This window comes from Streptomyces sp. NPDC046335, assembly GCF_055587985.1.
Genome location: NZ_JBVJFF010000011.1, coordinates 173,007 through 287,009, shown reverse-complemented (window position 1 = coordinate 287,009; position 114,003 = coordinate 173,007). Strand labels below are relative to the sequence as shown.

The window sequence follows — 114,003 nt, the reverse complement described above, 5'->3', positions numbered from 1 at the left end:
TCGGGGGCGCCGAGCACTGGGGCGCGGGACTGGACACCTCCGTCCTGACCGCCTCCGTGCAGGCCGTACTCGCCGCGGTGAACCGGGCGGAGGCCACGCCCCGATGACCGCGGCCCCACACACCGGAACCGCCCCCACCGGAACCGTCCCCACCCGGAGCGCCCCTGCCGGGAGCGCCCCCACCGGCGCCGTCCTGCGGGCCGACGGCGTCACCGTCGTCAGGGACGGGCGCCCCATCCTGGAGGACGTCGGCCTCACCGTCCGCCCCGGCGAGCACTGGGCGCTGCTCGGCGCCAACGGCGCGGGCAAGTCGACCCTGCTCGGCCTCTGCGGCGCCGTCACCCACCCCACCCGCGGCACGGTCGAGGTGCTCGGCCGCCGCCTCGGCACCGTCGACCTCCGCGAACTGCGGGCGTACGTCGGTCATGTCGACCCGCGGCATCCGCTGCGCTCGCCGCTGCGGGTGCGCGACGTCGTCCTGACCGGTCTCACCAACAGCACCGAGCCGGTGCCGCGATGGCGCCCCACGCCGGAACAGGAGGAGCGGGCCGACCGCCTGATCGCCCTGCTCGGCCTCGGCCACCGCGAGGACGCGCGCTGGCCGACGCTGTCCCAGGGCGAGCGCGGACGCACCCTGATCGCGCGCTCCCTGATGCCGAGCCCCCGCCTGGTCCTGCTCGACGAGCCGGCCACCGGCCTGGACCTGGCGGGACGCGAACGCCTCCTCGACAGCCTGGACACCCTGCGCGAGGCGCACCCGGAGCTCGCCACGGTCCTGGTCACGCACCACCTGGAGGAGCTGCCCGCAGGTACGACCCACGCGCTGCTCCTGCGCGACGGCCGCGCGCTGGCCTCCGGCGCGGTCGACGACGTACTGACGAGTGACTGGATCAGCAAGTGCTTCGACCACCCCGTGCGCCTGGAGCGCAGGGACGGCCGCTGGAGCGTGCGCACGTACCGGTGACGCGTACGAGAAGGGGCCCGGCGCACCGTGTGTGCGCCGGGCCCCTCATCGACTCACCGTCTACTTGTTCAGGCTCGCCCAGAACTCGTCGAACGACAGCCGCTTGTCCGCGTCGCTGTCCTTCGTGCCGATGACGGCCTCGGCCACCGTCTCGGTCACGTAGAAGTCCCCCATTTTGGCCATGGCGCTCTTCCACTCGGCCGCCGTGACGAAGCCGTCGCCGTCCGCGTCGAACTGGTCGAACGTCTTACGCGCTTCCTCGATGTCCGCCACCGGATCCACCCCTTCTTGGTGCACTACTGACGGGGGTTAGGGTATCGGCCGCACGGCACCCGGATCACGAGGAGTACACCCATGGCCAGAGACTCCACCGCGCTCGGAGCCCTCCTGGACGCGGCGGCCCGCGGCGATTTCCCGCCACCGGACGGCACCACGACCGTCGTGCCGCAGCCCGGCCACCGCGACGAGGGCGTGATCGCCTTCACCGCGCACTCCGTCGTCTTCACGGACGAGGACCCGCGGTGGGTGCGGGCCACGCTCGCCTCGCTCGACTGCGATCCGCTGGCGGCCACCATGAGCGCGCGCTTCCACAGCGCCTTCCTCGACCGGACGGGCCGCGCGACGGACACCATCGACCTGCTGACCGTCGCCACCGCCCGGCCGGGCGACCCCGATCCGCGCCTTGAGCTGCGCGAGATCGACGACCCCGACCACCCGCGCGTCGCCCGCGCCCGCAAGCGCCGCGACGACGTACGGGTGTGGTCGGCGACGGGCGGCGGCGTACTGGTACTCGGCCGGGGCGTCGCCGGCCGCTGGGAGACGTCGATCGAGGTCGAGGAGGGCGTACGCCACCGGGGCCTCGGCCGCGCCCTGGCGAGCGCGGCGCGCCACCTCGTCCCGGACGGCGACGTGGTGTGGGCGCAGCAGTCACCGGGCAACGCGCGCAGCGTCCGCACCTTCCAGGCGGCGGGCTACCGCCCGGTGGGCTCGGAGGCACTGTTCTTCGCGGGCTGAGCCGGCACTCGCTGACGCCGGCACCCGACGGCTTCAGCACTCGATGATGTTCACCGCGAGCCCGCCCCGCGCCGTCTCCTTGTACTTGACGCTCATGTCGGCGCCCGTCTCCTTCATGGTCTTGATGACCTTGTCGAGGGAGACCTTGTGGGAGCCGTCGCCGCGCATCGCCATCTTCGCGGCGGTCACGGCCTTCACGGCCGCCATGCCGTTGCGCTCGATGCACGGGATCTGGACGAGGCCGCCGACCGGGTCGCAGGTCAGGCCGAGGTTGTGCTCCATGCCGATCTCGGCGGCGTTCTCCACCTTCTCGGGGGAGCCGCCGAGGACCTCGGCGAGGGCGCCCGCCGCCATGGAGCAGGCGGAGCCGACCTCGCCCTGGCAGCCGACCTCGGCGCCGGAGATCGAGGCGTTCTCCTTGAAGAGCATGCCGATCGCGCCCGCCGCGAGCAGGAAGCGGACCACGCCGTCCTCGTCGGCTCCGGGGATGAAGTTCATGTAGTAGTGCAGGACCGCCGGGATGATGCCCGCCGCGCCGTTCGTCGGGGCGGTGACCACACGGCCGCCGGCCGCGTTCTCCTCGTTCACCGCCATCGCGTACAGCGTGATCCACTCCATGGCGCGGGCCTGCGGGTCGCCCTCGGCGCGGAGCTGGCGGGCCGAGTTGGCGGCGCGGCGGCGGACCTTGAGGCCGCCCGGCAGGATGCCCTCGCGGGACATGCCGCGCGAGACGCAGGCCTGCATGACGCCCCAGATGTCGAGGAGACCCGCGCGGATCTCCTCCTCCGTGCGCCAGGCCTTCTCGTTCTCCAGCATCATCGCGGAGATGGAGAGGCCGGTCTCCTCGGCACGGCGCAGCAGCTCGTCGCCGGTGCGGAAGGGGTGCCTGAGCACGGTGTCGTCCGGCACGATCGGGTCGTCGCCCTCGACCGCGGCCTCGTCCACGACGAAGCCGCCGCCCACGGAGTAGTACGTCTTCTCCAGGACCGGGGCGCCGTCGTGGCCGTACGCGGAGATCGTCATGCCGTTGGCGTGGTACGGCAGGGCCTTGCGGCGGTGCAGGATCAGGTCCTCGTCGAAGTCGAAGCCGATCTCGTGCATGCCGAGAAGATTGAGGCGCGAGCTCTGCTTGATCCGCTCCACGCGGTCGTCGGCGCTCTCCACGTCCACGGTGCGCGGCGACTCGCCCTCCAGGCCGAGCAGGACGGCCTTCGGGGTGCCGTGACCGTGTCCGGTCGCGCCGAGCGAGCCGAAGAGCTCGGCCCGTATCGCGGTGGTGTGGGCCATGAGGCCCTCGTTCTTGAGGCGGCTCGCGAACATGCGGGCGGCGCGCATCGGGCCGACCGTGTGGGAGCTGGACGGGCCGATGCCGATCGAGAACAGGTCGAAGACCGAGATGGCCACGGAACACTCCAAGGTTGGTTGGTAGACGCCGTTGTCTGCCGGGGTCGTGCAGAGGTACTGGGCGGTGCGGGTACTGCTCGTACCGCGCGGGCGGCACGTGGTGCGGGGCACCCTGCTCACCATCCAGTGTGCAAGGTGCCCCGACGTTTCGTACGTACGAACTAAAGCGTACAAAATAGCGGTACGAAACCACTTAGTGGTACGGAACTACTTCAGGCCGGGGTAAAGCGGGTGCTTGTCGGCCAGAGCGGTCACGCGGGCCTTGAGGGAGCCGGCGTCGAAGCCCGGCTTGAGGGCCTCGGCGATGATGTCGGCGACCTCGCGGAAGTCGTCGTCCTGGAAGCCGCGGGTGGCGAGCGCGGGCGTACCGATCCGCAGACCCGAGGTGACCATCGGGGGGCGCGGGTCGTTCGGGATCGCGTTGCGGTTGACCGTGATGCCGACCTCGTGGAGGCGGTCCTCGGCCTGCTGGCCGTCGAGCTCGGAGTTGCGCAGGTCCACCAGGACCAGGTGCACGTCCGTGCCGCCGGACAGGACGGAGACGCCGTGCTCGGTGACGTCCGGCTGCACCAGGCGCTCGGCCAGGGCGCGGGCGCCGTCCAGGGTGCGCTGCTGGCGCTCCTTGAACTCCTCGGAGGCCGCGATCTTGAAGGAGACGGCCTTGGCCGCGATCACGTGCTCCAGGGGGCCGCCCTGGAAGCCGGGGAAGACCGCGGAGTTCAGCTTCTTCGCGAACTCCTTGCTGCGGGCCAGGATGACGCCGCCGCGCGGGCCGCCCAGCGTCTTGTGCGTGGTGGAGGTGACCACGTCCGCGTAGGGCACCGGGTTCGGGTGCAGACCGGCGGCGACGAGGCCGGCGAAGTGCGCCATGTCGACCCACAGGTACGCGCCGACCTCGTCGGCGATCCGGCGGAACTCGGCGAAGTCCAGCTGACGCGGGTAGGCGGACCAGCCCGCGATGATCACCTTCGGGCTGTTCTCCTTGGCCAGGCGCTCGACCTCGGCCATGTCGACCAGGCCGGCCTCGTCGACGTGGTATGGGACCACGTTGAACTGCTTGCCGGAGAAGTTCAGGCGCATGCCGTGGGTGAGGTGGCCGCCGTGCGCCAGGTCCAGGCCGAGGATCGTGTCGCCGGGCTTGGCGATGGCGAAGAGGGCGGCCTGGTTCGCGGAGGCGCCGGAGTGCGGCTGGACGTTGGCGTACTCGGCGCCGAACAGGTCCTTGATCCGGTCGATCGCGATCTGCTCGGCGACGTCGACGTGCTCGCAGCCGCCGTAGTAGCGGCGGCCCGGGTAGCCCTCGGCGTACTTGTTCGTGAGGACGGTGCCCTGGGCCTCCATGACGGCGACCGGAGCGAAGTTCTCCGAGGCGATCATTTCCAGGGTCGACTGCTGGCGGTGGAGCTCGGCGTCGACGGCGGCGGCGACGTCCGGGTCCAGCTCGTGGAGAGGGGTGTTCAGAAGCGACATCACACGGTCCCTATCGGTATGGGTCAGCCGGCGGCGAAGGCGGTGTACTCATCGGCGGAGAGCAGATCGTCCGGCTCGTCCGTGATGCGCACCTTGAACAGCCATCCGCCCTCGAAGGGAGCGGAATTGACCAGCGAGGGGTCGTCGACGACGTCCTGGTTGGCGGCGACGACCTCGCCGTTGACCGGGGAGTAGAGGTCGCTGACCGACTTGGTCGACTCCAGCTCGCCGCAGGTCTCGCCCGCGGTCACCGTGTCGCCGACCTCCGGAAGCTGCACGAAGACGACGTCACCGAGCGCGTTGGCCGCGTGCTCCGTGATGCCGATGGTCGACACGCCCTCCTCGGCGGCCGACAGCCACTCGTGCTCCTTGCTGTAACGCAGCTGCTGGGGGTTGCTCATGTCCTGAATTCTCCTGTACGCGGGTGGGTGCTGCGGAACGGGGACGGTGTGCGTGGGGTCACTCACGGCGCTACGGAGCCGTGGCCCCGCGCACCGAGTGTCACTTCTGGCGCTTGTAGAACGGCAGCGCCACGACCTCGTACGGCTCGTGGGTGCCGCGGATGTCCACGCCCACACCCCGCGTCCCGGGGGCGGCGTGCTCGGCGTCGACGTAGGCCATGGCGATCGGCTTGCCCAGCGTCGGCGACGGGGCGCCGGAGGTGACCTCGCCGATGACCTTGCCGTCGGCGACCACGGGGAAGCCCGCGCGCGGCACCCGGCGGCCCTCGGCGACCAGACCGACCAGCTTGCGCGGCGGGGCGGTCTCGGCGCGCTCGGCGGCGGCCGCGAGGGCGGCGCGGCCCAGGAAGTTCTCCGACTGCGAGGTCTTCTCGAACTTCACGACCCGGCCGAGCCCGGCGTCGAACGGCGTGAGACCGGCGGTCAGCTCGTGCCCGTACAGCGGCATGCCCGCCTCAAGGCGCAGGGTGTCGCGGCAGGAGAGGCCCGCGGGCACCATGCCGACGGGCGTGCCCGCCTCCATCAGCGCGCCCCACAGCTTCTCCGCGTCACCGGGAGCGACGAAGAGCTCGAAGCCGTCCTCGCCGGTGTAACCCGTACGGGCGATCAGCGCCGGGACACCCGCGACGGTGCCGGGCAGGCCCGCGTAGTACTTCAGGTTGTCCAGGTCCGCGTCGGTGAGTGACTTCAGGATGCCGGGGGACTCGGGGCCCTGGACGGCGAGCAGCGCGTACGCGTCGTGGTCGTCGCGGACCTCCGCGTCGAATCCGGCCACCCGGCCGGACAGCTCGTCGAGGACGGTCCCGGCGTTGGAGGCGTTGGCGACGACCATGTACTCGGTCTCGCCGAGGCGGTAGACGATCAGGTCGTCCAGGATGCCGCCGTCCTCGGCGACGATCATCGTGTAGCGGGCGCGGCCGACACCGACGGAGCCGATGTTGCCGACCAGCGAGAAGTTCAGGAAGTCGACGGCCTCGGGGCCGGTGACCGTGATCTCGCCCATGTGGGAGAGGTCGAAGAGGCCGGCCTTGGTGCGGACGGCGTTGTGCTCGTCGCGCTCGCTGGCGTACCGCAGCGGCATGTCCCAGCCCGCGAAGTCGGTCATGGTCGCGCCGAGCGCTCGATGCACGGCATCGAGGGCGGTGAGACGGGGGGCAGTGCTCATGAAGGGAACTCCCAGGGCATGACGGGCGAGGTCGATCCTCCCCATCTGTCATCGGAACCTGAGAGGTTCGCCGCGAGCGCCCCGACTGAGGGACGTCCGGCTTGCACCTTGGGTGGGACCGTGGAGACGGTCCGCTTTTCAGATGTGCCTCGCCCGCGCGGTACGGGGCCTGAGAGATTCAAGGGAGGGACTTGCTCCTTCGGCGCCCCAGAACGTCATACGCACAACGTCGTACGACGGCTGCTGGGAACTCTCCCGCGCGGATTCAAACGGCCGGTATGGAGTTGCGGGCACATCATTGCACGCGACTCCCGCGAGGGGGACCCGTGGCCCTGGACGCCCCCTTTTCGGGGCACCTCGGACCTGGGCGCCCTTGTGCCGCATTACCTTCTCTTTACACTTGCCGGGGAAAGCAGTACGTGACAGCTACGGGGAGGCCGATCACGGTGCGCAGCAGGATCAGTGGCTATGCCATGACCACGGGGGTGGCACTGCCGGGGCAGGCCGCCGCCCCGCCGCGGGAGAGCTGCGTACCGCTGCTTCCGGTGGCCGTCGTCCGGGACCTGCGGCAGCGGGCGGGACACAGCCCGCACCGCCTCACCTTCGACGAGGGCGACCTGGTCGTCGTCTCCGGGCTGCCCGGTGGCGGAAAGTCGACGCTGATGCGGCAGGCCGTCACCGGCCCGCGCGTCGACTCCCAGGACACCCGCGACCGCTGGGCGGCGCGGATGCCGCGCCACCTCCCGTACGCGGTGTACCGCCCCCTCGTCCGCCTCGCGCACTACGCGGGACTGCGCCGCACCCTGCGCTCGGGGGTCAGCGTCGTCGTGCACGACTGCGGTACCCAGACCTGGGTGCGCCGCTGGCTGGCCCGCGAGGCGGCGCGGCGCGGCAGGACGCTGCACCTGCTCCTCCTCGACGTGCCCGCGGACACCGCGCTGGAGGGCCAGCGCGAGCGGGGGCGCGGCGTCTCGCGGTACGCGTTCGCGCGGCACCGCAGGACGATCGGCCGCCTGGTCGGCGACGCCGAGCGGGGCGAGCTGCCGCGCGGCTGCGGCTCCGCGGTGCTCATGGACCGCGCGGCGGCACGGGTGCTGCGGGGGATCGCCTTCGACCGCTGAGGACCACGGCGGCTCCCGGCGGCGTTAGGGTCGAGCCGCAGGCAGAGCGGTCGCGAGCAGGGGTTGGACTGATGGATTTTCCGGCGCAGGCACAGGCACACCCGTACGTCGGATGGCCGGGCAACGAACTGGAGGAGGTCCTCGCGGCCTCCCTCGGCGCCCCGGCGTCGGCGGGCGGCCGCATCATCGAGGTGCTCGGCCGCAGCCAGGTGTGGATCCCGCTGCCGAGCGGCGGCGGCCCCGACAGCGGCACCCTCGACCTGCCGACCCTGGAGATCGAGGGCCAGGCGTACGTCCCCGTCTTCACCTCCGAGCAGCAGTTCCGCCAGGCCCTGGGCGGCGCGGCCGACCGCATGGGGTGCACGGTGGCACCCGCGGTGGAGTTCGCCCGCGGCCTGCCGCCGCAGCTCGGCATCGCGCTGAACCCGGACGGCACCGTCGGCGTTCCCCTGCCGCCCCCGGCCGTCGCCGAGCTCTGCCGGGCGGGGCGCACCCCGCTCGACGGGCCCACCAGCGGCGGCCGGGTCCGCCTGTACGAGCCGGACTGGCAGGAGGACCCGGTGGACTTCCTGGCCGCCGCCGCGCGGGAGTTCGAGGCGACGGGGGTCGTGCTCACCGCCCGCCGCTGCCTGGCCGCCATCGAGACCGATGAGCCCACCCTCTTCGTCGGCGTCGAGCTGACCACCTTCGAGGGCAACGCCCGGGAGCTGCCGATGGAGGCCCTCGGCCGCGCCCTCGGGCAGGTTCCGGTGGCCTGGCCGGTGAACCTCGTCCTGCTCGACGTGGCACAGGACCCGGTGGGCGACTGGCTGCGCGCCAAGGTGCGGCCGTTCCACCTCCACGCGGGCTGAACGCATATCAGTACGCGCCGGGCCCGGGGCCGCGTACGTCAAGTCCGCGCCGGGATCGACGCTTAAGCTGGTTGCATGACCCCGCCGGGGCACACCGGCGTCTTCGGGGTCGATCGGGTCCACCAGGTTCATCGTGAAGGGGCGGTTACGGGTGAGTGCGTCGGGCACGGCCGCGACAGGGCAGGTCGAGCAGATGCTGCGCCAGGTGACGCCGGGGCGTTACGACGCGTACGAGGCACTGCTGCGCGCGCTCGCCGCCGACCAGGTCTGGATGCTGCTCTGGCACGGCCAGGCGGGATCGCCCGACGCCCAGTACGGGAACATGGAGGTCGAGGGCCTCGGCTACGCGCCCTGTGTGACCTCCGCCCAGGAGCTGTCCGCCAGTGGCTGGAACCGTGGTCATGAAGTGGTGCGCGGCATCGACGTCGCCCGCACCCTCTACCCCGACCTCTACGGCCTCTGGCTCAACCCGCACGCGCCCGGCGGCGGCGTCGGCATCCCGTGGCTGGATCTGCGCCGCATCGCCTGTGGCCTGGACCTCCTGCCCGCCGGGCCGCTCAGGCTGACCGAGCCGGCCATCGAGATCCCTCAGTTCTACGCCCTGCTGACGCAGAACGCGCACCGCACGTCCGCCGTGCGCTCGCTGCGCCGCGCCTGGGTGCAGCCCGCCCTCGGGGCGCCGTATCTGGCCATCGGCCTCGATGTGTACGACACGTCGCCGCCGTCGGTCGACGCGGTGCGGGCGATGATGCAGCAGTCCATCGCCGCCGTCCCCGACGGGCTCCCCGTGTCGACCGTCGCGATGTCCGACGACTACGACCCGGTGGCGATGTGGCTGCGAGCCAGCACCAGGCCGTTCTACGACCGCGAGGCCCAGGCCGCGCCGGCGCCCGCGGGCGGTTACGGCTACCCGGCGCAGTACTGACCGGTACTGAACAGCGCGAACGGAGACGATGTCCGTTCTGATGTGACAGGGGCCCTATGGTCTACCGTGGCGCTTTGTGACCCAACTGCCCCGTGTTCGCACCCCGTTCACACGCGTCCGCATAACGGAACACCTCGAACAGCATCACGGTTGCGCATCCATTCACCTTCAAGACTGGTAACAGATCGCGACGTGGATGAAGACTCCCGCTCCAGGGGCCTTCGCCCCTGTGTACGACGGACGATCACGTCGCTACAGCGGCAAGTGCGGGCCGGTCACCACCGGTTGAGAGGGGTCCCTGCCACGATGACGGCACCATTGCATGACACACCTGCGGACGCGGACCCGACCGAGGACGTCGCTCCCGCAGTTGGTGCAGGGGTGAAGAAGGTCGAGGGACGGTCCCTCAAGCAGATCGCCTGGAACCGCCTGAAGCGGGACAAGGTCGCCCTCGCGGGCGGCATCACCGTGGTTCTCCTGGTCCTGGTCGCGGTCTTCGCGCCGCTGATCGTGAGCCTGCTCGGCCACCCGCCCAACGACTTCCACCAGGACGAGCTCGATGAGCTGACCAACCTGCCCAAGGGCGCGCTCGGCGGTGTGAGCGGCGACTTCCTCTTCGGGGTCGAGCCCAACAAGGGCCGCGACGTCTTCAGCCGCATCGTCTACGGCGCCCGGATCTCGCTCCTCGTGGCGTTCCTCGCGGCCATCGTCGCCGTGGCGCTCGGCACCCTCTTCGGGATCATCGCCGGTTACTTCGGCGGCTGGGTCGACGCCCTGATCAGCCGTGTGATGGACGTGCTGCTCTCGTTCCCGCAGCTGCTCTTCATCATCTCCCTGGTCTCCGTGCTCCCCGACGACCTGCTGGGCCTGACCGGCACCAGCGTGCGCGTCGCGATCCTCGTCCTGGTCATCGGCTTCTTCGGCTGGCCGTACGTCGGACGCATCGTCAGGGGCCAGACTCTTTCGCTGCGTGAGCGCGAGTACGTCGAGGCGGCCCGCAGCCTCGGCGGCGGCAAGCGCCACATCCTCTTCCGCGAGCTGCTGCCCAACCTGGTCGCGCCGATCACCGTCTACGCGACGCTGATGATCCCGACCAACATCCTCACGGAGGCGGCCCTGAGCTTCCTCGGCGCCGGTGTGAAGCCGCCGACGGCCTCCTGGGGCGGCATGCTGCGCGACGCGCTCGAAACCTACGAGCACGACCCGATGTTCATGGTCTTCCCCGGTGTGACGATCTTCATCACCGTCCTGGCCTTCAACCTCTTCGGCGACGGGCTGCGTGACGCGCTCGACCCGAAGGGGACGCGTTAGAAGTCCTCGACCGACTCGCCCCTGCCGCATGTCAGGTGGCTCTACCCCCATGGTTCTCAGGCAGCAGACGGCCAGGGACCGCGAATCTCGGAGGTTACGAGAAAATGCCCACAGTTTCCTCGAAACGTCGGCTCACCGCTGGTGCGGCCCTCGTGGTCGCGGCGCTGGTGACCACCACGGCGTGCGGCGGCGGTGACGGTGACGGAGACGGTGACTCGAAGGGTGCCGGCTACAACGCCGCGCTGAACAAGGTCGCCAATCCCTCGAAGAAGACGGGGGGCACGCTGAAGATGGTCGGCAAGCAGGACCTCGACTCGGCCGACCCCCAGCGTGCCTACTACGGCATGTCGTGGGACTTCATGCGCTTCTACACCCGCCAGCTCATCACGTACGACACCAAGCCGGGCAAGGCGGGCACCAAGCTGGTCCCCGACCTCGCCACCTCCACGGCGAAGATCTCGGACGACGGCAAGACCTACACGTACAAGCTGCGTGACGGTCTGACCTGGGAGGACGGCTCGAAGCTGACCTCCAAGGACATCAAGTACGGCATCGAGCGCGCCTGGGCGACGGACACCATCACCGGTGGCCCCGGCTACATCAGGCAGACGCTCGACCCCAAGGGCAAGTACAAGGGCCCGTACAAGGACAAGGGCGAGCTCGACGCGATCGAGACGCCCGACGACCAGACCATCATCTTCAAGCTGCCCAAGCGCAACGGTGACTTCGAGCAGTTCCTGGCCATGCCCACCGGTTCGCCGGTGAAGGAGGCCAAGGACACCAAGGCGAAGTACACCCAGCGGCCGTTCTCCTCGGGCCCGTACAAGTTCCAGTCGTACAAGGCCGGCAAGAAGATCGTCCTCGTCCGCAACGACAAGTGGAAGAAGTCCTCGGACCCGATCCGCGCGGCGCTGCCCGACAAGATCGACGTGACGATCTCCGCCAACCTGGAGGAGAACGACAAGAAGTTGATGGAGGGCGACTACGACCTCGACATGAACGGCACGGGCATGACCCAGTCCGGCCGTGTCACGGCCGTGCAGGAACACCGTGACAGCGTCGACAACATGCACACGTCCTTCGTGCGCTACGTCGCCCTGATCCACACGGCGGAGCCCTTCGACGACGCCCACTGCCGCAAGGCCGTCTTCTACGCCACCGACTTCGCGAGCCTCCAGCAGACCCGCGGCGGCAAGGTCGCGGCCGGTGACATCGCCAACAGCACCTTCCCGAAGGCGATCCCGGGCTACAGCGAGTACGACCCGTACGGGGTCCTGGAGCGCAAGGGCAAGCCGGACCTGGCCAAGGCCAAGGACGAGCTGAAGAAGTGCGGCAAGCCGGGCGGCTTCTCCACCAAGCTGACCGCCCGCAACAACAACCCGGGTGAGGTCGACACGGCCGAGGCGCTCCAGGAGCAGCTCAAGAAGGCCGGCATCAACGTCGAGGTCGACGCCCTCGACGGCGCCGACACCGCCAGCATCACCGGCTCGCCCTCCGTCGTGAAGAAGCGCGGCTACGGCATGACGATGAGCGGCTGGGGCCCGGACTTCCCGTCCGGCCAGGGTTACGCGCAGCCGCTGTTCGACAGCCGCTTCCTGAACCCGACCGGTAACTACAACGAGTCGCAGATCAAGGACAAGAAGGTCGACGGCCTCTTCGACAAGGCGATCGCGGAGACCGACCCGGCCAAGGCCGGCGAGATCTACAAGGAGCTCGACAAGAAGATCCTCGACAACGCCGACTGGATGCCCTTCCTCTACGAGAAGAACATCACCTGGCGCGGACCGCGGCTGACCAACGCCTACATGTCCGACGGCTACAACGGCCGTTACGACTACGTCTCCCTCGGCGTCGTGAAGTAACAGCTCCCGCAGCACCCGTAGTTGGCAGTACCCGTAGTTGAACGAACACCGCCGCCGAATCCCGCCAGTCCGAAGGGCAGGTGATGGCCCCGGGCGGTGGCCGGGACTCCTCACAAGGGGGTCCCGGCCACCGCCGGGCCGCGCACAGTGCTTGCTTATCTCATCCGGCGCCTGATCGCCGTAATCATCATGGTGCTGGTCGTACTGCTCGCGACCTTCACCGTCTTCTTCATGCTGCCCAAGTGGGCGGGACAGGACATCGCCGTCCTCTTCGCCGGCAAGGCCACCGGAGCCGAGCAGATCGAGGGAATCCGGACCAAACTGGGACTCAGCGACCCGCTGCTCGTCCAGTTCTGGGACTTCATCAAGGGCATCCCGATGGGGCGCGACTACGTCAACGGCAGTGACGTCACGCACTGCCCGGCGCCCTGCTTCGGCTACTCCTTCCGTACCGAGGCGCCCGTCTGGGAGACCCTCAAGGAAGCGCTGCCCGTCACCGGCGCCCTCGCCGCCGGAGCCTGTGTGCTGTGGCTCGCGGGCGGTGTCCTCACCGGTGTCATCTCCGCGCTCCGCCGCGGAACCATCTGGGACCGCGCCGCGATGACGACCGCCCTCGGCGGCGTCTCGCTCCCCGTCTTCTTCACCGGCATGATCGCGATGGGCGTCTTCGTCCACAATCTCGGCTGGGTGAAGATCGCGGACAGCCTGAGTACCGACGACTCGATCGACGTCTGGCTCCAGACGCTGATCCTGCCGTGGATCGTGCTCGCCTTCCTCAACGCCGCGATGTACGCACGGCTCACCCGCGCCACCATGCTGGAAGTGCTGGGCGAGGACTACATCCGCACCGCGCGCGCCAAGGGCCTCAGCGAGAGCATCGTCATCCGCAGGCACGCCTTGCGCTCGGCGATGACCCCGATCCTCACCGTCTTCGGACTCGACCTCGGTGTCCTGATGGGCGGCGCGGTGCTCACCGAGTCCACGTTCAACCTGCCGGGCCTCGGCCTGGAGGCGGTCAGGGCCATCAGCAGCAAGGACCTGCCCGTCATCCTCGGCGTGACCCTGTGCGCGGCGCTCGCGATCGCCGTGGCCAACCTCGTCGTCGACCTTATGTACGCCGTCATCGACCCGCGAGTGAGGCTGGGATGACCGAACTGTCCAAGAGCGGAGCCGCGGTGGGCGAGCCCGTCGCCGACTCCGCCGCTCCCTCCGCCTTCCTCGAGGTACGCGACCTCAAGGTGCACTTCCCGACCGACGACGGCCTGGTCAAGTCCGTCGACGGGCTCAACTTCTCGCTGGAGAAGGGCAAGACCCTCGGCATCGTGGGCGAGTCCGGCTCCGGCAAGTCGGTCACCTCGCTCGGCATCCTCGGCCTGCACACCGCGGGCCAGTACGGCTCCCGCAAGGCGCAGATCTCCGGTGAGATCTGGCTGAACGGCCAGGAGCTGCTGAGCGCCGACCCCGTCGCCGTACGCAAGCTGCGCGGCCGCGAGATGGCGATGATCTTCCAGGATCCGCTCTCCGCGCTGCACCCGTACTACTCCATCGGCAAGCAGATCACCGAGGCGTACCGGGTCCACAACGACGTCGACAAGAAGACCGCCCGCAAGCGCGCCATCGACATGCTCGACCGCGTGGGCATCCCGCAGCCCGACAAGCGGGTGGACTCCTACCCGCACGAGTTCTCCGGCGGCATGCGCCAGCGCGCGATGATCGCCATGGCGCTCGTCAACAACCCCGAGCTGCTCATCGCGGACGAGCCGACCACCGCCCTGGACGTCACCGTCCAGGCGCAGATCCTCGACCTCATCCGGGATCTGCAGAAGGAGTTCGGCTCCGCCGTCATCATGATCACGCACGACCTGGGCGTCGTCGCGGAGATGGCCGACGAGCTCCTGGTCATGTACGGCGGCCGGTGCGTGGAGCGCGGTCCCGCGGAGAAGGTCTTCTACGAGCCCCAGCACCCCTACACCTGGGGTCTGCTCGGTTCGATGCCCCGCATCGACCGGGAGGAGACCGACCGGCTCATCCCCGTCAAGGGCTCCCCGCCCAGCCTGATCAACCTGCCGAGCGGCTGCGCCTTCAACCCGCGCTGCCCCTACGCGGACGTCCCCAAGGACCAGATCACCCGCCGCGAGCGTCCCGACCTGCGTCTTGTGGCCGACGGGCACTACTCGGCCTGCCACATGTCGCAGGAAGAGCGCAGCCGGATCTGGACCGAAGAGATTGCGCCGAAGCTGTGAACGATGCCGCGAAGGACCAGCAGGACCCGAAGGACCCGAAAGACACCGCGAAGGGCCAGGAGATGACGATCCCGGCGCAGGCGAAGACGGAGACGGTGAGCTCCCCGGAGCCGCTGCTCAAGGTCGAGGGCCTGGTGAAGCACTTCCCCATCAAGAAGGGGCTGCTCCAGCGCCAGGTCGCGGCCGTGCAGGCGGTCGACGGACTCACCTTCGACGTACGCCCCGGCGAGACGCTCGGCGTGGTCGGCGAGTCCGGCTGCGGGAAGTCGACGATGGGCCGGCTCATCACCCGGCTCCTCGAACCGACCGGCGGCCGTGTCGAGTTCCAGGGCACGGACATCACGCATCTGAACACCGGCGGCATGCGTCCGCTGCGCCGCGACGTCCAGATGATCTTCCAGGACCCGTACTCGTCGCTGAACCCGCGGCACACGATCGGCACGATCGTCGGCGCGCCCTTCAAGCTCCAGGGCGTCAAGCCCGAGGGCGGCGTGAAGAAGACCGTGCAGGAGATGCTGGAGCGCGTCGGGCTCAACCCGGAGCACTACAACCGCTACCCGCACGAGTTCTCCGGCGGCCAGCGCCAGCGCATCGGCATCGCGCGGGCGCTCGCCCTGCGGCCCAAGCTGGTCGTCGCCGACGAGCCGGTCTCGGCCCTCGACGTCTCCATCCAGGCGCAGGTGGTCAACCTCCTGGACGACCTCCAGGACGAGCTCGGCCTCACGTACGTGATCATCGCGCACGACCTGTCGGTCATCCGGCACGTCTCCGACCGCATCGCGGTCATGTACCTCGGCAAGATCGTGGAGCTGGCGGACCGCAAGGACCTCTACTCCACGCCGATGCACCCGTACACCAAGGCGCTGCTCTCCGCCGTGCCGGTGCCCGACCCCAAGCGGCGCGGCGTCAAGAGCGACCGCATCCTGCTCCGCGGCGACGTCCCCTCGCCGATCGACCCGCCCACCGGCTGCCGCTTCCACACGCGGTGCTGGAAGGCGACGGAGATCTGCAAGACCAAGGAGCCGCCGCTGGCCCTGCTCGCCACGGGCCACCAGGTGGCGTGCCACCACCCGGAGAACGCCGACGACCAGGCGCCCGAGGACACCAAGCTGCTCTCGGTCGCCAAGGAGGCGATCGAGGTGGTGACGGTGGTCGCCAAGGCGGAGGAGCCGGAGGCCGCGAAGCCTGCGGCTGCGGCTGCGGAGTCCGAGGCCGAGCCTGCGGAGCCCGAGGTCGCGAAGCCTGAGGCCGCCAAGGGGGCCGTCGCGAAGGACAAGGGTCAGAAGCCGACCGACGGCTGAAGCAAGTCGACCCGGGAGAAGTACGCGCCCGGGTCATGTACATGCCCTAACGGGAGAGTGCAGAGTCTGCGTGTCCGTTCCATCGGACACCCCATCGGAACGTGTTCGAAGGGAAGACTCATGGCACTCTCCCGTTCGGCGCGTCTGGGCACACTCGCGACCGCGGCGCTCTCGTTCTGTCTGATCGCCGCCGCCCCCGCGCCCCACCCCGGCTCCGACGGCGTCGGCGACCCGTACTTCCGGCGTCGTAGGCGGTAGAGGTGGGCGGAGAGGGCGGTAGAGGTGGGCGGAGAGGGCGGGGTGCGGCTCAGGTAAGAATGGCGCGTGCTCCAGGATCTGTTCACTCCCTCCGTCCAGCACGCGCTCGACATCGTGGGAATCTTCGTCTTCGCGATCTCCGGCGCGCTGCTCGCCGTGCGCAAGAACTTCGACGTCTTCGGCATAGCCGTGCTCGCCGAGGTCACCGCGCTGGGCGGCGGGCTCTTCCGCGACCTGGTCATCGGGGCGGTCCCGCCGGCCGCCTTCACCGACCTCGGCTACTTCATCACCCCGCTCTTCGCGGCCCTCCTGGTCTTCTTCCTCCACCCGGAGGTGGAGCGCACCCAGCTCGCGGTGAACGTCTTCGACGCCGCCGGGCTCGGACTGTTCTGCGTGACCGGCACGACCAAGGCCTACGACTACGGCCTCGGCCTCACGGCGTCGGCCGCCCTGGGGCTCATGACCGCGGTGGGCGGCGGCGTGCTGCGTGACATCGTCGCCAACGAGGTGCCTTCGCTGGTCCGCTGGGACCGTGACCTGTACGCCGTGCCCGCGATCGTGGGCGCCACGATGGTCGCCCTCTGCATCCACTACGACCAGCTCACGGGCCTCACGACCACCGTCGCCATCCTGACGGCGTTCACGCTCCGGCTCCTCGCGATGCGCTACCACTGGCGGGCGCCAAGGGCCTGGCACCGCCGCTCGACGGCGGTGGAGCCGGACGTGGAGGAGACGCCGTGACGCGCGGCGGGGCTGGCGAGGTCGGGAGGCTCGGGGAGGCCACGGGGAAAGCTACCGCTCAGTAATCACATGTTGTACGTTGCTGTCATGGCAACGGCAGCATCAATTCCCGCATCGGTGCGCGCGAGCATCGGCGACAGCGAGTTCGACCGCGACACCGCGGTCGCCCGGCGCGAACCCGGCGTGTACGACATCGACCTCTCCGCCGGGTGGACGATCATCAGCGCCGTCAACGGCGGCTATCTCCTGGCCGTCATCGGCCGCGCGCTCGCCGACGCGCTGCCGCACGCCGACCCGTTCACCGTCTCCGCGCACTACCTCACCGCGTCGAGCCCCGGCCCCGCCGTGATCCGCACGGACGTGGTGCGCGCGGGACGCACGCTCTCCACCGGGCAGGCGTCCCTCTTCCAGTACGACGAGGAGGGCCGCGAGGTCGAGCGGATCCGCGTGCTCGCCTCGTACGGGGACCTCGGCGCGCTCCCCGAGGACGTCCGCACCACCGCCGAGCCGCCCGCGATCCCGCCGCTGGACCAGTGCTTCGGCGCGCAGGACGCTCCCGGCGACCGGCCCGTCCCCGGCAGTTCGGCCATCGCCGACCGCCTCTTCCTGAAGCTGGACCCCGCCACGCTCGGCTGGGCGCTCGGTGAGCCGTCCGGCAAGGGTGAGATGCGGGCCTGGTTCGGCCTCGCGGACGGCCGTGACGCGGACCCGCTCTCGCTGCTGCTCGCGGTGGACGCGCTGCCGCCGACCGCGTTCGAGATGGGCCTGACCGGCTGGGTGCCGACCGTGGAGCTCACGGTGCACGTCCGCCACCGCCCGTCCCCGGGACCGCTGCGCGTGGCGATCACGACACGCAACCTCGCGGGCGGCTTCCTGGAGGAGGACGCGGAGGTCTGGGACACCGAAAACCGCCTGGTCGCCCAGTCCCGCCAGCTCGCACGGGTCCGGCTGGGCTAGCTTGCGGGCGCGGGCCTCGCGGGGCCGTGGGCCTGGCGGGCCTTGGGGCGGTGGCCGCGGGGCCGTGGGCCTGGCTCGGTGGTGGTGCTGCGGGGCGCGGCTGTGGAAGGCCGGTGGCGGTGGTCGCCGGGGCGCGGGGTCTGAGGGGCCGGCCCGGGTGTCCGTCGGGGGTGCGGGATCTGGGCCCGGTGGTGTTCGCCGCGCCGGGGCGCGGACTGTGGAGTCCCGGCGGTGGTGGCTGTCGGGCGCGGGCTCCGGGAGCCCCGCGGCTGTGGGGGATGCTTGGTCGGTGAAGTCCGACCGGTTGCTCTCCATCCTTCTGCTGCTCCAGACGCGCGGGCGGGTGCCCGCTCACGAGCTCGCCGAGCGGCTGGAGGTGTCCGTCCGCACCATCTACCGTGACGTGGAATCCCTCTCCGCCTCCGGAATCCCGGTCTACGCCGAGCGCGGGCGGCACGGCGGCATCGAACTGCTCGCGGGGTTCCGCACCGACGTGACAGGGCTGACCGCCGACGAGTCGCGGGCCCTGTTCGTCCTCGCCGCCCAAGGGGCGCACGCCGCGCTCGGCCTGGACGCGGCGCTCGGCTCCGCGCTGCGCAAGGTCATGGCCGCGCTGCCGGAACCGCACCGCCCCGCCGCCGAGGTGACCAGCCGCCGCATCCTCGTCGACGCCTCACGCTGGCTGCGGGGGCCGGAAGCCACCGTTGACCTGGAAGTCCTGCGGGACGCCGTCTTCGCCGACCGCCGCATCGGCCTGCGCTACCGCCACAGCGGCGACGCCGTGCCGAAGGAGTACACCGTCGACCCGTACGGCCTCGTCTCCAAGGCCGGGGTCTGGTACCTCGTTGCCGATCTCGACGGTGCCCCGCGCCTCTTCCGCGCCGACCGGATCCGCTCGGCGGTCCTCACCGAGATGCCGGCCGTCCGGCGCCCCGGCGTCGAACTCTCCGACATATGGGCGGTGTTGAAGCGCCGAGTGGAGGACCGCCCCGGCGGCATCGACGTGACGGCCCGCGTCCGGCGCACCCGCTTCGACCAGTTCCTGCGGATGAACGGAATCGCGGTCACCGAAGTCCTCGACGGTGACGGGGACGGTGACGGTGACGGCGCGGGGGAGTGGGTGACCGTCCGCCTCACCTACGGAGTGGCCGGCGAGGCACGGACGCTGCTGCCCTTCGCCGACAACATCGAGGTCCTCTCACCGCCCGAGGTGCGCGACGAACTCGCCGGAGCGGCGGCGTCGGTCACCCGGCTGTACGCCCCGGACCCGTACGCCCCGGACCCGTACGCCCCGGAAGCCGCCACGGTCACCACCGCCGTCACCGCCGTCACCGCCGTCACCGCCGGCCCCGCAGGAAGCGGCCCAGCTCCGCGGTGAGTTCGGCGGGCGCGTCCTCCTGTACGAGATGGCCCGCCCCCTCGATCAGACGCAGCTCGGCACCGGGGATCGCCGAGGCCAGCTGATGGCCGAACTCCGGCGGAATCCAGGTGTCCTGCGCACCCCAGCAGATCAGCACCGGCAGGTCGAGCTCGCCGTATCTGCCCTGGATCTCGTCGGTGTAGCGCTGGTCGTTCTGTTCGATCTGGCGGTAGAACGCTGGCCTGCCCTCCTCGCTGCACCAGGGCTCCACCAGGCGGTCGAGCACCGCGGGGTGCAGTCCGAGGTGGCTCGCCGAACCCACGTACTCGCGTACGAGCGCCTCGTGCAGCTCGGGCGGGAGCTGCGCGAACACCCCGGCGTTGGCGCCGAGGAGTCGGTAGGTGGCCGTGCCCCACGGGGCGAGGGCGACCGCGTCGACGAGGGCGAGACGGTCGTAGCGGGCGCCGTGCAGCAGCCGCGCGCGCAGGGCGACGCAGCCGCCGAAGTCATGGGCCACGACGGCGGGCCGCTCAAGGCCCCAGTGGTCCAGCAGCTCGGTGAACACGCGGCCCTGCGCCGCGAGCGAGACGTCCTGCCCGTCCCGCATCTCCGAGGCGCCGTATCCGGGCAGGTCCCACACGTACACGCGGTGCTCGACGGCGAGGGCGCGGGCGACGCCCCGCCAGACGTACGACGAGAAGGGCGTGCCGTGCACGAGGACCACGGGCGGAGCGTCGGCGGGCCCGAGAGCCGCCCACCGGACGGTGCCCGAGGGGCCGGCGAAGGTGCGGTCGAGGGTCCAGGTGTCACGCGCGGTCGTCATGAGCGTAGAGGCTAGTTGCCCCTTACGGGAGAGTCGAGGGCATTGCGTCGGGCGGGCGAGGGCGAAACGTGGGCGCGGGTACGGGTACGGGTACGGGCGAGGTCGAGGGAAATGGCTCGGCCCTCCGAGTCCTCACCCGTGGCGTTCGTCCAGCCAGTGGCGGCGCCCCAGGCTGACGAGGCGGAGCTGCCGGCGCGCCGTGACCGCCACCCGCGCGGCGGCCTCGGGGTCGTCCCCGGCCTCCATCAGCGCCGAGGCGGTCATCACCATGTGGTCGACGTACATCCCGGCGAGCATCAGCAGATCGTCCTCGGCCCAGCCCGCCGCCCCGGGCTCGCGGGCGAACTGCTCCTTCACCTCCTGGGCGAAGAGCGCGAGCTGCCCGCGGATCGCGGCCCGCACCGGCTGTACGCCGCCGTGCTGCTCGCGGGCGATGAAGCGGACGTGGGCCGGGTGGGCGCGGACATAGGCGGCGATCAGCTCGACGGTGGCCGCTATGCGCTCCTCGCCGTCGTCGTCGCCCACGCGCTCGCCGGTCGCGGCGAGCAGTGCGGTGAGCGCCGTGTGCAGGCTGTTGAGCGCCTCCTCGACGAGCGCCACGCCCAGATCGGCCGTGTCGCGGAAGTGCCGGTAGAAGGCGGTGGGGGCGACGCCCACGGCGCGGGTGACCTCACGCAGGCCCAGGCTGCTGAGGCTCTGCTCGGCGAGGAGCTGGAGCGCGGCGTCCAGGAGCGCCTGCCGGGTCTTCTGCTTCTGGGCCTGCCGGGCGCCGAGGGTGTGACTCATGCCATGCAGTTAACAACTGTTCTCCCAGTTTTGAAAGCGCGGGAGCGAGTACTCTGAAGTCAGTGAACACTTGTTACCACAAGCGTTCACCGAACAGACCGCTCCCGTACGCACCGCATCTGTACGCACCGCATCTGTACACACAGCAATCCGTACGCACCGCATCGGTTCAACGAGTCGAGAGGGATCTCATGCTCTTCCTTGTCGCCGCCCTTCTTCTGCTGGGTGTCGCCATGGGTTCCGTGGCCCACGTCCCGCTGCCGGTCACCCTGGTCGCCGCCGCCGTCATCGGCGTCTGGCTCGTGGTCTTCGCGATCCGCGAGCGCAGCCGCGCGCGGCACCACTGAGCCGGGCGTCACCGCGGATCCGCACTCCACCTCACCTCCCAGGAGTCGAACCATGCAGCTCACCACCGAACGCGCGACGACCGACCGCCCCGAGACCGCCCCGGTGCCGGAGTCGGCATCGACTCCGACGTCGAAGCCCGAGGAAAGCGCCGCTTCCAAGCGTGCCTCGCTGCCCACCGGCCGGCGTGACACCGACGGCATGGCCGTCGCCTCCTTCGTTCTCGGCCTGGTCGGACTGCTCGTCCTGAACCTCTTCCTCGGCCCCGCCGCGATCGTCCTCGCGGGCATGGCCCTGTGGCGCGGCACCGCCCGCAGGGGGCGCGCGCTGCTCGGTCTCGGCCTCGGCGTGGCCGACCTGGTCGTCCTCGCCTCGCTCGTCGCGATGGACGGCACCGTGTCCTGGGGCATCGCGGGCTGACACCGTGGGGCGCCGGGTGCCGCACGGCTCGTAGAATCGTGCGCACCATGGCCTACTTCGACCACGCAGCGACCACTCCGATGCTCCCGGAGGCGATCGCGGCGATGACCGCGCAGATCGCCGTCACCGGCAACGCCTCCTCGCTGCACGCGGCGGGGCGGCGGGCGCGACGCACCGTCGAGGAGGCCCGCGAGACGCTCGCCGAGTCGCTCGGCGCCCGGCCCAGCGAGGTGGTCTTCACCTCCGGCGGCACCGAGGCCGACAACCTCGCGGTGAAGGGCCTGTACTGGGCGCGGCGTGACGCCGAGCCCACCCGCACCCGCGTCCTCGCGAGCCCCGTCGAACACCACGCCGTCCTCGACGCCGTCCACTGGCTGGGCGAGCACGAGGGCGCCACCGTCGAGTACCTCCCCGTCGACGCGTACGGCAGGGTCCACCCCGGTGCGCTGCGCGAGGCGATCGAGCGGAACCCCGACGACGTGGCCCTCGCGACGGTCATGTGGGCCAACAACGAGATCGGCACCATACAGCCGGTCCGCGAACTCGCCGACGTCGCGGCGGAGTTCGGTATTCCGCTGCACGCCGACGCCGTGCAGGCCTACGGCCAGATCCCCGTCGACTTCGCCGCGTCCGGACTCGCCGCGGCGACCGTCTCCGGGCACAAGATCGGCGGCCCGTACGGGATCGGGGCGCTGCTGCTCGGCCGTGAGTACAGCCCCGTGCCCGTGCTGCACGGCGGCGGCCAGGAGCGGCACGTGCGCTCCGGGACGCTGGACGTGCCCGCCATCGCCGCCTTCGCCGTGGCGGGGGAGCTCGCCGCCGAGCACCGGGAGCGGTTCGCCGCCGAGATCGGGGCCCTGCGCGACGATCTCGTGGCCGCGGTCCGCTCGGCAGTCCCCGAGGCGATCCTCGGCGGCGACCCGGCGCCCGGGGGCAGGCTGCCCGCCAACGCGCACTTCACCTTCCCCGGCTGCGAGGGCGACTCCCTTCTGCTGCTGCTCGACGCCCAGGGCATCGAGTGCTCCACGGGCTCGGCGTGCACGGCGGGCGTGGCCCAGCCGAGCCACGTCCTGCTCGCCACGGGCACCGACCCCGACCTGGCACGCGGCACCCTGCGCTTCTCGCTCGGCCACACGTCGACGAAGGCGGACGTCGACGAGGTGGCCGCCGCGATCGGCCCGGCGGTGGAGCGGGCACGGACGGCGGGCCTCAGCTAGATCCGGCCCCCGGCCAGGTCCGGCCTCAGGCCAGGTCCGGCCTCAGGCCTTGTCGGCCTTGTCCCCGGGCTTCGCCGACTCCGCTCTCCCCTTGGGCTCCTCCGGCCGGTCCCGTGCCTCGCGCACCAGGCGTATGTACCGGTCCCAGTCCCAGTGCGGGCCAGGGTCCGTGTGGTCCGTGCCCGGCACCTCCACGTGGCCGACGATGTGCTTCCGGTCCACGGGGAAGTCGTATCGCCTGCATATCCCGGCGGTGAGCCGCGCCGAAGCCGCGTACATCTCCTCCGTGAAAGAGGACTTCTGGTCCACGAAGCCCTCGTGCTCGATGCCGATGCTCCGTTCGTTGTAGCTCTTGTTGCCCGCGTGGAACGCCACGTCCAGCTCGCGGATCATCTGCGCGATGTGGCCGTCCTTACGGATCACGTAGTGCGCGGCGGCGCCGTGGCCCGGGTCCTTGAAGACGCGCAGGGCCGTGTCATACCCACCCTGGACCACGTGGATCACCACGCGGTCGATGCCGTAGTCATCGGGGCGGTCCGCGCGCCGCCAGTTGTAGTCCGAGGCCGCGATCCACTGGACGCCCTTGGCGTCGACCTCGCCCTCCTTGCGCTTCTTGACCACGCCGGGCACCCGCCACCACAGCCGGCCCAGCTCGTCCTTGGCGAGCAGCGCGCTGCCCGCGGCCGCCGCCGCGCCGCCGATCAGCAGGGTGCGCCGGTCGATGCCGCCGCGCCCCGGCTTCTTCCCACTGTCGGTCTCTGCCCCCATATGATCGTCAACGCTTACTCACGGGCTTCCGGTTCCCGGAGCCCCGTACTCTGTTAGAGCTATGACTTTGACCGAGACCCCGCAGCGCCCCCAGCCTCCCCAGCGACCCCTCCGCGTCCTGGCCGCCATGTCCGGAGGCGTGGACTCCGCCGTCGCCGCCGCCCGTGCCGCCGAGGCGGGGCACGACGTGACGGGAGTGCACCTCGCGCTCTCGGCGAACCCGCAGTCGTTCCGCACGGGCGCGCGCGGCTGCTGCACCATCGAGGACTCGCGCGACGCCCGCCGTGCCGCGGACGTCATCGGCATCCCGTTCTACGTGTGGGACCTCGCCGAGCGGTTCCGCGAGGACGTGGTCGAGGACTTCGTGGCCGAGTACGAGGCGGGGCGCACCCCGAACCCGTGCCTGCGCTGCAACGAGAAGATCAAGTTCGCAGCGCTCCTCGACAAGGCGCTCGCCCTCGGCTTCGACGCGGTCGTCACCGGCCACTACGCCAAGGTGATCGTCCACGACGACGGCACGCGCGAGCTGCACCGCGCCTCCGACATGGCCAAGGACCAGAGCTACGTCCTCGGGGTCCTGGACGACCGCCAGCTCGCTCACGCGATGTTCCCCCTCGGTGACACGCTCACCACCAAGGAGGAGATCCGCGCGGAGGCCGAGGAGCGCGGCCTGGCCGTCGCGAAGAAGCCCGACAGCCACGACATCTGCTTCATCGCCGACGGCGACACCCAGGGCTTCCTCGCGAACCGCCTCGGCAAGGCCGAGGGCGACATCGTGGACGAGTCCGGGACGGTCCTTGGCACGCACGAGGGGGCGTACGGCTACACCATCGGCCAGCGCAAGGGCCTCCGGATCGGCACCCCCGCGCCCGACGGCAAGCCCCGCTACGTCCTGGACATCTCCCCGGTGAACAACACCGTGACGGTCGGCCCGGTGGACGCCCTGGACGTGACGGCCCTGACGGCCATCAGGCCCCGCTGGTGCGGCGCGGCCCCCGAGGGCCCGGGCACATACACGGCCCAGCTCCGGGCCCACGGCGGCGAGACGGCCGTCTCCGCCGAGCTGGTCGACTCCGAACTGCGGGTCTCCTTCGAGGAGCCCGTACGCGGCGTGGCCCCCGGCCAGGCGATCGTGCTGTACGACGGCACGCGCGTGGTCGGCTCGGCGACGATCGCGACGACGGAGCGGGCGACGGCGGCGGTGTAGCCACGCGGCGGGGGCGTCAGGCCACCCGCAGCACGATCTTGCCCTGTGTGCGGCCCTCTTCGCCGCGTATGTGGGCCTTGGCCGCGTCCTCCAGCGGCAGCTCCGTGTCGATCTCCACGCGGAGCCTGCCGTCGTCGACCAGGCGGGCGATCTCGAGGAGGCCGAGGCGGTCCGGCTCGACGAGGGTCCAGCCCGTGTGTACGCCGCGCTCCCGCGCGCGGGCGGGGTCCGGCAGGCCGCCGGGGTCGGGGAGGGTCACCAGGTGGCCGCCGAGGCGGATGACCTCCAGGGACCGTGCGCCGTACTCGCCGCCCACGCCGTCCAGGACGACGTCCACGTCACGCACCGCCTCGACGAAGTCCACGCGCGTGTAGTCGACGATCTCGTCCGCGCCGAGGCCGCGCAGGAAGGCGTGCTTGTCCTCGCGCGCCGTGCCGATGACGTACGCCCCGCACGCCTTGGCGATCTGCACGGCCAGGTGGCCCACGCCGCCCGCCGCCGCGTGGATGAGGACCCGCTGCCCGGCGCGCAGCCCCGCCGTCTCGACCAGGCCCTGCCAGGCCGTGAGCGCCGCGAGGGGCAGCGCGGCCGCCTCGACGTGGCTGACGCCCGTCGGCTTGGGCGCGAAGCGCCGGGCGGGGGCCGCGACGTACTCGGCGTAGCCGCCGGTCTGCTCGGGGAAGCGGGGCATGCCGAACACCTCGTCGCCGGGGCTGTAGAGGGTCACTCCGGGGCCCACCTCCTCGACCACGCCCGACACGTCGTAGCCGAGGATCGGGGTCTCTCCCCAAGTGCCGAAGGCGCCCTGTGCGCGCGTCTTCCAGTCGACGGGGTTGACGCCCGCCGCGTGCACCCGGACCAGGATCTCGGTGAGGCCCGGCTCGGGGCGGTCCACCTCCACGGGGACCAGGTTCTCGGGGCCGCCCCAGGCGCGGGGGCTCATGGCACGCATCTTCATGGTTCTGTCCTCTTCCGGTTCGGATCGATTCGGTTCGGTTCGGATCGATTCGGTTCGAGGATTCAGCGTGCGACGGTGCGGGCGGTCATGGTGCTGGCAGTTTGGCCATCATGTGACAGGATTCGGCCATGACCTCAGGGAGCAGACGACACCGCGTCGCCGTCCTCGCGCTGGACGGCGTGTACGCCTTCGAGATGGGCATCCCGCCACGGATCTTCGGAGCCGCCGAGGACGCCGACGGGCAACCGCTGTACGACGTCGTCGTCTGCACGGTGGACGGCCGGCCGGTGCGGACCGACGCCGGGTTCCAGGTACTGGCCGATCACGGCCCCGAGGCCCTCGCCGAGGCGGACACGGTGGTCATTCCGCCCACGGCCCGGCTCTGCGGCGGCACGACGGACGGCTTCCTGTCCGAAGCGGTCGCGGACGCGCTCGGCCGCGTAAGGCCGGGCACGCGCTGGGTGTCGTTCTGCACGGCCTCGTACGTCCTCGCCGCCGCCGGGCTGCTCGACGGGCGCCCCGCGACCACGCACTGGAAGGAGGCCGACCACTTCCGGCGGACCTTCCCACGGGTCGCGCTCGACGAGGACGTCCTCTTCGTGGACGACGGTGACGTCCTGACGGCGGCGGGCGTCGGCGCGGGCGTCGACCTCTGCCTGCACCTGCTGCGCCGCGACCACGGCAGCGCCGTGGCGCACCGCGTGGCCCGCTTCTGCGTCGTACCGCCGTGGCGCGAGGGCGGACAGGCGCAGTTCATCGAGCGGCCCGTCCCCGAGCCCACGCTCGCCACGACGGCCGCCACGCGCGCGTGGGCCCTCGAACGGCTCCACGAGCCGCTGCCGCTCGGCGAGTTGGCCGCCCACGCGCGGATGAGCCTGCGGACCTTCACGCGCCGCTTCCAGGAGGAGGTCGGCATGGCCCCCGGGCGCTGGCTGACCGCCCAGCGCATCGAACTGGCCAGGACGCTGCTCGAATCCAGCGACCTGCCCGTGGACGTGGTGGCCCACCGCGCGGGCTTCGGCACAGGGAACTCCCTGCGCCAGCACATGCGCGCCGTGCTCGGCGTCTCACCGGCCGCCTACCGCAGGACGTTCGCCGCGGACGGACGGCCGGCGGCCCGCGCCGGCCGTCGCCCCGCCCCGGTGGCTACCGCCCCGGCTCCGTGACGTCCGTCTCGTAGAAGCAGAAGTGGTCCTTGATCTCGGCCACGTCCGGGTTCGGCTCCGGATAGGCCCACACGGCGTCGGCCGCGCCGGGGAGCGACCAGTAGGAGGCCGTTCCCTTGAAGGGGCAGTACGTGTGCGTCTCCGACGCGGACAGGAGCTCGGCGCGCACGTCCTCCGGCGGGAGGTAGTACCGCACCGGGCAGCCCGTCTCGTGCAGCAGCAGGGGGCGCCCGCTCTCCGCCACGACCTGCCCGTCGTGCACCACGCGTACGTGGTGGGTGCCCCGCTCGATGGTGATCCGGTGTCCTGCGGTCACTGCTCGGCCTCCTCGATGAGTACTCTTCCCCTGTCAGCGTCCGCCCGAGCCGCCTTCTTCCCGGCCAGGCGACCGTTGTCGGAGCCGGACCGTACCGTGAGCCCATGAACATCTGCGTCTTCCTCTCCGCCGCCGACCTCGACGACCGCTACACCCGCCCGGCCCGCCAGTTCGCCGAGCTGCTCGGCAAGGGCGGGCACACGCTGGTCTGGGGCGGTTCCGAGAGCGGTCTGATGAAGGTCGTGGCCGACGGCGTGGACCAGGCGGGAGGGCGGCTCGTCGGCGTCTCCGTCGACTTCCTCGCCGCCAGGGCGAGGGCCGTCTCCGAGCCCCACGAGATGGTGATCGCGCGGGACCTCGCCGAGCGCAAGGCGCTGCTCCTGGCCAAGGCCGACGCGATCGTGATCATGGTGGGCGGCACCGGCACGCTCGACGAGGCCACGGAGATCCTTGAGCTGAAGAAGCACGGCAAGCACACCAAGCCCGTCGTCCTGCTGAACTCCGAGGGCTTCTACGACGGCCTGAAGGAGCAGTTCCGGCGCATGGAGGACGAGGGTTTCCTGCCCCTCCCACTGACCGACCTGGTCTTTTTCGCCGAGGAGCCCGTGGGCGCGCTGGCCTACCTGGAGGAAACACAAGGCACCCGGTGATGCGAGCATGGCGGGTATGGCAACACATGTGATCACCGGGGCGGGCTCCGGCATCGGCGCGGCCGTCGCCCGCCGTCTGCACACACGCGGCGACGACCTCGTCCTGCACGCGCGGGACGCGGGCCGCGCCAAGGAGCTCGCCGCCGAGTTCCCCGGCGCGAGCACGCTCGTCGGCGACCTCTCCGACCCCGACAAGCTCTCCTGGGCCTTCGGGCACCAGTCGCTGCCCGAGCAGGTGGACTCCCTGCTGCACATCGCGGGCGTCGTCGACCTCGGCCCGGTCGGCGAGCTCACCCCCAAGACCTGGCGCCACCAGCTCAACGTCAACCTCATCGCCCCCGCCGAGCTGACCCGGCACTTCCTTCCCCAACTGCGTCTCGCGCAGGGGCACGTCGTCTTCGTCAACTCGGGCGCGGGCCTCAGCGCCGGCCCCGAGTGGTCGGCCTACGCGGCCTCCAAGCACGGCCTGAAGGCCCTCGCCGACTCCCTGCGCCAGGAGGAGCACGGCAACGGCGTCCGGGTCACCTCGGTCTACCCGGGCCGCACCGCGAGCGCCATGCAGGTCAAGGTCCACCAGCAGGAGGGCAAGGAGTACGACGCCTCCCGCTGGATCGACCCCGAGTCGGTCGCCACGGCGATCGTCATGGCCCTGGACCTGCCGCGCGACGCGGAGGTCAACGACCTGACGGTGCGGCCGGGACGATGAACGCGTTCGACTGGGGCCCGGCGACCGGCGTCGGATCCATGCCGGGCGGCGACGCCCGCGAGGCCGCGAGAACCGTCACCGGCAGCTTCGAGGGGCCCGAGCAGGGCATCCCGTTCCTCGCCGAACTGCCCGCGCGCGGCCCTGGCGCCGACATGATCGGCCGTACCGCGGGCATGCTCGTCGACCTGTACGCGCGCGTGGAGCCCAGCGGCTGGCGGATCGGCGACCGGCCAGGGCGGGACACCCGGCGCGCCAGGGCCTGGCTCGGCGAGGACCTCGACGCCCTGGAGGAGTTCACCCAGGGGTACGAGGGCCCGCTGAAGATCCAGGCCGTTGGCCCGTGGACGCTCGCCGCGGCCCTTGAGCTCAGGAACGGCCAGGCCGCGCTCTCCGACCCCGGCGCCTGCCGCGACCTCGCCGGATCGCTCGCCGAAGGCCTGCGCGAGCACCTCGCCGACGTACGCCGCAGGGTGCCGGGCGCCCAGGTGGTGCTCCAGCTCGACGAGCCCTCGCTCATGCCGGTGCTGCGCGGACAGGTCAAGACGGCCAGCGAGTACCGCACCCACCGGGCCGTGGACCGGCAGGCCGTGGAGAGCACCCTGCGCGACGTCCTCGCCGTCCAGGGCGAGGGGGCCACGGTCGTCCACTCCTGCGCGCCCGACGTCCCGTTCGCGCTCCTGCGCCGCGCCGGGGCCGCCGCGATCTCCTGCGACTTCTCGCTGCTCACCGAGCGTGACGACGAGGCGATCGGCGAGGCGGTCGAGGCCGGCACGCGGTTCCTCGCCGGTGTCGTGCCGGGCGTGGACGGCCGATTGTCAGACCCTGCCGGTAGCGTCATGGGTGTCAGGACGCTGTGGCGCAGGCTGGGGCTGAATCCGGGATCGCTCGCGGAGTCGGTCGCCGTCACCCCGTCGTGCGGACTCGCGGGGGCTTCTCCCGCGTACGCACGCGAGGCGCTCGCCCACTGCGTCCGGGCGGCGAGATCGCTCGCAGACAACCCTGAGTAATTGGGTATGACGTAACGGGAGGACGAAACGGTGGCTGTCGAACAGCAAGGCTCTGTGCCCGCCGAGGCACGGGATCAGCATGCCCAGCTGGCCGAACAGATCGAGGAGCACCGCTTCCGGTACTACGTGAAGGACCAACCGGTCGTCAGCGACGCGGAGTTCGACAAGCTGCTGCGCTCCCTGGAGGCCCTGGAGGAGGAGCACCCGGAGCTCCGTACGCCGGACTCGCCCACCCAGAAGGTCGCGGGTGCGTACGAGACGGAGTTCACGGCGGTCGAGCACCGCGAGCGCATGCTCTCGCTGGACAACGCCTTCGACGACGAGGAGCTCGCCGCCTGGGCGGACCGCGTCGCCAAGGACGTGGGCGCGCCGGGGTATCACTTCCTGTGCGAGCTGAAGGTCGACGGCCTCGCGGTCAACCTGACGTACGAGCACGGCAGGCTGACCCGCGCCGCCACCCGCGGCGACGGCCGCACCGGCGAGGACATCACGCCGAACGTCCGCACGATCACGGACATCCCCGAGCGCCTCAAGGGCGACCGCGTCCCGGACCTCGTGGAGATCCGCGGCGAGGTCTTCTTCCCGATGGAGAAGTTCGAGGAGCTCAACGCCCGCCTGGTCGAGGCGGGCGACAAGCCCTTCGCCAACCCCCGCAACGCGGCGGCGGGTTCCCTGCGCCAGAAGGACCCGCGCGTCACCGCCACGCGCCCGCTGCACATGGTCGTGCACGGCATCGGCGCCCGTGAGGGCTTCGACATCGACTGCCTCAGCCACGCCTATGACCTGCTGAGCGAGTGGGGCCTGCCCACCGCCAAGCACAACAAGGTCGTCGACGACCTCCAGGGCGTCCGGGACTTCATCGCGTACTTCGGGGAGCACCGTCACTCCGTGGAGCACGAGATCGACGGTGTCGTCGTCAAGCTCGACGAGATCCCGCTCCAGGGCCGCCTCGGCTCCACCTCGCGCGCCCCGCGCTGGGCCATCGCGTGGAAGTACGCGCCCGAGGAGGTCAACACCAAGCTGATCAACATCCGCGTGGGCGTCGGCCGCACCGGCCGCGTCACGCCGTACGCCCAGGTCGAGCCGGTCACCGTGGCGGGCTCCGAGGTCGAGTTCGCCACCCTGCACAACCAGGAAGTGGTGAAGAAGAAGGGCGTCTTCATCGGCGACACGGTCGTCATCCGCAAGGCCGGCGACGTCATCCCGGAGATCCTCGGCCCCGTCGTGGACCTGCGGGACGGCACCGAGCGGGAGTTCGAGATGCCCGCCGAGTGTCCCGAGTGCGGGACGGCGCTGCGGCCCATGAAGGAGGGTGACATCGACCTCCGCTGCCCCAACGCCCAGTCGTGCCCGGCCCAGTTGCGCGAGCGCCTCTTCTACCTCGCGGGACGCAAGTCCCTCGACATCGAGAACTTCGGGTACGTCGCCGCGGCCGCGCTGACCAGACCCCTGGAGCCCGCCGAACCGCCGATCCTCGACGAGGGCGACATCTTCGACCTCAAGGTCGAGGAGCTGCTCCCCATCAAGTCCTACGTCCTCGACCAGGACTCCGGGCTGCCCAAGCGCGACCCCAAGACCGGCGAGGAGAAGGTCGTCACCTTCTTCGCCAACCAGCAGGGCGAGGCGAAGAAGAACACCCTCGCCATGCTGGAGAACATCGCGGCGGCCAAGGAGCGACCGCTCGCCCGCGTCCTCACGGGGCTCTCGATCCGGCACGTCGGCCCGGTGGCCGCCGAGGCGCTGGCCCGTGAGTTCCGCTCCATCGACCGCATCGAACAGGCCACGGAGGAGGAGCTGGCCGGGGTGGAGGGCGTCGGCCCGACCATCGCGGCCTCCCTCAAACAGTGGTTCACCGAGGAGTGGCACCGCGACATCCTCCGCAAGTGGCGGGCGGCCGGGGTGCGCATGGAGGAGGAGTCGAGCGGCGAGGACGAGGGCCCCCGCCCCCTGGAGGGCCTCACGGTCGTCGTCACCGGAACGCTTGAGCACTACACCCGGGATGGCGCGAAAGAGGCGCTTCAGACGCGGGGCGCCAAGGTGACCGGTTCCGTTTCGAAGAAGACGTCCTTCGTGGTCGTGGGGGACAACCCGGGTTCCAAGTACGACAAGGCGATGCAGGTGAAGGTTCCGGTTCTCAACGAGGAAGGCTTCGTTGTGCTGCTGGAACAGGGACCGGACGCGGCGAAGGAAGTCGCGCTTCCGACCGAGGAGTAGCGGTTGAAGGCCACCCGTTCGGCGCATACCAGATGCATACGGGTGGCCGGGTCGCATTCGGGCAACCGTGGTCGACCGCTGCCCGTGGAAGCCTTCTGCGGCCTACTGTTGAGGTGTGCGCCTGCCGTGCCCCGCTGCGAACGGGGTATCTCCTGCTCATCAAAGAGCTTGGAAGGGGGCATCCCCTACTCGGAACGAGTGAAGAGGCAACCGCCCGCTCGTCAGGAGCGTGGGGACGGAAGAACCGGACGCGGCCGACACCAGGCCGAGTCCACAGGGCGTGGGCACCGCCGGCTGTGAGAGGGACGGGAATGGAACCGACCGAAAGCGCCGCCCCGGACTCACGGCTGCGCGCGCGCCAGTGGCGCGCGCCGAGCACCTGGCTGCGGGGCCGCCGCACATCACCGACCACCGGCACGGGCGCGCCGGGCACAGCCGTGGCGGGAAGCACGGCGGGCAGGCTGAGCACGGCCATCGAGCCCCGCGAGCGGGCGTGGACCTCCGCTCCCGCACGGGGCACCGAGAACACCGTCCTGGCGGGCGACCCGGGCGAGCACGAACCCCGCGAGCCCTGGCCGCTGTTGCCCGTCCTGGTCGTCACGGCGGCCGCGTTCCTGCTCGGCGCCGGGTTCTTCCAGGCACTGGCGGACGGCCACGCGCTCTTTCCCTCCGGCACGGCGGGCTGGTCGCTCGCCATCCTCACCGGCCTCATCGTCGGCCATCTCGTCGCCCTCGGCAGGGACCGCTGGTGGGGCGGCACGGGCTCCGGAGGCGCGCTCACCGTCGCCGTGCTCCTGCTGTACGGCTGGATGCCCGCCGGCATGGTCAGCCTCACCGTCGTCGTCCTGGTCGGCGTCGCGCGCAGACACCGCTGGCGCCAGGGCATCCTGCACGGCGCGGTCGACATCATCGGCATCGGCACGGGCGCGCTCACCATGGCCGCCTTCGGCACGGCACCGACGTCAGACTCGCCCTGGCGGCCCGAGACCTGGGACCTGTACACCGCACCCGAAGTGGCCCTGGTCGCCGTGGCCTACCTCGTGGTCACCCGAGTCCTGCTCTGGTACGTGCACGCGCCCAGCACCGGCGCGCTGCCGACCGTCACCCGAACGGCCCTGGTCCGGCAGGGACTTCTCGGCATCGCGCTGCTCGGCATCGCCCCGCTGATATGCGTGGTGGCCATCTCCCTGCCGATACTGCTGCCCCTCTTCGCGATCCCGCTCGTCGCCCTCGACTCCACCCTGTGGATCGCCCGCGCCCGGGCCGAGGAGCAGCTCCGCGACCCGCTGACAGGCCTGCCCAACCGGCAGTGGCTCCTGGAGCGGACCTGGACGGCCCTGGACGACGCCGAGCGGATCGGGGCGCGTTCGGCCCTGATGCTGATCGACATGGACCGCTTCCGTTCGGTGAACGACACCCTCGGCCACCTGGCGGGGGACCGGCTGCTGTTGCAGATAGCGGACCGGCTGCGGCTCGCGCTGCCGCGTGGCGCCGAGGCGGCCCGGCTCGGCGGCGACGAGTTCGCCGTACTGCTGCCCATCGCCGACTCCACGACGTCCGCCACGCGCGTGGCGCGGCAACTGGTCGCCGCGCTGGGCTCGCCGCTGGACCTCGACGGCCTCACCCTCGTCCTGGAGGCCAGCGCGGGCCTCGCCGTCTTCCCGGACCACGCGGTGGACGCGGAGGGGCTGCTGCGGCGGGCGGACGTGGCGATGTACCAGGCGAAGCGGGACCGCACGGGCGTCGAGGTGTACGAGTCGAAGCGGGACTCCAACACCCCCGACCGCCTGGGCCTCCTCGGTGACCTGCGGCGGGCCCTCGACGCGGGTGACGTGGAACTGCACTATCAGCCGAAGGTCCGCTTCGACGGCAAGGTGGCGGGCCTGGAGGCGCTGGTGCGCTGGGTGCACCCGGAGCGGGGCAAGGTGCCGCCGGACGAGTTCATAGCCATCGCCGAGTCCTCCGGGCTGATGCCGCACCTGACGGAGTACGTCCTGGAGACGGCCCTCGGCCAGGTCGCGAAGTGGCAGGCGATGGGTCTCAAGGTCCCCGTCGCGGTCAATGTCTCGCCGCGTGACGTGCACACCCCCGGCTTCGCCGGAGCCGTCGCGGCACGCCTCGCCCGGCACGGGGTCCCCGCGGGGGCGCTGCAACTGGAGATCACGGAGCACGTGCTCCTGGAGGACCCGCAGCGCGCCGCGGACACGCTGGCCGGGCTCACCGGGCACGGCGTGAAGATGTCCCTGGACGACTTCGGTACGGGGTACTCCTCGCTGGTGCATCTGCGGCGGCTGCCCGTGAGCGAGCTGAAGATCGACCGGTCCTTCGTGGCCCGGCTGGCCGTGGACAACGAGGACGCGGAGATCGTCCGCTGCACGGTGGACCTCGCGCACTCCCTCGGGCTGCTCGTGGTCGCCGAGGGCGTCGAGGACGACGAGACGTGGGAGCGGCTGCGTGACCTCGGCTGCGACGCGGTGCAGGGGTGGCTGGTCGCCGCCGCGATGCCCCCGGAGGAGACGACCGCGTGGCTGCGGGCGCGGGGCTCACGGGGCTGGCGCCGGCCCGTGGACGTGGCGGCGGAGGCAGCGGCGCTGGCCTCGGCCGAAGGCTCCGAGGCCGAGCAGTCCTCGGACCACGTGGTGAACTGAACCCCCGCCCGGCCCCAGCGACACCGCCGACCGCCAAGCCGGGCGAGCCCACCGAGACGACTCCCACCGCCAAGCCGTACGAGCCCGCCGAAAACCCGGACGCACCCCGCCCCCGAACGCCCCGGACCAGGCCCACCGCCGCTCGCCCCCTCCGCCGACCGCCCCGCCGACCCCTGCGAAGCCCCCGTCGGCCAGGAACGCCCAGCCCCTGCCAGCCAGGCATCCCCAGCCCCCGCCGGCCAGCCACGCCCCGGCCCCAGCGACGAAGCCAGCCGGGGGCAGGCACGCCAGCACTCGCCGCCCCGCCGGCCAGGCGCCCCCGGCCCGCGAATCCCCCGCCGGGCGCCCCGCCCACCCCCGCCAAGCGACCCGCTCGCCCCCGCTAGCCCCCGCCGGGCACGTACGCCTACCCCCGCCAGGCCAGCCCTCCGCCCCCGCCGAGCGCCCCCGCTAGCCCCCGCCGGGCCCCGGCGCGCTCACGGTCGCGGGCCTCCGCCAGGGAAACCGTTTAACGGCCACGCCACCCCGCCCCATAGGATTGGGGTCACAACCCGCACACTCACCCCTGAGGATCGCCGCATGCCTGGCATCACGCGCGAGGAGGTCGCCCACCTCGCCCGCCTTGCACGTCTGGAGCTGAAGGCCGAGGAGCTCGACCACTTCGCCGGACAGCTCGACGACATCATCGGCGCGGTCGCCCGCGTCGCCGAGGTCGCCGACCAAGACGTACCGCCGACCTCGCACCCGCTGCCGCTGACGAACGTCATGCGCGCGGACGAGGTCCGTCCGTCGCTCACCCCCGAGCAGGCGCTCTCTGGCGCCCCGGCCCAGGAGCAGCGGCGTTTCAAGGTGCCGCAGATCCTGGGGGAGGACTAAGAACATGACGGACATCATCAAGTTCACCGCCGCCGAGATCGCCGCGAAGATCGCTTCCGGCGAGCTCACGGCCGTCGAGGTCACCGAGGCCCACCTGGCCCGCATCGACGCCGTCGACGAGAAGGTGCACGCCTTCCTGCACGTCGACCGCGAGGGCGCTCTCGCGCAGGCCCGCGCCGTCGACGCCAAGCGCGCCAAGGGCGAGAAGCTCGGCCCGCTGGCCGGCGTCCCCGTCGCGCTCAAGGACATCTTCACCACCGAGGGCATCCCGACCACGGTCGGTTCCAAGATCCTCGAGGGCTGGATCCCGCCGTACGACGCGACCGTCACCAAGCGCCTGAAGGCCGCCGACGTCGTCATCCTCGGCAAGACCAACATGGACGAGTTCGCCATGGGGTCCTCCACCGAGAACAGCGCGTACGGCCCCACCGGCAACCCCTGGGACCTCACCCGCATCCCCGGCGGCTCCGGTGGCGGCTCCGCCGCCGCCCTCGCCGCCTACGAGGCCCCCCTCACCCTCGGCACGGACACCGGCGGCTCCATCCGCCAGCCCGCCGCCGTCACCGGCACGGTCGGCGTCAAGCCCACCTACGGCGGCGTCTCGCGCTACGGCATGGTGGCCTTCTCGTCCTCCCTGGACCAGGGCGGGCCCTGCGCCCGCACCGTCCTGGACGCGGCCCTGCTGCACGAGGCCATCGCCGGCCACGACGAGCTCGACTCGACGTCCATCGACGCCCCGGTCCCTGCGGTCGTCGAGGCCGCGCGCAACGGCAGCGTCGAGGGCATGCGCGTCGGCGTCGTGAAGCAGTTCTCCGGCGAGGGCTACCAGGCCGGTGTCGTCCAGCGCTTCAACGAGTCCGTGGAGCTGCTCACGTCGCTCGGCGCGACCGTCGTCGAGCTGGACTGCCCGTCCTTCGACCTCGGCCTGTCCGCGTACTACCTGATCGCGCCCTCCGAGTGCTCCTCGAACCTCGCCCGGTTCGACGCCATGCGCTACGGCCTGCGCGTCGGCGACGACGGCACGAAGTCCGCCGAGGACGTCACCGCGCTCACCCGCGAGGCCGGCTTCGGGGACGAGGTCAAGCGCCGCGTCATGCTCGGCACGTATGCGCTCAGCTCCGGTTACTACGACGCGTACTACGGCAGCGCCCAGAAGGTCCGCACCCTCATCACGCAGGACTTCGAGAAGGCCTTCGAGCAGGTCGACGTGATCGTCTCCCCGACGACGCCGACCACCGCCTTCCCGATCGGTGAGCGCGCCGACGACCCGATGGCCATGTACCTGGCCGACCTGTGCACCATCCCGACCAACCTGGCGGGCAACGCCGCCATGTCGCTGCCCTGCGGCCTCGCGCCCGAGGACGGCCTGCCCGTCGGACTGCAGATCATCGCCCCCGCCATGAAGGACGACCGTCTTTACAAGGTCGGAGCCGCCGTCGAGGCCGCCTTCGTGGAAAAGTGGGGGCACCCGCTGCTGGAGGAGGCACCGTCGCTGTGAGCGCACTGAACAAGGCCAAGGGCTTCAAGAAGTCCCGGACCGGTACGTACCTGTCGATCGGCACCACCGCGTTCGGCGCGGTCTCCGTGCTGAAGCAGGCCAAGAAGGCCCGCTACGACCACGACACGCTCCGTCTCGTGGACGCCGCTGTCTCCGCTGCCGCCATCGTCACCGGCGTCGCGCTGCTCCTGCGCGAGCTGAAGCGTCTCGGCGACGACGACGTCCTGCTGGGCTGAGAGGGAAAGTTTCACCGTGACTGTCACTACTGACCTGGTGTCGTACGAGGAAGCCCTCGCGACGTACGACCCCGTCATGGGCCTCGAGGTCCACGTCGAGCTCGGCACCAGGACCAAGATGTTCTGCGGCTGCTCGACGACGCTCAAGCAGGAGGCGAACAGCCAGACCTGCCCGACCTGCCTCGGCCTGCCCGGCGCGCTGCCGGTCGTGAACGAGATCGGCGTCGAGTCCGCCATCAAGATCGGTCTCGCGCTGCACTGCGAGATCGCCGAGTGGTGCCGCTTCGCCCGGAAGAACTACTTCTATCCGGACATGCCGAAGAACTTCCAGACCTCGCAGTACGACGAGCCGATCGCCTTCAACGGCTATCTGGACGTCCAGCTGGAGGACGGCGAGGTCTTCCGCGTGGAGATCGAGCGCGCCCACATGGAGGAGGACACCGGCAAGTCCACGCACGTGGGCGGCGCGACGGGCCGCATCCACGGCGCCTCGCACTCGCTCCTTGACTACAACCGCGCCGGCATCCCGCTGATCGAGATCGTCACCAAGCCGATCGAGGGCGCCGGCGAGCGCGCCCCCGAGGTCGCCAAGGCGTACGTCGCCGAGCTGCGCGAGCTCATCAAGGCGCTCGGCGTCTCCGACGCGCGGATGGACAAGGGCCAGATGCGCTGCGACGTGAACCTGTCGCTGCGGCCGCACGGGCGCGAGGAGTTCGGCACGCGCTCGGAGACGAAGAACGTCAACTCGCTCCGTTCCGTGGAGCGCGCGGCGCGCTTCGAGATCCAGCGGCACGCCGCCGTCCTGAACGGCGGCGGCACGATCGTCCAGGAGACCCGGCACTTCCACGAGGAAGACGGCTCCACGACGTCCGGCCGCATCAAGGACAACGCCGAGGACTACCGCTACTTCCCCGAGCCGGACCTGGTGCCCGTCGCCCCGTCCCGCGAGTGGGTCGAGGAGCTGCGCGCAGGCCTCCCGGAGCTGCCGCGGGTGCGCCGCAACCGGCTCCGCGAGGAGTGGGGCGTCTCCGAGCACGACATGCAGTCGATCCTCAACGCCGACGCCATCGGCCCGATCGTCGCCACCGTCAACGCGGGCGCGGACGCCGCGTCGGCCCGCAAGTGGTGGATGGGCGAGCTGGCCAGGCACGCCAACGAGCAGGGCGTGGAGCTCGGTTCGCTCCCGATCACCCCGGAGCACGTCGCCCGGGTCACCGCGCTCGTCGCCAAGGGTGACCTGAACGACAAGCTGGCCCGCCAGGTCATCGAGGGCGTCCTGAAGGGCGAGGGCACGCCGGACGAGGTCGTCGAGAAGCGCGGCCTGAAGGTCGTCTCGGACGAGGGCGCGCTCACGGCCGCCGTCGACGAGGCCATCGCAGGCAACCCGGGCGTCGCGGACAAGATCCGCGGCGGCAAGGTCGCCGCCGCGGGCGCCCTGGTCGGCGCGGTCATGAAGGCCACCCGCGGCCAGGCCGACGCGGCCCGCGTCAAGGAGCTGATCCTCGACAAGCTGGGCGTCAGCGAGGGCTGACCGGCCGGCCTGCCGTACGCCACAGGGGCGGCGCACCCGTACAGGGCGCGCCGCCCCTTCGCGTACCCGCCAACGCCTGCACGTGCGACACCTTTTGGACGTTCACTTCGACTTCGGTCCACGGACTTCACATCGAAACCGGACGTCACTAGCGTCCCCGCCGTACAGATCAAATGGATCAGCAGAGAACCATTGACTGTCGGCCAGGACCACAGGGAGGTCATACGTGACTCCGGAGATATCGCGCAGACGTCTGATGGCGATCGGCGGAGGCGCGTTCGGCGCCGCCGCCGTCGGATCTTTCCTGCCGCCCTCGCTGCAGCAGGCGCTCGCGCAGGGGCCGCCGAAGGGCCACGGCGGTCTCGACTCGATCGAGCACGTCGTGATCCTCATGCAGGAGAACCGCTCCTTCGACCACTACTTCGGTTCCCTGCGCGGCGTACGAGGCTTCGGCGACCGCAACGCCATCCGGCTGCCCGGCGGGAAGTCCGTCTTCGAGCAGCCCGACGGGCCCCGCTCGGTCCTGCCGTTCTCCGTCCGGCAGGCCGCCGAGACGCAGAAGAAGGACCTCCAGTACATCGGCGACCTGGACCACTCCTGGAACGGCGGCGCCAAGGCCTGGCACGACGGCTGGATGGACGGCTGGATCACCGCCAAGACGGCGGCCACCATGGCGCACTACACGCGCGAGGACATCCCGCTGCACTACGAACTCGCCGACACCTTCACCGTCTGCGACGCCTACCACTCCTCCATCCACTCCTCCACCAGCCCCAACCGCAACCACCTGTGGAGCGGCAAGACCGGCTACGAGGCGAACGGCGGGCGGGCCGTCGGCAACGACGCCTACGCCGAGGGCACCCACCCGGGCTACGGCTGGGGCACGTACGCCGAACGCCTGGAGAAGGCCGGCGTGAGCTGGCGGACGTACACGGAGTGGGAGAACTTCACCGACAACCAGATCGAGTTCTTCACCACCTTCAAGGCCATCGCCCGCAAGGTGCTCGCCAAGACCGGGCTCACCTACATGGAGGCCTTCTACGCCAAGGTGCGCGACGCCAAGGACGAGACCAAGCGCGCGCGACTGCTGGCCGACCTGGAGGACGGTGTCCGCACCCTCGACAAGCGCGAGCGGTCCCTCTTCGAGCGCGGGCTGCGGCGCGTGCCCACCGGCACGCTCGCGACGAAGTTCGCCGAGGACGTCGCCGACGGCAGGCTCGCGAAGGTGACGTACCTGGTGCCCTCCGCGCTCGACTCCGAGCACCCCAGCGTCTCCTCGCCGGTCCACAGCGCGACCATCGTCTACAAGGTCCTCGACGCGCTCGCCAAGAACCCCGAGGTGTGGCGCCGTACCGCCGTCTTCATCAACTACGACGAGAACGACGGCTTCTTCGACCACGTCCCGCCGCCCGTCCCCGGCGGCGACTCCGAGGCGGAGCGGGCCGAGCGCTGGAACGGCAGGCCGACCGGGCTCGGCGTACGCGTGCCGATGCTCGTCGTCTCGCCGTGGACCGTCGGCGGCTACGTCAGCTCCGAGGTCTTCGACCACACCTCCGTCGTGCGCTTCCTGGAGAAGTGGACCGGCGTCAAGGAGCCCAACATCGGCGCCTGGCGCCGCAAGGTCACCGGCGACCTCACCGGCACCTTCGACTTCCGGCACGCCCACCGCGCGCCCGGCATCGAGCAGCCGGGGCCCATCCCGGCGTTCAGCGGCCGGTGGGCCCCGAAGCCGCCGCAGGTGCAGGCCATGCCCGTCCAGGAGCCCGGCACCCGCCGCGCCCGCCCGCTGCCGTACCAGCCCGACGCGGACGCGCGGCCGGGCGAGAACGGCGAGCTCGCCGTGCGGCTGCGCAACGGCGGCCGCTCCAGCGCGCACTTCGCGCTCTACCCCTACGCGGGCGAGTTCACGGCCCCCCAGCACCAGGACGTCGTGCGCAAGGGCTCCTGGACCGTGCCGGTGACCGGCGGCCGTTACGACTTCACCGTCACCGGACCGAACGGCTTCCGGCGCGAGTTCACGGGCGGCGAGGAGGGCGGCGCACGGCTCACCTCCGCGATCACCCGCCGCGAGATCCATCTGACGCTGGCCAACCGGGGCCGCGGGGAACTCGTCTTCACGGTCAGGCCGCTCGGATACGTGGACGAGGACGACGTCAGGTCCCGGACGCGGACCGTCCGCGTCAGGTCCGGCAGCAGCCGCACCATCGCCTGGCGGACCGACGACGAGCACGGCTGGTACGACGTGGAGGTCACCGCCGACTCCGACACCGCGTTCCGCCGCCGGCTCATGGGCCACATCGAGAACGGACGCGCGAGCGTCTCGGGCTGACACCCGGCGCGGGTGCGCGGAGTTGGCCGTGAGGCCGCCGCGCACCCTTTGTGCTCTTGTGAGTCAGGCCACGAAACGGACCAAGGATCATCAAAGGCTGCCAAAGTGGCCGAGGCGAGCATGTCGCCGCTCATGTGTTCTTTGCGGGCTGTGTCCAGCTGTCCACCGCTGTTCCCGGTAAAGATCCACGAAACATCCAGGGAGCCGGTCCGTGGCAGCACTCGCCCGGTGGTGCGTCAGGCACCGCCTTCTCGTCGTCCTGCTCTGGCTGCTCGCCCTCGGCGGCACCGCGGCGGCCGCCGCCGTCGCGGGGAGCGCGTACTCGAACGACTACGAGGTCCCCGGCACCGAGTCCGGCCGCGCGACGCAGCTCCTGGACAAGGGGTTCCACGGGCTCGGCGGTGACAGCGACACCGTCGTCTGGCGCACCGGACCCGGCACCTCCGTACGCGCGGCCGACGTCGAACAGACCATGTCCGACACCCTCGACGACATCGCCGCACTGCCCGCCGTGGCCTCGGTGACCGGTCCCTACGGTGACAAGGGGGCCGGGCGGATCAGCGAGGACGGCCGTACCGCCTACGCCACCGTCACCTTCCGCGAGCAGGCCGACGACATCGCCGAGGCCGACGCCCGGCGGGTCGTCGACACCGCCAAGGCCGCCGAATCCTCCGCCCTCCAGGTCGAGCTCGGCGGCACCGCCATCGGGCTCACCGAGTCCAAGAGCGCCCAGGTCGCCGAGATCGTCGGGGTGGCCGTCGCCGCCGTCGTGCTCTTCCTCGCCTTCGGCTCGCTCGCCGCCGCCGCACTGCCGATAGCCACCGCCCTGGTCTCCGTCGGCACGGCGTACGCGGGGATCGTGCTGCTCGGCCACCTCATGACCGTCGCGGACTTCGCGCCGATGCTGGGCACCCTGATCGGCCTCGGCGTCGGGATCGACTACGCCCTGTTCATCGTCACCCGGCACCGCAAGGGCCTCAGACGCGGCCTGCCCGTGGCCGTCGCCGCCGAGCGTGCCGTCGCCACCACCGGGCGCGCCGTCGTCTTCGCGGGCGCCACCGTCTGCATCGCCCTGCTCGGCATGCTCATCCTGCGGCTCGGCTTCCTCAACGGCGTCGCGATAGCCGCCTCGCTGACCGTCGTCCTCACGGTCGCCGCCGCCGTGACGCTGCTGCCCGCGCTGCTGTCCTTCATCGGCCCGCGCTCCCTCAGCCGCGGGGAGCGGCGCCGCCTCGCCGAGCACGGGCCCCGGCCGGAGCTGCCGACCGGGCTCGCCGCCCGCTGGGCCGCCTTCGTGGAGCGCAGGCCGAAGCTGCTCGGCGCCCTCGCCGTCCTCGTCATGGCCGTGCTCGCGCTGCCCACCCTCACCCTGCACCTGGGCACCTCCGACCAGGGCAACAACCCCGAGAAGGCGACCACCCGGCAGGCCTACGACGTCCTCGCCGACGGCTTCGGGCCGGGCGTCAACGGCCCCCTGACGCTGGTCAGCGAGGTCTACGGCGCCGGTGACCGCATCGCCATCGACGACCTCGGCACGGTGCTGCGGACGACCGAGGGTGTCGACTCCGTGAGCCCGGTGACGTACGACGGACACGGCCGCACGGCCTTCCTCACCGTCGTCCCCGACTCCGCCCCCCAGTCGCAGGCGACCAGCGCGCTCGTCGATCGGCTGCGCGACGACGTCCTGCCGAAGGCCGAGGCGGGCAGCTCGCTCGACGTGCGGGTCGGCGGCGTGACCGCGAGCTACGACGATTTCGCCGAGGTCATCGTCAAGAAGCTGCCGCTCTTCGTGGGCGTCGTCATCGGCCTCGGCTGCCTGCTGCTCCTGCTCGCCTTCCGCTCGATCGGCATCCCGCTCAAGGCCGCCGTGATGAACGTCGCGGCGGTCGCCTCCGCCTTCGGCGTCGTCGTCGCGGTCTTCCAGTGGGGCTGGGGGAGCGAGCTGCTCGGCCTCGGCAGGGCAGGGCCGATCGAGCCCTTCCTGCCCGTGATCATGGTGTCCGTCCTCTTCGGCCTCTCCATGGACTACCAGGTCTTCCTGGTCAGCCGGATGTACGAGGAGTGGCTGGAGACCGGCGACAACCGGCGCGCCGTGCGGGTGGGCCTCGCCGAGACCAGCCGGGTGATCAACTCCGCCGCCGTCATCATGATCTCCGTGTTCCTCGCCTTCGTGCTCAGCGGCGACCGCGTCATCGCGATGTTCGGCATCGCCCTCGCGGCGGCCGTGGCGCTCGACGCCTTCGTCCTGCGCACGCTCCTCGTACCCGCGCTGATGCATCTGCTCGGCGGCGCCAACTGGTGGCTGCCGCGGGGCCTGGACCGCCTGCTGCCGCGCATCAGCATCGAGCCGCCCGAATGTCGTTCGAACACACGCGACGCGCGTGGCAAGATCCCCGGACAGGGGGACGCAGCCGACGACACAAGCGGGGTGGAAGACCGGGATGTTCGCAATATCGCTGGGTGAGAACGCCGAACTGAGGCCGCTCGAACCGTGGCAGGCCGAGGAGTTCCTGGAGCACGTCGAACGGGCGCGGGAGTACGCGGGGCCGTACGTGCCGCTGACCGTCCTGGCCAAGGACCTCGAATCGGCGCGGGGCGTGCTCCAGACGTACGCCGACAAGCAGGCGTCCGACACCGGGCGCCTGTACGGCATCTGGCTGGACGGCACCCTGGTCGGCGGCGTCCTGTTCCGGATCTTCGACACCAGTGTCGACGGCTGTGAGATCGGCGTCTGGCTGGAGCCGTCGGCGGCCGGGCGCGGCCTGGTCAACAGGGCGTCGCGCGAACTCATCGACTGGGCCGTCGACCAGCGCGGCATGCACCGGATCGAGTGGCTGGTCTCCTCGCGCAACGAGCGCAGCAAGGCCGCCGCCGCGCGCCTGGGGTTCACCAAGGACGGTGTGCTGCGGGAGAGCTTCCCCTGGCAGGGGATCCGCCACGACATGGAGGTGTGGTCCGTGCTGGCGCCGGAGTGGCGAGCACTTCGTTAAGGAGGTTCTCAGACTGCGTCCGTACGGTGCGTCGCATGGCTACCAAGACAGAGGACGCGGCCGGGGCGAAGGATGCCACCGGGGCCGAGGACGCCGCCGAGAACGAGGAAGTGACCGGATCCGAGACGTCGGAACCGAAGAAGGATGCGGCCGCGGTCGACGTCACCAAGACCGCTGAGCCGGCCGACGCTGCGCCCGACGCCGAGAGCGACGAGGACGCGGACGACGACGAGTCCGACGTGGTGTCCGAGGCGGCGGCCAAGCCCGCAGGTTCCGCGGGCGTCGGCCAGGGCGCCGCGGCCGTCGTCTCCGTCGCGCTCGGCGTCGTCGGCCTGTCCGGCGGCTGGCTCGGCACCGTCGCGGGCGCGCGCTCGAACATCGTCGGGCAGCTCGAGACCGCCCAGTCCGCGAGCGTCGCCAACCAGATCCAGGCCCTGTACGGGGACTCCTGGAAGATCACCGCGCTGATCGCCGGCATCTTCGCGCTCGCGGCGCTGGTCATCGGTTTCGTCGTGCTGGTCAGGCCCGCGTTCGGCGCCCCCGGCAAGGAGCAGGCGCCCTGGATCAAGTCGGTGTCGTGGGCGGGCGTCGCGCTCGGCGTGATCGGGCTGCTCCTGGCCATCGCCAAGTACTCCGACCTGCTGCTCGGGCTGCCCTCGGCACCCTCCTAGCGGCGACGACCACGCATAAGGCAGGGGCGGGGCAGGGGCTAAGGCCCCCGCCCCGCCCCTCGTCGTACGTAAGGCCCCCGGCCCCGCACAGATGCGGCACTCGCCCGATGTGAGGGACCCCCCTGGGAGACGAGAGTGGAGTCGTCGCAGAGAGCGACGACACCACCGGAACCCCAGGGGTACGAGATGTTCGAGTACGAGATGCACCGGATGCGCGCCGCCGAGCTGGTCCGGGAGGCCGACCGCGGTCGCCTGGTCCGCGAGGTCCGCCGGATGCGCGCCGCCGCCCGCCGCTCGGCACGCGACGAAGCCGGGGGGCGGGTGAGCGCGCCCGCCCGGAAGACCCGCTTCGCGCGGGCCGCATGAGATGAGAGGCGGGGCAGGGACGGCTGCGCCGCCGACCGCGTCCCGGGCATCCGGTGCCGGGCCGGCCGGACACTGTGCGATGCTCGCCGCTGTGGAGACCAGGTCCGTGAGCCCGGTGTTCGTCGGCCGCGCCGATGAACTGGCCGTACTGAACGAAGCACTCGCCCGCGCCACGGGCACCCCGCCGACAGGAGCCGGGGACCCGGGCACGGGCGAGCCCCAGGCGTTGCTGCTCGGCGGGGAGGCGGGCGTCGGCAAGACCCGCCTGGTGGAGGAGTTCACCGAGGCGGCCGAGAAGCGGGGCGCCGTCGTCGCGCTCGGCGGCTGCGTCGAGATCGGCGCCGACGGCCTGCCGTTCGCCCCGTTCTCCACCGCCCTGCGCGCCCTGCGCCGCCGCCTCCCCGAGGAACTGGCCGCGGCCGCCGAGGGCCAGGAGGAGGAGCTCGCCCGGCTCCTGCCCGAACTGGCCGCCCCCGCCCCGCACGGCCACGGCCCCGGCAGCCGCTCCGACGAGCAGGGCATGGCCCGCCTTTTCGAGCTCACCGCCCGCCTCCTGGAACGGCTCTCGCGCGAGCGCACGGTCGTCATCGCCCTGGAGGACCTGCACTGGGCCGACACCTCCACCCGGCACCTTCTCTCCTACCTCTTCCGCACCCTGCGCGGCGGCCGCCTCGTCCTCCTCGCCACCTACCGCGCCGACGACATCCACCGCCGCCACCCGCTGCGCCCCCTCCTCGCCGAACTGGACCGGCTGCGGACCGTGCGCCGCATCGAACTCGGCCGCTTCAGCAAGGACGAGGTCGCCCGTCAGATGGCCGGCATCCTCGCGGCCGAGCCCGAACCCTCCCTGGTCGACGACGTGTTCGACCGCTCCGACGGCAACGCCTTCTTCGTCGAGGAACTCGCCGTCGCCGCGCACGGCGGCAGTTGCGCGGGCCTGACCGACTCGCTGCGTGATCTGCTCCTCGTACGCGTCGAGGAACTGCCCGAGGACACCCAGCGCGTCGCGCGCATCGTCGCCGAAGGCGGCTCCACCGTCGAATACCCGCTGCTCGCCGAGGTGGTGGGGCTCTGCGAGGACGACCTGATCGAGGCGCTGCGGGCCGCGGTCGGCGCCAACATCCTGCACGCCTCGCCCGACGGCGACGGCTACCGCTTCCGGCACTCCCTGGTCCGCGAGGCCGTCAGCGACGACCTGCTGCCCGGCGAGCGCTCGCGCGTCAACCGCCGCCTCGCCGAAGCCCTGGAGGCCGACCCCACGCTCGTCGCCGCCGACCAGCGCGCCGCCCGGCTCGCCACCTACTGGTACCACGCGCACGACGCCGCCAAGGCCCTGCCCGCCGTCCTGCGCGCCTCCGTCGAGGCCCGCAGGCGCCACGCCTACGCCGAACAGCTCCGCCTGCTGGAGCGGGCCATGGAGCTGTGGGACGACGCCCCCGAGGACGTACGCGAGGAACTCCGCCCCGCCGACTACGTGGAGAGCTACCCCGCCTGCGGATCCGACCCCGCCGAGCCCCTGCGCTATCTGGACCTGATGGCCGAGGCCACCGTCGCAGGACGGCTCAGCGGCGAACGCGACCGCGCCCTGAAGATCACCAAGCGCGCCCTGCGGCTCCTCGCCGACGAGAACGATCCCCTCAGGGAGGCCTGGTTCTGGGTCGCGCGCTCCCGCCTCGTCTCCACCCTCGGCCGCGGCGACGGCTGGGACGAGATCGCGAAGGCCCAGGAGCTGATGCGCGGCCTGCCGCCCTCCGAGGTGCACGCCGACGTCCTGGTCCACCGCGCCTCCTGGGGCATGCTGCACGCCCCGGGACCCGACACCATGGCCGCCGCCGAACGGGCCGTCGAGTACGCCCGCATGGTCAAGGCCGACACCATCGAGCTGAACGCCCGCCTCACCCGCGGCAACCTCCTCATCGAGGCCGGCGACCCCGTGACCGGCCTCGCCGAGATGTACGAGGTCAGGGACCGCGTCGTCGAACAGGGCCTGGTCACCGACCTCAGCCGCGCCCACATCAACCTCCCCTCGGCCCTGGAGGGCGTCGGCCGCTCCGCCGAGTCCGTCAAGGTCGCGATGGAGGGCATCGCGTTCTGCCGGAAGTACGGCCTGATGGACACCGAGGGCTGGGTCTGGGGCAACGCCGCCGAGTCCCTGCTCTCCCTCGGCCGCTGGGACGAGGCGGCCGAAGCCGTCGCCCACACCCACCGCTGCGCGCAGAGCGCCAAGCCCCGCGGCTCGGCCGCCCAGTGCTCCGCGCGCATGGCGCTCTACCGCGGTGATCACGCCGCGGCCACCCGGTACCTCCAGAGCGCCCACCACCACTACGGCACCCACGACCCCCAGCCGCAGTACACCCTGCCGCTGGCCGCCATCGCCCTCGGCATCGCCGCCGCCGAGGGCCGCGTACTGGACGGCCGCGCCGAGGTCGAGCGCGGCCTCGCCGCCGGACTGCCCTTCGGCACCTACAAGTACGGCTGGCCGCTGCTCCTCGCGGCCGCCGCGATGGAGGCCGACGCCCGCGGCCTGCCCGCCGCCGAGCCAGGCCGCCCCGACGCCGTCGCCCGCATCCGCGAGGTCACCAAGTCCCTCGCCACCCCCATCCCGCTCTGGCGCGCCTACGACGAGTGGACCCGCGCCGAACTCCTGCGCTCCGAGGACCGCGACACCCCCGCCGACTGGGCCGCCGTGGTCGCCGCCGTCGAGCCGCTCGACCGCCCCTACGACCTCGCCCGGGTCCGCCTCCGCCTCGCCGAGGCCCTGCTCGCCCCGGAACACACCGACCGCGACGCCGCGGCCCGGCTGCTCCGCCAGGCCCGTGAGGTGGCCGAGCGGCTCGGCGCCGGGCCGCTGACCGACGCGATCACCGGGCTCGCCCTGCGGGCCCGCCTCACCCTGGACCCCGCCGAGCCCGCGCGGCCCCCGGCCGCCCCCGCCGACCCGGCCGAGGCGCTCGGCCTGACCAGCCGGGAGCGGGACGTCCTGCGCCTGGTCGCGGTGGGCCGCAGCAACCGCCAGATCGCCGGGGAGCTCTTCATCTCCCCGAAGACGGCGAGCGTCCACGTCTCCAACATCCTCGCCAAGCTCTCCGTCACAGGACGCGGCGAGGCCGCCGCGCTCGCCCACCGCCTGCGCCTCTTCCCGCCGGGCGGTGACCGCGCCGAGGTCGGCGGCTGACCTGCGACGACACGGCTCCGGCCGGTTTCCGGCCCGGTCGCCTACGCTTGACGGCAGGATCTCCACTCCGAGGAGGCGCAGTGTTCAACGCGATCGAGGCCCTGTTCGCTCCCGGGCGCAAGCACACCGACGACGAGCAGAAGCGTCTGGAGATGACCCGCGTCGACCTCGCCGACGGCGATCCCGGCCGCGGCCCGATAGACCTGACCTCGGGCAAGGTGGTCGTGCGCCCGCCCGTCCCCGCGCCCCGCGAGGACGAGGCCGACGAGAGCCCCGGCGCCTGAAGCTACTTCACGCGCACCTCGAGGATCTTGTCGTCGCCCTTCTCCGGCGTGCCCCTGGTGTCCGTCTCGTTCGTGACCACCCACACCTTGTCGCCGCCCGCCGCGAGCACCGTGCGCAGCCGTCCGTACTCGCCCTCCAGGAAGGACTGCGGCTCCGCCCGGCCGTCCACGCCGCGGACCGGGATGCGCCACAGCCGCTCGCCGCGCAGCCCCGCCATCCAGACCGAGCCCTCGGCGTAGGCCACGCCGCTCGGTGAGGCCTCGGAGGTCTTCCACTGGGCGACCGGGTCGCGGAAGCCCTCCCCGCCCTCCTTGCCCTCGGCCTCGGGCCAGCCGTAGTTGCCGCCGGCCTTGATCTCGTTCAGCTCGTCCCAGGTGTCCTGGCCGAACTCCGAAGCCCACAGCCGCTTCTGCTCGTCCCAGGCGAGGCCCTGCACATTGCGGTGGCCGAGGGAGTAGACCTCCGAGCCGTCGAACGGATTGCCGGGAGCGGGCTCGCCCTCCGGCGTGACGCGCAGGATCTTGCCGCCCAGGGACTTCTTGTCCTGGGCCAGATCCGTGTCACCCGTCTCGCCCGCGCCCGCGTACAGCATCTTGTCCGGACCGAAGGCGATCCTGCCGCCGTCGTGGTTCGAGCCCTTGGGGATGCCCTTGAGGATCGTGTCCGGCGCGCCGAGCTGCCGGCCGGTGGGCTTCTTCTCGTCGTACTGCATGCGGACGATGCGGTTGTCGGACTCCGTGGTGAAGTACGCGTAGACCATGTGGTCGGAGGCGTACGAAGGGGAGAGCGCGAGGCCGAGCAGGCCGCCCTCGCCGCCGGGGGAGACGCCGGGCACCGAACCGATCCGCGTCTTCTTGCCCGTCTCGGCGTCGACGCGGGTGATCGTGCCCTCGTCGCGCGAGGACACGAGCAGGTCGCCCCCGGGCAGCGCGGCGAGGCCCCACGGTGACTTCAGACCGGTGGTCAGGGTGCGGGTGACCTTCGCCGATCCCTTCTCCGGCGGGGCGTCGGCGCCCGGCTTCCCGGTCGTGGACCCGCTGGACCTCTCGGATTTCGGCGGACTCTTCCGCTCGCCGGGCCCGTCGCCGTCGCCGGACGAGCAGCCGGCGGTGAGGGCGAGGGCGGCAGCGGCGGCCAACACGGCGGTAACAGCAGGTCGTTGCACGATGAGGTTCCCTTCGACGCGGCGCTTCTCCTGTTCATACACCGCTCGCGCCCCCGCGAGTTCCCACGGCGCGGCAACAGAAGCCGGCGGGAGGCGGAACCTCAGTCCCACGACTCCAGGGCGGGCGGCAGCGCCGCCATCTCCGCCAGGTCCGCCGCCGTCAGCCGTACCGAAGCCGCCCGCGCGTTCTCCACCGCCCAGCGCTCCCGCTTGGCGCCGGGTATCGGCACCACGTGCGGTCCCTGCCGGAGCGTCCAGGCCAGCGCGATCTGCGCCGGGGTCGCCCCGTGCCGCTCCGCCACCCGGCGCAGGCCCACCACCAGCGGCTGGTTGGCCGCCATCATCTCGGCGGTGAAGCGCGGGTGGCGGGCCCGCAGGTCGTCCGGCTCGAAGCCCTGGCCGGGCGTGAGCGTCCCGGTGAGGAAACCGTTCCCCAGCGGCATCGCCGCCAGGAATCCGACGCCGCGCGCCGCGCACCACGGCAGCAGCGCGTCCAGCGCCTCCGGTGACCACACGGACAGCTCGGCCTCCACCGCGCTCACCGGGAAGACCTGCTGGACCCGTTCGAGGAGCCGGATCGTCGCGTCGTGCAGCCCGGGCCGGGGGCCGCCGTGCGCCGTACGCCGTCCCGCGCGCGCCCCCACGGCGCACAGACCCAGGGCCCGCACCTTCCCCGCGGCGACCAGCTCCGCCATCGCGCCCCAGGTCTCCTCTATGGGGATCTCGGGGTCGACGCGGTGCAGTTGGTACAGGTCGATGGTCTCGGTCTGGAGCCGCCGCAGCGACGCGTCGCAGGCCCGCTTCACATAGCCGGGGCGGCCGTTGGCGACGATGTGCTGCTCGCCCACGAGCAGGCCGCACTTGGTCGACACGAACGCCTCGCTCCGCCGCTCCCTGAGCACCCTGCCGATCAACAGCTCGTTCTTGAAGGGCCCGTACATGTCGGCGGTGTCGAGGAGCGTCGCCGCCCCGCCGCCCGCGTCCAGCGCGGCGTGCACGGTGCGCAGCGACGCGTCGCCGCGCTGCCGCGAGCCGGTGTAAGCCCAGCTCATCGGCATGCAGCCGAGTCCGACGGCGCCCACTTCGAGCGCCCCCGCGCCGATCGTCCTGCGCTCCACCTGGCCGTGACCTCCCGCTCCACGTCGAAGATCACCCAAACTAGCCGCTGCGCTCCGAGGCCGGAGCGCTGCCTCCCCGCGGGCCGTGGACGGCAGCGGCGCATTAGCCTCCTGAGCATGACGACTGATGTATGGCTTCCGTTCCCGGCGCACGAGATCCCGGGGCTGCCCGAGGCGTCCGAGGCCGGCCTCACCTACCGCTTCTGGGACGGCGGCCAGGAGTTCCCCGCGGACCCGGCCGACTGCGCGTTCTACGTGGTGCCCTATCTGCGGGGCCCCGAGATCGCCGTGCGCCCGCTGCCCGAGATGCCGTCCGTACGCGTCGTGCAGACGCTGTCGGCGGGGGTCGACCAGATGGACCAGGGGCTGCAATTCCTGCGCCCCGGCGTGCGGCTTTGCAACGCGCGCGGCGTGCACGAGGCGAGCACCGCCGAGCTGACCCTGGCCCTGATCCTGGCGTCGCTGCGCGGCTTCCCGAAGTTCTTCGAGGGCCAGCGCGTACAGGAGTGGCGTACGGGGTTCAACGCGGCGCTCGCCGACAAGTCCGTGCTCATAGTGGGCTACGGGGCGATCGGCGCCGCCATCGAGGACCGGCTCATCCCCTTCGAGTGCGCGCGGGTGGCGCGCGTCGCGCGCTCTGCGCGTGCCTCGGAGCGCGGCCCCGTGCACCCGCTCACCGACCTGCCTTCCCTGCTGCCCGAGGCGGACCTGGTGATCATCGCGACGCCGCTCACCGAGGACACCCGAGGTCTCGTGGGCGCCGGTTTCCTGGCCCGCATGAAGGACGGCGCGCTGCTCGTCAACATCGCCCGCGGGCCCGTCGTCGACACCAAGGCGCTCATCGCCGAGCTGGAGTCCGGGCGCCTCACCGCCGCACTGGACGTGACCGATCCGGAACCGCTTCCCGCAGGTCACCCCCTGTGGCAGGCCCCCGGAGTGCTCATCACCCCGCATGTGGGAGGTCCTACGTCCGCCTTCCTGCCGCGGGCCCACCGGCTGCTGGCCGCGCAGCTGACGAAGTTCGCCGCCGGAGAGCCGGTCGACAACGTCGTGCGCACCATGGGCGGTTGACCGGACACCCGTCACGTACACGCTCCGCACTCATATGTGTGCGACGTGTGTCCACTTCGTCGAGCATAGTCACGGAGCGTAGAGGGACTATGTCCCTGAGTGACGATCCTGGTGTATCGTCCCGACTGGGGAGGCGCCGTGGACCTGTTCGGCGCCGGGGATGAAGAGCAGACCGAGGGGGGCGACGGGCGATGTATGGCCTATGGGCGGACGATCCGGCGTGGCGGGACAGTCGCCGCCGACTCTCGGGCGCGCAGACCCGTGGACGCGGCCGGCGGACCCGTGGACACAGCCGCGAGTGGGACGGTGCCCGCGCGAGCGGACGCCGCAGGACCGCGCCGCGTCCGTGCCGGTACAACTGTCGGACGGACCGGCCGGGCACGGGGGCGGCCCCGACCAGGGCGGCGCGGTGAGCACCCCCCCGGGCTCCACCGCCGTCCTCGACGAAGGGCTCGCGGCGGCGCCGCCGCCCCCGAGGACGCCGTTCCTGCGCCGCCCCCTGCCGGGCGGCCGCGGCTTCGTCTCCCAGGTGCTCCTGCTCCTCCTCTGCGGGGGGTATGCCGCGGGCTCCGCCGTCGGCTGGGGTTCCGGGCGACTGGCCCTGATCATGGGCGACTTCGGACTGAGCGTCGCGGCGGCGGTGGCCGCGGTCTCCTGCTTCCGGTACTCCCGCACCCGCCGCAGCCGCTTTCGACCCGCATGGCTCCTCTTCGCGCTCTCCTCCGCGATGGCCGCCGCCGGGAACGCCGTCTGGGGGTGGTACGAAGTCGTGCTCGACCGGGACGTGCCGAGCCCCGGCCTCGCCGACATGTTCTTCCTCTGCTTCGCGCCGCCCGCCATCATCGGCCTGCTCGTGCTCGCCAAGCGCCCGGTGACCCGGGCGGGCTGGACCTGCCTCGCCCTCGACTCCTGGCTGATCGGCGGCTCGCTCCTCACCATCGCCTGGAGCCTGGCCCTCGCGCACACCGCGCAGTTCGAGGGCCAGAGCGTCGCGCACGCCGCGCTCTCGCTCGCCTACCCCCTGCTCGACATCGCGCTGGTCAGCATGGTCCTCGCGCTGCACTTCAGACGCTCTTCGGCGCACCGCACCGCGGTGAACACCGCGATCGGCGCGCTCGCGGTGACGGTGATGTGCGACGCCCTGTTCACCTCGCCCCTACTGCACGCGAGCTACCGCTCGGGCCAGATGCTGGACGCCGGCTGGTTCGCGGGCTCCCTCCTCCTCGCGTACGCGCCCTGGGCCGCCCCCTGGAACATGCGCGGGCAGGCCGGGCAGGACCACGAGCCCGAGGAGTACGACAGCGGGCCCGAGGAGCCGAAGGCGTCCGGCACGCGCCCGATCGCCGGATCGCTCGCCGCCCTCACGCCGTACCTCGCCGCCGCGGTCTGCACGCTGGGGATTCTCTACAACGTGCTGAACGGCCACCGCGTCGACCGGGTCGTGCTCTTCACCGCGGGCACCGTCGTGCTCGCCCTCGTCGTCCGCCAGGGCATCATGCTCCTGGACAACATCACGCTCACCCAGGAGCTGGCCCAGAAGGAGAACCACTTCCGCTCCCTGGTCCAGGGCTCCAGCGACGTCATCATGATCGCCACGCCCAACGGCATCCTGCACTACGTGAGCCCGGCCGCCGCCGGGGTCTACGGCCGGGACGCCGACGAGCTGGTGGGCCGCGAGCTCGCCACGCTGATGCACCCCGAGGACCTCGGACGGGTCGTGCACGAGGTGCGCAGGTTCCTCGCCGCGCACCCGGTCGAGGAGCCGACCACCCGCATCGAGTGCCGCTTCAGATCCGGCAACGGCGACTGGCTCAACGTCGAGTCCACCGTCAACCGCCACCAGGGCGGCCTCATCTTCAACAGCAGGGACGTCACCGAACGGGTGCGGCTCCAGGCCCAGTTGCAGCACAACGCCGAGCACGACCCGCTCACCGACCTGCCCAACCGCGCCCTGTTCACCCGGCGGGTGAGCCAGGCGCTGACCGGCCGCAGAGTGACCGACCGCGGCACGGCCGTGCTCTTCATCGACCTCGACGGCTTCAAGGCGGTCAACGACACCATCGGCCACCAGGCCGGGGACGAGCTGCTCATCCAGGCCGCGCGCAGACTTCAGGAGGCGGTGCGTTCGAGCGACACCGCGTCCCGGCTCGGCGGCGATGAGTTCGCGGCCCTCATCGTCGGCGACGGGACCAGGGACCAGGCCGCGAGGGAACGGCACATCCACGAGCTCGCCGACCGGCTGAGAATCACCCTTTCCCAGCCCTACGCCATCGACGGCAATGACGTGCGCGTCGCGGCGTCCATCGGCGTGGCGTTCGCCGAGCCGGGCATCGGCGCGGGCGAGCTCCTGCGCAACGCCGACCTCGCGATGTACCGCGCCAAGGCCGCGGGCAAGGGCCGCGTGGAGCTCTACGCCCCGCAGATGCAGGCCGACGTGGCCCGCAAGGCGGAGCAGGCCACCCGGCTGCGCGCCGCCCTGCACGACGGCGAGTTCGCGCTGCTCCACCAGCCCGTCGTCGCCCTCGACGACGGCCGGATCACCGCGGTCGCCGCACAGCCCCGCTGGCGCTCGGCCCAGGGCATCCTCTACACCCCCGCCGAGTTCCTGCGGGCCACCAAGGCCGGGGACGGCAGGGGCGGCGGCCGGGACACCAGGGAGAGCGACCGCGCGGCCGAGCTCGCCCGCTGGACCCTGGAGAAGGCCGTCGAGCAGGCCGCCGAGCGGGGCCGCAGCGGCCACGCGGTCCCCGTCACCGTACGGATGAGCGCGCGCAGGCTCCTGGACCGCTCCATGCCCCTCGGCTCCGTCGAGGCGCTCCTGACCCGGCACGGCCTGCCCTCGGGCGCGCTCATCATCGAGCTCGCGGAGAACGACCCGCGGGTCCCCTTCGACGACCTGGAGCGCCGCCTCACCGCCCTGCGCAGGCTCGGCGTACGCATCGCGCTCGACGGCTTCGGCAGCGGCCCCGCGGCGATCACGGCGCTGCGCCGGCTGCCCGTCGACATCCTGAAGCTGGACCGCGGCCTGATCGAGGGCGTCGTCGAGTCCGCACGGGCGTACAAGATCACCTCGGGGCTGCTGCGCATAGCGGGCGACCTCGGGCTGTTCTCCGTGGCCGACGGCGTGGACCTGCCCGAGCAGGTGACGGCCCTGCGCGAGATGGGCTGCACGCACGGGCAGGGCGTGGCGTTCTCCGGACCGCTGGACGAGTACCGGCTGCGCAGGGCGCTCGCGCTCGGGGAGTACCCGGTGCCGCGCGGTGCGGCGGAGCCCGTCCTCGCGGGCCTGCCCGCGCAGACGTTCGCCGGGAGTGGCGTGCAGACGTACGCGGGGGGCTCCACGGGGCCCCTCATGACCACCGCTCTGCCCTATGCGCGTTCACATGATGAGACCCGCGTCCCACCTACTTGACAGGCACTGCGTGCCGGGGGGAGGGTCAATGCCATGCGCACCCGAATTCTCGTACTTGGAAAGCGCGTCGGCTGAAGCTGGGACGGACCGGTCCGAACACCGGACCCCAGCGACCGCAACCGACGCGCTCCCCTCGCTTGCCTCACGGCACGAGGGGTTTTTTGTTGCACCGGCACCTGCCGAACCCCTGCTAAACCCCCGCAAAAACCCTCAGCTTCGAGAAGAGAATGCCGATGACCGAGCAGGCCACCGGGGCCCACCATCCGCAGCCGCGGCCCCGATCCTCAGGACAGCAGTCGACGCCCGTCGAGCACGTCACGGGTGCGAAGTCCCTCATTCGTTCTCTCGAGGAAGTCGGGGCCGACACGGTATTCGGAATTCCCGGCGGCGCCATCCTTCCCGCGTACGACCCGATGATGGACTCCACCCGCGTCCGTCACATCCTGGTCAGGCACGAGCAGGGCGCGGGCCACGCGGCCACCGGTTACGCGCAGGCCACCGGCAAGGTCGGCGTCTGCATGGCGACGAGCGGCCCCGGCGCCACCAACCTGGTCACACCGATCGCCGACGCCCACATGGACTCCGTCCCGCTGGTCGCGATCACCGGCCAGGTGGCCTCCAAGGCCATCGGCACCGACGCCTTCCAGGAGGCGGACATCGTCGGCATCACGATGCCGATCACCAAGCACAACTTCCTGGTCACCAAGGCCGAGGACATCCCGCGCACCATCGCCGAGGCCTTCCACATCGCCTCGACGGGCCGCCCGGGCCCCGTCCTCGTGGACATCGCCAAGGACGCCCTCCAGGCGAAGACGACGTTCTCCTGGCCGCCGCAGCTGGAGCTGGCCGGCTACCGCCCGGTCACCAAGCCGCACGCCAAGCAGATCCGCGAGGCCGCCAAGCTGATCACCGCCGCCAAGCGGCCGGTGCTCTACGTCGGCGGCGGCGTCCTGAAGGCCCACGCCACCGCCGAGCTGAAGGTCCTCGCGGAGCTCACCGGAGCGCCGGTCACCACCACCCTGATGGCGCTCGGCGCGTTCCCCGACAGCCACCCGCTGCACGTGGGAATGCCGGGCATGCACGGTGCGGTCACCGCCGTCACCGCGCTGCAGAAGGCCGACCTGATCGTCGCCCTCGGAGCCCGCTTCGACGACCGCGTCACCGGCAAGCTGGACAGCTTCGCCCCGTACGCGAAGATCGTGCACGCCGACGTCGACCCCGCCGAGATCGGCAAGAACCGCGCCGCCGACGTGCCGATCGTCGGTGACGCCCGCGAGGTCATCGCCGACCTGGTCCAGGCCGTCCAGGCCGAGCACACCGAGGGCCACACGGGCGACTACACCGCCTGGTGGGCCGACCTCAACCGCTGGCGCGACACCTACCCCCTCGGCTACACCCAGCCCGAGGACGGTTCGCTCTCCCCGCAGCACGTCATCGAGCGCGTCGGGCAACTCGCCCCGGAGGGCACGATCTTCGCCGCGGGCGTCGGCCAGCACCAGATGTGGGCCGCGCACTTCATCGAGTACGACACGCCCGCCACCTGGCTCAACTCCGGCGGCGCAGGAACGATGGGCTACGCGGTCCCGGCCGCGATGGGCGCCAAGGCCGGCCGGCCCGACCGCACGGTCTGGGCGATCGACGGCGACGGCTGCTTCCAGATGACCAATCAGGAGCTCACCACCTGCGCCCTGAACAACATCCCGATCAAGGTCGCCATCATCAACAACGGCGCCCTCGGGATGGTCCGCCAGTGGCAGACGCTGTTCTACAACCAGCGTTACTCCAACACCGTCCTGCACAGCGGCCCCGAGGACATCGGCCCCAACAAGGGCACCCGCGTCCCGGACTTCGTCAAGCTGTCGGAGGCCATGGGCTGCGTGGCGCTGCGCTGCGAGCGCCCCGAGGACCTGGACAAGGTCATCGCCGAGGCCAACGCCATCAACGACCGGCCCGTCGTCGTCGACTTCATCGTCCACGAGGACGCCCAGGTCTGGCCGATGGTCGCCGCGGGCACCTCGAACGACGAGGTCATGGCCGCCCGGGGCGTCCGCCCCGACTTCGGCGACAACGAAGACGACTGAGACCGAGAGCGAAAGAGAGACCAAGAGTCATGTCCACCAAGCACACGCTCTCCGTCCTGGTCGAGAACACCCCCGGAATCCTCGCCCGGATCGCCGCCCTGTTCTCGCGCCGCGGCTTCAACATCGACTCGCTCGCCGTGGGCGTCACCGAGCACCCCGACATCTCGCGCATCACCATCGTCGTGAACGTCGAGGAACTCCCGCTCGAACAGGTCACCAAACAGCTCAACAAGCTCGTCAACGTCCTGAAGATCGTCGAACTGGAGCCGGACGCCGCCGTCGCCCGCGAGCTCGTCCTCGCGAAGGTCCGCGCCGACAACGAGACCCGCTCCCAGATCGTCGAGATCGTCCAGCTCTTCCGGGCCAAGACCGTGGACGTCTCCCCGGAGGCCGTCACCATCGAGGCCACCGGCAGCAGCGACAAGCTGGAGGCCATGCTCAAGATGCTGGAGCCCTTCGGCATCAAGGAGCTCGTGCAGTCCGGCACCATCGCGATCGGCCGCGGCTCCCGCTCCATCACCGACCGCAGTCTGCGGGCGCTCGACCGCAGCGCCTGACCCGGGTCCCCGGCACCCCCTCTCGGATGCCGAGACCCGAGCCCTTCCCTCACTGAACCCGCCGTACGGTGGGACGCAACACCAGCACACATAGGAGATTCCCAGTGGCCGAGCTGTTCTACGACGACGACGCAGACCTGTCCATCATCCAGGGCCGCAAGGTCGCGGTCATCGGTTACGGCAGCCAGGGCCACGCCCACGCGCTGTCGCTCCGTGACTCGGGTGTCGACGTCCGCGTGGGTCTGCACGAGGGCTCCAAGTCCAAGGCCAAGGCCGAGGAGCAGGGCCTGCGGGTCGTCACCCCGTCCGAGGCGGCCGCCGAGGCCGACGTCATCATGATCCTCGTCCCGGACCCGATCCAGGCCCAGGTCTACGAGGAGTCCATCAAGGACAACCTCAAGGACGGCGACGCCCTGTTCTTCGGCCACGGCCTGAACATCCGCTTCGGCTTCATCAAGGCCCCCGAGGGCGTCGACGTCTGCATGGTCGCCCCGAAGGGCCCGGGCCACCTCGTCCGCCGCCAGTACGAGGAGGGCCGCGGCGTCCCGTGCATCGCGGCCGTCGAGCAGGACGCCACCGGCAACGGCTTCCCGCTGGCGCTCTCGTACGCCAAGGGCATCGGCGGCACGCGTGCGGGCGTCATCAAGACGACCTTCACCGAGGAGACCGAGACCGACCTCTTCGGCGAGCAGGCCGTGCTCTGCGGCGGCACCGCCGCGCTGGTCAAGGCGGGCTTCGAGACGCTGACCGAGGCGGGCTACCAGCCGGAGATCGCGTACTTCGAGTGCCTCCACGAGCTGAAGCTGATCGTGGACCTCATGTACGAGGGCGGCCTGGAGAAGATGCGCTGGTCGGTCTCCGAGACCGCCGAGTGGGGCGACTACATCACCGGCCCGCGGATCATCACGGACGCCACCAAGGCCGAGATGAAGAAGGTCCTCACGGAGATCCAGGACGGCACGTTCGCCCAGCAGTGGATGGACGAGTACCACGGCGGTCTGAAGAAGTACAACGAGTACAAGACGCAGGACGAGAACCACCTCCTGGAGACCACGGGCAAGGAGCTCCGCAAGCTCATGTCCTGGGTCAACGACGAGGACTAGGCACTAGGCACCCCGGGTCCGGGGCGCCGCCCTCGCGGCTTCGCCCCGGACCCCGCTTCTCCGATGCCGGAGGGGCTGATTCCCCCCGGCGTTGTCCACCACGTCCAGCCACGGACGGGTGATCCTTCCGTAGAGGCGCATGCTGATCCATGCCGCGCCACTACACTTCTGTTCAACATTCGCGTCGGGCCCACAGCGTCGTGCGTCTTCCACGCGGCAAGCACCCTCCACCGCCTGCGGCCGTCGGGACGGCCGTCCGCCTGGATCTGTGAGGACTCACGTGAGCACTGCTGCCACCGGCAAACCCGTCGTACTCATCGCTGAAGAGCTGTCGCCCGCGACCGTCGACGCCCTGGGCCCGGACTTCGAGATCCGCCAGTGCAACGGCGCGGACCGGGCCGAGCTGCTGCCCGCGATCGCCGACGTCGACGCGATCCTGGTCCGCTCCGCGACCAAGGTCGACGCCGAGGCCATCGCCGCCGCCAAGAAGCTGAAGGTCGTCGCCCGCGCGGGCGTGGGCCTCGACAATGTCGACGTCTCCGCCGCCACCAAGGCCGGCGTGATGGTCGTCAACGCCCCCACGTCGAACATCGTCACCGCGGCCGAGCTCGCCTGTGGCCTGCTCATCGCCACCGCGCGCAACATCCCCCAGGGCAGCCAGGCGCTGAAGAACGGCGAGTGGAAGCGCTCCAAGTACACCGGTGTCGAGCTCGCCGAGAAGACCCTCGGCGTCGTGGGCCTCGGCCGCATCGGTGCCCTCGTGGCCCAGCGCATGAGCGCCTTCGGCATGAAGGTCGTCGCCTACGACCCCTACGTGCAGCCCGCGCGCGCCGCCCAGATGGGCGTGAAGGTCCTCTCGCTCGACGAGCTGCTCGAAGTCTCCGACTTCATCACCGTGCACCTCCCGAAGACCCCCGAGACGCTCGGCCTCATCGGCGACGAGGCGCTGCACAAGGTCAAGCCGACCGTCCGCATCGTCAACGCCGCGCGCGGCGGCATCGTCGACGAGGAGGCGCTGTACTCGGCGCTGAAGGAGGGCCGCGTCGCGGGCGCCGGCCTCGACGTGTACGCGAAGGAGCCCTGCACGGACTCCCCGCTCTTCCAGTTCGACCAGGTCGTCTGCACCCCGCACCTCGGCGCCTCCACGGACGAGGCGCAGGAGAAGGCGGGCGTCTCCGTCGCCAAGTCGGTGCGCCTCGCCCTCGCCGGTGAGCTCGTGCCGGACGCGGTGAACGTCCAGGGCGGCGTCATCGCCGAGGACGTCCGTCCCGGCCTGCCGCTCGCCGAGAAGCTCGGCCGCATCTTCACCGCTCTCGCGAGCGAGGTCGCGGCCCGCCTCGACGTCGAGGTGTACGGCGAGATCACCCAGCACGACGTGAAGGTGCTCGAGCTCTCCGCGCTCAAGGGCGTCTTCGAGGACGTCGTCGACGAGACCGTGTCGTACGTGAACGCGCCTCTCTTCGCCCAGGAGCGCGGCGTCGAGGTCCGCCTCACGACCAGCTCCGAGTCGCCCGACCACCGTAATGTGGTCACCGTGCGCGGCACGCTCTCCGGCGGCGAGGAGATCGCGGTCTCCGGCACGCTGGCCGGCCCCAAGCACCTCCAGAAGATCGTCGCCATCGGCGAGTACGACGTGGACCTGGCGCTCGCCGAGCACATGGTCGTCCTGCGGTACGCGGACCGGCCCGGCGTCGTCGGCACCGTCGGCCGCGTCCTCGGCGAGGCGGGCATCAACATCGGCGGCATGCAGGTCGCCCGTGCCGACGTGGGCGGGGAGGCGCTCGCCGTGCTCACCGTCGACGACACGGTGCCGCAGAGCGTGCTCAACGAGCTGGCCGAGGAGATCGGTGCGGAGTCCGCTCGCGCGGTCAACCTGACCGACTAGTACCGGACGGGCTGGACATCCCCGCGTCAGCGCTGGGTGACTCCAGCCCGTCCCTTCGACGGCGCTTAGTCTGGCCGGCATGGGACACCGCGAAGATCTGCTCGAAGGCGCCAAGCGCTGCCTCCTGGAGAAGGGCTTCGTCCGTACGACGGCCCGCGACATCGTGAAGGAGTCGGGGACGAACCTGGCGTCCATCGGCTACCACTACGGGTCCAAGGACGCCCTGCTCGTCGAGGCGTACGTCGCGCTCATCGAGGTGACGGGGGATGGCTTCGCGGCCTCGCGGGAGGAAGGGGACGCCGGGAAGGGCGGCCTCGATCGCTTCCAGGAGGTGTGGACGAGCATCCTCCGTTCCGTCCCCGAGTCGCGCCCCATCTGGATGCTGACGCTGGAGGTCATCACACAGGGCGAGCGGCTGGCGGGCATCCGCGAACTGCTGGCCAAGGCGCAGGGTGAAGGGCGCAGCGGCCTCGCCGCCTTGATCACGGGAATCGACGAGAGTCTCATCCCGGACGACGTCGTCGAGAGCGAGGGGCGTCTCTACGCGACGCTGCTCAACGGCCTGATGGTGCAGTGGCTCTTCGACCCCGAATCGGCCACGACCGCCGAGCAGTTGACCCAGGGGCTGCGGCGCGCGATGGAGCGGATGCGGGGCGAGGATGCCTGAGGAGACGGGAGCGGGGGGGGGGGGGGGGGGGGGGGGGGGGGGGGGGGGGGGGGGGGGGGGGGGGGGGGGGAGAGGAGGGGGGGGGGGGGGGGGGGTTTGGGCCCCCCGCGGTCGTGACGGGGCGGTCACTCACCACCCCATGGGCCCGAGGTGCCCGAGGCGGCTGACTACCACTTCATGCAGGTGCGCGGGACGTAGCCCTTGAAGTTGCCGTCGTACGGGTCGACGTACAGCCACTCGTTGCTCTTCTTGCCGCAGAGCGTGTACGTCTGGCCCTTGAAGGACTTGCCGTCGTTGCAGAGGAACGCCTTGCGGCCCTTGTTGATCTGGCCGACGGCGGTGCCGCTCACCTTCGTGGTCTTGCGCACCTTCACCGTCTCCTTGGCGGGGACGTTGGTGAGGCCACGGGAGCAGTCGGGCTTCGTGGCGGCGGCCGCGGTGCTCGTGGTGAGGGCGGTGGTGCCGAGGGCGAGGGCCGAGACGGCGACGGCGCCGGCGGCGAACTTCCTGAACTTCATGAGGTTGTTGGTCTCCCGTTCGAATGGTGCATGTTCGTTCGGGAAGAACTTACTACCGCGAGATCGGGCCGGACCGGCCAGTAGTCGTTCGTTACCCGGCACTTACAGTCGTGACGACTTCAGGATCATGTGCAGCAACAGCCGGTCCTCGCCGTCGTCCAGATCGAGCCCGGTGAGCTGTTCCACGCGCGAGAGCCGGTAGTAGAGCGTCTGGCGGTGGATGCGCAACTCCGCTGCCGTGCGGCCCGCTTGGCCCGCGCAGTCGAGGAACACCTCGGCGGTGCGGGCGAGTTCGCGGTGGGCGGGGCTGAGGAGCTGGCCGCCCACCGGGTCGTGCGCGGCCTCCGGCGGCAGGGCGGTGAGCAGCCGGTAAGGGCCCACGTCCGACCACTGCGCCACCGGGGCGAACCGGCGCTCGGCGAGCGCGGCGCGCGCCGCCCCGGACGCCTCCCACCAGGCCGCGCCCAGATCCTCCAGGCCGTGCCGGGCGCCGGCGATGCCCGCTGCCGCGTTCCCTGACGCGCCCCGCGCGGTCTCCACCAGGCGCGACGCCGCGGTGCGCGCGGGGGACAGCGCGTCGGCTGAGCGCAGCCGGACAAGCGCCGCGAGGGACTGGCCCGACGTGCCCCACGGCACGGTGCAGACGGCCGCCGCTCCGGTCACCGTGCGCGCCGCCGGGGTCTCCTCGGGGTCGGCGGACGGCCAGGGGGCCACGCAGACCACGGCGTGCAGGTTCTCCGCGCGTGGGCCCAGAGCCGTGCGCAGGGCGGCCACCGCCATGTCCCGCTGCCAGCCGCGCTCGGCCGTAAGGACCGCGCGGAACTCCCTGGTCAGATCGGTGCCCGCCTGCGCCTCGTCGGCCAGGAGCGCGCCGATCCGCGCGGCCACCTCCATGGCGGCGGCGAGCTGCCGGTCGCTGGGCCCAGGCTCGTCGTCGAGCAGCCACACGTATCCGAGGGCGAAGCCGCGATGGCGCACCGGCAGGCAGATCCGGCCCCGCAGGACGCCCGCCTCCGGGGTGGGCGGGATGCGGACGGGGCCCGTGGCGCGGGTGATGCCGAAGCCCTCGAACCAGGTGCGGACCTCGGCCGTGGAGCGGCGGGTCAGGATCGAGCGGGTCCTGACCGGGTCGAGGACGGTCGCGTCGAATCCGCTGCCGTCGCCGCCGTCGTGCGCGCCGAAGGCGATCAGCTCGAAATCCCGGTTCTCCAGGGTCGCGGGGGCGCCGAGCAGCGCCGAGATCTCGTCCACCGGTTCCTGGTAGTCGCCTTTCACTCCTCCATTCTCGCGCAGACCGCCCGATCCTTCAGACATCTGTCTGAGATCCGGGGCACGGATGCGTGACAGGTGTCGATGGTTCGGTGCCCGGTGGATCCTTAGATTTCACGGTGGTTCTCCGTGCCGTACCGCCGCATTCCCCATATGGGGGGCATGTCGTTACGCACTCGATTTCATACACCTGTGGAGGTGCCCGTGCTGGGTCCCGTGATCCTCGCCGCGTCGCGCAGCGACAAGATGCGCCGTTTCGTCTCGGCGGCCCCCGGCACCAAGCAGGTCGTCGACCGCTTCATCGCGGGCGAGAGCGTCGACCACGTCGTGCCGATCATCGTCGACGCCACCGGCAAGGGCCTTGAGGTCACCCTCGACGTGGTGGGCGAGGACATCACCACCGTCGAGCAGTCCCACGCCGCCCGTGACGCCTACCTGGAGCTCATCGGGCGCCTTGAGGACCTGGGCCTCGGCGCCAGGGCCGAGATGTCCGTGAAGCTGTCGATGTTCGGCCAGGCGCTTCAGGACGGCCACGAGCTGGCTCTGGCGAACGTCCGGCCCGTCGTCGAGGCCGCCGCGGCCATCGGCACCACGGTCACCCTGGACGCCGAGGACCACACCACCCTCGACTCGATGTTCGCCATCCACGAGGAGCTGCGGAAGGACTTCCCGCAGACCGGCTGCGTCATCCAGTCCTACCTCTTCCGCACCGAGGCCGACGCCCGCCGCCTGGCCGCCGCCGGCAGCCGCGTACGCATCGTGAAGGGCGCCTACAAGGAGCCCGCCGAGGTCGCCTACCAGGACAAGGCCGAGATCGACAAGGCGTACGTGCGGATCACCCGTATCCTCATGGAGGGCGACGGGTATCCGATGATCGGGTCGCACGACCCGCGGCTGATCTCCATCGCGCAGGAGCTCGCCCGGCGCGCAGGGCGCAAACTGGATGAGTACGAGTTCCAGATGCTGTACGGCATCCGCAGCGACGAGCACCTGCGGCTCGCCGCCGAGGGGCACCGCATGCGTGTGTACACCGCCTACGGCACCGACTGGTACGGCTATTTCATGCGCCGTCTCGCCGAGAAGCCCGCCAACCTGCTCTTCTTCGCCCGCTCCATCCTCACCAAGGACTGAACCAAGGGCTGAGCTTCCCAACCCCCTCGACCCTCTTAAGGAGATACGGAACTCATGGACGCTGTCACTCAGGTCCCCGCCCCGGTCAACGAGCCGGTGCACGGTTACGCTCCCGGTTCCCCGGAGCGTGCCCGCCTCGAGACCAAGCTCAAGGAGCTGGCCGAGAACCCGATCGAGCTGCCGATGACCATCGGCGGCGTCAAGCGCCTCGGCGGCGGCGAGCCCTTCCAGGTCGTGCAGCCGCACAACCACAAGGCCGTCATCGGCACCGGCCGCGGCGCCACCCAGCAGGACGCCCAGGACGCGATCGACGCCGCCCTGGCCGCCGCCCCGGCGTGGCGCGCGATGTCCTTCGACGACCGTGCCGCGATCATCCTGCGCGCCGCCGAGCTGCTCTCCACCACGTGGCGCGAGACGCTGGCCGCCTCGACGATGCTCGGCCAGTCGAAGACCGCCCAGCAGGCCGAGATCGACACTCCCTGTGAGCTCATCGACTTCTGGCGCTTCAACGTCAAGTACGCCCGTGACCTGCTCGCCGAGCAGCCCCCGGCGAACGCGACCGGCGTCTGGAACCGTCTGGACCACCGCCCGCTCGAGGGCTTCGTCTACGCGATCACGCCGTTCAACTTCACCGCCATCGCGGGCAACCTCCCCACCGCCCCGGCGCTCATGGGCAACGTGGTCGTGTGGAAGCCGTCCCCGACGCAGACGCACGCCGCCGTGCTGCTCATGCAGCTCCTCGAAGAGGCCGGTCTGCCCAAGGGCGTCATCAACCTCGTCACCGGTGACGGCATCGCCGTCTCCGAGGTCGCCCTGCACCACCGTGACCTCGCGGGCATCCACTTCACCGGCTCCACCCCGACCTTCCAGCACCTGTGGAAGACGGTCGGCGAGAACATCGCCAAGTACCGCACGTACCCGCGTCTGGTCGGCGAGACCGGCGGCAAGGACTTCGTCGTCGCGCACCCCAGCGCCGACCGCGCGATCCTCAAGACCGCGCTGACCCGCGGCTCCTTCGAGTTCCAGGGCCAGAAGTGCTCCGCGAGCTCGCGCGCCTACGTCCCGGCCTCCATCTGGAACTCCGGTTTCAAGGAGGAGTTCGCGGCCGAGGTCGACGGCATCAAGATGGGTGACGTCACCGATCTGTCGAACTTCATCGGCGCCGTCATCGACGAGCGCGCGTTCGCCAAGAACAAGGCGGCCATCGACCGCGCCAAGGCGGACGACTCCTGCACCATCGTCGCGGGCGGCACCTACGACGACTCGGTCGGCTACTTCGTGCGTCCGACCGTCGTCGAGTGCTCCGACCCGGCGAACGAGGTCTTCACGACCGAGTACTTCGGCCCGTTCCTCGCCGTGCACGTCTACGAGGACGACAAGTACGACGAGATGCTGGCCCAGATGGAGTCGGCCTCCGACTACGCGCTCACCGGCTCGGTCATCGCGAACGACCGCGCCGCCGCCGCGTACACGATGGAGAAGCTCCGCTACGCCGCGGGCAACTTCTACATCAACGACAAGTCGACCGGCGCCGTCGTCGGCCAGCAGCCCTTCGGCGGCGGCCGCGCCTCCGGCACCAACGACAAGGCCGGCGCCCCGCAGAACCTCCAGCGGTGGACGCTGACCCGCGCCATCAAGGAGACGCTGGTCCCGCCGACCGAGTACGGCTACCCGCACATGGGCTGACGCCCCCGCCGGGCCCTGGTGGCCCGCCCCTGAACCCCGCCTCCGACCTGGGCCCCACCCCGGTCGGAGGCGGTGTCTTTTCCGGTGCTCAGACCTCCACGAGGACCTGGTCCAGTGACTTGCGCACGAGGTCGGGGACCCGGCAGTCCGGCGCCGGATACCCCACGGGGATGACCGCGAACGCCTTCTCGTTCGCGGGGCGGCCGAGCACCTCGGAGAGGAACCGCATCGGGCTCGGCGTGTGGATCAGGGCGGCGAGGCCGGACAGGTGCAGGGCGGAGAGCAGCATGCCGACCGCGATGCCGACGGACTCGTCCACGTAGTAGTGCTTGTGCTTGGTGCCGTCCTCGCCGAGCCAGTGGCGCTGCTGGAAGACGACGATCAGGGCGGGGGCGTCCGTCAGGTGCGCCTTCACCTCGTCCGTGCCGAGGGGCCGCAGGGCAGCGAGCCACTCCTCGCCGAGCCGACCGTCGTAGGAGACGCGCTCCTCGTGCTCGGCGGCCTCGCGGATACGGCGGCGCACCTCCGGGTCCTTGACCAGGACGAACGTCCAGGGCTGCTGGTGTGCGCCGGACGGTGCCGTCGCCGCGCACGCGATGGCGTCCCGTACGGCCTGCTCCGGTATGGGGTCGGGGGAGAACTGCCGTACGGTGCGGCGTTCGTCCATGCGCCTGCGCAGGTGGGCGGCCCTCTCGCGGGACTCCGCGTCGGGCATGCGCTCCGGGCGGTAGGGGACGGAACGGTAGGGCCGGCCGTGGATGGGGGCCCACTCTTGCTGATGCTGGGTCTCAGACATGCCTCCGATTCTGGGCGCCCCGCGCCTTCGGCGCCCGGCTTTCCGCCGTCTTGGCGCAGCTGAGTACGGTGTCACCGTGACCACCCTGCGTACGTCACCCTGGGGGGCGCGCGCCGTCCCTCAGGCGGTGTCGGTGGCGCGGACGATCATCTTCCCCAGGTTCTCGCCGCGCAGCATCCCCAGGAACGCCTCCACGATCCGGTCGAACCCCGTGACCACGGTCTGGTCGAGGCCCACCCGGCCGCTGCGCAGATGCGGCACGACGAACTCGTACAGCTCCTCTTGCAGGTGCCGGTAGTCCCTGACGAGGAAGCCCTCCATGCGCAGGCTCTTCTCGACGATGTCGGGGAGGTTGCGCAGCGCGTAGGGCGCGTCCGTGGCGTTGTACCGCGCGATCGTGCCGACGCGGACGATCCGCCCGCGGTCGCGCAGCGAGGAGATCGCGGCCTCCAGGTGCTCGTCGCCCACGTTGTCGACGTACACGTCGATGCCGGTGGGCGCCGCCTTGGCGAGGAGATCGGCGACGGGGCCCGCGTGGTAGTCGAAGACCTCGTCGTAGCCGACGTGCTCGGTGAGGTGGGCGCCCTTGGCGGCCGAGCCCGCGCTGCCGACGAGGCGGCCCGCGCCCATGAGGCGGGCGAGGCGTCCGGTCGCCGTGCCGACGCCGCCGGCGGCCGCGGAGACGAACACGTCCTGCCCCTCGCGGAGTTCGGCGACGCGGGTGAGGCCCACGTACGCGGTCAGGCCGGTGCCGCCGAGGATGCCCATGAAGGCGGAGAGCGGTACGCCGTCGAAGCGGGGGAGGCGGCGGGCCTCGTCCGGGGTCACCACGGCGTGCGTGCGCCAGCCCTGGCGGTGGAACACGATCTCGCCCTCGGGGAGCGCCGGGTCGCGCGACTCCACGACGCGGCCGATGGTGCGGCCCTCCAGCGGGGCGTCGAGCTCGAACTCGCCGTCCATCATCTCGCGGTGGTACGGGTCGACGGACCAGTAGAGGTTCTCGACCAGGGCGGTGCCCGGCGCGGGCGCGGGCGGCGCGGACTCCACGAAGGTGAAGTCCCCGGCGGTGGGGAAGCCGTGGGGGCGGGCGGTCTGGTGCACGGTGAGCGCGGTCTCGGTCATGTCCGTGACGCTAGACAGGAATGCGCCCCCCGGGCAGAGGGTTGCGCTCATGAAACGACCCGACCCATGAGGGCCCCTCATAGAACCAGGTGAACCCCATGAAGCCACCCTCCACGGCCGCGCGGCCCGGCCTTGCCGAGCCGATGTCCGCCGCGCCGCCCGGCCCCGCCGCCGATCTCGCCCCGAACGAGCTGCGGATACTCGTCGCCGTCGACCGTGAGCGTGGGTTCTCCGCGGCCGCGCAGGCGTTGGGGCTCACTCAGTCCGCCGTGTCGCACTCCATCCGCGGCACGGAACGCAAGGTCGGCGTCGTCCTCTTCGAGCGCGGGCGCAAGGGCGCGACGCCCACGCCCGCCGGGGTCGCCGCCGCCGCGCACGCCCGGCGCGTCCTGCGGCTGCTCGACGCCCTGGTCGCGGAGGCCCGCGGCGCCGCGCGGGGCACCGTCGACGGACCGCTGCGCATCGCCGCCTTCCGCAGCGCGGCGCTGCACCTGCTGCCCGCGGCCCTGAAGCGGCTCACCGCCCGGCACCCCGGCATCGAGCCGGAGGTCCGGGTGGTGCGCGAGCTGGGCGCGGGCACGGCGGGCGAGGTCGCGGCGGGCCGGGCCGACGTGGGTATCGTGACGCTCGGCGGCACCTCGCCGCTGCCCCCGGGGCTCATCAGCGGCGAGCTGATCGAGGAGGAGTACTCGCTGGTGCACCCGGCGGGCCATCCCGACCCGCGCTCCCTGCCGCTGGTCGACTGGCACGAGAACTGCGGCTCGTACACCAGGCAGTGGTGGGCGGGGCAGGACTGGATTCCGAGGGCGACGGTCCTGACCGAGGACGACGGGGCGGTCCTCTCCATGGTGGGCAACGGCCACGGCATGGCGATCATGCCCGCCCTGTCGCTGACGGGAGCGCCGGACGTGGTCCAGGTCACCGACCTCGGAACGGGCCGCCCGACCCGCTCCGTCGGCTATGTCACCACCCCTGAGCTGGCCTCTTCCGTAGCGGTGCGGGCGCTGATCCGCGAGCTGAGGGCGGCGCGCGCGTGACGGCCGTCTCAGATAGTAGGAAGTCCGAGTAATTGTGGAGACAGACGCTCCGTCCTCCCTTAGCTTTGTAGGAGCCGAACGTCTCGCTAGATCAAGCGAATGGCGGTCGTGAGCCGGAGCCCCGCGCAGGCGAACCCTGCCGCTCCATGGCTCCCCGCCCCCGGCGTCTCGAAATCACCCTTCCCTCAAGGAGTGGATCCCCCATGGCCGAGACGACCGTCCGCCGAGTCCGTCACATCCCCCGCAAGAGCGACTCCGAGCGCAAGAACGCCGCAGCCGCCCTCCAGCGCGCCCTCGACCGCAGGGACAACGGCGGCGAAACGGGGCACTGAGCCCCGCCCGTAAAAGGCCCGCCCGTACGACGGGTCCGGTCACCGTCCGGTCACCGTGACCCGCGTACGACCTCGAAGTGGTCGATGCGCTCGCCGCTCTCGGCGAGCGCGGAGACCGCCAGCTTCGGACGCGCGCCGGCCGTCACCTCCACCGCGAGGAACGAGTAGCCGGTGTAGCGCACCCGTGACCACTCGACGGTCTCGGGGTCGGACCGCCGCTGCCGCCGCGTCCAGTGGAAGGTCGTGACGTGGTCACGGTCGCGGACGTGGCCCTCGTGGCTGTCCTTCACCCCGGGGCCGAAACCGTAGAGGTCCTTGCCCGCGCCGCCCGCGGTGACGTACACGATGCCGTCGCGCGTCGGATCGGTCGACGCGCCGACCGGCACGGGCTTGCCGACCTCGCCGCCCTTGATGGCGTCGGTGCGTTCGTAGACGTGGTTGTGGCCGTTGATCACCAGGTCCACCTGGTGCTTCGTGAACAGCTTCAGCCAGGCGTCGCGGACCCCGCCGTCCGAGGCGTGCCGCGACGTCGAGTAGGCACAGTGGTGGAAGAAGACGACGATGAAGTCGATCCCGTCGGCCGCCCGCAGCTCACCGAGCCGCCGGTCGAGCCAGGCGGTCTGCCTGCCGTCCGAGTAGCCCCGGTTCACCGGGATCTCGTAGGAGACGTCGTTGGCGTCCAGGGCGACCACCCCGACGTTGCCGTAGGTGAAGGAGTAGACGCCGGGCGCGCGCGAGGGGTCGAAGCCGTTGTCCGGCAGCGACCAGCGGGCGGCCTGCCCGCCGTAGCCGTTCGGCGAGTACCACGCCTCCATGTCGTGGTTGCCGGTCGTCACCATCCACGGCACCGACTTCGCGACCGACTCCGTCTGCGCGAGGAAGGTGTCCCACACGCGCGCGTCGTAGGTGTCCGACTCCTTGCCGTGCCCGGTGTCGTCCGCGTAGCAGAGGTCGCCCGCGTGCAGGTGGAAGGACGGGTCCTGGCCCAGGATGAGCTGGTCGTTGGCGAGCGCGTGGTAGCTCACGCCCTGGTCGCCGAAGGCCGTGAAGACGAACCTCCCGGGCGCGGCGGGCGCCGTCCTGAACGTGCCGAGCGTCGCCATCCGCTCGGGCGACGCCGGGTCGAAGCCGTCGTGGCCGACGCCGTAGTAGTACGTCGTGCCCGGCCGCAGCCCGTCCAGCGCCGCGTGGACGTAGTACTGCTCCACGGCCGGGAGCTTCTTCGACAGCGACGGGGTGTGCAGATCGCGCACCTCCGCCCCGATCCTCTGGCTCAGCTCCCAGGGCCGCGTGCCGATCCGCACGTACGGCGACCTCACCGCGAGCGGCACCTGCCAGGAGATCCGCATCTGCGTCCTCGGGTCGGCGCCGAACGCGAGGTGCCGCCCGAAGGGCGCGACCAGCCTGCCGTCGACCCGGGCCCGCGTGGCCGGCGTCGCCGGCGTCACCGCCGACGTGCGCGCGGCTCCCTCGCTGTACGGGCTGCCCGAGCTGCCCGCGAGGAGCACGGCGCCGGCCGCCGTCCCGGCCGCGGCGAACGACCCGGCGAGCACCCTGCGGCGGGAGAGCCGTCCGCGCAGGTACTCGTGCTGTTCCGGCATGCTCATCCCGGCCGCGAGCCGCTCCGGTATGCCGACATGGGGAGTGTCCATGCAGGGAGAAGTTCCCAGCGGCCCCCAACTGGAGGCGGGCCTCCAGGTGAAGAGGCGGTGGCCATGTGGTGGCGCCACAGGGCGTGTCCGTATGACGTGCCGCATGCATGTCCGTATGGCGGACTGCTCGTGTCATCCCGTGGGACGGAAGAGTAGGGTGCCCGCATGTCGGCAAGTACTCGCAGCATCAATCTCGCAGTCATCCCCGGAGACGGCATCGGCCAAGAGGTCGTGGCCCAGGGGCTCAAGGTCCTCAACGCTGTGCTCCCGCAGGATGTGAAGCTGCGGACGACGGAGTTCGACTTCGGCGCCAAGCGGTACCACGCGACCGGTGAGACCCTCACCGATGCCGACGCGGAGGCCCTCAAGCAGCACGACGCGATCCTGCTCGGCGCGATCGGCGACCCCTCGGTCCCGTCCGGCGTCCTGGAGCGCGGCTTCCTGCTGAAGCTCCGCTTCCTCTTCGACCACCACGTCAACCTGCGCCCCTCGAAGCTGCTGCCGGGTGTCGCCACGCCGCTCGCGGGCCAGCCCGAGATCGACTTCGTCGTCGTGCGTGAGGGCACCGAGGGCCCGTACACGGGCAACGGCGGCTCGATCCGCACCGGCACGCCGCACGAGGTCGCCACCGAGGTGTCGGTCAACACCGCCTTCGGCGTGGAGCGCGTGGTCCGCGACGCCTTCGCCCGCGCCCAGGCCCGCCCGCGCAAGAAGCTGACGCTGGTCCACAAGAACAACGTCCTGGCCTACGCGGGTCACCTCTGGACGAACGTCTTCAACCAGGTGGCCAAGGAGTTCCCCGAGGTCACCACCGACTACATCCACGTCGACGCCGCGACGATCTACCTCGTCACCGACCCCGGCCGCTTCGACGTGATCGTCACCGACAACCTCTTCGGCGACATCATCACCGACCTCGCCGCGGCCGTCTCCGGCGGCATCGGCGTCGCGGCCTCGGGCAACATCAACCCGAGCCGTGAGTTCCCGTCGATGTTCGAGCCCGTGCACGGCTCGGCGCCGGACATCGCGGGCCAGGGCAAGGCCGACCCGTCGGCCACTGTGCTCTCCGTCGCGCTCCTCCTGCGCCACCTCGGTTACGAGACCGAGGCCGTCCGCATCGAGACCGCGGTCTCCGCCGACCTCGCGGAGCGCGGGGACACGGCCCGCTCCACCGAGCAGATCGGCGACGCGCTCGCCGTACGAGTAGCGGGCTGACCCGGTAGTTCGACCTCTTGACGAAGCCGCCGGGTCCGCGAGGACACCCGGCGGCTTCTCTGTGGAGCCCCGGGGTGTCACCATCGATCCCCGGGCCGCAACCATGCCGTTTCTCTCTCAGGGACCCCACGAGCGATAATCGAACGTGGGGCCGTGAAACAGACAGGGAAGCTCGGACGTCCACGTACCTACGGGTACGGGCGTGAGCGCGGTCCGTCACCATCACACCGTGAAGGACGAAGTACTCATGACGACGACGCCGACCATCGAGCTCAAGCCCTCATCGACCCCGCTCGGCGCCGCAGAGCGCGAGACGATCATGGCCAACCCCGGGTTCGGCCGCCACTTCACCGACCACATGGTGACGGTCAAGTGGACGGAGGGCCGCGGCTGGCACGACGGGCAGCTCGTGCCCTACGGCCCGCTCTCCCTCGACCCGGCGACGAACGTCCTGCACTACGCCCAGGAGATCTTCGAGGGCCTCAAGGCCTACCGTCAGCCCGACGGCACCGTGGCGACCTTCCGCCCCGACGCCAACGCCCGCCGGTTCCAGTCCTCCGCGCGCCGCCTCGGCATGCCGGAGCTGCCCGTCGAGACGTTCATCGAGGCGTGCGACCTGCTGGTGCGGCAGGACATCGACTGGGTTCCGGCGCACGGCGGCGAGGAGTCGCTCTACCTGCGCCCCTTCATGATCGCGACTGAGGTCGGCCTGGGTGTGAAGCCCGCCAACGAGTACCTCTTCATCGTGATCGCCTCGCCCGCGGGCGCGTACTTCCCCGGTGGCGTCAAGCCCGTCTCCATCTGGCTCTCCGAGGACCGCGTGCGCGCCGTCCCCGGCGGCATGGGCGACGCCAAGACCGGCGGCAACTACGCCGCGTCGCTGCTCGCGCAGGCCGAGGCCGCCGCGAAGGGCTGCGACCAGGTCGCCTACCTCGACGCCGTGGAGCACAAGTGGGTCGAGGAACTCGGCGGCATGAACCTGTACTTCGTGTACGGGGACAGGATCGTCACCCCCACGCTGACGGGCTCCCTGCTCGCCGGCATCACCCGTGACTCGCTCCTCTCGGTCGCCCGTGACCTCGGCTACACCGCCGAGGAGGGCCGCGTCTCCATCGACCAGTGGCGGACCGACTCCGAGAACGGCACCCTGACCGAGGTCTTCGCCTGCGGCACCGCCGCGGTGATCACGCCTGTCGGCACGGTCAAGTGCAACGCGGGCGAGTGGCAGCAGAGCGGGGGCGAGCCGGGCAAGGTCACGATGGCGCTCCGCGAGGCCCTCCTCGACATCCAGCGCGGCACGGCGGAGGACCGGCACGGCTGGATGCACAACCTGGCCTGAGGCCCGGCCCGCATGCGTCGAGCCCGGCTCCCCGAAAGCATTCGGGGAGCCGGGCTCGGTGCGTCGCGGCCGTCCTACTTCTCGCCGCTGCCGGCCGCGGCCCCCTCGTCGGCCTTCCCGTCGGCCTTCCCGTCGTTCTCCTTCGGGACGTTCGAACCCACCGGAGTGAGCGGCCCGCCGGTGATGGCGTCGACGACGGTGAGGACCGCGGCCCCCGCACCCTTGGCCGCGCGGACGCCGAGTCCTATGAGTTCTTCCATGGTGGTTCTCCCCGTACTGCTGTCCTGGTCACCCGCTGATCACGGTCCGGTTCAGGCTACGCGGTCGGCGGACGCGGCCGTCGGGACGGGGTCGGGGGCGCCGGGCGCGCCGGTCCGTTCGGCCCGCGCCGTCAGCGCCAGGTAGGCCGCGCCGCCCACCACCCCCGACAGCAGGAAGCTGCAGTCGACGCCGTTGGTCAGGGTGAGCAGGGGGCCCTCGTACGACGGGAGGGAGACCGCGAGCAGGCCCACCCCGGCGCCCAGTGCCCACGCCGCCGTGGCGCGGACGTTCCAGCCCGAGCGGTACCAGTAGGCGCCGCCCTTGGCGCGGCGGTTGAAGACCTGGAGGGCGTCCGCGTCGTACTCCCCGCGGCAGCGCGCGAAGCCGATCAGGGTGATCACCGCCCACGGGGTGCCGATGGCGGTCAGGAGCAGTACGAACGACGTCATCGCGTCCTGCGCCTCCCACGCGAAGTGCCCGGCGAAGACGCACGCCGTGGCGACCACGGCGACCGTGTACGTGGCGCGGGCACGCGAGGCGCGGGGCAGGATCGCGTCCAGGTCGAGGCCCATCGAGTACAGCATCAGCCCCGCGTTGCCGACCGAGCCCGCCGAGGCGGCGAGCAGCAGCGGCACCAGGTACCAGGCGGGGGAGGCGTCGACGAGCGGTCCCGCGTAGTCGAGGGCGGCGCCGGCCGCGTACGCCGTGAACGTGCCGAAGAGCTGCGGGATCAGGAGCCCCGCGATCAGCCCGAGCCAGGCCGCGCCGAGCACCGCGCGTGAGCTGTGCCGGGCGGGGGAGACGTAGCGGGTGTAGTCGCCGAGCAGGGTGATGAAGGCGATGGGGCCCGAGAGGCCCGCCGCCACCAGGGCGAGCAGCCAGGTCGGCCAGAACGAGCCCAGCAGATAGCCGCCCGCGGCGGGCAGCGCCGAGGCCGTGAAGTCGGGCGCGTACGCGATGACGCCGAGGATCAGCAGTGCCGTCATGGCGAAGGCGAGCACCCGGGAGAGCCTGAGCAGCACCCGGTAGCCGAAGACCGCGCCGACCACGGTGGCCCCGGCGAGCAGGGCGTAGACGACGCCGTAGCTGAAGCCGCCGGCGGGCAGGCCGAGCAGCCGGTGCAGGGTGCCCACCATCACGTCGCCGCCGATCCAGATGGTCAGCGCGGTGTAGCCGAGGGAGAGCAGCAGCCCGACGACCGAGCCGACCAGGCGTCCGCGCACGCCGAACTGCGCGCCGGAGGAGGTGGAGAGGTTGGTTCCGGTGCGCAGGGAGACCAGGGCGAGCGGCGCGGTCAGGGCGGTGCCGATGACCGTGCCCGCCACCACCGCGCTCACCGACTGCCAGAAGCCGAGGCCGAACGAGACCGGCAGCCAGCCGAAGATGATCACCCCGAGGCAGAGGTTGGAGCCGACCAGGATCGACACGAGATCTCGTGGACCGCTGGTGCGCTCCCCGTCCGGGATGGTGTCGACTCCGCGCTGTTCTATCGGCATGAGGGCGCCCCTGAGGCTCGCTGGGTCTCGGCTGATCGCTCGCTCCGCGCGCCGCACCGGTCGCAGAGTTTAGAGCAGCGCTCAATGTGGCCTGCGCCATGCCCATCCGTCAATGGTCCCGGCCATGGGATCTCGCCATTAGAGTGGTGTTCAAATCCTGTGACCGAGGAGGTGTCGAGGGGTGCGACTGACGCCCACCGAACGCGACCGGCTGCTGCTCTTCGGGGCCGCCGAGCTCGCCAGGGCCCGCAAGGCGCGCGGCCTCAGACTCAACGTCCCCGAGGCGACCGCGCTGATCGCCGACACGGTCTGCGAGGCCGCCCGCGACGGCGTCAGGCTCGCCGAGGCCGTCGAGCGCGCCCGCGCCGCCCTCGGCCCCGACGACGTACTGCCGGGCGTCGCCGACGTGGTGACCGAGGTGCATGTGGAGGCCGTCTTCGACGACGGGTCCCGCCTCGCGGTGGTCAGCGACCCCATAGGCGCCGGCCTCGGCAGCGAGGCCCCGGGAGCGCTGCTCCCCGGCCCCGCGCACGCCGACCCCGCGCCCACGGTGACCCTGACCGTGCGCAACACCGCCACCGTGCCGGTCTCGGTGACCTCGCACTTCCACTTCTTCGAGGCCAACCCCCGGCTCGACTTCGACCGCGCCGCCGCCTACGGGCTGCGGCTCGCGGTGCCCGCCGGGTCCTCGGTCCGCTTCGGGCCCGGCGAGAGCGTCGACGTGGGGCTGCTCCCGATCGGCGGCGAGCGGATCGCCATCGGCTTCGCCGGTCTCGTGGACGGCGCGCTCGACGCGCCCGGCGCGAAGGAAGAGGCCCTGCGCAGGGCTGTGGCCTGCGGTTACCTCGGAGCGGAGGAGAAGCGATGAACCCCTACGGGCAGGCGATGAACCCCTACGAATACGCCTCCACGCACGGCCCACGCGCCGGCGACCACGTCCGGCTCGGCGACTCCGGGCTCACCATCCGCGTCGAGTCCGACGCCCAGAAGTACGGCGACGAGTTCCTCGCCGGGTTCGGCAAGACGGCCCGCGACGGGCTCCACCTCAAGGCCGCCGCGGTCCGCGACACCTGCGACGTCGTCATCAGCAACGTCGTCGTCATCGACGCCGTGCAGGGCATCCGCAAGGTGTCCATCGGCATCAGGGAAGGCCGTATCCACGCCATCGGGCGGGCGGGAAACCCCGACACCCTCGACGGCGTCGACGTCGTGGTCGGCACCGGCACGTCCATCGTGTCCGGCGAGGGGCTCATCGCCACCGCCGGTTCCGTGGACACCCACGTCCACCTGCTCTCGCCGCGCATCATGGAGGCGTCCCTCGCCTCCGGCGTCACCACGATCATCGGCCAGGAGTTCGGCCCCGTCTGGGGCGTCGGCGTCAACTCGCCCTGGGCGCTGCGGCACGCCTTCAACGCCTTCGACGCCTGGCCGGTCAACATCGGCTTCCTCGGCCGCGGCTCGTCCTCGCACGACGCCCCGCTGATCGAGGCGCTGGCGGAGGGCGGCGCGTCCGGCTTCAAGGTGCACGAGGACATGGGCGCGCACACCCGCGCGCTCGACACCGCGCTGCGCGTCGCCGAGGAGCACGACGTCCAGGTCGCCCTGCACAGCGACGGCCTGAACGAGTGCCTGTCCGTCGAGGACACCCTGAAGGTCCTCGAAGGCCGCACCATCCACGCCTTCCACATCGAGGGATGCGGCGGCGGCCACGTCCCGAACGTCCTGAAGATGGCGGGCGTGCCGAACGTCATCGGCTCCTCCACCAATCCGACGCTGCCCTTCGGCCGGGACGCCGTCGCCGAGCACTACGGCATGATCGTCTCCGTCCACGACCTGAAGACCGACCTGCCGGGCGACGCCGCCATGGCCCGCGACCGCATCCGCGCCGGGACGATGGGCGCCGAGGACGTGCTGCACGACCTGGGCGCCATCGGCATCACCTCGTCCGACGCGCAGGGCATGGGCCGGGCCGGTGAGACCGTACGCCGTACGTTCGCGATGGCCGGGAAGATGAAGGCCGAGCTCGGCCCCATGGAGGGCGACGGCGAGCGCGACGACAACGCGCGCGTGCTGCGCTACATCGCCAAGCTGACCATCAACCCCGCCCTCGCGCACGGCCTCGCCCACGAGGTCGGCTCCATCGAGGCCGGCAAGCTCGCCGACATCGTGCTCTGGCGCCCCGAGTACTTCGGCGCCAAGCCGCAGCTCGTCCTCAAGTCCGGCTTCCCGGCGTACGGCGTCGTGGGCGACCCCAACGCCGCCACCGACACCTGCGAACCCCTCGTCCTCGGCCCGCAGTTCGGGGCGTACGGGGCGACGCCCGCCGACATCTCCGTGGCGTTCGTCGCGCAGGCAGCCGTCGACCAGGGCAACGACCTCATGCCCACCCGCCGCCGCAGGGTCGCCGTGCGCGGCACCCGCGGCATCGGCCCCGCCGACCTGCGCCTGAACTCCCGCACCGGCTCGATCGACGTGAACCAGCGGACCGGCCTCGTCACCCTCGACGGCGACCCGGTCCGCTCCGAGCCCGCCGACTCGGTCTCCCTCAACCGCCTCTACTTCCTTTAAGGGTTTACGTCATGTCTGCTGCCGCCGACGGCTTCCGCATGCCCGCCGAGTGGGCCCCGCACGAGCGCACCTGGATGGCGTGGCCGTGCCCCAACCCCACCTTCGACGACCCCGCGGGCCTTGACGAGTCCCGCCTGGCCTGGGCGAACGTCGCCCGAGCCGTACGCCGCTTCGAGCCCGTCACCGTGGTCTGCGGGTCCGCCCAGTCCGCGTACGCCAAGGAGCTCCTCGGCCCGGACATCGAGGTCGTGGAGCGGGAGCTCGACGACGCCTGGATGCGGGACATCGGGCCGACCTTCGTCACCGACGGCAAGGGCGCGCTGGCCGCGGTGGACTGGACGTTCAACGGCTGGGGCGCCCAGGAGTGGGCCCGCTGGGACCACGACGCCAAGATCGGCGGGCACGTCGCCGACCTCGCCGGAGCCCGTACGTACGCCTCGTCCCTGGTCAACGAGGGCGGCGGCATCCACGTCGACGGCGAGGGCACCGTCCTGCTCACCGAGACCGTCCAGCTCGGCCCCGAGCGCAACCCCGGCCTGACCAAGGCGGAGGCCGAGGCGGAGATCCACGCCCAGCTCGGCACCACCAAGGCGATCTGGCTGCCCCGCGGCCTCACCGCCGACTACCCCGGCCACGGCTACGGCACCCTCGGCCACGTCGACATCGTCGCCGCGTTCGCCGCGCCCGGCGTCGTCCTCGTCCACTCCCAGCGCGACCCCGCGCACCCCGACTTCGAGGTCAGCAAGGAGATCATCGCGACCCTCCAGGGGCAGCAGGACGCGCGCGGGCGCACCCTGCGGATCGTCGAGGTGCCCGCCCCGACCGTTCTCAGGGACGACGAGGGCTGGGTCGACTACTCCTACATCAACCACTACCTCTGCAACGGCGGCGTCGTGCTGTGCGCCTTCGGCGACCCGAACGACGAGATCGCCGCGGGCATCTTCCGCGGTCTCTTCCCCGACCGGACGGTGACGCTCGTGGACGCCCGTACGATCTTTGCCGGGGGCGGTGGCATCCACTGCATCACCCAGCAGCAGCCGAAGGTGTGACCAAGGAGTAACTCATGGCCGGAGCCGGACAGGCCCGCGCGCGGAAGAACGCACCGCCGCGTGAGGACGTGCTCGCGGCGGCCATGGAGATGATCGCCGAGCGCGGCCTGGAGAAGCTGACCATGGCCGCGCTCGGCCGCGAGGTCGGCATGAGCTCCGGCCACCTCATCTACTACTTCCGCACCAAGGACGAACTGCTCCTGCGCACCCTGGAGTGGAGCGAGGGCCGCCTCGGCGCCGAGCGCGGCCGCCTCCTCGCCCGCACCGGCACGGCCCGCGCACGCCTGGACGCCTACGTCGAGCTGTACGTCCCCGACGGCGTCGGCGACCCCCACTGGACGCTCTGGCTGGAGGTCTGGAACCGCTCCCTCAACGCCGACGAGGAGGGCCGCGACCGGCAGGCCGCGATCGAGGGCGCCTGGCACCGCGACCTGGTGGCGCTGGTCGCCGAGGGCGTCTCGCGCGGCGAGTTCGGCCCCGTCGACCCGGACCGGTTCGCGGCCCGGCTGCGGGCGCTCCTCGACGGCTTCTCCATCCACGTGGCGATCGGCCTGCGCGGCACCGGACGCGAACAAGTGCTCGCCCACGTACGGGAGTTCCTGGACGCGGCGCTCGCCTCGGACGCCTAGCCGCCCGTCCAGGTTGTACGCAATCCGGCGGATTGCGGGCTGCCTCGCAGGTGCGCTTGTATCCCCGTGGGCCTTCGGCGTCGGGCCGGGGGAGTGACAGGTCCGTGGGGGAAACCATGTCCACTGCCAGACGTGTGTCCGTGAGCGCGTTACTCGTCGCGGCGCTCGGCGCCACCGCGCTGCCGGCGACCGCACTGCCGACGACCGCGGCCCGGGCGGCGCCGCCCGCGCCGACGGTGGAGCGCGTGAGCGTCGCGGCCGACGGAACGGAGGCCAACGGCGGCTCCGGGGCCGCCTCCATCACCCCGAGCGGCAGCCACATCGGCTTCAGCAGCGGCGCCACCAACCTGACGCCGGACAGCGCGCCGCGGCCGACGGCCCGCGGCCACGTGCGCGACCTCACGACCGGGCAGGTCACCAGGATCAGACCCAGCATGAGCGCCCCGGTCATCAGCGGCGACGGCCGCTACGCCGCCTACAGCGACTGGGGCCCGTACCTCTTGAACGTCTTCCTCACCGACCTCGCCACCGGTGAGCGCCGGCGGATCGACGGCGCCGCCTTCAAGGAATCCTCCTCCCACCCCTCGATCAGCGCCGACGGCCGCCACATCGCGTACGAACTGCGCCCGCACCACCCCGAGGACCCCTACCGCGTCGAGGTCTACGACCGCGTCACCGACACCCGCGAGGTCGTCAGCGGCCCACCGCAGAGCTCCGCCCACGACATGACGACGCCGTCCATCAGCGCCGACGGACGGTATGTCGCCTACCGCGACGCGGGCACCGGCGAGGTCTGGGTCCGCGACCGCGAGACGGACGAGGTCACCCGCGCCGACGAGGGCACGGCCACCGCGGTCGTGCAGATCAGCGGCAACGGCCGCACCGTGGCGATGAACTCCGCCGACGGCGCCCAGATCCGCGACCTGCGCACCGGCAAGCTCCGGAAGATCCCGGGCGCCGACGTGGAGGCGGTCAGCCCCGACGGACGCCACGTCCTCTACCGGGACGACGAGTCGACGCTGCGGCTGCGCAAGCTGAGCGACGGCAGCGAGACCACCGTCGGGCACGGCGTCGCGGCCCCCGGCGCGATCGGCGCGAAGGCGCGCACCGTCGTCTACTCCACGCCCGACGCGGACGTCGTCCCCGGCGACACCAACGGCGTGAACGACGTCTTCAAGTGGACGGCACGCTGATGTCCCGCACCGCGAGGGCCGCCATCGGCGCGACGGCCGCCGTCGCCCTCACCTGCGCCACCGTGTCCGCGGCGCAGGCGGGCCCCAAGGCGCCGAGGACCGAGCGCGTCAGCACCGCCAGCGACGGCGCCCAGGGCGACGGGCCATCGGCCGGCGCGGCGATCAGCGCCGACGGCCGCTACGCCGGTTTCACCTCGACGGCGGCCGGTTTCGGCTGCGCCGAGTTCTTCGACTGCCTGCGGGTGAAGGACCTGGCCACCGGCGAGACCGTCGCCGTCGGCACCGGCGACGGGGCCGTCTACTCCGCGCCCCTGTTCAGCGCCGACGGCGGCCGGATCGCCTACACGGCGACGAAACGGTTCGCGATGCCGTACCTCTACGACCGCGCGACGGGGACCTCCGAGCGGCTCTGGCCGGCGGACCCGCCGGACCGCAACGAGCTGGGCGCGGTCGAGGCCATCACCCCTGACGGCACGCACGTCGCCTACAGCATCGGTACGCGTTCGGGCAATCAGGGCTCCCGCCTCCTGTACGTGCGCGACACCGCCACCGGCACCGACGAGATCATCTCCGCGCCGGAGGAGGGCTGGAAGGCCGCGGCGTCGCTCAGCGCCGACGGCCGCCGCGTCGCCTACGGGACCGGCGGCCCGGAGGCGGCCGTCCACGTCAAGGACCGGGACACGGGCGAGCGGACACGGATCGGCGCCGGGCTCGGCCCGGCGGATCTGGTGCGGATCACCGACAACGGCCGACGCGTCCTCTTCAACGCCCAGGGCGCCCTGTACGCCCACGACCTCCGCACCGGCACGACGCGCCGCGTCGCCAAGACGCCCGCCGCGTCGGCCACCGGCGACGGCCGCCGCGCGCTGCTGACCGGACAGGACGCCCTGCGCGTCCTCGACCTGAGGACCGGCAGGCTCACGGACGTCGGCCCCGCGGGAGTCAGGGCCGGCCAGGCCGCGCTGGACGCCCGGGGCCGCAAGGTCGTCTTCAGCTCGGCCGCGGGCGACCTGGTACCGGACGACACGAACGGGGTGTCCGACGTCTTCGTGCGGCACACCCGCTGAGCAGCGGAACAAACGACCACGTACAGAAAGCACGGGGGAACACACCATGCACAGCACCAAGCGCCGCGCCGCCCTGGCGGCCGCCGCTCTCGCCGCCGCGGTCACCGCCGCGAGCCTGCCCGCCGCCTTCGCCGCGCCCGCCGCGCCCCGCACCGAGGGGATCAGCGTCACGGCCGAGGGGAAGGCGGCGAACGGCAGGTCGGCGGGGGCGGTGATCAGCCGGAACGGGCGGTTCGCCGCCTTCGACTCCGAGGCCACCGACCTGGTGGCCGGCGACACGAACGGACTCAGCGACATCTTCGTACGCGATCTGCGCACCGGCAGGACCGAGCGGATCGCCCTGGCCGGGCGTGAGCTCAGAGGGGCCGCGCTGAGCGCCGACGGCCGCCGGGTCGCGTTCATCTCCTCGCCCGAGGGGGAGTACTCGGCCTCAGACGTCCGGATCCACGACCGCAGGACCAAGAAGACCGAGCGGCTCGACGTCGAGCTGCCCGACGGCTTCGACGGGCGGGGCGCGCGCGGTGTCTCGCTCAGCGCCGACGCGCGCTACGCCGTCTTCGACACCGACCACCGTGACGACGGCGGCGTCGTCTTCCTGCGCGACCGGAAGACCGGCACGACCGAGCGCATCAGCCAGCCGGACGACGGCTGGGAGCCGCGCAGGTCGCACTCCGCGACCGTCAGCGACGACGGCAGCCGCGTCGTCTACGCCCGCAACTACTCCAACGGCCCGCGCGGCGACGACTGGAGCGACGTCTGGCTGCGCGACCGGAAGACCGGCGAGCTGACGGAGATCGACCGCTCGTACGACGGCTCCGAGACCGAGAAGGAGTCGCTGGACCCGTCCATCAGCGGCGACGGCCGCAAGGTCGTCTTCGAGTCACGCGACACCCATCTGGTCCCGAACGACGACGACGCCGCCTGGAACGTCTTCGTCCACGACATCGCCTCCGGCACCAACCAGCGCGTCCACGGCACCCAGGGCGGTCCGGGCGAGGCCTACACCCGCTCGCCCGCGATCAGCGCCGACGGCCGCTACCTCACGTACCTGACGGAGCTGGCCGAGCCGGGCGCCGAGTACGGCAAGGAGTGGCCCGTCTACCTGCGTGACCTGAGGAAGAACACCACGACCCTGGTCAGCCCGGACACCACCGGAGGCGCGGCGTCCGCCAAGGTCGCCCCCGGCGGCATCGCGGCCGACGGCCGGAGCGTCGCCTTCCTGTCCCGCGACGAGACGCTGCTGGGCGGCGATGTGAACGACGGCGACGACGCCTTCGTACGCCATCTGCGCTGAGCGCCGCACACCGATGCCCGATGCGGGCGGCGTGTCCACACGCCGCCCGCATCGTGAGACGGAACAGCGAGGAGTGTGCGGGCTGTGGCAGGCTGCCACCGTGCTCTCGTTGGCCATGATTATTGGCAGCAGGCGCGCCGGTCCGCAGTGACCGTCTCGTACCACCACGTACGGGCGGACACCGTCGTCTTCAGACCCGCGCGCGAACCTCTCGTACCCACGAGGGGTTTTTTCGTTTCCAGGCCCAACACAGGCCGGACGCGGAGCACGCGGGATCATCTAGACGGTGGAGCCGGTCATTCCGGTAGACCGAGATCCGACACAGGAGCCAGATCAGCATGACGGAAACCAGTACCCCCGACGATTCCTTCCACGTCTTCGACACGACGCTGCGTGACGGCGCGCAGCGCGAGGGCATCAACCTCACCGTGGCGGACAAGCTGACCATCGCACGGCACCTGGACGACTTCGGCGTGGGCTTCATCGAGGGCGGCTGGCCCGGTGCCAACCCGCGCGACACGGAGTTCTTCGCCCGGGCCAAGCAGGAGATCACCTTCCGGCACGCCCAGCTCGTCGCCTTCGGCGCCACCCGCCGCGCCCACGCCAAGGCGGCCGAGGACCCGCAGGTCAACGCCCTCCTGGAGTCCGGCGCCCCCGTCATCACCCTCGTCGCCAAGTCCCACGACCGGCACGTCGAACTCGCGCTGCGCACCACCCTGGACGAGAACCTGGAGATGGTCCGCGACACCGTCTCCCACCTCGTCGCGCAGGGCCGCCGCGTGTTCGTCGACTGCGAGCACTTCTTCGACGGCTACCGTGCCAACCCCGAGTACGCCAAGTCCGTCGTGCGGGCCGCCGCCGAGGCCGGCGCCGACGTCGTCGTCCTGTGCGACACCAACGGCGGCATGCTGCCGGCGCAGGTCCAGGCCGTCGTCTCCACCGTCGCCGCCGACACCGGGGCCCGGCTCGGCATCCACGCCCAGGACGACACCGGCTGCGCCGTCGCCAACACCCTCGCCGCCGTCGACGCGGGCGCCACCCACGTGCAGTGCACGGCCAACGGCTACGGCGAGCGCGTCGGCAACGCCAACCTCTTCCCCGTCGTCGCCGCCCTGGAGCTCAAGTACGGCAAGCAGGTCCTGCCCGAGGGCTCGCTGCGCGAGATGACCCGGGTCTCGCACGCCATCGCCGAGGTCGTGAACCTGACCCCGTCGACGCACCAGCCGTACGTGGGCGTCTCCGCCTTCGCGCACAAGGCGGGGCTGCACGCCTCCGCGATCAAGGTCGACCCGGACCTCTACCAGCACATCGACCCCACTCTGGTCGGCAACCGCATCCGGATGCTCGTCTCGGACATGGCGGGCCGCGCCTCCATCGAGCTCAAGGGCAAGGAGCTCGGCGTCGACCTCGGCGGCGACCGCGAGCTGATCGGCCGCGTCGTGGACCGCGTCAAGGAGCGCGAGCTCCAGGGCTTCACGTACGAGGCGGCCGACGCCTCCTTCGAGCTGCTGCTCCGCGAGGAGGCCGAGGGCAGGGCGCGCCGCTACTTCCGCGTCGAGTCCTGGCGGGCCATCGTCGAGGACCGCCCCGACGGCACGCACGCCAACGAGGCCACCGTGAAGCTGTGGGCCAAGGGCGAGCGCATCGTCGCCACGGCCGAGGGCAACGGCCCGGTCAACGCGCTCGACCGGGCGCTCCGGGTCGGCCTGGAGCGGATCTACCCCCAGCTCGCCAAGCTGGAGCTCGTCGACTACAAGGTCCGCATCCTGGAGGGCAAGCACGGCACGTCCTCCACCACGCGCGTCCTGATCTCCACCAGCGACGGCGACGGCGAGTGGTCGACCGTCGGCGTGGCGGAGAACGTCATCGCCGCGTCCTGGGGCGCGCTGGAGGACGCGTACACCTACGGGCTGCTGCGCGCGGGCGTCGAGCCGGTCGAATAGCCCTTCCGCAGCTGAGAACAGCCCCACGTCCTGAAACGTACGCCGACGCGCTCCCTGAGTTACGTTCGAAGTATGAGGAATCGGGCGAAGCGGGTCACGGTTGGCTTGTCCGGGCTGCTGCTCACCCTGAGCGCCGTCTCCTTCACGGCGGCGCCCGGGGCGACGGCCGCCACCAGTACCTCCGAGGTCGCCGCGGCCTGGGAGGAAAAGCCGGTGTACGTCGATCCGGCCGCCGCCGACCAGCTGTCCGAGAGCCAGGCGGACTCCTTGGCGCAGAAGATCGAGGACGCGGACAAACCGGTCTTCGTGGCGGTGCTGCCGGAGGACTTCCCGCCGCAGGACATCTTTCCCCGGCTGCGGGCCGAGACGGGCGTGACGGGCGTCTACGCGGTCCGGCTCGGCGACGGCTTCAACGCCAAGGCCGACCATGCGGTCCTGCCGCGCAACGCGGTGGCGAACCTCGTCTCCCTCGTACGGGGTCAGGACGCGGAGACCCAGCTCAACGAGTTCGTCGACCAGGCGGTCGAGCAGGCGAGGGGCGCGGCCCCGGAGTCCTGGGACGGCGGCTCCCCGGACGGGGTCTCGCCCGGCGCCCTGGGCGGAATCGGCGTGGTGATCGTGGCGGGCGGCGTCGGTGCCTACGCCGTGATCCGGCGCAAGAAGCGGCGCCACGAGCAGGCGCAGCGCGAGGCCCTGCGCAAACTCTCCGTGGTCGTCGACGAGGACATCACCGCGTTCGGCGAGGAACTCGACCGGCTCGACTTCCATCCCGCCGAGGCGGGCGCGGACGACGCGATGCGCGCCGACTACGCGCGGGCGCTCGACGCCTACGAGAAGGCGAAGTCGTACATGGCCGCCGCGCAGCGGCCGGAGGACGTGCGGGCCGTGACCCAGGCCCTGGAGGACGGCCGCTTCTCGCTGGCCCTGCTCGCCGCCCGCCGCGAGGGCCGCGAACTGCCGGAGCGCCGCGCCCCCTGCTTCTTCGACCCGCGGCACGGCCCCTCGGTCCAGGACGCCCGGTGGGCCCCGGCCGGCGGCGCCGAGCGTGAGGTCCCGGTCTGCGCGGCGGACGCGGCACGCCTCGCGGACGGCCAGGACCCGATGGTGCGCACGGTCTCCACGGAGTACGGCGACCGCCGCCCCTACTGGGAGGCGGGCCCGGCGTACGGCCCCTGGGCGGGCGGCTACTTCGGCGGCGGCATCCTCCCCGGCCTCCTGCTGGGCACGATGCTCGGCGGAATGATGGCGGGCCCGGCATACGGGGCCGACTACGGCGCCGGATACGGCGACAACGGAGGCGGCTTCGAGGGCGGCGACCACTCGGGCACGGACTTCGACCCGGGCGACTTCGGGGGAGGCGGCGACTTCGGAGGGGGCGGGGACTTCGGGGGCGGCGGGGACTTCGGCGGGGGAGGCGGGTTCTAGCCGGGCGGTGGCTGTTCAGCCCGTCCGGCGTTTGAGGACGAGCCGCGAAGCGGCGATTCGCGGCGGAGCCGCCATGGGGGGAAAGAGCCACGGGGCGCCGAAGCCGAAGCCGGGGCGCCCCCGAGGCGAGGACCCGTTCACGCGCGGATAGCGCTGATGTCGAAGTTCAGCTTGATCTTGTCGGAGACAAGAACGCCCCCGGTCTCCAGCGCAGCGTTCCACGTGAGGCCCCAGTCCGAGCGGAGGATCTCCGCCTTGCCCTCGAAGCCCACGCGCTCGTTGCCGAAGGGGTCCTTGGCCGAGCCGTTGAACTCCAGGTCGATGGAGAGCGGCTTCGTGGTCCCCAGGATCGTCAGGTCGCCGGTGACGCGGTAGTCGTCGCCGCCCAGCGCCCGCACCTCGGTGGAGCGGAACGTCATCTCGGGGAACTCCTCCGTCTTGAAGAAGTCCGCGCTCTTCAGGTGCCCGTCACGGTCGGCGCTTCCGGTGTCGATGCTGTCCATCTTGACGTCGAGCGAGGCCGTCGAGCGGGACGGGTCGGAGCCGTCCAGGTGCAGCGTGCCGGAGACGTCGAGGAACGAGCCCTTGACGTTCGTGACCATGGCGTGGCGGGCGACGAAACCGAGCGTCGAGTGCGACGGGTCGATCGTGTAGTCACCGGTCAGCGCGGCGAGCTCCGGGCTGACGGCGACCGGCGCGGCCTGTGCCGGGGCGGTGAGGGTGGCGGTGTCGTTCTTGCGGCCGAAGATACCCATGACGTGCTCCTTGGGGGACGGGGCTCCCGTATGGATCGGAAGATTCTGTTGAATGTTCAACGAGATTGAATGTAGCGCGATTCTGTTCAACATTCAACCTCTCCGACGGTGGTCAAGATCCACAGGGTTACGGCTCTGTCCCAGCGGGGCGTTGACCGCGACGGGCGTGCAGCGGCGGCGGGAACCACTGTCCGCGCGCCCCTGAGCGGTGCGGCGCGCCTGCGCGCGGGCGCCGTTCGCCGAGGTCGGACGGGGTGGAGTAGGGGTACCGCAGCCGGGGGTGCATGGGGGCACGTGGGGGAGGACCGACGGCGGTGCTCTCCACGTCGATCCGTGTATGTCACAGGAATGTCTTAGGGGCCGATTGGGGGGAACGGTTCGCCGGGCGGGTGCGCTCTTGGTGATCAGAAACGCTCGCTGGTGCCGCCTCGTACGGACTCGTACCGAGCGGCCGGCTCCCCCCACCGACACTGAGGAAAAAACGATGCGCGTTCGCAAGCTCACCTTCGCCGCCCTGGCCGTTGCCGCGGGTCTGTCGATGACGGCCTGCAATGGTGACGACGGCTCGGCACAGGGCGACGGGTCCTCCGCGTCCTCCGCGTCGTCCTCGGGCGGCGGTTCCGGCTCGGGCGGTTCGGAGCAGGGCGGCGGCAAGGACTCCGCGGACTCCGCCGGCTCCGCGGGGACGAACTCCGGAAAGAACTCCGGCGGGCAGGAATCGGCCGCCGCAGGCAGCGGCTCCGACGCGAACGCCAAGGTCGGCAAGTGCGCCACCGACGAGCTGGAGGTCACCGCGACGGACAACACCATCGGCGGCGACACCGAGGGCACCGTCGCGGTCACGTTCAAGAACGGCGGCGGCCGGGACTGCACTCTGTCCGGCTACGCGGGCGTCGACCTGAAGACCAGCGAGGGCGATCTGTCCGCCAAGCGCAGTGGCGAGGCGTCGAGCCCCATGGTCCTCAAGGACGGCGAGTCGGTGTCCTTCGGCATCGGCTACCCCATCAACGACTCCGGCGGCTCCGGCGTCCGCATCACCACGCTGATCGTGACCCCGCCGAACGAGACGAAGTCGGTCTCCATCGCATGGCCGGGCGAGGGCTCCCTGCCCGTCACCGACGGCTCCGGCAGCCCCGTCACGGTCCACCCGATGGGCAGCGCCGGTCAGGGCGGGGCGAACTGACCGCGAGGGCCCGCGTGCCCGCCCGGTTGTCGCTCCTCACCAATACGCCTCCGGCGCGGGCCGCCGGGACCGGCTCGGCGGTGGCTGTCGTGGGGTTCCTTTGTGGGGTTCCCACAGAGGGAGAGGGTCTGAGCAGTCACTTCTTCAGTGCCCCCGCCCTCTTCTGTCCGGGGGTGCCAGGAAAACGGCCCGGAGACTGTACAGAGTCGACGGTCCGTTTCCCCGGGGCCGCTCCGTAAGGTCGCTACATGACCGTTTTGGACGAGACCGCCTCCTCCGGGGGCGAGCCCACCGACGCGCGTGGGCGCGTGGCCGAACTGCACGAGATCCGTGCGGAGGCGCTGCGCGGACCCAGCGAGAAGGCGACCGAGGCGCAGCACGCCAAGGGCAAGCTGACCGCACGCGAGCGGATCGAGCTGCTCCTCGACCCGGGCTCGTTCAATGAGGTCGAGCAGTTGCGGCGGCACCGCGCCACGGGCTTCGGCCTGGAGACGAAGAAGCCGTACACCGACGGCGTCATCACGGGCTGGGGCACGGTCGAGGGCCGTACGGTCTTCGTCTACGCGCACGACTTCCGGATCTTCGGCGGGGCGCTCGGCGAGGCCCACGCCACGAAGATCCACAAGATCATGGACATGGCCATCGCGGCCGGTGCGCCGCTGGTCTCGCTGAACGACGGCGCGGGCGCCCGTATTCAGGAGGGCGTCAGCGCGCTCGCCGGCTACGGCGGCATCTTCCAGCGCAACACCAAGGCGTCGGGTGTGATCCCGCAGATCAGCGTGATGCTGGGCCCGTGTGCGGGCGGCGCGGCGTACAGCCCGGCGCTCACGGACTTCGTCTTCATGGTCCGCGAGACCTCGCAGATGTTCATCACGGGCCCGGACGTGGTCCGCGCGGTCACGGGCGAGGAGATCACGCAGAACGGCCTGGGCGGCGCCGACGTGCACGCCGAGACGTCCGGTGTCTGCCACTTCGCGTACGACGACGAGGAGACCTGCCTCGCCGAGGTGCGCTACCTCATCGCGATGCTGCCCTCCAACAACCGCGAGAACCCGCCCGCGCACGAGTCGGACGACCCGGCCGAGCGCCGCTCCGACGTCCTGCTCGACCTGGTCCCGGCGGACGGCAATCGCCCGTACGACATGACCAAGGTCATCGAGGAACTCGTCGACGACGGCGACTTCCTTGAGGTCCACGAGCGCTGGGCGCGGAACATCATCTGCGCGCTGGCCCGTCTGGACGGCAAGGTCGTCGGTATCGTCGCCAATCAGCCGCAGGCCTTGGCGGGTGTCCTGGACATCGAGGCGTCGGAGAAGGCGGCTCGCTTCGTCCAGATGTGCGATGCCTTCAACATCCCGATCGTGACGCTCCTCGATGTCCCCGGCTTCCTGCCGGGCGTGGACCAGGAGCATGGCGGCATCATCCGCCACGGCGCCAAACTCCTGTACGCCTACTGCAACGCCACGGTCCCGCGCATCTCCCTCATCCTGCGCAAGGCGTACGGCGGCGCGTACATCGTCATGGACAGCCAGTCCATCGGCGCCGACCTCACCTACGCCTGGCCCACCAACGAGATCGCCGTCATGGGCGCCGAAGGCGCGGCCAACGTGATCTTCCGCCGCCAGATCGCCGCCGCCGAAGACCCCGAAGCCATGCGCGCCCGCATGGTCAAGGAGTACAAGGCCGAGCTCATGCACCCCTACTACGCCGCCGAGCGCGGCCTGGTCGACGACGTCATCGACCCGGCAGAAACCCGCCAGGTCCTGATCAGCAGCCTCGCCATGCTGGCGAACAAGCACGCCGACCTGCCCTCGCGCAAGCACGGCAACCCTCCGCAGTAACCCTGCGCCGCAGTACCCACAAGGAGAACGCTGCAGATGACTCCCCCCGACATCCGAGTGGAAAAGGGCCACGCCGAGCCCGAGGAAGTAGCGGCCATCACCGCGATCCTCCTGGCCCGCGCCGCCGCCCGTCCCGCCGAGACCCCGGCCCCGCGCCGAGGCCGCGACAGGGCCGGCTGGCGCCGCCTGGAGCGCACGCCGGGCTTCCGCGCCCCGCACAGCTGGCAGGGCTGACCCTCAATTCCACCGAGCGCCGGACGTCTCCCTCACGGAGCCGTCCGGCGCTTGCCGTCTACCGGACCGGGTCCGCCGCTTCGGCCGCCGCCTTGACGCTCACCAGAAGCGCGGCGAGCCCTTCCCGGGACACGACCAGTATTCGCTCGGGCTCGTCGCTCTCGCGGAGGCGAAGGGTCTTGTCAGGCATGGCGGCAACATTCACGCAGTTCGCTGCCTCGCCGCTGAAAGATGACTTCTGCCAGGTCGGCTTGGTCACTTCGCTACTCATCTCTTACGCCTCGCGCATGGTGGCGAGGAGCAAATCTCGGGACTGCGACGGCTTCAAAGCGCAATCGTGTCCGGCTTCGGGATCGAGCCACCGAACTGGACGATTCCGTGACCGGCGCCGGGGAATGTGCCCGCCTCGAACGGAATGACCAGCACGTCGATGTGCGGCTCCTCACTGCGGTCTCCTCGTGTGACGCGCCCACCGGGGGCAGCCACGCACCCGCGTCCCGCAGGAGGTCGCAGACCACATGGCCCGCGAAGTCGACCCGAGCGCCTGCGAGGGAACGCCGGACAGCGTCACACGCCCCGGGCGGCCTCAATGCTGCTCAGGGCAGAGCCGCGGCCGCCGACTCCGCGAGGACCCGTACCGCTGGGTGCCAAGGGCGGCTTCGCGGGCCGCTCAGGACCAGTCGGCGCGATACCGGAGGCGTCACCGGCAGCAGCACGAGGTCCGGCGGGATCAGCGGGCGTGAGGCCTCGGAGAGGACGGTGACGCCGAGCCCGGCCTGAACCATGCTGATCAGCGTGGCCAGATCACGCACCCGGTGCGCGGGGGCGACGCCGAGCCCCGCGAGACGGTGCAGTTCGCGGAGCCGGGTCTCGCAGCCGCCCGGCGAGACCAGGAACGGGTCGTCCTCCAGGTCACGCACATCGACGGCCGCCTCGCCCGCCAGCGGATGGTCCCGGGGAAGCAGCGCGCGATAGCCGTCCTCGGTGAGTGCCACGCCAGGACCCGGCGGCGGGTCGACCAGGACGGCGGCATCGGCCGTCCCGTCCTCCAGCCAGGCCGCGATCTCGACGCTGTCCCCTTCGAAGACCCGGACGGTGACCTTCGGCTGCCCCGCGCGCCATTGCCGCAGCAGACCGGGCAGCAGGCCTCTGCAGACCGTCGGGGTCGCCGCAAGCCGCACGGTCCCTGAGTAAGCCCGCGTGGCTTCGGACGCGGTCTCCTCCAGTGAGCGCACCGCCGAGAGCGCGGTACGGGCGTACGGCAGGAGACGCTCGCCCAGCACGGTGGCGCGCGCGGGGCTCGACCGGATCAGGAGCGGGGCGGCCAGTTCGCGTTCGAGCGAGGCCACGGCGTGCGACACAGCGGACTGGCTCATGCCGAGCTCATCGGCCGCCGCGCCGAAGCCGCCCGTATCGACGACCGCGAGAAACGCCCTGAGCTGCGGAAGGTTCACGGTCATGCGGGCGCCTCATACGTCGGTGAAAGGGATGCGTTGGCTCCATGGTGACGGTCGGGGCGAGGCTCCCTCCGAAGAACCCACCACACCGAGGAGTACCGTGCCGCACATCAGGGTCACCGTCACCGAGCCCGACCTCCCCACAGCCATGCGCCGCGCCCTCGCCGAGGGCCTGACCCGCCTGGCGGTCTCGGCCCTCGGCAAATCGAGCGCACGGACCATCGTCCATCTCGACCTGCCGCCGGCCGACTGCTACTACGTCGACGGGCGGCGCCTGCCCGACGGCGTACGTGACGCCCACGTGGAAGTGAGCATCACCGCGGGCACGAACAGCGCCGAAGAGAAGGCCGCCTTCATCGCCGGGGCCGCCGAGTTCCTGACGGATCTGCTCGGCCCGCTCGCCCGCGGCGGAGTCGCCCTGCATGAACTGCACCCCGAGAGCTATGGCTACCAGGGCGTCACCCAGTTCGACCACTACCGCGAGAACTGACGAGGGCCCGTACGCGGATGGCGTGCGGGCCCTTGGTCATGGAGCGGCGTGGGCGGGAGACGTCAGCGCAGCCGTGCCATCAGCGCGTGTTCGACCAGGGTGATCAGCGCGCTCTTCGCGTCCGCGCGGTGGCGCGCGTCCGTGGTGATGATGGGGGTGTCCGGGCCGATCTGGAGTGCTTCGCGGACCTCGTCGGGGTTGTACGGCTGGTGGCCGTCGAAGCCGTTGAGGGCGATCACGAAGGGCAGGCCCGAGTTCTCGAAGTAGTCGACCGCGGGGAAGCAGTCGGCGAGACGGCGGGTGTCGACCAGGACGACCGCGCCGATGGCGCCGCGGACCAGGTCGTCCCACATGAACCAGAAGCGGTCCTGGCCCGGCGTACCGAAGAGGTACAGGATCAGGTCCTGGTCCAGGGTGATGCGGCCGAAGTCCATGGCGACGGTGGTCGTCGTCTTGTCTCCGGTGTGGGTGAGGTCGTCGATGCCCGCGGACGCGGACGTCATGACGGCCTCGGTGCGCAGCGGGTTGATCTCAGAGACCGCCCCGACGAACGTGGTCTTGCCCACGCCGAAGCCGCCCGCCACCACGATTTTCGCGCTGGTGGTGGAGCGGGCTGTTGCTCCGCCGCTAGAGCTTGCGAAGTCCACTGAGCACCCTTTCGAGCAGTGTCACGTCTGGCTGGCCGCCGGCGGACTCGTCGCCGCCGGGCTGATGGATGGCGACAAGTCCGGCCTCCGCCAGGTCGGCTACGAGGATCCGGGCGACGCCGAGGGGAATGGAGAGCAGTGCCGAGATCTCAGCAACCGACTTGATCTCGCGGCACAGATTGCAGATCCGCTGGTGCTCGGGCAACTGGCCCTGGAGCTGATGCGGTTGCGCCGTGGTGTGCACCAGCGCCTCGATGGCGAGCTGGTAGCGGGGCCTGGTGCGGCCACCCGTCATGGCGTACGGGCGCACCAGGGGGTTGTTCGCCGACCCGGCGGGCGCCGGTTGAGGAGCGCGCCGCTGGGGTTGTACGGGTTGGATACGGGGCGCGTGCCCCGGCGTGCCCTGGTCGTACGGGCGCGGGCCCGGCTGCTGGGGCTGCGCGTACGGCTGCCGGCGGTGGCTCGGCGTGGGGGGGAAGTCGTACCGGTTCGCTCCGCCGTCGTGCCGGCCGCCCTGGCCATGGCCGGGGGACCAGTTCGCCGATGACGGACCGTCTGGGGGTGTTGCCACGTTACTTCCTCCTCCAACTGTGCCGGGCACCATCACTGTGGAGCCGCGTCCCGAAACCTTACGGGCACGGGACGCGAAAACGCACCGTCTGTCTGTTAGTTGAGAAGGCTCCCCTGGAGCTCCGCACGCAGGTCCGGTGTGAGAACAGTGCCCGCCCGATCGACAAGAAGTGCCATTTCGTACCCAACGAGACCGATGTCCGCATCCGGGTGGGCGAGAACTGCGAGGGAAGAACCGTCAGAAATGGACATGATGAAGAGAAATCCTCGCTCCATCTCCACAACGGTCTGGGTCACCGCACCGCCCTCGAAGATCCGGGAGGCCCCGGCGGTGAGGGAAGTCAGACCCGACGCGACGGCCGCGAGCTGATCGGCACGGTCGCGGGGGAAGCCTTCGGACATCGCCAGAAGGAGTCCGTCGGCGGAGACCACCACCGTGTGGGACACCCCGGGGGTGTTGTCCACGAAGTTGGTGATCAACCAGTTCAGGTTCTGCGCCGCCTGGCTCATCGGGCTCACACTAACGCTCCTGGTTGTAGGTGCTGTCAGGGCTGAAGCCCTGGCCATTCGTGTCACTGTTCGCTGTACGTCCACGCTGGACGCCCCGGCGCAGATTGCTCAGCCGGCCCCGGACGTCCTCGGGGTCACGGGAGACCTGGGGGCCGCCCTGTGGGGTCTGTTCGGCGGTGCCCTCGACCAGATTGGCCTTGGGGACCCGCCGCGGGAGCCCGGACGGGGTGACCCCGCCCGCCTTCGGCTCCTTGAGGCGCTCGGCCCGCTGCCAGCGCTCGTCGTTGGACGAACGCCAGGATTCGGTGCCGGATTCGCTCTCGTTGTCGGGTGTCTGCGGGGAGTCGGCGGGGGCGCTTCCGTTGCCGCCGGCGGCGGACGAACCGCGGCGCGGGAGGCCCGCGTCGGTCATTTCGTGGACGGTGGAAGGGACCGGACCGGGACGCTCGAAGCCTACGCGGTCCGTGTCCTCCGCGTGGTCGGCCCGGACAGATTCCGTTTCCGGGGCGTACTCGTTCTGGTATCCGCCCTGGTGGCCGTCGCCGGTGGGCCAGTCGTCCTGCTGGGACCGCTCCGGATAGCTGACCGCGGGGTCCTGGTGAGCGTTCCGGTAACCGTCCTGGTAGCCGTCCTGGCCGGGGAAGTACTGCTCGTTCCCGTAGCCCTGCTGGCCCTGGCCCTGGTCCTGGCCCTGGTCGAAGCCGCCCTGGTCGTAGCCGCCCTGCTGGCCGTACGAAGGCTGCTGCTGGTCGTACGAGGCCTGCTGCTGGTCATAGGCGGGCGCCTGCCGGCCGAACCCGGGGTTCTGCTCCTCGTACGCGGGAGCGTGCTGGTCGTACCCGGCCTGCTGGTCGTAGCCACCCTGCTGGTCGTACGAGGGCTGCTGCTGCTCGTACGGAGGCTGCTGCTGGTCGTAACCGGGGCGCGGCTCGACCTCGTCGCGGAAGAGCGGGCGGTCGTCGCCCGGCTGCTGTGCCTGCGCCTCAAGGGCGGCCCGGCGCTCCTCGCGCATCAGGGAGCGGCCGACGGGGTCCAGCTCCGGCTGGGCATCCAGGTCGCCCTGGTACCGGGTGTCGTCGAAGCCCAGCTCCGCGGCCGTGCGCAGCGGCTCGGCCGCGAGGGCCTGCTGCTCCGGGATGATCTGGGAGACGGTGAACTCGGGGTCCTGGACGTGCTCGCCACCGCCACCGTGGGTGATCGGGTCCGGCAGCATGACGAGCGAGGTCGTGCCCGCCTGCTCGCCCGAGGGGCGGAGCTGGACGCGGATGCCGTGCCGGTCGGCGAGCCGCCCGACCACGAACAGGCCCATGCGCTGCGAGATCGCGGCGTCCACGGTCGGCGGGTTGGCCAGCTTGTGGTTGATGTCCGCGAAGTCCTCGGCGGTGAGGCCGATGCCCTTGTCGTGGATCTCGACCATGATGCGGCCGTCGGGCAGACGGGTCGCGGTGACGCGGACCTTGGTCTGCGGCGAGGAGAAGGTGGTGGCGTTCTCCAGGAGCTCGGCGAGCAGGTGCACGAGGTCGGTCACGGCGAGGCCGTGGATCTCGGCCTCCGGCACCCCGGAGAGCTCGATGCGCTCGTACTGCTCCACCTCGGAGGAGGCGGCGCGCAACACGTCGACCAGCGGGACCGGCTGGTCCCAGCGGCGGCCGGGCTCCTCGCCGGAGAGGACCAGGAGGTTCTCGCCGTTGCGTCGCATACGGGTCGCCAGGTGGTCCAGGCGGAAGAGGGACTCCAGCTGGTCCGGGTCGGCCTCGTTGTTCTCCAGGTCCGTGATGAGGGTCAGCTGGCCCTCGATCAGCGACTGGTTGCGGCGCGAGAGGTTGGTGAAGATCGCGTTGATGTTGCCCCGGAGCAGCGCCTGCTCGGCGGCGAGCCGCACGGCCTCGCGGTGCACCTGGTCGAAGGCGCGGGCGACCTCGCCGATCTCGTCCGTGGAGTTGATCGGGATGGGCTGCACCCGGGTGTCGACGCGGCCCGGATCGGTGCGCGAGAGCTGGTCGACGAGCATCGGCAGGCGCTGCTCGGCGATGCCGAAGGCGGCGGTGCGCAGGCGGCGCATCGAGCGGGACATCTGGCGGGCCATGAGCCCGGCCAGGATGAAGGCCGCCAGCAGTGCGACGACCACGATGGCGCCGGTGATGTAGGCGTTGCGCTGCGCGTCGGCGGCGATGTCGGACGCCTCGTCCACGGCCTTGTCGGCGAGCTCCGACTCGATGGTGCGGTAGGCGTCGAACTTGGCGGAGGTGGTGGCCCACCAGGCCTCTCGCGTGACGCCCTTGCCGGCCAGCGCGACGCGGGCGCTCGGCTGCGTGCTCTGGAGGGTCGCGATGGCGGAGACCATCTTCTCCTGCGTGGGCGGCGGGACGAAGGTCTCGCCCTTGGCCTTCGCGGCGGCTGCCGCCTCCTTGGCCTGCTTCTCGCCCGCGGCCGTGAGGTCCTTCTTCATCTCCTCCAGCTTGGCGACGTCCTCGGGGGTGCCGCCGCCGGTGTACTCCTCGATGGCGATGCGCTCGAGGTAGGCGTACGAGGCGAGGGACGTGCGCTGGAGGGTCAGCGAGCCGGTGCCCGGACCGGGCTTGACCAGCAGGTGCGTGCCGATGGACCGCTGGAGCGAGAGCGCTGCCTTGGAGAGCGAGATCGCGTAGACGGTGCGGCCGTAGCTGGTGATGTTGCCGGTGCCCAGACCGAGTTCGTTGGCGAACTCCATCAGGGGGTGCTGGATGGCGACGTAGCCCTCTTCGGTCTTCACGCCGCTGAGCTTGGTGGTGTACGCGTTCTGGCGGAGCGGGGCCAGGTGGGGCTCGACCTTGTGGAAGCCCTTGAGGCGGCGGTTCAGGCCCTCTTTGTCCGGCATATTCTTTGAGGCGGCCTCGAACGCGGCGGCGGCCTTGTCGGTGGCCTTGCGGGCCTTGACGACGATCGGGTCGTTCCGCTTGCCGTTCAGCAGCGGAGCGGCGGTGACGTCGCGCTCCTCGATGAGGCGGTTGCCGTAGTCGAGGGAGGCCCGCACCAGGCGCGCGGTGCTCTCGGCGTCCTGTGCCTCGCTCCAGGTGTCGATCGAGCCCTTCACCTGGAAGCCGCCCATGACCAGGCCGACCAGCACGGGTATGAGCAGGATCGCGTTCAGTTTGGTGGGCACACGCCAGTTGCGCGGGGACATCCGCCCACCGGAGGGAGCCGGGGGCTCATTGCCGGATGTGGCGGTCACGTCAACGGGGGACGCCGCTGTGCGCGGCGGCGGGGTGAAGTTGCCCCGCGTGTCCCCGGTGGGGGGTGCCGCGGGGCTCGTCTTGCTTCGCCTCACTCGACCAACAACCTCTCGGCGGCGGCACCACTCGCGTCGTACCGCTGTCGTCTCCAAGGCCCGTGCTACTGGGCAGTTCAGCGCATTCCAGCACGTCAGACGCTGCCGCACCAAACACTGGGAAGCGGAAGTTCCGAGTGGCGCAAGCCTCAGATAAATCGGTCATAAAGAGCGAGCCCCGCCAAAAGGCGGGGCTCGCGTGCGCGCAGCGGCACCAGGCGACCGCGTCGCGTTGCGGTCACCTGGCAATTCTCTGTCGAAACGTTATGAACACGGCGTGCACTCGTGTCAAAGGACACAGACCGATCCGTGTTGTCTACGGCAACTACCGTATATGTCCTGCCTACTTGAGTCGTGCCATAAGTGCGTGCTCGACCAGGGTGATCAGACCACTCTTTGCGTCTGCACGGTGTCGGGCGTCGGTCGTGATGATCGGCGTGCCCGGCCCGATCTGGAGCGCCTCGCGGACCTCGTCGGGGGTGTACGGCTGGTGGCCGTCGAAGCCGTTGAGGGCGATCACGAACGGCAGCCCGCTGTTCTCGAAGTAGTCGACCGCGGGGAAGCAGTCGGCGAGACGGCGGGTGTCCACGAGTACGACGGCGCCGATGGCGCCGCGGACCAGGTCGTCCCACATGAACCAGAAGCGGTCCTGGCCCGGCGTACCGAAGAGGTACAGGATCAGGTCCTGGTCCAGGGTGATGCGGCCGAAGTCCATGGCCACCGTCGTGGTGGTCTTGTCCCCGGTGTGGGTGAGGTCGTCGATGCCCGCGGAGGCGGACGTCATGACGGCCTCGGTGCGCAGCGGGTTGATCTCCGAGACGGCTCCCACGAACGTGGTCTTGCCCACGCCGAAGCCGCCCGCCACCACGATCTTGGCAGAAGTGGTGGAACGGCCTGAGTCCGAGCCGTTAGAGCTTGCGAAGTCCACTGAGCACCCTTTCGAGCAGTGTCACGTCAGGCTGGCCGCCGGCGGACTCGTCGCCGCCGGGCTGGTGGATGGCGACAAGTCCGGCCTCCGCCAGGTCCGCCACGAGGATCCGGGCGACGCCGAGCGGCATCGAAAGGAGTGCCGATACCTCGGCCACCGACTTGACCTCACGGCAGAGGTGGCAGATCCGTTGGTGCTCGGGGAGCAGCCCCATCAGCTGCGCCGGGTCGGCCGTGGTACTCACCAACGCCTCTATGGCGAGCTGGTAGCGCGGCCGGGTCCGGCCGCCGGTCATCGCATAGGGGCGGACCAGCGGCTGGTCGCCTTCCATCCCGTACGAGGCATCGCCGTACGGGTTGTGAGAGGCGGTGGGCGGGGTCATGGATCCTCCGGGCGGGACAGCAGGTCATCTGCGTGTGCCGTCTGACAGAGCCGGTGGGGGCAGTGTGGCGGCCGGACGGTTGGTCAATTCGTTCGGTCGGTGGGGCGGCCGAAGGGCAAGGCGTCGTACGTACCGGTCTCGCTTCGGGCCTAGTGGAGCAGGCTCCCCTGCAGCTCGGCGCGGAGGTCCGGGGTGAGGACGGCACCCGCTCGGTCGACGAGCAGCGCCATCTCGTAACCGACGAGGCCGATGTCGCACTCGGGGTGGGCGAGCACGGCGAGGGAGGAGCCGTCGGAGACCGACATGATGAAGAGGAACCCCCGCTCCATCTCCACCACGGTCTGCGTGACGGTGCCGCCCTCGAAGATCCGGGAGGCGCCGGCCGTCAGGGAGGTCAGCCCTGAGGCGACCGCGGCGAGCTGGTCGGCGCGGTCCCGCGGGAACCCCTCGGACATGGCCAGAAGGAGGCCGTCGGCGGAGACCACGACCGTGTGGGACACCCCGGGGGTGTTGTCCACGAAGTTGGTGATCAACCAGTTCAGATTCTGTGCCGCCTGGCTCATCGGACTCAACTAACGCTCCTGCTGGTGAGTGGGGAAACTGCCGGTCTGGCCGGTACCGGCCTGGCGACCCTGCTGGATGCCCCGACGGAGATTCGTCAGCCGGCCACGTACCTCTTCAGGGGCACGCGATACCTGCGGACCTGTGCTTTCCTGCTGCTGCTGGGCCGTGCCCGCGACCAGGTTGGCCCGCGGGACGCGGCGCGGCAGACCGGATGTGGTGACGCCGCCCGCCGAGGGCTGCCGGACGCGCTCGGCCTGGCGGCCCAGCTCGTCGTTGGGGGAGGTACGCCAGTTGGAGCCGGCGGTGACTCCCGTGCCGTTCCCCGGGCCCGCTTCGGCCGGGGCCGCGGACGGCTCCTGGCCGGTCGGGCGCGCGGGCAGCGGGCGTGCGGGCAGCGGACGCTGCCCCTGCCCCTGGCCCTGCTGCGGCTGCTGGGGCGCCTGCCGGGGCGCCGCCTCGGGGGCCTGACGGCTCCGCTGCGGCTCCTGGCGCCGACCGGGCTGCTGCGGGTCGTGCTGCTGACCGTGCTGCGGCTCCTGCCGGTGCTCCCGCTGCTGCTCCTGCTGCGCGGCCTGACGGCTCTGCTGTTGCTGCTGGAACCAGTTGGTCTCCAGCGTGTCGTACAGCGGAGTGGGCCCGTCGCCCAGACCGGAGTCGGGCGGCAGGGGCGCCTCCAGCTCCGAGGGCAGGCCGTGCTGCTGCGGAGGCTGCTGCCTCTGCTGCGGCTGCCGGTTCTGCGGGTCCTGCTGCGGGTCCCGCTGCTGCGGCTGCTGGTCCTGCTGCTGCGGGTGCTGCGGCTGCTGGGGGAAGCCCTGCTGCGGCTCGCCCTGGCCCCGGCGGGGGGCCGGCGGGCGCGGCACGGTGTAGTCGGGCATCTCCCGGTTGCCGTGCCGGCCGGGGCCGTTGCCCTGGTCCTGCTGCTGGTTCTGCTGCGGCGACTGCTGGTTCTGCTGCTGGGGCTGCTGCGGCTGCTGGTTCTGCTGCGGCCGGCCCTGCTGCGGCGCCTGCCGTACGTCACCCGGGTTGCCGAAGACGTCCGAGCGGACGAACTGGCCCGTGGCGCCCGCGTCCTGCGGCGCCTGGGTGCCGGGCGGCGGCCCGTCGAAGTCCGGGCGGGCGAACTCCGCGGTGGAGCCGGGACCCTGCCGGTCGTCGGCGGGCAGGCCGGGCTGCGGGTACTGCCCGGTGGACTCGTGCTCCTCGTGACCGCGCGGGGTGTCGAAGGGCTCGCGCGCCACCTGCGGCTGCGCGTTCTCGTCGCTCCAACTGGGCACGCGGGGCTGCGGGTTGCCGCCGGGCAGCTCGGCGCGGGGTCCTCCGCGCGGCGGAAGCTGCGGGCGGCGCCCCTGGTCACCGGTCTCGGCCGGCGGGTTCATGGCGTTCGTACGCTGCTGGGGGACCGGCGGCTGCTGTGCCCCGCCACGGCCGCCCTGCGGCGCCTGCGGCTGCTGGCCCATGGGGGCGCCCGCCGGACGCTGCTGCTGGCCGCTGTCCCTGGAGGGCAGCGCGGCCCGCGGACCGGAACCCGCGACCTGCTGACGCGGGCCACCGGTACCGGCGCCCGGGCGGCCGGGAGCACCGGCTCCGGGGCCACCGGCGAGCGCGGGACCGCCGCGGCCGGGACCACCGGCGGGGCCGGGACCCTGGCCGAGCGCGGGGTTCGCGTTGCCCGTGCCGACACCGCGGCGCGCGGCGGCGGCACCGGCCGCGGCCTGGGCGGCCGCGGGGCCGCCGGTCGGGCCGGGGCCACCGGGCTTGCCGGGAACCTTCTTGCCGCCCTGCGCGACATCGACGGGCAGCATGACCAGCGCGGTCGTACCACCGGAGTCGGAGGGGCGGAGCTGGATGCGGATGCCGTGGCGCTGCGAGAGGCGGCCGACCACGAACAGACCCATGCGGCGGGAGACGGAGACGTCCACGGTGGGCGGCGACGCGAGCCGCTCGTTGATCGCGGCGAGGTCCTCGGGGGAGAGGCCGATGCCGGTGTCGTGGATCTCGATCAGGACGCGGCCGTCGGGCAGCGCGTGACCGGTGACCTTCACCTTGGTCTGCGGCGAGGAGAACGAGGTCGCGTTCTCCAGCAGCTCGGCGAGGAGGTGCACGAGGTCGTTGACGACGCGTCCCGCGACCTCGGTCGAGGGCACCCCGGAGAGCTCGATGCGCTCGTACTGCTCCACCTCGGACGCGGCGGCACGCAGCACGTCGACGAGCGGGACGGGCCGCGTCCAGCGGCGGCCCGGCTCCTCACCGGCGAGGACGAGGAGGTTCTCGCCGTTACGGCGCATGCGGGTCGCGAGGTGGTCGAGCTTGAACAGCGAGGAGAGCTGGTCGGGGTCGGCCTCGCGCGACTCCAGCTCGGAGATGAGCGAGAGCTGGCGCTGGATGAGGCCCTGCGAACGGCGCGAGAGGTTGGTGAACATCGCGTTGACGTTGCCCCGGAGGAGCGCCTGCTCGGCGGCGAGGCGGACGGCCTCGCGGTGCACGTCGTCGAAGGCCGCGGCCACCTGGCCGATCTCGTCCCTGGAGTGCACACCGACGGACTCGACGGAGGTGTCGACGTCCTGCGGGTCCGACTCGGAGAGCTGCTTGACCAGCTCGGGCAGACGGTCCTGGGCGACCTTGGTCGCGGTGTCCTGGAGCCGGCGCAGCGAGCGGATCATGGACCGGGCCACGACGAACGCGCCGACGAGCGAGACGCCGAGCACGAGCAGGATCAGCGCACCGTTGAGGATGGCCGACTGCTCCGACTCGTTGCGCAGCTCGCGCGCCTTCTGCTCCATCTCGCCGAGCAGCGTCAGTTCGATCTTCGACATCGCGTCGATCTTGGTCGTGTCCTGGTCGACCCAGTCCTTGTAGGACCGCTTGTCCTGGAGCTTGATGCCGCCCTCCTGCTCGAGCACGCGCTTGGCGTACTCGTTGGCGGACTTGACGGCGGCGTTGCCGCCGTCGATGGGCTCGGTCAGCTCGTCGGGGTTACCGGCGTAGATCTTGCTGAACGAGACCAGCTCCGAGCGCTCCTTCGCGTTGGCGCTGAGGCCGAAGGTGCGGTCCGTCTCGGACATCTTGCCGTACTCGCTGTCGTTCGCGGGCAGGGCTGCGGCGATGATCGCGCGCTGCACTGACGCGTACTCCTTGGCCGAGGAGAAGGCGGCCAGGGCGCGGGTGCGCTGGATCATGTCGGGGTTGGACGTCGCCTGCGCCATGTCCTGCGACAGCGCCAGGAGCTGCTCGACGAGCTGGCTGTAGGCCTCGACCGTCTGCGAGGTCGACTTCTTGTCCTTGTAGGCCTTCTTGCGGACGTCGTTGATGCCCTGGAGCTGCTGGGTGATCTGGACGGCGCTGTGGCGGACGCCGAGGAGGCCGTTCTCGCCGTCGGTGTCGTTCAGGTTCTGGGTGCCCCGCAGGAACTCGCGGTAGACCCGGTCGGTCTTCTCGCGGGCGCCCTTGACGGTGTAGTCCGTGGCGGGCGCGTTGTGCGCGAGGGGACCCGCGGACTTGTCGCGCTCCTCCTGGAGCGCCACGGCGAGCGCGGTCGCCTGCTTGGTCATGTCGGTCAGCAGCTTCATGTTGTCGAGCTGCTGGATCTCGTCCAGGGACGAGTTGATGCGGAGCCCGCCCAGCGTGGTCGCGGTGATCACGGGGAGTGCGAGCAGCGAGATCAGGCGGGTGGAGATGCGCCAGTTGCGCAGGGCTATTCGTGGGCCGGGGCCGGTGGGTGCCTTGGCACCGGACGAGCCCTTGTCCTTGGTGTCCTTGGCGGGGGGAGCCGCCGGGCTGCCCGTGACGCCCTGGCGCGCGGCTCCGTGGCCGCCGTTGCCGGGCGTGCCCGGGCCGGGGTTCTGGGCGTGCTGGGGCGAGGAGCCGCGGTCGTTGCCGCCGCGCTCCGGCTCCGCCGCGGCTTCCCCTCGGCCGGCCTGGGGAGACCCCTTGCCATCCCTCTTGAAACGTCCCTGCACTAGCGTCGCAACCTCTGGACCAGGCGTCCTGCCGCATGGCGGCGGGACGGTGTCGGCGTCGTGGGGCGTGAAACGCCCCATGGGTGGTCGTGAGTGACCGGCGCTGCTTCCCCTTCCCGCCGCCACTCGGCGCTGCGTTGCGCCCCTGCGCGCCGGTTCGGTCCCGCGGCGGTCCCGGGAATTCCAGCACAGTGCAGGATCTCCAACAAGGCCCATGTGCCGCGCCCCGACGGGCGTGACGCCGCGTGAGTAAGGGGTCACGAGACGTAGAAAGTGATCTAGGGGAAAACGGACCTTTCCCCATGTAGCTCCTGCGGGGAGGGGGTGTCCCAGTGTTCATGATCAGGAGCGGAATGGTGCCTTCAGTGGTGCATTGTCCGTTTCCGGAGGTGCGGCGGGGAAGGTGAATTGACCCTTTTGCCCAGTCATCCGTGAGCAAACTCACATGAAGATCATGGCTTCTTCCGGACTTTGGCCGGGAATTGGATGTTTAGCCTGACGCTTTACAGGGATGGCGAATCCGACAAGCCGCGCCCGTCATAAGGCGCCTCAACAGACAAGGTCAGAACAGCAGATGAAGACTGTGCGCTCGACGATGTTCCGAAACATAGCCAACCCGCGCCGCACCACTCTCGCGCACCTCAAGGACGCCGACGACGTCCAGGCGGCGCCGGAGCAGCCGCAGCACGCAGTCGAACTGCCGGCCCAGACGGCCAACCCGAAGCGCACGATTCTCATGGTCGCGCCCCAGGCGCACACCCCGTCCGGCGCGTGAACCGCGGCGACGGCCGCGCGCGGAGCAGCGGGGCAGCCGGGGGAAAGTCGTCAGCGGCCCGCAGGCCACCGCGTTAGCCTGGGGTGTCAGACCGCAACCACCTCAAGAGGCTCAAGCGTGCGTATCGCCAGGTTCTCCATCGACGGCAATGTCGGCTACGGCGTGGTCGAGGGAGAGGGCCCCGACGGGCTCGTCCTCGACATCATCAAGGGCATCCCGTACGCCGACTTCGAGCTGTCCGGCACCAAGGTCCCGCTGAGCAAGGTCCGCCTGCTGCCGCCGGTGCTCCCGAACAAGATCGTGGCCTACGGCCGCAACTACGGGGAGCACGCGGCGGAGCTCGGCCACGACGTGCCCGACGTTCCCTTCGCCTTCCTCAAGCCGTCCACCTCGCTGGTCGGCTCCGGCGACGCCATCACGTACCCCTCGTTCTCCGAGGAGCTGCACCACGAGGCCGAGCTGGCCGTGGTCATCGGCCGCATGTGCCGGGAGGTCCCGCGCGAGCGGGTCAAGGACGTGATCTTCGGCTACACCTGCGCCAACGACGTCACCGCACGCGACGTGCAGCGCCGTGAGAAGCAGTGGGCCCGTGCCAAGGGCTTCGACAGCGCGTGCCCGCTCGGCCCCTGGGTGGAGACGGAGCTGGACCTGGCCGCCGCGAGCGACCTCACGATCCAGTGCACCGTCAACGGCCGGCAGCGCCAGCTCGGCCGCACCAGCGAGATGATCAACTCCATCGAGGACCTGATCGTCAACATCTCCGAGGCCATGACGCTGCTCCCCGGCGACGTCATCCTCACGGGGACCCCGGCAGGCGTCGGGCCCCTCAACGTCGGCGACGAGGTCGCCGTCACCATCGAAGGCATCGGCACTCTCACCAACAAGGTGATCAAGCGTGGCTAACGCGACCCCCGTACGCGTACGTTTCTGTCCCTCGCCGACCGGCAACCCCCACGTGGGCCTGGTCCGCACCGCCCTCTTCAACTGGGCCTACGCCCGGCACAACGAGGGCGTCCTGGTCTTCCGCATCGAGGACACCGACGCGGCTCGCGACTCCGAGGAGTCCTACGAGCAGCTCCTGGACTCGATGCGCTGGCTGGGCTTCGACTGGGACGAGGGCCCCGAGGTCGGCGGCCCCCACGCGCCGTACCGCCAGTCGCAGCGCATGGACGTCTACAAGGACGTGGCACAGAAGCTCCTCGACGGCGGCTACGCCTACCCCTGCTACTGCACCACCGAGGAGCTCGACGCCCGCCGCGAGACCGCCCGCGCGGCCGGCAAGCCGTCCGGCTACGACGGCCACTGCCGCACGCTGACCGCCGAGCGGATCGAGGCGTACGAGGCCGAAGGCCGTAAGCACATCGTCCGCTTCCGGATGCCGGACGAGGCCATCACCTTCACCGACCTGGTCCGCGGCGAGATCACCGTCCAGGTCGAGAACGTCACCGACTACGGCATCGTGCGCGCCAACGGCGCCCCGCTGTACACGCTGGTCAACCCGGTCGACGACGCCCTGATGGAGATCACCCACGTCCTGCGCGGCGAGGACCTGCTCTCCTCCACGCCCCGGCAGATCGCCCTCTACAAGGCCCTGATCGAGCTGGGCATCGCCCAGGGCGTCCCCGAGTTCGGCCACCTGCCGTACGTCATGGGCGAGGGCAACAAGAAGCTCTCCAAGCGTGACCCGCAGGCGTCCCTGAACCTCTACCGCGAGCGCGGCTTCCTCCCCGAGGGCCTGCTGAACTACCTGTCCCTCCTGGGCTGGTCGTTCTCCGCGGACCAGGACGTCTTCACCATCCCGGAGATGGTCGGCAAGTTCGACCTCACGGACGTGAACGCCAACCCGGCCCGCTTCGACCTGAAGAAGGCCGAGGCGATCAACGCCGACCACATCCGCATGCTGGACGTGAAGGCCTTCGCCGAGGCCTGCGAGCCGTGGCTGCGGGCCCCGCACGCCAACTGGTCGCCCGAGGAGTTCGACGAGGCCGCCTGGCAGGCCATCGCGCCGCACGCGCAGACCCGCCTCAAGGTTCTCTCCGAGATCACGGCCAACGTCGACTTCCTGTTCCGCTCGGAGCCGGTCTTCGACGAGCCGTCCTGGACGAAGGCCATGAAGGAGGGCTCCGACGCCCTCCTGCGCACGGCCCGCGCCAAGCTGGACGCGGCCGACTGGAGCTCCCCGGAGTCCCTCAAGGACGCCGTCCTGGCGGCGGGCGAGGAGCACGGCCTCAAGCTCGGCAAGGCCCAGGCCCCGGTCCGCGTCGCCGTCACCGGCCGCACGATCGGCCTGCCCCTCTTCGAGTCCCTGGAGATCCTGGGCAAGGAGAAGACCCTGGCCCGCGTCGACGCGGCCCTGGCGAAGCTCGCCGCCTGAGCGGACGCACGGACCGAAGGACGAACCGAAGGACCCGGAAGCCGCGACGGCTCCCGGGTCCTTCGCTTACCGTCGTCCCATGCCGATCAAAGCCGTGGTCTGGGACATCGACACTGCGTTCTTCGGGGGATAACCCCCGAACCCCCAGCCGGGTGCCGCAGCTGCGGATACCGTCTTTGCCATGCCGATCAAAGCCGTGGTCTGGGACATCGACGACACCCTCTTCGACTACGCGCGCGCCGACACCACCGGCATGCACGCCCACCTCACCGCCGAGGGACTCCTTGAGCGGTACGAGTCCGCCGAGCTCGCCCTCGTCCGGTGGAAGGAGCTCACCGAGCGGCACTGGGCCCGCTTCAGCGCCGGGGGAGTGACCTTCGAGCAGCAGCGGCGCGACCGCGTGCGGGACTTCCTTCAGGCCCCGGCCCTCGCCGACCCCGACGTCGACGCCTGGTTCGAGCGCTATGTGCGGCACTACGAATCGGCCTGGTCGCTCTTCCCCGACACCGTCCCCGCCCTGGACGCCCTCGCCGACGGCTACCGCCACGCGGTGCTCTCCAACTCCGCCCTGGCCGTCCAGGACCGCAAGCTGCGCGTCCTCGGCCTGCGTGACCGCTTCGAGGCCGTGCTGTGCGCCGCCGACCTCGGCGTCTCCAAGCCGGCCGCCGAGGCCTTCCTCGCGGCCTGTACGCACCTGGGCCTGGCGCCCGAGGAGATCGCGTACGTCGGTGACCAGCCGGAGATCGACGCGAGGGGCGCCAGGGACGCGGGACTCCTCGGCATCTGGCTCGACCGCAACGGCGCGATGGGCGAGGGCCCGACGGGCGTGCACCGCGTCAGGGACCTCTCCGAGCTCCCCGCGCTGCTGCGGGCGGATACCCGTTTTGGAGCGCCGTCCACCTTCGGGTAATGTTCTTCCTGCGCCGCCCGAGAAGGCCGAAAGGTCCGGCCGGGAAGCGTAAGTCAAACAAAACCCCGTCAAGGGGTGGCGCTTTGATGGCCTATGGTGTAATTGGCAGCACGACGGTTTCTGGTTCCGTTAGTCTAGGTTCGAGTCCTGGTAGGCCAGCTCGCAGAGCTCATCTGCAACACGTGGATCTCATCCACATTGCCCCCGTTGTGTAGCGGCCTAGCACGCCGCCCTCTCAAGGCGGTAGCGCCGGTTCGAATCCGGTCGGGGGTACAGATCCTTCCCGCGGGGACAGATCGGGTCGCACCCACTGTCACTGATGCAGGATCGCTAGGGCCCCCGTTGTGTAGCGGCCTAGCACGCCGCCCTCTCAAGGCGGTAGCGCCGGTTCGAATCCGGTCGGGGGTACTGTCGGTACTAGACCTGGTCTAGACCACATTGGGCTATGGTGTAATTGGCAGCACGACGGTTTCTGGTTCCGTTAGTTTAGGTTCGAGTCCTGGTAGCCCAGCGCAGTAACGCAGTATCCAGGGCCCCCGTTGTGTAGCGGCCTAGCACGCCGCCCTCTCAAGGCGGTAGCGCCGGTTCGAATCCGGTCGGGGGTACAGAAACGGCAAGGGGCCTTCCCGTGAGGGAGGGCCCCTTCGTCATGCCCGCGCGGAACCTTCCTGCGCGGAGTCGTCCCGCGCGGAGTCGTCCTCTGTGGAACCGGGGCCGTAGCGGCGGTCCGACTCCTCCGCCTGCGCGATGCGGCGCAGGCTCAGCAGCACCGGCTCGTACAGCACGGTCAGCGCCACCGCCGCCTCCAGCTGCTCGTCCGGCGACTCGTACCGCTCGATCAAGTCCAGGTCCGAGGCGGCCAGTTGCCACCCGGAGCGGGCGTAGGGCGCCAGGTCGTCCACCGAGCACGGATACCCGAGCCGCGCCAGGGTGACCACGGAGGTCACCAGCATCCGGTAGGCGGGGGACTCGGCCGCGTGCCCCTGGGCGTACGTCCAGCCCAGGCGGTCGAGGAGCGCGTCCACCGTGCGGCGCGCGTCCTCCCGTACCGCGTCGTCGCCGTCGGGTTCCGGGCCGTGCGGCAGGGCCCAGACGGCCGTGCCGAGCCGGGAGCTGTGGTCCAGGGAGTCGTCCTCCAGGGCGGACAGGACCTCGCGCGCCGACGCGATCGGCACCCGGCCGACCTGGACCAGGGCCCGCACCAGGCGCAGCCGCTGGAGATGCGTTTCGTCGTACTCGGCCTGGGTCGCGCTCACCCGGCGGCCCGGCGGCAGCAGCCCCTCGCGCAGGTAGTACTTGATCGTGGCCGCGGGGACCGCGCTGCGCCGGCTCAGCTCCGCCAGTCTCATCGAGTCGTGCCTCCTCTTGCGTATCCGGTTGGAGAGTGTCACTATCTAACCATGGATAGCGACGCTATCCAATGTTCGGCCAGGGCTCCATGAAGGGGGAAGTGCCATGAGCGACAAGCCGATCGAAGGGCGCATGACCGCGGCGGCGGAAGGGGACGTGGTCGTCTTCCACATAGGGATGCGCATCAACAACTTCCGCGCCGTGCGGAGCTGGTGGCCCGTCTCCAGGGCGATGCCGCGCATGCTCAAGGAACTGTCGCGGGACCGGGAGAGCGGCATGCTGGGGTACCGGCTGCTCCTCGGCGGGCCACGCCTGATCTACATCGTCCAGTACTGGGAGTCGCACGAGAAGCTGATGGCCTACTCGGCGGCGCAGGACAAGGAGCACCGGCCGGCGTGGGCGGCCTTCAACCGGCGGATCAGGGAAGGCAAGGGGAAGGTCGGCTTCTGGCACGAGACGTATGTCGTGCGGGCCGGCGCCCATGAGGCGGTCTACGTGAGCATGCCCGCCTTCGGCCTGGCGGAGGCGACCGGGGTGATCCCGGTGGGCCGCCGGGGGGACCGGGCGGCCGATCGCCTCAAGATGGCCTGAGAGGGCCGAGGACGGGGGCCGGGAACCCCGTAGGGGACCGGCGGGGAGGACCGGAGGGGTCGCCGCGGCGTTGAGGCGGTCCCTCCGGTGTGCGTACGTCAGCCCGTGCGGCGCAGGGCTTCGGAGAGGCGGCCCGCGGCGTCGATGATCGCCTGGGCGTGCATACGGCCCGGGTGGCGGCTCAGACGCTCGATCGGGCCCGAGACCGAGACGGCGGCGACCACGCGGTTGGAGGGGCCGCGCACGGGCGCGGAGACGGACGCGACGCCCGGCTCCCGCTCGCCGATCGACTGGGCCCAGCCCCGGCGGCGTACGCCCGAGAGGGCCGTGGCCGTGAAGCGGGCCCCTTGGAGGCCCCGGTGCAGGCGCTCCGGCTCCTCCCAGGCCATCAGGATCTGCGCCGATGAGCCCGCCTTCATGGTGAGCGTCGAGCCGACCGGCACGGTGTCCCGCAGGCCGGACAGGCGCTCGGCCGCGGCCACGCAGATGCGCATGTCGCCCTGGCGGCGGTAGAGCTGCGCGCTCTCGCCCGTCACGTCCCGCAGATGCGTCAGGACGGGACCCGCCGTGGCGAGCAGGCGGTCCTCGCCCGCCGCCGCCGCGAGTTCCGCGAGGCGGGGGCCGAGAATGAAACGGCCCTGCATGTCCCGTGCCACCATCCGGTGGTGTTCCAGTGCCACGGCCAGTCGGTGGGCCGTGGGTCGTGCGAGCCCGGTGGCCGCGACCAGCCCCGCGAGGGTGGCCGGGCCGGACTCCAGGGCGCTCAAGACGAGAGCCGCCTTGTCGAGAACGCCGACGCCGCTAGAGTTGTCCATGCGTCGATACTCGCGTCTCACTCTGTGAAACGCAAGTTCAATTTTTCGCGGGACGCGCCACTCTGTACGAGCGATCCGCGGACCAACGGATCGGCGGTCGACGTGCGGCACGAGGGGTACGCGCGTCGGCGAACGGATTCTCTAGTTGGGCCGGCGACGCCGCCGGCCGGAGGGAAAGCGATGGGTAGGACACTCGCGGAGAAGGTCTGGGACGACCACGTCGTCCGGCGCGCCGAGGGCGAGCCCGACCTCCTCTTCATCGATCTGCACCTGCTGCACGAGGTGACCAGCCCCCAGGCCTTCGACGGCCTCCGCCAGGCGGGCCGCCCGGTGCGGCGGCTCGACCTCACCATCGCCACCGAGGATCACAACACCCCGACCCTCGACATCGACAAGCCCATCGCCGACCCGGTCTCGCGGGCCCAGCTGGAGACGCTGCGCAAGAACTGCGCGGATTTCGGCGTCCGTCTGCACCCGCTGGGCGACGTCGAGCAGGGCGTCGTCCACGTCGTGGGACCGCAGCTCGGGCTGACCCAGCCGGGCACCACCGTGGTCTGCGGTGACTCGCACACCTCCACGCACGGCGCCTTCGGCGCGCTGGCGTTCGGCATCGGAACCTCGCAGGTCGAGCACGTGCTGGCCACCCAGACGCTGCCGATGGCCCGCCCCAAGACCATGGCCATCACCGTCGACGGCGAGCTGCCCGACGACGTCACCGCCAAGGACCTGATCCTCGCGATCATCACGAGGATCGGCACCGGCGGCGGCCAGGGCTACATCCTGGAGTACCGCGGCCCGGCCATCGAGAAGCTCTCGATGGAGGCCCGCATGACCATCTGCAACATGTCGATCGAGGCGGGCGCAAGGGCCGGGATGATCGCCCCGGACCAGACCACCTTCGACTACCTCAAGGGCCGCGACCACGCCCCCGAGGGCGAGGACTGGGACGCCGCCGTCGCGTACTGGAAGACCCTGCGCACCGACGACGACGCGGCGTTCGACGCCGAGGTCTACATCGACGCCACCGAACTGGCGCCGTTCGTCACCTGGGGCACCAACCCCGGCCAGGGCGCGCCGCTGTCGGCGAACGTCCCCGACCCGGCTTCGTACGAAGACGCATCGGAGCGCTTCGCCGCCGAAAAGGCCCTGGAGTACATGGGGTTGACCGCCGGGCAGGCGCTGCGGGACATCAAGGTCGACACCGTCTTCGTGGGCTCCTGCACCAACGGCCGCATCGAGGACCTGCGCGCCGCGGCCTCCGTCGTCGAGGGCCGCCAGGTCGCCGACGGCGTACGGATGCTGGTCGTCCCCGGCTCGGTCCGGGTGGCCCTCCAGGCCGTCGCGGAGGGCCTGGACAAGGTCTTCACCGCCGCCGGCGCCGAATGGCGGCACGCGGGCTGCTCGATGTGCCTGGGCATGAACCCCGACCAACTGGCCCCCGGCGAGCGCTCGGCATCCACGTCCAACCGCAACTTCGAGGGCAGGCAGGGCAAGGGCGGGCGCACCCACCTGGTCTCCCCGCAGGTCGCCGCCGCCAGCGCGGTCACCGGCCACCTGGCCTCGCCCGCCGATCTGTCCGACGCCCCCGTCACCGCCGGAGTCCGATAGCCATGGAAGCATTCACCAAGCACACCGGCCGGGCCGTCCCGCTGCGCCGCAGCAACGTCGACACCGACCAGATCATCCCCGCCCACTGGCTGAAGAAGGTCACCAGGGACGGCTTCGAGGACGGTCTCTTCGAGGCCTGGCGCAAGGACGCGGAGTTCGTGCTCAACAAGCCCGAGCGCCAGGGCGCCTCCGTCCTGGTGGCGGGGCCCGACTTCGGTACGGGGTCCTCGCGCGAGCACGCCGTCTGGGCCCTCCAGAACTTCGGCTTCAAGGCGGTCGTCTCCTCCCGCTTCGCCGACATCTTCCGGGGCAACTCGCTGAAGAACGGCCTGCTCACCGTGGTGCTCGACCAGAAGGTCGTGGACGCGCTCTGGGAGCTGACGGAGAGCGACCCGCAGGCCGAGATCACGGTCGACCTGGAGGACCGCCAGGTCCGCGCGGCGGGCATCACCGCCGACTTCGACCTCGACGAGAACGCCCGCTGGCGGCTCCTGAACGGCCTGGACGACATCAGCATCACGCTCCGGAACGAGCAGGACATCTCCGCGTACGAGAGCGGGCGCCCCTCCTTCAAGCCCAGGACCGTTCAGGTCTGACACTCCGCAACACCCTGATGTACCCCCAATCGTGGACGGTTGGGGGTACCTCTGTGTGTGGCCTCCGAACAGGGGCAGATGGCCTGAACGGGTGGTCTCAACTCCCGTGCTCTGGCGGGAAGAAGAGGCCGGAAATCCCCTTGTACTCGGCCCGGCAAGGTACCCTCGAAACAGCGGCGGACGGCGGCAGTTACCCCCTGCGGAGGCGACAACTCGCCCCAGATGGCACAATCGGTGCATGGGACGTGACAGCCAACTCGAGCTCTACGGGCTCGTCGCGGACCAACTGAAGGAAGCGCACTCAAAAGTGCGCGCACTGCAAGTCCCGGAGGGCGTACGGATGGCGCTGACCCGGAAGCTGCTGGTCATTACGGCCGCGGCCAAACACGATCTCGCCGATGCGGCAAGGCGTCTGGAGCGATTCATGGCGGACCTCGAAGAGGGCCGATTCCCGGAAGACGCCTGAGCGCCGAGCCTCAACGGGCCTTCGAGGAACTCCGAGATGGGCCAGTTCGTTGCGGCACAAGGGTGATTAGCCCGTTTCGTGTTTGATTTGCGGTATATATCTGCCTAACGTGCGAAAAAGCCGGAGTATTTCGCTCCCGGCAATGTCTCCGAAGGGGAAGACGTGAACAAGGCGCAGCTCGTAGAAGCGATTGCCGACAAGGTCGGGGGCCGTCAGCAGGCCGCCGACGCCGTGGACGCGGTCCTGGACGCCGTCGTGCGCGCCGTGGTCAGCGGTGACCGTGTTTCGGTCACCGGCTTCGGCTCGTTCGAGAAGGTCGACCGTCCGGCCCGTTACGCCCGCAACCCGCAGACCGGGGAGCGCGTACGGGTCAAGAAGACCTCGGTCCCGCGTTTCCGCGCCGGCCAGGGGTTCAAGGACCTGGTGAGCGGTTCGAAGAAGCTCCCGAAGAACGACGTCGCGGTCAAGAAGGCGCCCAAGGGCAGCCTGACCGGCGGTGCTTCGGCGACGGTCAAGAAGGCCGCGGCCAAGAAGGCGACGACCGCCAAGAAGGCCACCGCCAAGAAGGCCACGCCGGCGACCGCGGCGACGGCGAAGAAGACCGCCGCGAAGAAGGCCACGCCCGCCAAGAAGACCACGGCGACGGCGAAGAAGGCCGCGGCCAAGAAGGCCACGCCCGCCGCGAAGAAGGCGACGACGGCCAAGACGGCGACGGCGAAGAAGACCACGCCCGCCAAGAAGGCCACGCCGGCCACCAAGAAGGCCACGGCGAAGAAGACCGCTCCGGCGACGAAGGCCACCGCCAAGAAGGCGCCCGCCAAGAAGTCCACGGCGCGCAAGACGACCGCCAAGAAGGCCACCGCCCGCAAGAAGTAGGGGCACAGAGGGCACTCACGCGCCGGGCCGGGGTCCCCCGGGGGGGACCGGCCCCCCTCTTTTCCTTTTTTGCCCCTTCCCCCCTACCGGGGGGCGAACATCTTGGGTGTTACCCAGGTGATCCTGCGGTCATCGCCCTCT

Annotated in this window: 103 protein-coding genes, 5 tRNA genes and 2 riboswitches (1 of these 110 cut by a window edge); of the genes, 76 read left to right on the top strand and 32 right to left on the bottom strand. The window is 71.1% G+C overall.

Going from position 1 to position 114,003, the window contains the following annotated elements:
• Positions 1–107, top strand: partial view of a 2-isopropylmalate synthase gene (gene leuA / locus ACZ6JY_RS27365; RefSeq protein WP_469200120.1) — the final stretch only. Its footprint begins 1,609 nt before the window's first position; 107 of the gene's 1,716 nt are visible here — the last part of the coding sequence; its start codon lies off the left edge, out of view; it ends in the stop codon at positions 105–107.
• A complete protein-coding gene (locus ACZ6JY_RS27360) occupies positions 104–964 on the top strand; it encodes an ABC transporter ATP-binding protein (RefSeq protein ID WP_469199843.1) in 861 nt (286 codons plus the stop codon). Before leuA ends, ACZ6JY_RS27360 begins: the two co-directional genes overlap by 4 nt.
• A 60-nt stretch (positions 965–1,024) precedes the next feature.
• On the opposite strand, the gene ACZ6JY_RS27355 is transcribed toward ACZ6JY_RS27360, so the two are convergent.
• Positions 1,025–1,237, bottom strand: a complete 213-nt coding sequence (locus ACZ6JY_RS27355; protein WP_469199841.1) for an EF-hand domain-containing protein — start codon at positions 1,235–1,237, stop codon at positions 1,025–1,027.
• 81 nt (positions 1,238–1,318) lie between these two features.
• On the opposite strand from ACZ6JY_RS27355, the gene ACZ6JY_RS27350 reads away from it, so the two are divergent.
• Positions 1,319–1,978 carry a GNAT family protein gene (locus tag ACZ6JY_RS27350; protein ID WP_469199839.1) on the top strand — a complete coding sequence of 220 codons (660 nt, stop codon included), beginning with the start codon at positions 1,319–1,321 and terminating at the stop codon, positions 1,976–1,978.
• Positions 1,979–2,011: 33 nt separating this feature from the next.
• Here ACZ6JY_RS27350 and ACZ6JY_RS27345 read toward each other — a convergent pair whose 3' ends face one another.
• The 4 genes from ACZ6JY_RS27345 to gcvT form a co-directional block, all read right to left on the bottom strand.
• Positions 2,012–3,382, bottom strand: a complete 1,371-nt coding sequence (locus ACZ6JY_RS27345; protein ID WP_469199837.1) for an L-serine ammonia-lyase — start codon at positions 3,380–3,382, stop codon at positions 2,012–2,014.
• 207 nt (positions 3,383–3,589) lie between these two features.
• Positions 3,590–4,852, bottom strand: coding sequence for a serine hydroxymethyltransferase (gene glyA, locus ACZ6JY_RS27340; RefSeq protein WP_469199835.1), 1,263 nt, complete (start codon positions 4,850–4,852; stop codon positions 3,590–3,592).
• 23 nt (positions 4,853–4,875) lie between these two features.
• The gene (gene gcvH, locus ACZ6JY_RS27335; protein WP_062771242.1) at positions 4,876–5,253 is read right to left on the bottom strand and encodes a glycine cleavage system protein GcvH; all 378 of its coding nucleotides are present in this window, start codon (positions 5,251–5,253) and stop codon (positions 4,876–4,878) included.
• A gap of 100 nt (positions 5,254–5,353) precedes the next feature.
• Positions 5,354–6,478 (bottom strand): glycine cleavage system aminomethyltransferase GcvT, encoded by a 1,125-nt coding sequence (gene gcvT, locus ACZ6JY_RS27330; protein ID WP_469199833.1) that lies wholly within the window; start codon positions 6,476–6,478, stop codon positions 5,354–5,356.
• Positions 6,479–6,513: 35 nt separating this feature from the next.
• A riboswitch (glycine riboswitch) is annotated at positions 6,514–6,626 on the bottom strand.
• Positions 6,627–6,746: riboswitch (glycine riboswitch) on the bottom strand.
• Between the two features lie 205 nt (positions 6,747–6,951).
• Here gcvT and ACZ6JY_RS27325 point away from each other — a divergent pair.
• The 12 genes from ACZ6JY_RS27325 (at position 6,952) to ACZ6JY_RS27270 (ending at position 19,426) form a co-directional block, all read left to right on the top strand.
• Positions 6,952–7,599: an AAA family ATPase gene (locus ACZ6JY_RS27325; protein WP_469200118.1), complete on the top strand. Its 648-nt coding sequence runs from the start codon at positions 6,952–6,954 to the stop codon at positions 7,597–7,599.
• Positions 7,600–7,670: 71 nt separating this feature from the next.
• Positions 7,671–8,450, top strand: coding sequence for an enhanced serine sensitivity protein SseB (locus ACZ6JY_RS27320; RefSeq protein ID WP_469199831.1), 780 nt, complete (start codon positions 7,671–7,673; stop codon positions 8,448–8,450).
• 151 nt (positions 8,451–8,601) lie between these two features.
• Positions 8,602–9,375: an enhanced serine sensitivity protein SseB C-terminal domain-containing protein gene (locus ACZ6JY_RS27315; RefSeq protein ID WP_469199829.1), complete on the top strand. Its 774-nt coding sequence runs from the start codon at positions 8,602–8,604 to the stop codon at positions 9,373–9,375.
• Between the two features lie 306 nt (positions 9,376–9,681).
• Positions 9,682–10,686, top strand: coding sequence for an ABC transporter permease (locus ACZ6JY_RS27310; RefSeq protein WP_469199827.1), 1,005 nt, complete (start codon positions 9,682–9,684; stop codon positions 10,684–10,686).
• A 104-nt stretch (positions 10,687–10,790) separates the two neighbouring features.
• Positions 10,791–12,548: an ABC transporter substrate-binding protein gene (locus tag ACZ6JY_RS27305; protein WP_469199825.1), complete on the top strand. Its 1,758-nt coding sequence runs from the start codon at positions 10,791–10,793 to the stop codon at positions 12,546–12,548.
• A gap of 147 nt (positions 12,549–12,695) precedes the next feature.
• A complete protein-coding gene (locus ACZ6JY_RS27300; protein WP_469199823.1) occupies positions 12,696–13,697 on the top strand; it encodes an ABC transporter permease in 1,002 nt (333 codons plus the stop codon).
• Entirely contained in the window at positions 13,694–14,791 is a 1,098-nt protein-coding gene (locus tag ACZ6JY_RS27295; RefSeq protein ID WP_469199821.1) for an ABC transporter ATP-binding protein, read from the top strand. Before ACZ6JY_RS27300 ends, ACZ6JY_RS27295 begins: the two co-directional genes overlap by 4 nt.
• A gap of 62 nt (positions 14,792–14,853) precedes the next feature.
• Positions 14,854–16,092, top strand: coding sequence for an ABC transporter ATP-binding protein (locus tag ACZ6JY_RS27290; RefSeq protein ID WP_469200116.1), 1,239 nt, complete (start codon positions 14,854–14,856; stop codon positions 16,090–16,092).
• Between the two features lie 120 nt (positions 16,093–16,212).
• On the top strand, positions 16,213–16,350 hold the full coding sequence (locus tag ACZ6JY_RS27285; RefSeq protein WP_469199819.1) for a hypothetical protein: 138 nt from the start codon (positions 16,213–16,215) through the stop codon (positions 16,348–16,350).
• 66 nt (positions 16,351–16,416) lie between these two features.
• On the top strand, positions 16,417–17,091 hold the full coding sequence (locus ACZ6JY_RS27280) for a trimeric intracellular cation channel family protein (protein ID WP_469199817.1): 675 nt from the start codon (positions 16,417–16,419) through the stop codon (positions 17,089–17,091).
• A gap of 87 nt (positions 17,092–17,178) precedes the next feature.
• Positions 17,179–18,048: a thioesterase family protein gene (locus ACZ6JY_RS27275; RefSeq protein WP_469199815.1), complete on the top strand. Its 870-nt coding sequence runs from the start codon at positions 17,179–17,181 to the stop codon at positions 18,046–18,048.
• Between the two features lie 289 nt (positions 18,049–18,337).
• A complete protein-coding gene (locus tag ACZ6JY_RS27270; protein ID WP_469199813.1) occupies positions 18,338–19,426 on the top strand; it encodes a helix-turn-helix transcriptional regulator in 1,089 nt (362 codons plus the stop codon).
• On the opposite strand, the gene ACZ6JY_RS27265 is transcribed toward ACZ6JY_RS27270, so the two are convergent.
• Positions 19,386–20,231 (bottom strand): alpha/beta fold hydrolase, encoded by an 846-nt coding sequence (locus ACZ6JY_RS27265; RefSeq protein ID WP_469199811.1) that lies wholly within the window; start codon positions 20,229–20,231, stop codon positions 19,386–19,388. The two genes, ACZ6JY_RS27270 and ACZ6JY_RS27265, sit on opposite strands and share 41 nt — an antisense overlap.
• 132 nt (positions 20,232–20,363) lie before the next feature.
• The gene (locus ACZ6JY_RS27260; RefSeq protein ID WP_469199809.1) at positions 20,364–21,017 is read right to left on the bottom strand and encodes a TetR family transcriptional regulator; all 654 of its coding nucleotides are present in this window, start codon (positions 21,015–21,017) and stop codon (positions 20,364–20,366) included.
• A 191-nt stretch (positions 21,018–21,208) separates the two neighbouring features.
• Here ACZ6JY_RS27260 and ACZ6JY_RS27255 point away from each other — a divergent pair, with 191 nt between their 5' ends.
• The 3 genes from ACZ6JY_RS27255 (at position 21,209) to ACZ6JY_RS27245 (ending at position 22,999) form a co-directional block, all read left to right on the top strand.
• The gene (locus ACZ6JY_RS27255) at positions 21,209–21,364 is read left to right on the top strand and encodes a hypothetical protein (RefSeq protein ID WP_469199807.1); all 156 of its coding nucleotides are present in this window, start codon (positions 21,209–21,211) and stop codon (positions 21,362–21,364) included.
• A gap of 199 nt (positions 21,365–21,563) precedes the next feature.
• Entirely contained in the window at positions 21,564–21,782 is a 219-nt protein-coding gene (locus ACZ6JY_RS27250; protein WP_469200114.1) for a DUF4190 domain-containing protein, read from the top strand.
• Between the two features lie 47 nt (positions 21,783–21,829).
• On the top strand, positions 21,830–22,999 hold the full coding sequence (locus ACZ6JY_RS27245) for a cysteine desulfurase family protein (RefSeq protein ID WP_469199805.1): 1,170 nt from the start codon (positions 21,830–21,832) through the stop codon (positions 22,997–22,999).
• A 42-nt stretch (positions 23,000–23,041) separates the two neighbouring features.
• On the opposite strand, the gene ACZ6JY_RS27240 is transcribed toward ACZ6JY_RS27245, so the two are convergent.
• The gene (locus tag ACZ6JY_RS27240) at positions 23,042–23,767 is read right to left on the bottom strand and encodes an N-acetylmuramoyl-L-alanine amidase (protein ID WP_469199803.1); all 726 of its coding nucleotides are present in this window, start codon (positions 23,765–23,767) and stop codon (positions 23,042–23,044) included.
• 67 nt (positions 23,768–23,834) lie between these two features.
• Between ACZ6JY_RS27240 and mnmA the strand changes: the two genes are divergently transcribed.
• Positions 23,835–24,974, top strand: coding sequence for a tRNA 2-thiouridine(34) synthase MnmA (gene mnmA, locus ACZ6JY_RS27235; RefSeq protein WP_469200112.1), 1,140 nt, complete (start codon positions 23,835–23,837; stop codon positions 24,972–24,974).
• A 16-nt stretch (positions 24,975–24,990) separates the two neighbouring features.
• On the opposite strand, the gene ACZ6JY_RS27230 is transcribed toward mnmA, so the two are convergent.
• A complete protein-coding gene (locus ACZ6JY_RS27230) occupies positions 24,991–25,926 on the bottom strand; it encodes an NADP-dependent oxidoreductase (protein WP_469200110.1) in 936 nt (311 codons plus the stop codon).
• Positions 25,927–26,060: 134 nt separating this feature from the next.
• Here ACZ6JY_RS27230 and ACZ6JY_RS27225 point away from each other — a divergent pair, with 134 nt between their 5' ends.
• Positions 26,061–27,098 (top strand): GlxA family transcriptional regulator, encoded by a 1,038-nt coding sequence (locus ACZ6JY_RS27225; RefSeq protein WP_469199801.1) that lies wholly within the window; start codon positions 26,061–26,063, stop codon positions 27,096–27,098.
• Here the strand turns inward: ACZ6JY_RS27225 and ACZ6JY_RS27220 are convergent.
• Positions 27,079–27,414 carry a DUF427 domain-containing protein gene (locus tag ACZ6JY_RS27220; RefSeq protein WP_469199799.1) on the bottom strand — a complete coding sequence of 112 codons (336 nt, stop codon included), beginning with the start codon at positions 27,412–27,414 and terminating at the stop codon, positions 27,079–27,081. The genes ACZ6JY_RS27225 and ACZ6JY_RS27220 overlap by 20 nt on opposite strands.
• A gap of 104 nt (positions 27,415–27,518) precedes the next feature.
• Here ACZ6JY_RS27220 and ACZ6JY_RS27215 point away from each other — a divergent pair, with 104 nt between their 5' ends.
• The 16 genes from ACZ6JY_RS27215 (at position 27,519) to ACZ6JY_RS27140 (ending at position 48,595) form a co-directional block, all read left to right on the top strand.
• Positions 27,519–28,064 (top strand): LOG family protein, encoded by a 546-nt coding sequence (locus tag ACZ6JY_RS27215; RefSeq protein WP_469199797.1) that lies wholly within the window; start codon positions 27,519–27,521, stop codon positions 28,062–28,064.
• Positions 28,065–28,071: 7 nt separating this feature from the next.
• Positions 28,072–28,770, top strand: coding sequence for an SDR family oxidoreductase (locus ACZ6JY_RS27210; RefSeq protein WP_469199795.1), 699 nt, complete (start codon positions 28,072–28,074; stop codon positions 28,768–28,770).
• The gene (locus tag ACZ6JY_RS27205) at positions 28,767–29,777 is read left to right on the top strand and encodes a methionine synthase (RefSeq protein WP_469199793.1); all 1,011 of its coding nucleotides are present in this window, start codon (positions 28,767–28,769) and stop codon (positions 29,775–29,777) included. Before ACZ6JY_RS27210 ends, ACZ6JY_RS27205 begins: the two co-directional genes overlap by 4 nt.
• A 30-nt stretch (positions 29,778–29,807) precedes the next feature.
• Positions 29,808–31,991 (top strand): NAD-dependent DNA ligase LigA, encoded by a 2,184-nt coding sequence (ligA, locus tag ACZ6JY_RS27200; RefSeq protein ID WP_469199791.1) that lies wholly within the window; start codon positions 29,808–29,810, stop codon positions 31,989–31,991.
• 311 nt (positions 31,992–32,302) lie between these two features.
• Complete coding sequence (locus ACZ6JY_RS27195; protein ID WP_469199789.1) at positions 32,303–34,639, top strand: putative bifunctional diguanylate cyclase/phosphodiesterase; 2,337 nt, start codon at positions 32,303–32,305, stop codon at positions 34,637–34,639.
• A gap of 579 nt (positions 34,640–35,218) precedes the next feature.
• Positions 35,219–35,515 (top strand): Asp-tRNA(Asn)/Glu-tRNA(Gln) amidotransferase subunit GatC, encoded by a 297-nt coding sequence (gene gatC / locus ACZ6JY_RS27190; RefSeq protein WP_447040153.1) that lies wholly within the window; start codon positions 35,219–35,221, stop codon positions 35,513–35,515.
• A gap of 4 nt (positions 35,516–35,519) precedes the next feature.
• Positions 35,520–37,013: an Asp-tRNA(Asn)/Glu-tRNA(Gln) amidotransferase subunit GatA gene (gene gatA, locus ACZ6JY_RS27185; RefSeq protein ID WP_469199787.1), complete on the top strand. Its 1,494-nt coding sequence runs from the start codon at positions 35,520–35,522 to the stop codon at positions 37,011–37,013.
• Positions 37,010–37,249 (top strand): hypothetical protein, encoded by a 240-nt coding sequence (locus ACZ6JY_RS27180; protein ID WP_447040155.1) that lies wholly within the window; start codon positions 37,010–37,012, stop codon positions 37,247–37,249. The genes gatA and ACZ6JY_RS27180 overlap by 4 nt, the downstream gene beginning before the upstream one ends.
• Before the next feature lie 16 nt (positions 37,250–37,265).
• Positions 37,266–38,780: an Asp-tRNA(Asn)/Glu-tRNA(Gln) amidotransferase subunit GatB gene (gene gatB, locus ACZ6JY_RS27175; RefSeq protein WP_469199785.1), complete on the top strand. Its 1,515-nt coding sequence runs from the start codon at positions 37,266–37,268 to the stop codon at positions 38,778–38,780.
• 226 nt (positions 38,781–39,006) lie between these two features.
• A complete protein-coding gene (locus tag ACZ6JY_RS27170) occupies positions 39,007–41,109 on the top strand; it encodes a phosphocholine-specific phospholipase C (RefSeq protein ID WP_469199783.1) in 2,103 nt (700 codons plus the stop codon).
• Between the two features lie 211 nt (positions 41,110–41,320).
• Positions 41,321–43,573, top strand: a complete 2,253-nt coding sequence (locus tag ACZ6JY_RS27165) for an MMPL family transporter (RefSeq protein ID WP_469199781.1) — start codon at positions 41,321–41,323, stop codon at positions 43,571–43,573.
• Entirely contained in the window at positions 43,551–44,099 is a 549-nt protein-coding gene (locus ACZ6JY_RS27160; RefSeq protein WP_469199779.1) for a GNAT family N-acetyltransferase, read from the top strand. Before ACZ6JY_RS27165 ends, ACZ6JY_RS27160 begins: the two co-directional genes overlap by 23 nt.
• A 35-nt stretch (positions 44,100–44,134) precedes the next feature.
• Positions 44,135–44,770, top strand: a complete 636-nt coding sequence (locus ACZ6JY_RS27155; protein ID WP_469199777.1) for a hypothetical protein — start codon at positions 44,135–44,137, stop codon at positions 44,768–44,770.
• A gap of 135 nt (positions 44,771–44,905) precedes the next feature.
• Positions 44,906–45,136, top strand: a complete 231-nt coding sequence (locus ACZ6JY_RS27150) for a hypothetical protein (protein ID WP_469199775.1) — start codon at positions 44,906–44,908, stop codon at positions 45,134–45,136.
• 79 nt (positions 45,137–45,215) lie between these two features.
• The gene (locus tag ACZ6JY_RS27145) at positions 45,216–48,311 is read left to right on the top strand and encodes a helix-turn-helix transcriptional regulator (protein ID WP_469199773.1); all 3,096 of its coding nucleotides are present in this window, start codon (positions 45,216–45,218) and stop codon (positions 48,309–48,311) included.
• Positions 48,312–48,391: 80 nt separating this feature from the next.
• Positions 48,392–48,595, top strand: a complete 204-nt coding sequence (locus ACZ6JY_RS27140; RefSeq protein ID WP_469199771.1) for a DUF6191 domain-containing protein — start codon at positions 48,392–48,394, stop codon at positions 48,593–48,595.
• A 2-nt stretch (positions 48,596–48,597) separates the two neighbouring features.
• Here the strand turns inward: ACZ6JY_RS27140 and ACZ6JY_RS27135 are convergent, their stop codons facing one another.
• The gene (locus ACZ6JY_RS27135; RefSeq protein WP_469199769.1) at positions 48,598–49,761 is read right to left on the bottom strand and encodes a PQQ-dependent sugar dehydrogenase; all 1,164 of its coding nucleotides are present in this window, start codon (positions 49,759–49,761) and stop codon (positions 48,598–48,600) included.
• Between the two features lie 101 nt (positions 49,762–49,862).
• The gene (locus ACZ6JY_RS27130; RefSeq protein ID WP_469199767.1) at positions 49,863–50,879 is read right to left on the bottom strand and encodes an aldo/keto reductase; all 1,017 of its coding nucleotides are present in this window, start codon (positions 50,877–50,879) and stop codon (positions 49,863–49,865) included.
• Between the two features lie 117 nt (positions 50,880–50,996).
• Between ACZ6JY_RS27130 and ACZ6JY_RS27125 the strand changes: the two genes are divergently transcribed.
• The 7 genes from ACZ6JY_RS27125 (at position 50,997) to ACZ6JY_RS27095 (ending at position 61,655) form a co-directional block, all read left to right on the top strand.
• Entirely contained in the window at positions 50,997–51,950 is a 954-nt protein-coding gene (locus tag ACZ6JY_RS27125) for a 2-hydroxyacid dehydrogenase (protein ID WP_469199765.1), read from the top strand.
• Positions 51,951–52,359: 409 nt separating this feature from the next.
• Positions 52,360–55,362: a putative bifunctional diguanylate cyclase/phosphodiesterase gene (locus ACZ6JY_RS27120; protein ID WP_469199763.1), complete on the top strand. Its 3,003-nt coding sequence runs from the start codon at positions 52,360–52,362 to the stop codon at positions 55,360–55,362.
• A gap of 233 nt (positions 55,363–55,595) precedes the next feature.
• Positions 55,596–57,443: an acetolactate synthase large subunit gene (locus ACZ6JY_RS27115; protein ID WP_469199761.1), complete on the top strand. Its 1,848-nt coding sequence runs from the start codon at positions 55,596–55,598 to the stop codon at positions 57,441–57,443.
• A gap of 29 nt (positions 57,444–57,472) precedes the next feature.
• Complete coding sequence (ilvN, locus tag ACZ6JY_RS27110) at positions 57,473–58,000, top strand: acetolactate synthase small subunit (protein ID WP_062771275.1); 528 nt, start codon at positions 57,473–57,475, stop codon at positions 57,998–58,000.
• A 104-nt stretch (positions 58,001–58,104) separates the two neighbouring features.
• The gene (gene ilvC / locus ACZ6JY_RS27105; protein WP_447040170.1) at positions 58,105–59,103 is read left to right on the top strand and encodes a ketol-acid reductoisomerase; all 999 of its coding nucleotides are present in this window, start codon (positions 58,105–58,107) and stop codon (positions 59,101–59,103) included.
• A 280-nt stretch (positions 59,104–59,383) separates the two neighbouring features.
• Positions 59,384–60,988 (top strand): phosphoglycerate dehydrogenase, encoded by a 1,605-nt coding sequence (serA, locus tag ACZ6JY_RS27100; protein WP_469199758.1) that lies wholly within the window; start codon positions 59,384–59,386, stop codon positions 60,986–60,988.
• A gap of 79 nt (positions 60,989–61,067) precedes the next feature.
• Complete coding sequence (locus ACZ6JY_RS27095) at positions 61,068–61,655, top strand: TetR/AcrR family transcriptional regulator (RefSeq protein WP_469199756.1); 588 nt, start codon at positions 61,068–61,070, stop codon at positions 61,653–61,655.
• A gap of 167 nt (positions 61,656–61,822) precedes the next feature.
• Here the strand turns inward: ACZ6JY_RS27095 and ACZ6JY_RS27090 are convergent, their stop codons facing one another.
• Together ACZ6JY_RS27090 and ACZ6JY_RS27085 are read right to left on the bottom strand one after the other, a co-directional pair.
• Positions 61,823–62,173, bottom strand: a complete 351-nt coding sequence (locus tag ACZ6JY_RS27090) for a hypothetical protein (RefSeq protein WP_469199754.1) — start codon at positions 62,171–62,173, stop codon at positions 61,823–61,825.
• Between the two features lie 102 nt (positions 62,174–62,275).
• A complete protein-coding gene (locus ACZ6JY_RS27085; RefSeq protein ID WP_469199752.1) occupies positions 62,276–63,487 on the bottom strand; it encodes a PucR family transcriptional regulator in 1,212 nt (403 codons plus the stop codon).
• Positions 63,488–63,646: 159 nt separating this feature from the next.
• Here ACZ6JY_RS27085 and ACZ6JY_RS27080 point away from each other — a divergent pair, with 159 nt between their 5' ends.
• Positions 63,647–64,573 (top strand): proline dehydrogenase family protein, encoded by a 927-nt coding sequence (locus tag ACZ6JY_RS27080; RefSeq protein WP_469199750.1) that lies wholly within the window; start codon positions 63,647–63,649, stop codon positions 64,571–64,573.
• A 54-nt stretch (positions 64,574–64,627) separates the two neighbouring features.
• Positions 64,628–66,259, top strand: a complete 1,632-nt coding sequence (gene pruA, locus ACZ6JY_RS27075) for an L-glutamate gamma-semialdehyde dehydrogenase (protein ID WP_469199748.1) — start codon at positions 64,628–64,630, stop codon at positions 66,257–66,259.
• An 88-nt stretch (positions 66,260–66,347) separates the two neighbouring features.
• Here pruA and ACZ6JY_RS27070 read toward each other — a convergent pair whose 3' ends face one another.
• Both ACZ6JY_RS27070 and ACZ6JY_RS27065 read right to left on the bottom strand, forming a co-directional pair.
• Positions 66,348–67,055, bottom strand: coding sequence for a nitroreductase family protein (locus ACZ6JY_RS27070; protein WP_469199746.1), 708 nt, complete (start codon positions 67,053–67,055; stop codon positions 66,348–66,350).
• Between the two features lie 120 nt (positions 67,056–67,175).
• Positions 67,176–68,177: an NADP-dependent oxidoreductase gene (locus ACZ6JY_RS27065; RefSeq protein ID WP_469199744.1), complete on the bottom strand. Its 1,002-nt coding sequence runs from the start codon at positions 68,175–68,177 to the stop codon at positions 67,176–67,178.
• A gap of 143 nt (positions 68,178–68,320) precedes the next feature.
• On the opposite strand from ACZ6JY_RS27065, the gene ACZ6JY_RS27060 reads away from it, so the two are divergent.
• The gene (locus ACZ6JY_RS27060) at positions 68,321–69,214 is read left to right on the top strand and encodes a LysR family transcriptional regulator (protein WP_469200108.1); all 894 of its coding nucleotides are present in this window, start codon (positions 68,321–68,323) and stop codon (positions 69,212–69,214) included.
• A 203-nt stretch (positions 69,215–69,417) separates the two neighbouring features.
• Positions 69,418–69,546, top strand: coding sequence for a hypothetical protein (locus tag ACZ6JY_RS27055; RefSeq protein ID WP_469199742.1), 129 nt, complete (start codon positions 69,418–69,420; stop codon positions 69,544–69,546).
• Positions 69,547–69,596: 50 nt separating this feature from the next.
• On the opposite strand, the gene ACZ6JY_RS27050 is transcribed toward ACZ6JY_RS27055, so the two are convergent.
• Complete coding sequence (locus ACZ6JY_RS27050; protein WP_469199740.1) at positions 69,597–71,198, bottom strand: purple acid phosphatase family protein; 1,602 nt, start codon at positions 71,196–71,198, stop codon at positions 69,597–69,599.
• Positions 71,199–71,363: 165 nt separating this feature from the next.
• On the opposite strand from ACZ6JY_RS27050, the gene ACZ6JY_RS27045 reads away from it, so the two are divergent.
• Both ACZ6JY_RS27045 and ACZ6JY_RS27040 read left to right on the top strand, forming a co-directional pair.
• On the top strand, positions 71,364–72,413 hold the full coding sequence (locus tag ACZ6JY_RS27045) for a 3-isopropylmalate dehydrogenase (RefSeq protein ID WP_469199738.1): 1,050 nt from the start codon (positions 71,364–71,366) through the stop codon (positions 72,411–72,413).
• Between the two features lie 247 nt (positions 72,414–72,660).
• Positions 72,661–73,752: a branched-chain amino acid aminotransferase gene (locus ACZ6JY_RS27040; RefSeq protein ID WP_469200106.1), complete on the top strand. Its 1,092-nt coding sequence runs from the start codon at positions 72,661–72,663 to the stop codon at positions 73,750–73,752.
• Positions 73,753–73,826: 74 nt separating this feature from the next.
• On the opposite strand, the gene ACZ6JY_RS27035 is transcribed toward ACZ6JY_RS27040, so the two are convergent.
• A complete protein-coding gene (locus tag ACZ6JY_RS27035) occupies positions 73,827–74,012 on the bottom strand; it encodes a hypothetical protein (protein ID WP_469199736.1) in 186 nt (61 codons plus the stop codon).
• 51 nt (positions 74,013–74,063) lie between these two features.
• Complete coding sequence (locus tag ACZ6JY_RS27030; RefSeq protein WP_469199734.1) at positions 74,064–75,509, bottom strand: cytosine permease; 1,446 nt, start codon at positions 75,507–75,509, stop codon at positions 74,064–74,066.
• A gap of 181 nt (positions 75,510–75,690) precedes the next feature.
• Here ACZ6JY_RS27030 and ureA point away from each other — a divergent pair, with 181 nt between their 5' ends.
• The 9 genes from ureA to ACZ6JY_RS26985 all read left to right on the top strand — a co-directional run bounded on the left by ureA (position 75,691) and on the right by ACZ6JY_RS26985 (position 86,677).
• Positions 75,691–76,377 carry an urease subunit gamma gene (ureA, locus tag ACZ6JY_RS27025; RefSeq protein ID WP_469199732.1) on the top strand — a complete coding sequence of 229 codons (687 nt, stop codon included), beginning with the start codon at positions 75,691–75,693 and terminating at the stop codon, positions 76,375–76,377.
• 17 nt (positions 76,378–76,394) lie between these two features.
• The gene (locus ACZ6JY_RS27020; protein WP_469200104.1) at positions 76,395–78,077 is read left to right on the top strand and encodes an urease subunit alpha; all 1,683 of its coding nucleotides are present in this window, start codon (positions 76,395–76,397) and stop codon (positions 78,075–78,077) included.
• 11 nt (positions 78,078–78,088) lie between these two features.
• A complete protein-coding gene (locus ACZ6JY_RS27015) occupies positions 78,089–79,126 on the top strand; it encodes an agmatine deiminase family protein (RefSeq protein WP_469199730.1) in 1,038 nt (345 codons plus the stop codon).
• Between the two features lie 14 nt (positions 79,127–79,140).
• The gene (locus tag ACZ6JY_RS27010; protein ID WP_469199728.1) at positions 79,141–79,755 is read left to right on the top strand and encodes a TetR/AcrR family transcriptional regulator; all 615 of its coding nucleotides are present in this window, start codon (positions 79,141–79,143) and stop codon (positions 79,753–79,755) included.
• A gap of 140 nt (positions 79,756–79,895) precedes the next feature.
• Positions 79,896–80,948: a TolB family protein gene (locus tag ACZ6JY_RS27005; protein WP_469199726.1), complete on the top strand. Its 1,053-nt coding sequence runs from the start codon at positions 79,896–79,898 to the stop codon at positions 80,946–80,948.
• Entirely contained in the window at positions 80,948–82,015 is a 1,068-nt protein-coding gene (locus ACZ6JY_RS27000) for a TolB family protein (protein ID WP_469199724.1), read from the top strand. Before ACZ6JY_RS27005 ends, ACZ6JY_RS27000 begins: the two co-directional genes overlap by 1 nt.
• 46 nt (positions 82,016–82,061) lie before the next feature.
• Positions 82,062–83,309: a TolB family protein gene (locus ACZ6JY_RS26995; protein ID WP_469199722.1), complete on the top strand. Its 1,248-nt coding sequence runs from the start codon at positions 82,062–82,064 to the stop codon at positions 83,307–83,309.
• Positions 83,310–83,647: 338 nt separating this feature from the next.
• Positions 83,648–85,252 carry a citramalate synthase gene (gene cimA / locus ACZ6JY_RS26990; RefSeq protein ID WP_469199720.1) on the top strand — a complete coding sequence of 535 codons (1,605 nt, stop codon included), beginning with the start codon at positions 83,648–83,650 and terminating at the stop codon, positions 85,250–85,252.
• Positions 85,253–85,324: 72 nt separating this feature from the next.
• Complete coding sequence (locus ACZ6JY_RS26985) at positions 85,325–86,677, top strand: hypothetical protein (RefSeq protein WP_469199718.1); 1,353 nt, start codon at positions 85,325–85,327, stop codon at positions 86,675–86,677.
• Positions 86,678–86,814: 137 nt separating this feature from the next.
• Here ACZ6JY_RS26985 and ACZ6JY_RS26980 read toward each other — a convergent pair whose 3' ends face one another.
• Positions 86,815–87,432 (bottom strand): YceI family protein, encoded by a 618-nt coding sequence (locus ACZ6JY_RS26980; protein ID WP_469199716.1) that lies wholly within the window; start codon positions 87,430–87,432, stop codon positions 86,815–86,817.
• A 484-nt stretch (positions 87,433–87,916) separates the two neighbouring features.
• Between ACZ6JY_RS26980 and ACZ6JY_RS26975 the strand changes: the two genes are divergently transcribed.
• From ACZ6JY_RS26975 to ACZ6JY_RS26965, 3 genes are all read left to right on the top strand, one after another.
• Positions 87,917–88,615 (top strand): DUF4232 domain-containing protein, encoded by a 699-nt coding sequence (locus ACZ6JY_RS26975; protein ID WP_469199714.1) that lies wholly within the window; start codon positions 87,917–87,919, stop codon positions 88,613–88,615.
• A gap of 248 nt (positions 88,616–88,863) precedes the next feature.
• Positions 88,864–90,456 (top strand): acyl-CoA carboxylase subunit beta, encoded by a 1,593-nt coding sequence (locus ACZ6JY_RS26970; RefSeq protein ID WP_469199712.1) that lies wholly within the window; start codon positions 88,864–88,866, stop codon positions 90,454–90,456.
• Between the two features lie 36 nt (positions 90,457–90,492).
• Complete coding sequence (locus ACZ6JY_RS26965) at positions 90,493–90,690, top strand: acyl-CoA carboxylase subunit epsilon (protein ID WP_469199710.1); 198 nt, start codon at positions 90,493–90,495, stop codon at positions 90,688–90,690.
• A gap of 58 nt (positions 90,691–90,748) precedes the next feature.
• Here ACZ6JY_RS26965 and ACZ6JY_RS26960 read toward each other — a convergent pair whose 3' ends face one another.
• Together ACZ6JY_RS26960 and ACZ6JY_RS26955 are read right to left on the bottom strand one after the other, a co-directional pair.
• On the bottom strand, positions 90,749–90,961 hold the full coding sequence (locus ACZ6JY_RS26960) for a DUF397 domain-containing protein (protein ID WP_469199708.1): 213 nt from the start codon (positions 90,959–90,961) through the stop codon (positions 90,749–90,751).
• A 325-nt stretch (positions 90,962–91,286) separates the two neighbouring features.
• Positions 91,287–92,150, bottom strand: coding sequence for a LysR family transcriptional regulator (locus ACZ6JY_RS26955; protein ID WP_469199706.1), 864 nt, complete (start codon positions 92,148–92,150; stop codon positions 91,287–91,289).
• 97 nt (positions 92,151–92,247) lie between these two features.
• On the opposite strand from ACZ6JY_RS26955, the gene ACZ6JY_RS26950 reads away from it, so the two are divergent.
• Positions 92,248–92,637 carry a tautomerase family protein gene (locus tag ACZ6JY_RS26950; protein ID WP_469199704.1) on the top strand — a complete coding sequence of 130 codons (390 nt, stop codon included), beginning with the start codon at positions 92,248–92,250 and terminating at the stop codon, positions 92,635–92,637.
• A 62-nt stretch (positions 92,638–92,699) separates the two neighbouring features.
• On the opposite strand, the gene ACZ6JY_RS26945 is transcribed toward ACZ6JY_RS26950, so the two are convergent.
• From ACZ6JY_RS26945 to ACZ6JY_RS26910, 8 genes are all read right to left on the bottom strand, one after another.
• Positions 92,700–93,284 (bottom strand): GTP-binding protein, encoded by a 585-nt coding sequence (locus ACZ6JY_RS26945; protein ID WP_447040198.1) that lies wholly within the window; start codon positions 93,282–93,284, stop codon positions 92,700–92,702.
• The gene (locus ACZ6JY_RS26940; RefSeq protein ID WP_469199702.1) at positions 93,265–93,855 is read right to left on the bottom strand and encodes a DUF742 domain-containing protein; all 591 of its coding nucleotides are present in this window, start codon (positions 93,853–93,855) and stop codon (positions 93,265–93,267) included. The genes ACZ6JY_RS26945 and ACZ6JY_RS26940 overlap by 20 nt, the downstream gene beginning before the upstream one ends.
• Positions 93,856–93,950: 95 nt before the next feature.
• Entirely contained in the window at positions 93,951–94,364 is a 414-nt protein-coding gene (locus ACZ6JY_RS26935) for a roadblock/LC7 domain-containing protein (RefSeq protein WP_062779227.1), read from the bottom strand.
• Between the two features lie 10 nt (positions 94,365–94,374).
• Complete coding sequence (locus tag ACZ6JY_RS26930; protein ID WP_469199699.1) at positions 94,375–97,671, bottom strand: sensor histidine kinase; 3,297 nt, start codon at positions 97,669–97,671, stop codon at positions 94,375–94,377.
• Between the two features lie 343 nt (positions 97,672–98,014).
• Positions 98,015–98,599: a GTP-binding protein gene (locus ACZ6JY_RS26925; protein ID WP_369211452.1), complete on the bottom strand. Its 585-nt coding sequence runs from the start codon at positions 98,597–98,599 to the stop codon at positions 98,015–98,017.
• Entirely contained in the window at positions 98,580–98,981 is a 402-nt protein-coding gene (locus tag ACZ6JY_RS26920; RefSeq protein WP_062779230.1) for a DUF742 domain-containing protein, read from the bottom strand. Before ACZ6JY_RS26920 ends, ACZ6JY_RS26925 begins: the two co-directional genes overlap by 20 nt.
• Positions 98,982–99,130: 149 nt before the next feature.
• The gene (locus tag ACZ6JY_RS26915; RefSeq protein ID WP_030787430.1) at positions 99,131–99,544 is read right to left on the bottom strand and encodes a roadblock/LC7 domain-containing protein; all 414 of its coding nucleotides are present in this window, start codon (positions 99,542–99,544) and stop codon (positions 99,131–99,133) included.
• 9 nt (positions 99,545–99,553) lie between these two features.
• Complete coding sequence (locus tag ACZ6JY_RS26910; protein ID WP_469199697.1) at positions 99,554–103,501, bottom strand: sensor histidine kinase; 3,948 nt, start codon at positions 103,499–103,501, stop codon at positions 99,554–99,556.
• 574 nt (positions 103,502–104,075) lie between these two features.
• Between ACZ6JY_RS26910 and ACZ6JY_RS26905 the strand changes: the two genes are divergently transcribed.
• The 9 genes from ACZ6JY_RS26905 to ACZ6JY_RS26865 all read left to right on the top strand — a co-directional run bounded on the left by ACZ6JY_RS26905 (position 104,076) and on the right by ACZ6JY_RS26865 (position 108,165).
• Complete coding sequence (locus tag ACZ6JY_RS26905) at positions 104,076–104,276, top strand: hypothetical protein (protein ID WP_469199695.1); 201 nt, start codon at positions 104,076–104,078, stop codon at positions 104,274–104,276.
• Positions 104,277–104,393: 117 nt separating this feature from the next.
• Complete coding sequence (locus ACZ6JY_RS26900) at positions 104,394–105,179, top strand: fumarylacetoacetate hydrolase family protein (protein ID WP_469199693.1); 786 nt, start codon at positions 104,394–104,396, stop codon at positions 105,177–105,179.
• Positions 105,172–106,650 (top strand): glutamate--tRNA ligase, encoded by a 1,479-nt coding sequence (gltX, locus tag ACZ6JY_RS26895; RefSeq protein WP_469199692.1) that lies wholly within the window; start codon positions 105,172–105,174, stop codon positions 106,648–106,650. The genes ACZ6JY_RS26900 and gltX overlap by 8 nt, the downstream gene beginning before the upstream one ends.
• 181 nt (positions 106,651–106,831) lie before the next feature.
• Positions 106,832–107,560 carry an HAD family hydrolase gene (locus tag ACZ6JY_RS26890; RefSeq protein ID WP_469199690.1) on the top strand — a complete coding sequence of 243 codons (729 nt, stop codon included), beginning with the start codon at positions 106,832–106,834 and terminating at the stop codon, positions 107,558–107,560.
• An 87-nt stretch (positions 107,561–107,647) separates the two neighbouring features.
• Positions 107,648–107,719: transfer RNA gene (locus tag ACZ6JY_RS26885), tRNA-Gln, on the top strand.
• A gap of 41 nt (positions 107,720–107,760) precedes the next feature.
• Positions 107,761–107,833, top strand: a tRNA-Glu gene (locus ACZ6JY_RS26880).
• Positions 107,834–107,895: 62 nt separating this feature from the next.
• Positions 107,896–107,968 (top strand) — tRNA-Glu (locus ACZ6JY_RS26875).
• A 31-nt stretch (positions 107,969–107,999) separates the two neighbouring features.
• Positions 108,000–108,071, top strand: a tRNA-Gln gene (locus tag ACZ6JY_RS26870).
• A gap of 21 nt (positions 108,072–108,092) precedes the next feature.
• Positions 108,093–108,165 (top strand) — tRNA-Glu (locus ACZ6JY_RS26865).
• 42 nt (positions 108,166–108,207) lie between these two features.
• On the opposite strand, the gene ACZ6JY_RS26860 is transcribed toward ACZ6JY_RS26865, so the two are convergent.
• Positions 108,208–108,909, bottom strand: a complete 702-nt coding sequence (locus tag ACZ6JY_RS26860) for a MerR family transcriptional regulator (RefSeq protein WP_469199689.1) — start codon at positions 108,907–108,909, stop codon at positions 108,208–108,210.
• 106 nt (positions 108,910–109,015) lie between these two features.
• On the opposite strand from ACZ6JY_RS26860, the gene ACZ6JY_RS26855 reads away from it, so the two are divergent.
• Positions 109,016–109,501, top strand: coding sequence for a DUF4188 domain-containing protein (locus ACZ6JY_RS26855; RefSeq protein WP_469199688.1), 486 nt, complete (start codon positions 109,016–109,018; stop codon positions 109,499–109,501).
• 98 nt (positions 109,502–109,599) lie between these two features.
• Here the strand turns inward: ACZ6JY_RS26855 and ndgR are convergent, their stop codons facing one another.
• Positions 109,600–110,316, bottom strand: coding sequence for an IclR family transcriptional regulator NdgR (gene ndgR / locus ACZ6JY_RS26850; protein WP_329381031.1), 717 nt, complete (start codon positions 110,314–110,316; stop codon positions 109,600–109,602).
• A gap of 180 nt (positions 110,317–110,496) precedes the next feature.
• Here ndgR and leuC point away from each other — a divergent pair, with 180 nt between their 5' ends.
• From leuC to ACZ6JY_RS26830, 4 genes are all read left to right on the top strand, one after another.
• Positions 110,497–111,924, top strand: a complete 1,428-nt coding sequence (gene leuC, locus ACZ6JY_RS26845) for a 3-isopropylmalate dehydratase large subunit (protein ID WP_469199687.1) — start codon at positions 110,497–110,499, stop codon at positions 111,922–111,924.
• A 2-nt stretch (positions 111,925–111,926) separates the two neighbouring features.
• A complete protein-coding gene (gene leuD / locus ACZ6JY_RS26840) occupies positions 111,927–112,520 on the top strand; it encodes a 3-isopropylmalate dehydratase small subunit (protein ID WP_469199686.1) in 594 nt (197 codons plus the stop codon).
• A gap of 238 nt (positions 112,521–112,758) precedes the next feature.
• Positions 112,759–112,986, top strand: coding sequence for an SCO5555 family protein (locus ACZ6JY_RS26835; RefSeq protein ID WP_469199685.1), 228 nt, complete (start codon positions 112,759–112,761; stop codon positions 112,984–112,986).
• 162 nt (positions 112,987–113,148) lie between these two features.
• Positions 113,149–113,862: an HU family DNA-binding protein gene (locus tag ACZ6JY_RS26830; protein ID WP_469199683.1), complete on the top strand. Its 714-nt coding sequence runs from the start codon at positions 113,149–113,151 to the stop codon at positions 113,860–113,862.
• Positions 113,863–114,003: the final 141 nt, after the last annotated feature.

Bases quoted from the DNA above. Each gene is read 5' to 3' on its own strand.
- ACZ6JY_RS27360 (WP_469199843.1), top strand. From the start codon at position 104: ATGACCGCGGCCCCACACACCGGAACCGCCCCCACCGGAACCGTCCCC.
- ACZ6JY_RS27350 (WP_469199839.1), top strand. From the start codon at position 1,319: ATGGCCAGAGACTCCACCGCGCTCGGAGCCCTCCTGGACGCGGCGGCC.
- glyA (WP_469199835.1), bottom strand. From the start codon at position 4,852: ATGTCGCTTCTGAACACCCCTCTCCACGAGCTGGACCCGGACGTCGCC.
- gcvH (WP_062771242.1), bottom strand. From the start codon at position 5,253: ATGAGCAACCCCCAGCAGCTGCGTTACAGCAAGGAGCACGAGTGGCTG.
- gcvT (WP_469199833.1), bottom strand. From the start codon at position 6,478: ATGAGCACTGCCCCCCGTCTCACCGCCCTCGATGCCGTGCATCGAGCG.
- ACZ6JY_RS27325 (WP_469200118.1), top strand. From the start codon at position 6,952: ATGACCACGGGGGTGGCACTGCCGGGGCAGGCCGCCGCCCCGCCGCGG.
- ACZ6JY_RS27320 (WP_469199831.1), top strand. From the start codon at position 7,671: ATGGATTTTCCGGCGCAGGCACAGGCACACCCGTACGTCGGATGGCCG.
- ACZ6JY_RS27310 (WP_469199827.1), top strand. From the start codon at position 9,682: ATGACGGCACCATTGCATGACACACCTGCGGACGCGGACCCGACCGAG.
- ACZ6JY_RS27305 (WP_469199825.1), top strand. From the start codon at position 10,791: ATGCCCACAGTTTCCTCGAAACGTCGGCTCACCGCTGGTGCGGCCCTC.
- ACZ6JY_RS27295 (WP_469199821.1), top strand. From the start codon at position 13,694: ATGACCGAACTGTCCAAGAGCGGAGCCGCGGTGGGCGAGCCCGTCGCC.
- ACZ6JY_RS27290 (WP_469200116.1), top strand. From the start codon at position 14,854: ATGACGATCCCGGCGCAGGCGAAGACGGAGACGGTGAGCTCCCCGGAG.
- ACZ6JY_RS27285 (WP_469199819.1), top strand. From the start codon at position 16,213: ATGGCACTCTCCCGTTCGGCGCGTCTGGGCACACTCGCGACCGCGGCG.
- ACZ6JY_RS27275 (WP_469199815.1), top strand. From the start codon at position 17,179: ATGGCAACGGCAGCATCAATTCCCGCATCGGTGCGCGCGAGCATCGGC.
- ACZ6JY_RS27265 (WP_469199811.1), bottom strand. From the start codon at position 20,231: ATGACGACCGCGCGTGACACCTGGACCCTCGACCGCACCTTCGCCGGC.
- ACZ6JY_RS27260 (WP_469199809.1), bottom strand. From the start codon at position 21,017: ATGAGTCACACCCTCGGCGCCCGGCAGGCCCAGAAGCAGAAGACCCGG.
- ACZ6JY_RS27255 (WP_469199807.1), top strand. From the start codon at position 21,209: ATGCTCTTCCTTGTCGCCGCCCTTCTTCTGCTGGGTGTCGCCATGGGT.
- ACZ6JY_RS27250 (WP_469200114.1), top strand. From the start codon at position 21,564: ATGGCCGTCGCCTCCTTCGTTCTCGGCCTGGTCGGACTGCTCGTCCTG.
- ACZ6JY_RS27245 (WP_469199805.1), top strand. From the start codon at position 21,830: ATGGCCTACTTCGACCACGCAGCGACCACTCCGATGCTCCCGGAGGCG.
- ACZ6JY_RS27240 (WP_469199803.1), bottom strand. From the start codon at position 23,767: ATGGGGGCAGAGACCGACAGTGGGAAGAAGCCGGGGCGCGGCGGCATC.
- ACZ6JY_RS27230 (WP_469200110.1), bottom strand. From the start codon at position 25,926: ATGCGTGCCATGAGCCCCCGCGCCTGGGGCGGCCCCGAGAACCTGGTC.
- ACZ6JY_RS27225 (WP_469199801.1), top strand. From the start codon at position 26,061: ATGACCTCAGGGAGCAGACGACACCGCGTCGCCGTCCTCGCGCTGGAC.
- ACZ6JY_RS27215 (WP_469199797.1), top strand. From the start codon at position 27,519: ATGAACATCTGCGTCTTCCTCTCCGCCGCCGACCTCGACGACCGCTAC.
- ACZ6JY_RS27210 (WP_469199795.1), top strand. From the start codon at position 28,072: ATGGCGGGTATGGCAACACATGTGATCACCGGGGCGGGCTCCGGCATC.
- ACZ6JY_RS27205 (WP_469199793.1), top strand. From the start codon at position 28,767: ATGAACGCGTTCGACTGGGGCCCGGCGACCGGCGTCGGATCCATGCCG.
- ACZ6JY_RS27195 (WP_469199789.1), top strand. From the start codon at position 32,303: ATGGAACCGACCGAAAGCGCCGCCCCGGACTCACGGCTGCGCGCGCGC.
- gatC (WP_447040153.1), top strand. From the start codon at position 35,219: ATGCCTGGCATCACGCGCGAGGAGGTCGCCCACCTCGCCCGCCTTGCA.
- gatA (WP_469199787.1), top strand. From the start codon at position 35,520: ATGACGGACATCATCAAGTTCACCGCCGCCGAGATCGCCGCGAAGATC.
- ACZ6JY_RS27160 (WP_469199779.1), top strand. From the start codon at position 43,551: ATGTTCGCAATATCGCTGGGTGAGAACGCCGAACTGAGGCCGCTCGAA.
- ACZ6JY_RS27155 (WP_469199777.1), top strand. From the start codon at position 44,135: ATGGCTACCAAGACAGAGGACGCGGCCGGGGCGAAGGATGCCACCGGG.
- ACZ6JY_RS27145 (WP_469199773.1), top strand. From the start codon at position 45,216: ATGCTCGCCGCTGTGGAGACCAGGTCCGTGAGCCCGGTGTTCGTCGGC.
- ACZ6JY_RS27125 (WP_469199765.1), top strand. From the start codon at position 50,997: ATGACGACTGATGTATGGCTTCCGTTCCCGGCGCACGAGATCCCGGGG.
- ACZ6JY_RS27115 (WP_469199761.1), top strand. From the start codon at position 55,596: ATGACCGAGCAGGCCACCGGGGCCCACCATCCGCAGCCGCGGCCCCGA.
- ilvN (WP_062771275.1), top strand. From the start codon at position 57,473: ATGTCCACCAAGCACACGCTCTCCGTCCTGGTCGAGAACACCCCCGGA.
- ACZ6JY_RS27095 (WP_469199756.1), top strand. From the start codon at position 61,068: ATGGGACACCGCGAAGATCTGCTCGAAGGCGCCAAGCGCTGCCTCCTG.
- ACZ6JY_RS27090 (WP_469199754.1), bottom strand. From the start codon at position 62,173: ATGAAGTTCAGGAAGTTCGCCGCCGGCGCCGTCGCCGTCTCGGCCCTC.
- ACZ6JY_RS27085 (WP_469199752.1), bottom strand. From the start codon at position 63,487: ATGTCTGAAGGATCGGGCGGTCTGCGCGAGAATGGAGGAGTGAAAGGC.
- pruA (WP_469199748.1), top strand. From the start codon at position 64,628: ATGGACGCTGTCACTCAGGTCCCCGCCCCGGTCAACGAGCCGGTGCAC.
- ACZ6JY_RS27070 (WP_469199746.1), bottom strand. From the start codon at position 67,055: ATGTCTGAGACCCAGCATCAGCAAGAGTGGGCCCCCATCCACGGCCGG.
- ACZ6JY_RS27065 (WP_469199744.1), bottom strand. From the start codon at position 68,177: ATGACCGAGACCGCGCTCACCGTGCACCAGACCGCCCGCCCCCACGGC.
- ACZ6JY_RS27060 (WP_469200108.1), top strand. From the start codon at position 68,321: ATGTCCGCCGCGCCGCCCGGCCCCGCCGCCGATCTCGCCCCGAACGAG.
- ACZ6JY_RS27055 (WP_469199742.1), top strand. From the start codon at position 69,418: ATGGCCGAGACGACCGTCCGCCGAGTCCGTCACATCCCCCGCAAGAGC.
- ACZ6JY_RS27050 (WP_469199740.1), bottom strand. From the start codon at position 71,198: ATGGACACTCCCCATGTCGGCATACCGGAGCGGCTCGCGGCCGGGATG.
- ACZ6JY_RS27045 (WP_469199738.1), top strand. From the start codon at position 71,364: ATGTCGGCAAGTACTCGCAGCATCAATCTCGCAGTCATCCCCGGAGAC.
- ACZ6JY_RS27040 (WP_469200106.1), top strand. From the start codon at position 72,661: ATGACGACGACGCCGACCATCGAGCTCAAGCCCTCATCGACCCCGCTC.
- ACZ6JY_RS27035 (WP_469199736.1), bottom strand. From the start codon at position 74,012: ATGGAAGAACTCATAGGACTCGGCGTCCGCGCGGCCAAGGGTGCGGGG.
- ACZ6JY_RS27030 (WP_469199734.1), bottom strand. From the start codon at position 75,509: ATGCCGATAGAACAGCGCGGAGTCGACACCATCCCGGACGGGGAGCGC.
- ACZ6JY_RS27020 (WP_469200104.1), top strand. From the start codon at position 76,395: ATGAACCCCTACGAATACGCCTCCACGCACGGCCCACGCGCCGGCGAC.
- ACZ6JY_RS27015 (WP_469199730.1), top strand. From the start codon at position 78,089: ATGTCTGCTGCCGCCGACGGCTTCCGCATGCCCGCCGAGTGGGCCCCG.
- ACZ6JY_RS27010 (WP_469199728.1), top strand. From the start codon at position 79,141: ATGGCCGGAGCCGGACAGGCCCGCGCGCGGAAGAACGCACCGCCGCGT.
- ACZ6JY_RS27000 (WP_469199724.1), top strand. From the start codon at position 80,948: ATGTCCCGCACCGCGAGGGCCGCCATCGGCGCGACGGCCGCCGTCGCC.
- ACZ6JY_RS26995 (WP_469199722.1), top strand. From the start codon at position 82,062: ATGCACAGCACCAAGCGCCGCGCCGCCCTGGCGGCCGCCGCTCTCGCC.
- cimA (WP_469199720.1), top strand. From the start codon at position 83,648: ATGACGGAAACCAGTACCCCCGACGATTCCTTCCACGTCTTCGACACG.
- ACZ6JY_RS26985 (WP_469199718.1), top strand. From the start codon at position 85,325: ATGAGGAATCGGGCGAAGCGGGTCACGGTTGGCTTGTCCGGGCTGCTG.
- ACZ6JY_RS26980 (WP_469199716.1), bottom strand. From the start codon at position 87,432: ATGGGTATCTTCGGCCGCAAGAACGACACCGCCACCCTCACCGCCCCG.
- ACZ6JY_RS26975 (WP_469199714.1), top strand. From the start codon at position 87,917: ATGCGCGTTCGCAAGCTCACCTTCGCCGCCCTGGCCGTTGCCGCGGGT.
- ACZ6JY_RS26970 (WP_469199712.1), top strand. From the start codon at position 88,864: ATGACCGTTTTGGACGAGACCGCCTCCTCCGGGGGCGAGCCCACCGAC.
- ACZ6JY_RS26965 (WP_469199710.1), top strand. From the start codon at position 90,493: ATGACTCCCCCCGACATCCGAGTGGAAAAGGGCCACGCCGAGCCCGAG.
- ACZ6JY_RS26960 (WP_469199708.1), bottom strand. From the start codon at position 90,961: ATGAGTAGCGAAGTGACCAAGCCGACCTGGCAGAAGTCATCTTTCAGC.
- ACZ6JY_RS26955 (WP_469199706.1), bottom strand. From the start codon at position 92,150: ATGACCGTGAACCTTCCGCAGCTCAGGGCGTTTCTCGCGGTCGTCGAT.
- ACZ6JY_RS26935 (WP_062779227.1), bottom strand. From the start codon at position 94,364: ATGAGCCAGGCGGCGCAGAACCTGAACTGGTTGATCACCAACTTCGTG.
- ACZ6JY_RS26920 (WP_062779230.1), bottom strand. From the start codon at position 98,981: ATGACCCCGCCCACCGCCTCTCACAACCCGTACGGCGATGCCTCGTAC.
- ACZ6JY_RS26915 (WP_030787430.1), bottom strand. From the start codon at position 99,544: ATGAGCCAGGCGGCACAGAATCTGAACTGGTTGATCACCAACTTCGTG.
- ACZ6JY_RS26905 (WP_469199695.1), top strand. From the start codon at position 104,076: ATGAAGACTGTGCGCTCGACGATGTTCCGAAACATAGCCAACCCGCGC.
- ACZ6JY_RS26890 (WP_469199690.1), top strand. From the start codon at position 106,832: ATGCCGATCAAAGCCGTGGTCTGGGACATCGACGACACCCTCTTCGAC.
- ACZ6JY_RS26860 (WP_469199689.1), bottom strand. From the start codon at position 108,909: ATGAGACTGGCGGAGCTGAGCCGGCGCAGCGCGGTCCCCGCGGCCACG.
- ACZ6JY_RS26855 (WP_469199688.1), top strand. From the start codon at position 109,016: ATGAGCGACAAGCCGATCGAAGGGCGCATGACCGCGGCGGCGGAAGGG.
- ndgR (WP_329381031.1), bottom strand. From the start codon at position 110,316: ATGGACAACTCTAGCGGCGTCGGCGTTCTCGACAAGGCGGCTCTCGTC.
- leuC (WP_469199687.1), top strand. From the start codon at position 110,497: ATGGGTAGGACACTCGCGGAGAAGGTCTGGGACGACCACGTCGTCCGG.
- leuD (WP_469199686.1), top strand. From the start codon at position 111,927: ATGGAAGCATTCACCAAGCACACCGGCCGGGCCGTCCCGCTGCGCCGC.
- ACZ6JY_RS26835 (WP_469199685.1), top strand. From the start codon at position 112,759: ATGGGACGTGACAGCCAACTCGAGCTCTACGGGCTCGTCGCGGACCAA.